We start from the raw sequence: 107,480 nt of genomic DNA, 5'->3' as shown, positions 1-107,480 counted from the left end.
GACATCATTTAGATAATAGTACATCTTTTTCGTCTGTCAATGTATTTGATTACCATCTCAGGCCTTCAGAATCTCCGACAGATTCCGCTGGATCCCGGCTGCTACATCCGGTTTATTCATGGAATAGACATGGATATGTTTCACGCCATTGGCCAGCAGGTCGATGATCTGATCGGTGGCATAGGCGATGCCTGCCTGTTTCATGGCTTCCGGGTTATCTCCGAAGCGGTCTACGATATTTTTGAAGCGTTCGGGAACATTACAGCCGGACAGTTTTACGGCATTTCTCACCTGTACACCGCGGGTAATGGGCATGATGCCGGGAACGATGGGCACGGTAATCCCTGCTTCCCGCACACGGTACATGAAGTTGAAGAAGATATTGTTGTCGAAGAACATCTGGGTCGTCAGATACTCACATCCGGCATCCACCTTTTCCTTCAGCCCCTGAATATCCGCATTCTTATTTGCAGAATCAGGATGCACCTCCGGATAGCAGGCACCGCCAACGCAGAAATCTCCGTTCTCTTTGATAAAACGCACCAAGTCGGAGGCGTGCGTAAAATCCGTAAATACTTCTCCGTCAAAATCCTTGGGAATATCTCCTCTCAGAGCCAGAATATTCTCGATTCCCGCCGCCTGCATTTCTGTAAGAGCTGCGCCGATACTGCTCCTGTCAGCACAGACACAGGTCAGATGCGCCACGGTAGGCACATTGTGCTGCTTCTGAATCTCTCCTGCCAAAGCAATGGTATGTCCCTTGGTACTGCCGCCGGCGCCATAAGTCACGCTCATATAAGCAGGCTGCAATGCCGCGATCCCCAGTGCTGCTGCCTCCACATTTCCGAAATCCGTGCTCTTCTTCGGAGGAAATACCTCAAAAGAGATCGTTGCTGTATCCTGTGTTAAAATATCTCTGATCTTCATTCTTGTACTCTTTCCTTATCCTTTATTTTTATTCTTTATGTCTCTTTGGCTTACTCTTTTATGGTATCCGGCTCAAACGATAAATGTTGTCTGTTTCTCCAAGCCATTCTCAATTTTTCTCATCGCGCAAAAACGGAGGCAAAAAATCCACTTTTTCTTCTTCACTTTCGCTTTTCGCAATAATGTTCCGGATATTCTGCATCCGTTTATCCAGTGCCGCACTCTGCTGCGCACAATCATACAGCTCATCCTTCAGGAACTTTGCCTGACTCTCTGGAATATTTTTCTTGTATTGCAGCTTGTGTTCCAGACTGGCCCAGAAATCCATGGCGATGGTACGGAACTGGACTTCCACATAGACCAGCTTCTTCGTATTCTGCAAAAAGATCGGCACCTGTACGATCAGGTGCAGGCTGCGGTAGCCGCTCTCCTTGGGATTCTTTATATAATCCTTGCGCTCGATCAGAGTAATGTCATCCTGCCGTAAGAAACTCTCCGCCAGTTCGTAAATATCATCCGGGAAGGAACAGATGACCCGGACTCCGGCGATATCCTGGATATTCTCTTCGATGCCTTCCAGCGTCATGGGAATATTTTTCCGACGGATCTTACGCAGAATACTGTCATACGATTTGACTCTGGTCTTGATCCCTTCGATGGGATTGCGGTCGTATTCCAGGGAATACTCCTGATTCAAAACCTTGAATTTCGTCTCCACCTCCATGATGGCGCACTGATAATACGACATCAGTTCGTCCATGGGGCGCTTGTTTTTCTCAATCAGATCGAGGAATTGATCTGATAATAAATGTTGTTTGAAAAATTTACCTCTGATTGTATCCATGATATAACTCACTCTTTTATTGTCTCTATTTTTTGATCAATATTTTTTATGATAATCTATGATGAATCATAGATTATCATAAAAAATGTCTCCTTGCATACGGTATATCCATAGTATATACCATAGACAAGGCGGTATCAATCACTTCATAGTGAATCGATAGACTGCACCGAAAGACACCATATCTCGAGTTGAACATTTGTTCGATTTGTGTTATAATGTTATTGTGTAATCGAAACGAAAGCGGATGCGATTTTCCGATTGTTAGATGCCCTCTAGTAATACAAAGGAGGGGATGCCCATGAATACAATGGAAGTACTTACTCTGTTGTTAGTTGTCTTTGCAGCTCTATCATACATCGACAGACATGGTGACGATAATAACAAAAAGAAATAGCATCCCCCGACCAAAGTGAATGCTATTTCTTTTTAAGCTGAACTGAGGGCGAATCGGAATTTTCACTTCCGACCACCTTTCTAAGTAGATTATACACTATGAGGGGTTGAGAAATCAATCCCTCTTTTCATTGAAGAAATTTCTAGATGGTAGATGCAATGATCTGCATCTTCCCCTGTAATTCCACCTTACCGTATCCATCGGGCAGAATCAGATGGTCTCCCTTTTTCAGTCTGGTGCCGTTCAGGGTACCTTCTCCCTCTGCCACACTCATCAGCACAAAGGGCTTATCCTGCGTGCATTTATCCGCAGAGCATAACTTTAGCACAGAAAGCACCATTCTGATAGGCAAACGTACTTGCACCGCCGCTTTTTTCTGCAATATGTTGGATTGACTGGATGCCGACGCCGTTTCCCCTTCGTTTGGAGGATTGAAAAACACCGTCCTTCTCCCTGATTTCGCCGTCATAGGCATTCTCAACTTCGATCAGAAGCAGCCGCCCGGCATGCAGGTATGCAGTGATTTTAATCTGCCGTCTGTCTGGTGCAGTGCGGATACTGGCTTCGAGCGCATTTTCCAACAAGTTGGACAAGACCAGACACATGTTAATCTCATCGATTGGAAGAGTCTGCGGCAGATCGAGCTTTGCACAAAAGGGAATGTCTTCGCGCTTTGCCAGGGCACAATAATAGCCGATGACGCTATCTGCTGCGCGGTTTTCGCAGAAGTGTATACCGAGATTCGGGATGCGGGAAATGGTTTTTTCAAGGTAGCTTTTCAATCCCTCCAGATCGCCGGTCTCAGCCAGTGCGGTAATTTGATTCAGTTGATGGCGCATATCATGCCGCGCCTGCCGCACTTCTTCGATGGCAGCTTTGAGATTCTCATAGCGTTGCTGCTGCAGGAAAAGAAGCTGGTTTTCCTGCTGTAGTCTCGCGTTGCGGTTGAGACTGGTGGCCATTAACAGGAAAATTGCGTTGAACCAGAGCAAAAGCAAAAGAAGTGCAATACTTATCACAATATATCCCTGCAATACACGACCGGTCCTAAGTGTCGTCTGATAGCGCGGAATCATAAAAAGGTTCAAAAAAATGAACACCAGCGGCAAAACCCAGAACACATACCATGTTTGCGCAAAATTATCGTCCTCAACCATCACACGCACTGCATGGGTTGACGGATAGAACGCAGCCAGCACCAAAATCCAGCAAACAACATTATAAAATACACAGGCTGCAAGGCAGAACCACGGTTCGTCCTGTGGCAGCTGCATATGCAGAGCAATCATAACACTGATAGCTCGAGACAAGCTGTTGATGCATGCAAACACTGCGCAGACAGTCAGTGCAATTGTTCCGGATTTCCAGAGGGAGATTTGGAGTGTTCCGGTATATAGCCCAATTGCAAGCAATGTGATCCCTGCCAGGGCAGACGCAGTGGAAGCATGCAGCTGATAGCAGATGATCCCAGCACCGATACACAATCCTGCCATCAGTGGGAGAATCCGGGCGGCAAGTTTTCCGGGGGACTGCTTCAGATAGGATTTTACAGGGAAATATGCAAGTAAAAGACCGGGGAGTACAACGGACAACTCCAGGATCGGACGCAGAATATCTTTCATCTCATACACCCCCTTGCAACAGAAATTCCATAAATGCCTGCCTGGCAGGCTTCAAAAGTTCCTGGTTGACATATACGCGGCTACCGTCGGTCATGCAGAAAGCGGCGGCCTGAAAATCAGCGGCATGTTCTAAATTGACAATCGTACCGCGGCCGCAGACAAAAAAGCGTGGATCTTTTTTCAGCGGCTCGGTAAATGCCTTAAAGCTTTGCCGCGTGGCAAGCGTTTTACCGGCAGTCGTACGAATGTTGATCATATGAGCAAAATGCTCGGCAAAAATAATGTCCCTATAGCGAAGGCGAACATCGCTGCCACTGACTTTCACCGTCAGAATCGGCTCAGGACGCGGAAGTTTAGCGAGCATTTCAGTAAGCAGACCGGCAAGTTCTCCCTCGGAAAAGGGCTTCACGAGATAGTGGAATGCCCGCACCTGAAATCCCTCCAGTGCATGGTCGGTAGATGTTGTGGTGAAGATCAGAAAGCAGTCTGCATCCGTCTTCCGAAGTTCCTTTGCGGCATCCATGCCGCTTAATCCTTTCATGTAAATGTCCAGAAATGCCACAGTAAAGTGCCGTTCTTTTTCTGCTGCGAGAAAGCTCTCGCTGCTGTCAAATTCTAAGATCTCCGTCTCTACACCGTACAAGCTCAGCTGTCGCTCAAGCCGCATTTTCAACAGCGCACGTTCGGTCTCGATATCATCCACTATTGCTATTCTCATACCGGACTGACTCCTTTGTAAAAAATTCCAGTAACTATTCCAAACTAAATTATATCATACCTGTCCAACACCGACACAATGAAAAACTCAGATTTCGTGACGGAATTGAGGGTTTCGTGCCAAACGGCTTGAAAAGCGTTTGCATATCCGTATACTGACAAGCAGAAAGCATCAATGACGGCAGAAGGGAGGGAGTGCTGTGTACCGCATTGCCGTGCTGACAAGTAGCGAAACACAGGAAGCCTTTTATATAGAGCAGCTTTCACGGTTCTGCTTTGAACGCGGTCTGTTTCCCAAAATGGACTGTTACCGTGGGCAGGAGTTGTTCTTTGATGTGGCGCGTGTAAATGCGCCAACCTGCACTGTGATCGCACTTCCGGGAGTAGAAGGGTTGAATGCGGTGGAGCATCTGCGGACGCTTTTTCCCGAAACACGCATCATCTGGTGCAGCGATCTGGATTTTTCCCTGCATGCATTTCGGCTGCGTGTAGACTATTTTCTGTTAGAGCCAATAACAGAAGAAGCGTTTCAGCAGGGACTTTCTACATGGTCAGATGGGAAAAAAACGTCTGCCTTATTCCGGGCGGATCACAACAAACATAACAATGAGGAGGATTATTGATGAAAAAGAGAAAAAAGATTTATTCTGTATTTAGCTTTCTTCTGGCGGGAACACTGTGCCTGTCTATGGCGGCCTGTGGTGGAACGCCCACACCGGCAGAGGACGAAACAACATCTTCTGCACCGTTATCCGGTGCACTGCCCGTGAAGGCTTTACAACCCAAACACGTGGATGAAAACCCTTATATGGCAAAAAGTGATGCAAACATCCATCACGACGGCTACAACACCGACTCAACGGATGAAATTCTGCCGCTCGGCATCTATCCGGAAATCAATGTTTCCTTTGAGACAACGAACCCGAACGCCTCACCCGCGATTTACTTTGACAACTACGGTCACGCGGTCGTGCCACTGCTCGGCGGCATCGCCATCCGTGATCTGAATGCAACAGAGACGAAGACGCTCGGCTATTTTTCACCGATGCAGCATGATGGCGGCGGTTACGTCATCCAGAGTTCCTACACATTCCTTGACTCTAAAAACCGTGTCGTCTGCCCGACGAGCAACAACCATGTACTGATACTGCGTACGACAGAGGAAGATGGCAGCGTCATTCCGGAATTTGAAAAGGTTCTGGATATCGATATCAAGGCAGCTGCTGAGACCGCGCTCGGCAAAGAGCTGACACAGAATCTTCTGTCCGTGGTCTTTGACTACGACGGAAACCTTTGGTTCGCCACCGGCGGCTTCCGAATCTATCCCGAGCGGCAGCAGCAGGGTGTTCTCGGCTACATTGCCCACACAGCGATAGAATCGATTCTGAATGGCGAACAAACCGATCTTTCAAAGGCTGTCTTTGTTTACGGGCTGCCCCTTGGCGAGGGCGCAGAGAACGGCATTGCTGCCTCCAAAGACGGTGCGGTCATTCTGACGAACCAGAACTGCTATCTGTTGCGCGCGGAAGAAGGTGTGAACGTTGTGTGGTGCACGCCATATGAGAGTGTCGGTGCGAAGGTCAGTCATGATGGCGATAAGACTACCGGCGGCGGCCTTGCCTGGGGTGGCGGCTGCTCGCCCACACTGACACCAAACCTTGTACTGTTCACCGACAACGCAGACCCCGTTAAGCTTCTTGCGCTCGACATGAAGACCGGAGAGGTCGTAGCCAGCATGCCTGTTTTGGATGATCTGCCCGATGGGTATCAGGTGGCGGTTGAAAACTCTGCAATCGTTTATGACGACGGTGAAGGCACCGTCAGCACGATCGTCTGCAACTGGTTCGGCGCTGGTAACGCAGGTCTTGCCGACCCTGACAATGACTCTTCGATTCAGAGCTACGCCAACATTTATGACCAGAACTGGCTGATGAAGGGTAATGTTATGATCGCCCCGGGCGTTGAGCGGGTGGACACCCTAAAAACCGCCGATGGCTATGAAATGAAGAGCGTCTGGAGCCGGAACGATTTGCGCGACACGGCGATCATGAAGCTCTCCACTGCAACAGGCTATATCTACGGTTACGTACAGGATTTGGATACCGGCATGTGGCAGTACATTATTTTGGACTTTGCAACAGGCGAAACCGTCTTCACGATGGATGTGTCCAACAAATACGGCTACAATAATATGGCCATCGGCATGTACACCGGCAGCAACGGAAATACGCTCTACTGCCCGACAGGCTATCTGGAACTGCTGCGTTTGCAGGATCGCTTTGTGTACCTGCCAGAGCTTCCGTACCGTGAGGTTGATCTTGATCAGGCGGCAAGAAATGTTCTTTCGCAGGATCAGTTTGAGCAGGATGGCGGTGAAGGTACGGTTGCAAGCTGGCACAACACCGCGACCATCTGCAACGTGCATCCCAACACCATGGTAGCCTTCCGTATGAACAACCTGTCCGGCAGTGCCTCCGATCTGACGCTCTACGCCTATGGTGCAGACGGCAAGCTGGAAAAGGTTGGCTCTGAACTGTGGTCGCTCACAGACGAGACCGGAGCAAATGTGACGGAGCTGACAGACGGCGTGCTCTATGAACTGCGCGTGACCGTCTCCGACGGCGGTGATTTCGACCTGAGCGAAACAGAAAAAGAAATCAAGCTATCCGTTGTACTTGGAAAATAAATCAGTTTGAAGATAAATCAGTTTTGAAGACAGCTATCATTTACCGGATTTTTATCTGCTGTAAACTTAGATCGTAGATGCGATGATCTGCATCCTGCCCTGTAATTCTACTTTGCCGTAGCCATCGGGCAGGATCAGATGATCGCCCTTTTTTAAATGAGTACCGTTCAGTGTGCCTTCACCTTCTACCACGCTCATGAGGGCGAAAGGCTTATCCTGCCAGGTCTCCACACGGTGTTCCACATCAATGCGGTATACAGTGTAGTAAGGGCACTGAATCAGCTGCTGTATTGCATCGTCCTTCTTCTCGGTATGCACCACACTGTTGTCCGCGGATTTTGCGGGAACCGTGATCACATCGATACTCTGTACGATGTGCAGCTGTCGGGGCTTGCCGTTGCTCAATCTGTCGTAATCATACACCCGGTAGGTAATATCGCTGCTCTGCTGGGTCTCAAGAAGCAGTGTACCGCCCTTAATGGCATGTACGGTACCGGGATCGATCTGGATGAAGTCCCCGGGCTTAATAGGAATCTCACGGATGAACTCTTTCCACTTTCCTTCCTGGATCATCTGCTCCAGTTCTTCCCTGCTCTTCGCGTTGTGTCCAACCACCAGCGTAGCATTTTCCTTACAGTCTAAGATGAACCAGCACTCGGTTTTGCCCAGGGATCCGTTCTCATGTACCTTCGCATAAGCGTCATCCGGATGCACCTGGATGCTTAAGTCGTCCTTTGCATCAATGATCTTGATCAGCAGCGGGAAACGATCCATTCCCGTGTCTCCGAACAACTCGGGGTGCTTCTCCCACAGCTCGGACAGCTTCATTCCCTTATAAGCGCCGCTTGCCACGGTGCCGTCTCCGTTGGGATGGGCGCTGATACCCCAGCACTCACCGATGTCGTCGCCCTCGATGGGGTACCCAAATTCTCTGTTCAGCCGGGTGCCACCCCAGATGTTGTGAGTACACACCGGATTTAAAAATATAATATCTTTATTCATGCTCCTGTTCCTGCTTTCTTTGAATCTGTCCGTGATACATTTTTATTTATACTAATAACTCACCGTTCCACGGCTGTCAATCACTTTCCGAAATTTTCTTCCTGCATCCCGGACACGATCACCGACACCAGATAGAACTCTGCCTTGTCTTCCGCATGGGTCTCCGTGATCTCCACACGTACCCGGTGTTCCCCATAGGGCAGATGCTCCGCAATCGTTGCCAGTTCCATCTTATCTCCCCAGGTCTCATCAAAGGTTCCGTCCAACACGCACGCCGTCTCAGGGTTCTCATCCACCACTGCTGTGGCAATGGGTGCAGGTCCGTCCTTCACTCGGCGGTATTGCACGGCGGCACCGGTTCCCCGGAAAGTGAACTCCAGATAAGCTCCTTTTTCTCCGGCGCTCCATCCGTTACGGAAAATATCCGTGATGTCTCTCTGCGGTGTCATATCTTCTTCAAAACCGCTCTTCTCCGGTGTGGAATTAAAATATTGTAGTCTCACGCAATGCTCATAGGCATTCTCTGTCAGCGGGGCCGGGAAAATTTCCTGCGGCTCTTGCGTTTTATCATGGATTACCTTTTCCAGGAAATTCGTGATCACAGATGCCATGAATTCATGACCAAGATCATTGGGATGAAGGAAATCTGCCGTAATCTTCTCTGCCGGCAGTCTTCCGGCTGCCACAGCGGGATAGATACTGTTCTGCATACTGATGCAGGGCAGATCATAATGTCGTCCTACCTGCGCATGATAATATGCCGCACTTTTACCGGTATCATAATAGACATTATGGATCAGCACCATTGCCGGTGCGCTCGCACTGCCATAAATCTGCCTCACCAGACCTTCGTAGGTCTCACAGAAATGCGGCGTACTGTGATCGTTCACGGAAAATTCTACAAATACCAGATCCGGTAGCCGCTGAAGCAGGTCTTCCTGTACTCTCGCCGCGCCGAACTGGGAATCGGTAGCTCCGATTCCGGCGTTCACATAATCAAATTCCGTATTGGGAAATACCTTTTTCAGCCAGCCAAATGTCCTTGCCGCATAACATTTTTCCGGATCCGTAGCGGAAAATCCCTGGGTAATGGAACCGCCGATAAATCCTACCGTAAGCCGCTCTCCTTTGGCTGCACGGTTCATAAAACCTTTCAGTCTGGTCAGGTTGCCCCGGTTCAGGATTCCGGCTTCTTTATCAATGATGTTCCCCGCACTCTTGCGGTTCTCATAGATGCTGTTTTCCAGAGTGCAATAACGTTTCGCCTTGTTTTTCAGAGTCTTGCCGATGCGGAAAATTTCCTCCGGGCGGTATCCTCTGGACTCCAGATAATAAATGCCGCTGTACAGGTTGATCGATACATCGGGGTATTTATCTCCGATCATAGCTTCGAACATGATCATAATATGACCGATCTTCTCCGAAGCAGCTTCCACATGATTGTCCAACAGCAATAGGAACTCATCCTTTTTCACATGGCACACCATTTCCTGTCCCTTCAGGTGCTTTTGAATGTGCGTCCCCAGATGGTACAGAAGGCTGTTTTTCACTTCCTCACTCATCTTCGCGGAAATCTCATCGTAATCCCGGATGCCCAGAAATACCTCTGCATACTGACCGTCCTGCCAGGGCAGGATCTGTTCCAGTTTTATCGAAAAGCTTTCCGTTGTCTCCATTCCGGCAATGTCCGGTTCCGGCTTTTCTGTATCCTTTTCCCGCTCCCTGACATTCCCTGCATATTCTTCATGGTTCAGGTAGCTTTCCATCATCCGCGTCATAGTAGACAGAATTTCACTTTCCGTTTCTGTCCACTGACGTCCTTTATAATATTTCTCCAGCTCCTGCCAGAAACCGGTCTCCCGGTCTGTTCCTTTCCGTTCTGAGGTATAATCGACATAATTATAGTTCTTGTCGTACACGCTGAATGCATTTTTGCCGCTTCGTTTTACCCGGTACAGCGCCTGATCCGCTTTTTGATACAGTTCCTCATAAGAGGAAGCATCCTCCGGATATCGGGAGATTCCCATACTTAAAGTCACTCGTCTGCCTGACAGCTGGATCTGATCCGCCATACGGGATATTCTCTCTGCTGTCTCCACAGCGTGCTGTCCCACATTTTTCCCACGGCAGAATACACAAAACTCGTCTCCACCGATGCGGCCCGCATAATCCTCCATGCCTGCACTGATCAAGATCGTATTGGCAATTTTGATCAATACTTCATCACCGTATAAATGTCCGCAAGTATCATTGATCGTTTTAAAGTCATCAATATCAATGATGATAAAAGCTCCTTCTGTGTCATCGGCCTGCCGGATATGCTTTTCCACCAGCTTACGCATTTTCGCTTTATTGTACAGATCTGTCAGGGAGTCCCTCTCTGCCTTCTGTTCCAACAGCTCCTGGTTCTTTTTTTCTCCTGTAATATCAAGCGTCTTCCCCATGATCTTATATGGCTTATGATCCTTATCATAGACCGGAATCCCTACATAACGGAACCAGATAAAGGCAGACTCATCACTGACCTGACGTACCTCATAGCTGATATGCTCGTCGCCCCGGTCCATTGCGGCGCAGAATTCATCAAAAGTCGCCCAGTCATCCGGATGTACAAATCCCCAGTTATGCATCTGTTCCTGATAGTTTTCGATGACCATGTTGGTGGTATTCCACTTTCCTCCAAGCTTTCTGGAAAGCACATATTTTTTTGAAGCAATTTCATACTCCCACAGCGCACAGTCGGAATTGTCCTCGGTAATCTTCCTCCTGATACGTTCTTCTGCCAGTTCTTTTTCCAGTTCTTCGATTCTGGCATATAATTCCTCATTTTCCTTCATACGCTGTCTCCATAAGCAAAAAGGACCCGCTTTACGCGGGTCCCGTGATTCTATCTTCTGCCTTCTTCTGTATCGCTTGTTGTGACCACGCTGTGTTCTTTGATATAGTCAACCACTTCATCGATGGTCGTAAACGCCAGTCCTACATAGCTGTCTGCTGCGCCATAGTAAATGGCGATCTTGCCGCTCTCGGAATCATGAATGGTAGCGCAGGGAAAGCATACATTCGGTACGAATCCTCTCTCCTCATACCACTCTTCCGGTGTCAGCAGGAAGTTCTCACAACGATATTTTACGATGGACGGGTTGTCAATATCCAGTATTGCTCCACCGATGGAATAGACATAACCGTTACAGGTTCCGCTCACACCATGATAGAACAGAAGCCATCCTTCGGAAGTCTCAATGGGAGCTGCACCGCCACCGATCTTCAAGGACTCCCACCATTCGGAAGACTTTCCCATCACATGTCTGTGTTTGCCCCAGTATACCATATCCGGGCTCTCACTGACAAAGATATCTCCGAAAGGTGTATGTCCGCTGTCGGAAGGACGGGACAACATCATGAAATTGCCGTGTACTTTTCTGGGGAACAGTACGGCGTTACGGTTAAAGGGAAGGAACGGATTCTCGATTCTTACAAACGTCTTGAAATCCGTGGTTTTCGCAATACCGATGGCTGCGCCGTAGAAATCCTGACACCAGATGATATAGTAGGTATCTTCTACCTTTACCAGTCTGGGATCATATGCATAAATCGGCATGAAAGGCTTGCCTTCTTCATCTACGAACTGGATCTTATTCTTATCAAAATCCCAGTGAATAGCATCCTTGCTGCGTCCTAAATAAATATAGGGAATACCGTTGACCTGTTCACCGCGGAACACGCCAATGAATTCATCGCCATAGGGCATTACCGCACTGTTGAAGATTCTGGCTACTCCTTCTACGGGATTTCTGCCAATAATAGGGTTCTCACTATATCTCCATACCGGTGCTCCGGTATGGCCTTCGGGTTTGTCCTGCCAGGGTACATTAGGTACTGCAGGACTGATCATCTTAACTTTGCTCATTCGAGTTACCTCATTTCTGCGTTATTTATCTTGCTTCCTGTTTTAAGAACTCTTCATTTCTGCGGATGAGTTCACATCTCTGTGCCACACACTCCACGCTTCTTCCGGGATCGGAAGGGGTGTGGAATACATAATCCACAAGCTTATCTATAGTAGTCGTTGCCACATGCATGCGAGTATCGCTGGATGCATAGTAGATAAAGACTTCCCCCTTCCCATTTGCGATTGCGCCATTGGTAAATACTACGTTTGAAACATCTCCCACTCTCTCTTCCCCTCTGGGACCGATCAGCAGACCCGAAGGCTCTGCGATCACTTTTGCCGGGTCTTTTAAGTCCGTGGCAAAAGCATAAATGACGTAACGTAAACCGGCTGCGGTATTACGAACTCCATGTGCGATATGTATCCAACCTCTGTCTGTCTTGATGGGGGTAGCTCCCGCACCGTTTTTGGCCTCGGTGATGGTGTGATATTTCCGCAGGCTGGTCATGCGCTCTTCGTCGATGACTGCATGGGTAATGTCGTCGCACAGTCCGAAACCGATTCCTCCGCCGCTTCCGGTCTCGATGAAGTCATCCATCGGTCTGGTGTAGAAAGCATATTTGCCATCCACGAATTCCGGATGCAGCACTACATTTCTCTGCTGGGGAGAACGAAGGGTCTTTAAATTCTCCAGTCTCTCCCAGTGCTTTAAGTCTTTGGTTCTTACAATACCGGCAGCTGCTACTGCTGCGGACAGATCATTTACGGAGGTATCCTTGCTCTCGGAACAGAACACACCGTAGATGTAACCATCTTCATGCTTGGTGAGACGCATGTCGTACACATTGGTCTCTTCCGGACAAGTATCGTCCAACAGGATGGGATAGTCCCAGAAACGGAAACCATCGACACCGTTGTCACTCTCTGCCACACCGAAGAAAGACTTTCTGTCGTTGCCTTCGATACGGGCTACCAGATAATACTTACCGTTTAATTCAATCGCACCGGAATTCATGACCGCATTGATTCCCAGGCGCTCCATGAAATAGGGGTTGGTCTTGGGATTGAGATCATATCTCCAGGTCAGGGGAATATGTTCTCTGGTCAGAACCGGATGTTCATAACGGTCATAAATACCGTTGTAGAAATCAGACTTTACATTTTTCCGGGAAAGCAGCTTCTCCTGCTTCTCTTTTTCTATGTAATAACGCTCTAACATCTCTTCATAACCTCCATGCACATTCTGCCGTTATGGTAAGGGCATTTCCAAGGCTCCACAATGGGGCGGTCAGGATAGGGATTTCCTTCCGGATCCACTTCCCAGAACCATTCGGAACCGGGTCTCTTATCGATCACATGATCTCTGATAAATGCCCATTCCTTCTCTGCGGCTTCCAGATATTCCGTTTTCTCCGGCTCTTTCTCATAGCCGTTTAAGAAACCGATCACGGTCTCCGCCTGTACCCACCAGACTCTGTGTACATTCACGACACCTCTGTCACATTCATTGGCCAGAGAGTGTCCGTCGAATGCCACCTTATAGATCTGTGCGGTAAGGTCTTTGGTGATGGCATACATCTTCTGAGTCAGTTCCGGATCATCCAGAACCTTGCAACCTCTGTCGATCAGCCATGCCGTCTCGATGTCGTGGCCGTAGGAATGCAGATTCAGAATGGTATTATAATGCTTATCGAAAAATACTTCCTGTCTGTGGAGCTTCGGATTATAAACTTTCTCAGCGAACACATCCATGATCCACAGAAGGCGTCTGCGCACTTTTTCATCCCCGGATACCCGGTACAGCTCCGTATAAGCTTCAAAAACATGAAGCAGGGTATTCATGGTCTTGTCTGCCAGGACACCGTTCTCCGACAGCTTCTCATTGGATTCCGGTTTAAAGTCTCTGGTGAATGCTTCCAGATATCCCACCTCATCCATACACGTAGTCTCAATCAGAGTAAACAGCTTTTTCGCCAGCTCCAGGGCTTCTGCATCCCCGCTGGCCTCATAGTAAGAGGACAGCGCGTAGATGCAGAACGCTTGATTGTAAGTATGTTTTGTGGTATCCTTCGGGGTTCCGTCATAGTTTAGGGACCAGTAGATACCGCCGTATTCTTTGTCCAGACAATGGTCTTTCAGGAAATCGTAGCCGTGCTTTGCTTCATCCAACAGACTCTCGTCTTTTAACAGTGTATATGCGTTGGAGAAGAACCAGGTGATCCTGCTGTTCAGGATACAGCCTTTTTCTGCTTTTTTATCCAGATTCAGATCGTAGTCCAGAAAACCGTAATAACCGCCGAACTCGTCATCCCGCATCCCTTTCCAGAAAGGAATGATTCCTTCGGTCAGATGCTTTTTGATCTCTTCTCTCATTTTCTTTGTTTCCGCATTTTTCATGTTCCACACTCTCCTTTGTATTAACCCTTGACAGCGCCGGAGGTGATTCCACTGTAAATCTGTTTCTGACAGAGCAGGAATACGATCAATGCAGGCAGCAGAGACATCAGTACACCTGCACAGATCAGATTGTATTTGCTGCCAAGAGGTCCGGTGAAGGTATACAGGGAGGTTGCTACCACACCGAGAGTCCTCTTGTCCTGCAGATACAGACTGGCGCAATAATACTCGTTATATACGCCTACTCCCTTAAGCACCATCGAAGTTACGATAGCGGGCTTCAGAAGCGGAAGAATGATCTTCCAGTAAATGGTAAAATAGGAGGCTCCGTCGATAAATGCGGATTCATCCAACGATACCGAAATGTTTTCCATGAACTGGATGAAAATGTAGATGGAGATAACATCCGTACCCATACTCATAATGATATAACCATACAGATGATTGATAAATCCAAGGTTACTCATGATCTGGTACACAGATACCTGCATGGCAATTCCGGGAAGGAGGGTTGCGAACAGGAACAGGCTGCGGATCAGTCCGTTGCCGGGAAACTTGAACCGGTTCAGTACATAAGCGAGCTGTGTTCCCACCAGGACGGAGCCTAACAGTACAAATACCAGGATGATCGCTGAATTCAGATAGGCTCTGCCCATATTGGCACGGTTAAATGCATCAATAAAGTTCTGGAAGTTCAGCCAGCTTTCCGGCAGGGTCATAACATTGGTGCTCTGATATTCTGCATCGGTCTTGAATGCTGTGATGACACAGGATACAATAGGCAAAAGTGCCACGAAGGAGAAAAATACCAGGCTGAAATATTTAATGATGATCCAGATGACAGCGCCTGCGCTGTAATGTTTGTGGTTAGTTTTCATCTTTGCCATTTTACACTGCCTCCTTCTTCCATCTTCTCTCTCTTCTGAGCCGTTTTCTTCTGGTATATTCTTCATTATCCGCATCGGAGCTTCTAAATACCAGTTTGAAGAAAAGCTTTTGTAAAATTGTTGCTGCAAAAATGATCAGTAACAGTACCACAGCCATGGCTGACGCCAGACCTACCTGCTGGTTGGTATGTGCGATCTTGTCCATCAATACGAAGTAGGTTGCGGTTCCGCCGCCACCCTTGGTGATAACGTAGGGAGGATCGAAAGCACTTAGGGAACCTGTGATAGACAGGATCACGTTCAGCGTAACGATGGTCTTAATGCTGGGTAAGATAATATGTATAAACTGTTGGAATTTATTGGCACCGTCCAGCTCTGCTGCCTCGTACATCTCGGAATCCACGGACATGATGGCACCGATGAAGAGTACCATGTTGTTGCCGTAATAACGCCATACCGAGGAAGCCACCAAAGAGATATTGTTAACGCTCTTGTCCTTCAGCCAGAACGGAAGACTTTCTAAGTTAAATCCACACCACTGTAATACCGTATCGAATACAAATCCTCTGGTGTAGAAGAATTTGAAGATAAATCCAATGGCAATACCACTGATCAGATAAGGGAAGAACATGAATCCCTTGAACATATTGCCAAACTTGGTCTTAAAGCTAAGGATCGTTGCCAGGTACAACGCAAGTACCAGCTGCACCATTGCGCCTGCCATGTAATAAAGGCTCAGCTTCAAAGCACTGAAGCATTCATCTTTCTTAAATACGTCGATGTAGTTCCGAAATCCTACAAACTGTCTTTTGTCTACCGGGGTAGCATATTTCATTTTATAAAAACTGAATTTTACCATCTCTCCAAAAGGAAGATAGGTGAACACGAACAGCAAAAGCAGGGGAATGATCATGAAGGACAGTATGACGATGGTCTGTTGTCCGTTCCTGCTCTTTACCCATTTTTTCATGCTGAAGGGTTTTTTTGTTTTCTTCATTGTCTCTGCACCCATCGAAATACCTCCATGCCCTTCTCTCTTAGATAAGAGGGAACCGGATAAATGGTTCCCTCTCACTTCAGAAGATTAAATTAGTTACCTATTAATTACTGGATCTCTACACCACAGCTCTCCTGTGCGGAAGTCCACTCTTCGTTCCACTCGTCGATGATCTCATCATAGGTCTTGGAACCATCTGCTGCACACTCTACCAGCTCCTGCAGCTTGGTCTCACCGTTGTTGTTGATGTTAAGACCACTTTCAGCGTTCAGCTCGTTTAACAGATCCTCTTCGCCTTCAATCGCAGGCTCATCCACTACAAAGTCGATACCCTTGAATGCTGCGTAGAAATCCGGTAATCTGGTATCCTTGATAGCAACGGGAAGTCCGCCGCAGTCATAGGAGAATCCGGATTCTTCTGTCATGAACTTAACGAAGCACAGAGCTGCTGCCTGATTGTCTTCGGTGGTGTTTGCATTGATACCAAAGCTGTAGTCAGGGCCTACAGATGCTGCCTGCTTACCGCTGGTCAGGGTAATAGGGAAAGGCATATAAGCGATGTCGTCAGCGTTGTCACCGGCTTCCTTCATCTGAGGAACTGCCCAGGAGCCAAGAACCATGCAAGCGATCTGACCATTGTTGATCATACCCTTACAACCTTCCCAGTCCGTGGTGGAGTAGTCTTCCTCGGTAAGGCCTTCAGCAACTGCATCGTACATTACTTTGTATACGTTGTAAGCGCCTGTTCCGTCGCCGGGATCAGCAAAAGGATTGGCTGTGTGCAGTAACTTCTGGTTCATATAAGTGCTGTCTCCGGTAGCACTGCCGCTGATAGCGGGATCCCACTGGCCGCCCATTGCCCAGCCAGCTGCGTAGTTGGTGTACAGAGGAATGATGGAGCTGTCATACTCTTTGATCTGCTTTAATGCTGCGATGAAATCTTCGGGAGTCTTAGGCATCTCAGTGATTCCTGCTGCTTCGAATACTGCCTTGTTATATACGATACCACCGCTAACACCTGCGGTGTAAGGAACACCGTATACAGTGCCTTCGTACATCTGGTTGTAGTAGTTCAGCTGTCCGTCCATCTCGGTAGTAGTTCCAAGAGGAAGGAAGTATGTGCTTAAGTCAGCCTTGTCAACTGCGGGGATAAACATAACATCGCCCCAGTCACCACCCTGCAGACGAAGCAGCGTATCACTTGCATAGTCGGTGATACCTTCAATATCAACAGTGATGTTGGGATACATCTCGTTGAATGCATCAATGTAAGTCTGGAAAGGAACTGCTGCGCCGTCCTCTAACAGGTCGGTACGGTTAGTCAGGACCTTAATGGTCGTGGTAATGTCGGTGTAATCCTCACCCAAAGTAAGCTCTGCGTAATTCAGGCTGGTAACCTCTGCAGGTGCTGCAGCCTCGCTGGAAGCTTCTGCAGTTGCGGGAGTGGTGCTTGCTACAGAACTCTCAGCGGCGCCGCCGTTGTCTGTGCTTCCACATGCTGCCATAGACAGTGCCATGACTGATGCTGTGGAAAGAGCTAAAAACTTTTTCATCTTCATAAGAAATCCTCCTAGTTTTCCGAAGGAAAATCCGAGTCCTCTGACGAGGAGAGGATTTAGCCTCCTTGTTTTTTGCTACATTTGATAGCGTTTACTGTTTTGTAACTTAATTTAATTATACATAATCATATTAATTAATCATCAACTATTCTTGTTTTTAATCTCTTATTCTTGCTATTTTCGTTATTATCTTCTATTTTCACAAGTTCTATGCCTATGTTTTGTACATATTATACAATTAAAGTAATTAATTTAAATTAAATTAGCTGATTTAATTAACTAATTTTGTTTTCTTTGCATCCTTTGTCATTGAAACAGCTTAAATAATGGCTTATAATGTATTTAAGCTTAATTAATTTTTTCAAAAAAGCATGTTTCTAGTGTGAAAAATAAATTCTTCACATGAAGTTTTGTTCCTGCACAAGCTGCTAAAGCAGCCGAAGTTTGAAGATTGCGGAAAGGCAAGGTTTTTGTATGAACATTTCCACCACTTTTCTCAATGCATTGAGGCACACTTCCTCCGATGTGGAGGGGCAGCGTTCCCCGGAAATCCTGCTGGGGCAGATCTATAAAGTATCCCTGGAAGACAAGAGCTTTTTACTGCCCCTGGCCGGTGGAGAATTCCGACTCTCGGATCCTTTCTATTATGAATGGAACCCCTTTCCCTCATATCTGCTGCTTTACACCTTAGAGGGCAGTGCCGTCCTTACTACCCGGGGCAGCGAAGTGGTCCTGGATCACGAGCATCTGTTGTTCTTAGATTGCAGCCAGGGGTTCTCTCTCCGGCTGTTGCAGGGAAAGTGGCGTTTTCAGATGTTTTTCTTAAGTGGAGCGGAGCTTTCTTCTTATTATAGCATATTTCAGGCTGCTTTTACCTGTTGTTACCCGATTCCCATCGGCTCCAGCGTTTCACAGAGGATGCAGCAGCTGACCAAATTTTCATTCACCCCGACTCCTGCAGAGCAGATACAGCTTCACCGAGAACTGACCGACATGTTCGTAGAACTGATGCTGTCCGCCCTGTCCGTCTCCCGGGATGTGAAGCCCATTCCTGCTTATCTGCTGTCCATGAAAGCGGATTTTGAGGAAAACTATGCTGAAAATCACTCTTTGGAATACTTTGAGCAGACTTTGGGCATCAGCCGCTACCGTCTGTGTCGGGAATTCTCCGCTACATTCCATACTTCCCCGCTGCAATATCTTCAAGGGAAAAAAATAGAAGCAGCAAAATCACTGCTCCTATCTACGGATAATCCGATTCACGAGGTGGGGGCTATGGTAGGCATCGACAATACCAATCATTTCATCCACCTGTTCAAAAAGCACACCGGTGTCACACCCTTCGTCTACAGGCAGAATGCACCGCAGTCTATACGTGAGACACACTGTCCTTCAGTACCAGTCGGCCTTCCACCACGGTAACTCCGGACTTATAATTATCACTGGTGATCTTCTTGATCATATTATGAATGGCTCTTCTCGCCATCTCTCCCATATCTACTTCATACGTCGTGATATGGATGTCACTGAGCCCCGGATACAGGTAGTTATCAAAGCCGACCACAGAGATGTCCTCCGGCACACGATATCCGTTCTCTCTCAGTTTCTTGATCAGAAAGCTCGCAGTCAGATCGCAGTTGCATACGAATGCGGTAGGCATATCCTTGGGAAGCTGCAACATATTCACCGTATCGATCTTACCTGTCTCAATGTGCCGATCGTCCACGATCCATTCCTTTTTCTGCTCCAGTCCCAGCTCCAAAAGAGCCTTCTGATAACCAAAATACCGGTCCGTAATACTCTCGGTAGCAAGCAGGGTTCCCACATAAGCAATTTTGTGATGTCCCATCCGATACAGATAGTAGGTCAGTTCATAGGTTCCGTAATAACTGTTGGAAATAACGGAATCGCTGGCTTCCCTTCCGTTATAATAGTCCAGATAGATCACCGGGATCCCGGCTTCTGTATTCAGATGCTGCAGGTAAGTATCCATCATCTTACCGATAACGATAATGCCATCCACCTTGCGTTCCTGTACCAGCTTCGGCATTCTGCCGTTCTCTTCCTCTGACATTCCGATGACCTCCAGCATGGTAAAGCATTCCTTTGCCGTGGCTCTGGTAGCTACCGCCTGGTACATCTGCCAGTAAAACGATTCATATTTATCAAGGAATCTCTCAGAGATCAGAATACCGATATTGTAGCTCTTCTGGTTCTGACTTTTTCTTGCCACTGACGGCTGCTGATAACCCAGTTCCTCCGCAATGCTGCGGATCTTCTCCCGGACTTCCTCGCTGACGCCTTTTTGTCCGGACAGTGCCTTGGACACTGTTACTGTGCTGACTCCAACTCTCTCTGCGATATCTGCTAATTTTACTGCTTTTGCCATAATCTTGTACTCCTTATCGCTATTTTTCTACACATTTCCCGATAAATCGTCAATTATACTTCCATATTAGATTTCTCAAAATCGTTTGTCAAGGCATGTCACTGCCTTAATTTTACACCTCGGTCAGATGGATCAGCTTACTGCGGTAGTCTCCCCACAGAGGTGTCACTAGCAGTCCTGCCTGCATCAGCACGTCGCCGCCAAAGATTTCCCCGGTCTCCTCGATGCGATACTGTTTCTCCGGTGCCAGGCCTTTCAGACGTACTCTCCTGCTGTGGAAGTTCGGTCGGGAAAGTACCTGTACATAGGTTACCAACGCTTCTTTCTGATCCTTGGATGTCACCTGATAGCAGTCATAATTACCGTTTTCCAAAAATGATGCAATCCGGGAATAATCTCCTCTGCGGATCAGGTCGTTGTATTTATGATACATGGCGGTCTGTGCTGGAATCTGCTGTCTGTCCTTCTCCGGGATCTTCGTAATGTCCAGTTCATAGCCGAAGGTGCCTGCCAGTGCCACATGACCTCTGGTCTCAAAAGGAGTCACTCTTCCCACCGTATGGTTGGGGCAGTCCGATACATGGGCGCCCATGGTGGACAGCGGATACAATAACATCGTGCCCTCCTGAATTTTCAATCGCTCAATGGCATCCATGTCATCGGAACACCAGATCTGCGGACTGTAATATAACATACCGGGGTCGAATCTCGCTCCGCCGCCGGAACAATTCTCCAGAAGCAGATGCGGGAATTCTGCCAGCAGTCTCTCCTGTAATTCATACACACCCAGCACATATCTGTGATACAGTTCTCCCTGACGGTCTGCGGACAGTTCCACGCTACCAAGGTCCGACAGCTGCCGGTTCATATCCCATTTTACATATTCGATGTTGGCACTGTGCAGCACTGCCGCCACGCTTTCAAAGGCATGATCTCTGACTTCCTTTCGGGACAGATCCAGCACATACTGGTTCCTGCATAAGCTGCCTGCCCGTCCCGGAATGGCGATGGCCCAGTCGGGATGCTCCCTGTACAGATCCGAATCCGGGGAGATCATCTCCGGCTCGAACCAGATACCGAATTTCATCCCCAGTGCATTGACCTGTTCCACCAAAGATTTTAAGCCCCCCGGCAGTTTCTGCTCATTGACCTTCCAGTCACCTAAGCTGGTACTGTCATCGTTACGGTGTCCGAACCAGCCGTCATCCATGACCAGCATCTCAATGCCGAGCTTTGATGCCTGCTCTGCGATCTTCAGTAGTTTTTCCGTGTTAAAATCAAAATAGGTAGCTTCCCAGTTGTTGATCAGGATTGGTCTCTTTTTATCACGGTACTCGCCGCGGATCAGATGGCCGCGGTACATATCGTGATAATGATGGGTCATCCCGCTCAATCCTTCTGAGGAATAGGTCATAACGACTTCCGGTGCTGCGAAACTTTCTCCCTGCTCCAGTTTCCAGACAAAGTTCTCCGGATGAATGCCCATAGTCATACGGATGGAATCGAACTGGGAAAGCTCCGCCTGTGCCAGGAAATTGCCGGAGTATACAAAGTGCATACCGTAGACTTCACCGGCATCCTGCGTGGCATCCGCAGAAAGCAGTGCGATAAAGGGATGCTCCTGATGGGAAGATTCTCCCCGCACGGAGCCAACACTCTGTTTGCCGTGCATCAGACTTCTTCTCTCCATCTGGCGCTCTCTCGCCCAGGATCCGTGCAACGTAAGAATGTCATACTTTTCATCCGTGCAGTCCAGATCCAGGCAGGCAGACATAACTTTTGTCACATAAATAGGCTGCCCTGCCGTATTTTTCAGGATCACACTGCGGGTGATCACATCTTCCTCTTCAAATGTAGTATAGATCAGGTCTGCAGCCAGACCGATGACCGGATCCGCCAGATGTAGGATCAGGGTATCGCAGTCCTCATCCCCCGGAAATGTGGAAGGAAGTCCCGGCAGTGCCGGCTTCTCCTTTACGATCTCATGAGAGACATACTGTAACTGCACTCCTACATGTCCCTGTGCTGTCCGCACGGAAATGGCGCTTTCTCTGTAATCTCCCAGACCGTTTCCCGGATATTCCATGGGGAAAGAATCCAGAAATGACACACGCTCTCTGTTATTCTGTGACGGAACGAAGGGTGCTTCTCCCGTACGCAGCAAATATACCGGTGCCGGTGTATTCTCGGTATACTGCAATTTCTGACCGTAATATACGTGTCCCACAAAATTCTCCTGATCTACAATTGCCAGGAGATAGCTGGTGTGTTCCGTGTCCAACCAGAAGGTTCTGTCCTGTTCTATATATTTGATTGCCATAATTTACCTCTTTTCTCAAAAAAGTTTTCTAAAACTGGGAACTGCTTTTGCAAGATCAACGTCTTTCTTTCCTGTTTTTCCCGGGTAACAGTCCCGTCTATCCTCTGTGCTTTCTCCCAGCGTCCGTCACAACTGCAAAAAGACAAAGGGATCTTCTGCCCCGGTCTTTAAAAACTGCATCAGCATCAGTCCACAGCGCATGGACACCCGTTCTTCCCGCAGGATACGAAGTACTTCCTGTCTGTCTGCCAGGATCACCTGAATATCCTCGGTATTTTCCATCTGCTGTCCCACATTCTCTGTCACGGTTCCGAAGATCATGCTGCCGCTCTCGTCTGTCAGCCCCTGTGCCAGGAAAAATCCTCTGCGGAAGGCCGGTTCTCCGCCTTCGTAGACTTCCAGTTTCCAGCCGGTCTCCTCGATCATTTCCCGACAGGCGGCCTCCGAAGCGGTCTCCTCTGGCTCGATCAGTCCCGCCGGCAATTCATACAGATAATCATTCACGGGATACCGGTACTGACGCACCAGCACCAGTTTCTCTCCGTCCTCTGTCACTGCGTAGACCGCCATGCCCTCAGGGCGCATACTGTGGGTCTTGTGTTTGATATTGTTTTCATCATTTCGGGACGCAAAATAATAATGAAACGGCGTTCCGTCCCGTCCCAGGGCATCAATGTGATACAGGTTCAAAAACGGATTATCCGTCTGTTTCTCGATTCCCCGATAGTGTTTTCTGTCATTTCCTTTTGTGTCCATGTTTTCCATGCCCTATTTATACTCCATGTCTTTCTGTTCCCATCGTGCTCTGTCATCCACGTTCCCACAGCGCATCATCTGCCGCCGGCGCAGGCAGCCGTGACGGAACTACTGTAGGATCTCCTCCAACAGTGCCACTGCCAGTTCCGGATTCTTCATGCCATCCGCCAGCCCCACGGCTGCGGTCTCCTGATACCATCCGGTCTTCCTTACCCATTCGTTGTTCTCAAGCCGGATCCCCGCCACAATCGTTTCTCCCGTCATGGTATTTAACACCATGATCTGCTGATCTTCATATCTGTCCAATAGTTCCTTAGGCAGATAATCCCTTAAATCCGCCAGATAATCCGTACCGCCCATGAGCTTCAAAAACTCTTCGTCCGAAAAAAACATATCCACCGACCGGGTCATGAACAATACCTGGATCGTGCTGAGATTCGTGGAATCCACATCGGAATCCGAGTTCGGATCGATCCAGATCGTATCATTCAGGTTCACCACATCCCGTTTGGATATCACACCGTGTTCGCGCAGGAAATCCGTAAAATAATCCGGACCGGTGGCTTCGATGTGCTCTCCGTCCGTATTCACTGCCATGACTCCCATGATGAAGCTGGTCTTGGTGGCAAAATGTACGATCAGGAAAATAACAATAGCGATCCCCGCTGCCACACCTATGGTAACCCACAGATAATAGTCCATAAAATACTGCCATTTTTCAGAAGGAGACAGTTGTTTCCATTGTTCTTTCTGCCGGATATGGTCTTCCTTTTCCAAATTGCTGTCTCCCTTCCGTTTCTCGAATCTTCCGTCTGATAATATCCTGCTTTTAGTTCTATATCAGTCTTTAGTATATCAAACTAATTTAATCTTGTATAGCAGACTTTTTAATATATTTTAGGTTCAATTTTGTTAAAAATAAACAGAAAAAGCCCTGCCATGCACTTAAATTAACATGGCAGAGCTTTGTGTTTTCTATTTGTTCGATCAGATAAGAAGAGGAAATGCTTTAGCGGTCCATCTCCGCAATACGTCCGGTGGACTTGTGCTCCTTGATGATCCCCTGGATCTCCTTTAAGTCGGTGCACAGCAGGTCACCGGGGATGGTGTTCTTAAGTGCGCTGATGGCATTGCCATATTCCAGTGCTCTCTGATACTCACCGGGATGTGCCAACAGTCCGTACAGGACACCGGAGATATAAGCGTCACCGCTTCCGATGCGGTCTACGACTTCGATATCGGTGTAAGGTGCTTCCTCATAATAGGTATCATCCTTGGCACTGTAGATAATGGAGCCGAAGGTATGACGCTTCGGACTATGTACGATACGCTGTGTGGATGCCACGATGGAGATTGGATACTCCTCCGTGAAGCTCTTCATAATGCTCTTGGCATCGCCTTCCTTCAGGAAGGTCAAACGCGCCGTGTCCTCGGAGCAGAAGAAGATGTCCACATAAGGCAGAATGGATTCGATGCATTCCTTCGCCTCGGCGCCGGTCCACAAGTTCCCACGGAAGTTCACATCGAAGGAGATGATGGCCCCCTGTGCTTTAAAGCGCTTGATCATCTCAACAGCGGTAGCTCTCAGCTCCGGGCTGAGAGCCAGTGTGATGCCGCTGGTATGGAAGCAGCGGGTATCACTGTAGATCTTGTCATCATAGTCATCAACGGTCAGCTTGTTGATGGAGGTATTCTTACGGTCATATACAATACGGGGCTTTCTGGGGTAAGCACCATTCTCATAGTAGTACACGCCCAATCTGGCATCCTTGTCATCATCGTATACCAGATAGTCATCGCTGACACCGCAGAGACGTACACGGTTCTTGATATATACACCCAGGTCATTGGCCGGAAGCTTGGAAATGATACCGCAGCGCAATCCCAGCATTGCCGCACCGGTAATGGCATTCAGTTCTGCACCTCCTGCCTGCTTGCTGAAGCTGTCGCCTCTGGTAATACGCTCATTGTCGGGCGGTGATAATCTCAGCATGATCTCTCCCAGGGAGAGCAGGTCAAATTCCTTCTTCTCAGTCAGTTCCATAATATAAACTCCCATCTGCATATTTTGCCAAATGCTTTATCAGAATTTCACCGTTACTCCTTACAGTGCAGCGTTGAAACCCCTTACATTTTTTCTTTACATTTGTACTATATCACATATGCACGGCCTCGGTAAAGACACTGGACATTAATTAAAAATTTAACGAATCCACATATTCAAAATAGTCATCCTCGCTGGCAAATAAGATATATTCATTCTCCACATATCCCATATATCCGCAGGCAGTCACATATCCTTTCATAAAAAATACCTCCTTATCAGAATCCTTTTGTTCCCTGTTCTGATAAAAAGGTATCATTTTTAAAGTCCCATAAAACTCTCTTAATTATTCTGAATCGGCTCTGTTTCCAGCACCAATTCTTTCATTTCTTCCAGCAATTCCTCAGTCCTGCCCATCAAAAGTTCCGCATCCGTCTCCACCAGTCCTGTTTTCTTATATTTGTAGGTAAAAAACGGATTGCCGTAAGCGGTAAAGCTTAATTCATCCTTATGCTTTTTCAGGAAATCCGGAATCTTGCGGGGATCGATCTTCGCATCCGGCCGGAAATTAAAGGTGATTCTCTCGTTCTTGCCCTTGATCTCCGTCATGTCCAGACCGTGGGCCGCCATACGGATGAGGGCGATCCGCAGCAGATTGTCCACTGCCTTGGGGATGTTGCCGAAGCGGTCTAACAGTTCATCCTTCATTTCATCCCGCTCTTTTATCGTCTCGATGCCGGCGATCCGTTTGTAAATATCCAGCTTCTGTGTCTCGTTGACAATGTATTCCGCCGGAATGTAAGCATCCACATCCAGATCGATCACCGTAGCGAAATCCACTGCCGTATGAATGCCCTTCAGGTTCTGCACCGCTTCGTTCAGCATCTTGCAGTACAGGTCATATCCCACGGCCTCCATATGTCCGTGCTGACTTAATCCCAGCAGATTACCGGCGCCACGGATCTCCAGATCACGCATGGCGATCTTGAAGCCGCTGCCCAGATCCGTAAATTCCTTGATGGCCGCCAGCCGCTTTTCCGCCACTTCTTTTAACATCTTATCCCGCTTGTACATCAGAAAAGCATAGGCATTCCGGTTGGAACGACCCACACGGCCTCTGAGCTGATACAGCTGGGACAATCCCAGATTGTCCGAATCGTGGATGATCATGGTGTTGACATTGGAAATATCCAGTCCGGTCTCTATGATGGTGGTGGACACCAGCACATCGATCTCTCCGTTAATGAAATCAAACATGATCCGCTCCAGTTCGTGTTCCTTCATCTGTCCATGGGCGTATGCAACGTTGGCTTCCGGCACAAGCTTTGCGATCTGTGCCGCGATATCCGCAATATTGTTCACCCGATTGTAGACATAGTAGACCTGTCCGCCCCGGGCCATTTCCCGGACAATGGCCTCTCTCACCAGTTCGTCATTGTATTCGCAGACAAAAGTCTGGATCGGCAGTCGGTCATTGGGGGCCTCCTCCAGCACGCTCATATCCCGGATACCGATCAGGCTCATATGCAGTGTCCGGGGAATGGGGGTTGCCGTCAGGGTCAGCACGTCCACGTTTTCTTTTAATTTCTTGATCTTCTCCTTATGGGCCACACCGAAACGCTGTTCCTCGTCAATGATCAGCAGACCCAGATCCTTGAACTTCACATCCGCAGATAATACTCTGTGGGTACCGATCACGATATCCACCATGCCCTTTTCCAGATCCTTCACCGTCTTTTTGATCTCCGATGGCGTACGGAAGCGGCTCATCAATGCGATGTTGATGGGAAAATCCTTCATTCTCTGCACAAAGGTGTTGTAATGCTGCTGTGCCAGAATGGTGGTGGGCACCAGATAGACCACCTGTTTTCCCTCCTGCACAGCCTTGAAGGCGGCACGAATGGCGATCTCGGTCTTGCCGTAGCCCACATCTCCACAGATCAGCCGGTCCATGATCCGATGGCTTTCCATATCCGCCTTGGTGTCCGCGATGGCATTCAGCTGATCCTCTGTCTCTTCAAAGGGGAACATTTCCTCGAACTCCCGCTGCCACACCGTATCTTTTCCAAAAGCATAGCCCTCGCTCTGCTGTCGGACAGCGTATAATTCCACCAGATCCTTCGCCACGGCGCTGACGGCACTGCGTACCTTCGTCTTGGTGTGTTCCCATTCCTTGCCGCCCAGTTTGTTCAGCTTCGGCTTCTTCGCTGCATCGGCGGAGGCGTACTTCTGAATCACATCCAGTCCGGTGGCCAGAATGTACAGATTGCCGCCGTCCCGGTATTCGATCTTGAGGTAATCCTTGACGACCTTGTCTACCTCTACCTTCTCGATGCCCTTATAGATGCCCAGTCCGTGGGTCTCATGTACCACATAATCCCCGATCTTCAGGTCGTTGAAATCATTGATCTTCTGCCCCTGATAGAGCTTTTTCTTCTTTTTCTTACGCTTCTCCGCTCCGAAAATATCACTCTCGGACAGCACCACGAATTTCAACCAGGGATACTCAAAGCCCTTGTTCACATGCCCGTAATAGGTCAGGATCTCTCCAGGCTGTACTTCCCTCATGGGGTCTTCTGTGTATACTGCTGTCAGTCCGGCATCCTCGGTGTTCCGCAGATCCTCCGCCAGACGTCTGGCTCTGGTACGGGAACCGGACAACAGCAGCACCCGGTAGCCGTTCTTTTTATATTTTTTCAGATCCTTGACCAGTGCTTCAAAGCTGTTGTTATAAGGGGCGATGTTGCGGGCAGCAATATCCACATGCATTTCTTTCTTGAAATATCCGTACTTGGTCTCCATGGTAGCCAGGGTCACCACGGCATTTTTCTCTAAAGTAGCCGCTACCTGTTCCCCACTGTAGAGAATGTTCATCTGTCCCGGCAGCACATAACCTTTTCTGGCACGTTGTTCCATGCTCTCCCGAAATTCCAGTTCGATGGCATCCGCCTGTTCCTTCACTCTCGCCGGTTCATCGATGTAGAAGACAAGAGAACGCCCCGCCATATCTGACAGCAGTTCCGGCATGGTTACCGTATTTTCATAAAAATAACGGATGTAGCCTTCCAGATTGATCTTACTCTGGAATTCCAGCAGCTGTTCTTTTAATTCGCTGACCTGTGTGGCGATCCTGTGGGCTTCCTCCGGCTGGTGGGCATCCCGGAAGATTTTTTCCTGTTTGTCTGCTTCTTTTTCAAGCTTACTGATGCCCTTGCGGATCTGCTCTTCCGACAGTACAAACTCTGTGGCCGGATAGACAGTGATGCTTTCCAGCTTCTCAATGGAACGCTGGCTCAGGATGTCGAAGCTGCGGATGGACTCCACCTCATCTCCCCACAGTTCGATACGATAGGGGTTTTCCTCCGTCAGATCAAAGATATCCACAATGCCGCCACGGATGGAGAACTGCCCCGGGCTTTCCACCTGATAGGCTTTCTCATATCCCATAGCCACCAGTCTGGATGCCAGTTTGCTCTCGTCCAGACTGCCGCCCCGCTCGGTGCGGATGATGTCTTTCTCCTCCCACAATACCTGCGGTGTCATCAGTGCCGCATAGGTGGTAACAATGGTGACCGGCTTACCCTCCACGACTCTGCGCAGGGTCTTGATCCGCTCCTGTACCAGCTGATTGCCGTGGATATCCGCCTGGAAAAAGATCAGGTCCTTCGCCGGATACAGCATGACATTTCTGTCATAAAAGCGGTATTCCTCGTAGATCTCTTTGGCCTTTAAGTCACTATAAGTAACGATGACCTTGTATTTCAGGCCATCGCTGAGTCCGTAGATCATATGAAGTTTCTGGGAGTCCACACAGCCGGACAGAGCTACGGTTCCTTTTCCCTGTCTGGTCACTTTTCGGATCTCATCATATTCCGCCAGTTCTTTCAGTGGCGCAATCAGTGCCTGCATCGCTTTTTCCTCTTACTATACAACCGTTACGCTTTCTTACTGTTAAAATGGTTCATGGCTGCATCCGCATTCTCAGTGATGATCATACGGATAGCTTCTGCTGCGGTCTTCGCCGCTTCGTCCATGATGCTTCGTTCCTCCGCCGGAAAATGTCCCAGCACGTAGTCTGCCAGATCGAAGTTCTTCGGCTTCTCTCCCACGCCCATACGCACGCGGATAAAAGTATCATGCCCTAACATTTTGATGATATTCTTGAGGCCGTTATGGCCACCGGCGCTGCCCTTTTTGCGGATGCGGAGCTGTCCCACATCCAGGCTGATGTCGTCAGAGATCACGATCAGTTCCGCGGTGTCATCCACCTTGTAATAATCCACGATCTCCCGGATGCTCTCACCGCTCAGATTCATGAAAGTCTGGGGCTTCGCCAGGATCACCTTCTGCCCTGCCACGTAGCCCTTGCCGATCAGTGCCTTATGCTTGCTCTCCATGACGGCGATATTTTCTTCCTCTGCTAATCTGTCTATGACATCAAACCCGATATTATGTCTGGTATTTTCATATTCTTTGCCTGGATTTCCCAGCCCTGCGATAATATACATAGCTTTCTCCTTACTTTCTTGCAATCAATGCGTTAACTTATATTTTCGCATTTTTACGCAGAAAATGCAACTATTGGTTATTTTGCACAAATTTTATTTTCGGGAAAACAGCCAATTTCCGCATGGCATATTTCGTTACTTATTTTCCGAATCTAAAGTATCTATTCCCGGCATTGTATTTTATAATAATAGTGGAGTGTTACCAAAACGGTAAGCGGTTCACCTTTCGCCAAAATGATGACATTTTGAGAGCTTCCAGTATTATTGGAGGTGATACAGATGGGAAATCTATTGAAAGGTACATAAGATGCTGGAAACAGTGGTAGGCATTGTCGGTATTGTTGTTACGATCATCAGTATCATCGTAACGCTTATCAGTATCGTACAGACTGCACGGAAACATAAACATCAAAAAAGCAACCGCCCTCGCCAGGAATAGGTTGCTTTCTTGATCTGTAACTAAAAACCAGGTGAACCGTTGCTGTACGGTAACACTCTTTTCTTTTATTATTATCTTAACACTCTCTTTTGATTTCGTCAATAAAATTCACCATTTACATAAGTCCCCTGAAATGTCTTAAATCTCTATAAAGCGGAGAATAAACCCATTTTCAAGGCTTTTCTTTTATCTGGTTCTATCTCCCCTTATCTAATCCTGTGCCTGAATTGTGCCAAAATTGTACCCGGGCTTGACTTTTTCCGGAATACTGGTATACTGGTAAGGCTGAAACGCCCTGAAATCAAGGCTTTTCGGAAATCCATTCGTGTGTTCGGGACCTTCCACACGTAAATAAAAACTAAAGGAGAAAACAAATGAACAAGAAAGTACTGTACCTCGTACACGGAGCGGTGATCGCTGCTCTCTATGTTGTGCTGACCATGTTAGCCAACGCTCTGGGACTGGCAAATTATGCCATTCAGGTCCGCTTCTCGGAAGCCCTGACCATTCTTCCCGTATTTACCCCTGCTGCCATACCGGGACTTTTCCTGGGATGTATCATCAGCAATACCATGACCGGCTGTATGCTGCTCGACATTATCTTCGGCAGTCTCGCAACCCTGATCGGTGCCTTCGGCACATATCTGCTGCGTGATAAGAACAAATGGCTGGCTCCCCTGCCTCCCATCATCGCCAACACCATCATCGTTCCTTTCGTGCTGGCTTATGTGTATCATTTAGAGGGTGGCATTCCTTATTTCATGCTGACTGTGGGTATCGGTGAGATCATTTCCTGCGGAGTGCTCGGCATGCTGTTACGCACCGTGTTACAGAAATACCGCAAATACATTTTTGACGTACAGAAATAAGCGGTCATCCCGCCAAAAAGGCGTCCGGATCCTTTCACAGGTTCCGGACGCCTTTTGCTGTCCACTTGTATTTAATTTTCTATTTTCATATAGGAAATAAAATGATTGCCGTTCTCCGCGAACCATGTTGTAGCATCGTTCATTCCCTTTTTGTACAACTTTCCGGTGGACGGCTCCATGATGACAACGTTGAATTCATTAAATCCGGTCACCAGCACCGCCTCGCCATCCTCCAGGATCGCCAGTACCGGAATATCCTGATTCACATAATACAGTACCGCATCCAGACTACAGCCGCTCAGATCCAGTACCTGTACGCCTGTCATATTTTCTTCCAGAATCTGTATTGCCGTCTTGCCCTGCGCCAGGTCATATTCGGTGTTGCGGGTGATTCCGGCATGCCGCAGGATATTGTCCAGACATACCGTCAGGCTGTTCTTCTGGTCCGTGACACTTTCTTCCTTGATTGCCATGATCTGGTTCCTGCTGACACGATTGCCCTTCAGCCATACCGTAATGCCTCGGTCGTTCGCAACAACCCCGGCGGAATCGTAGGCTTCCTTCACCGCTTTCCCGGGAGCACTGTAAATGCCCTGTACCCCATAAGCATTGTATACATAATATCTGGAAACTTCGCTGACCGCATCCAGTGTCAGTTCTCTTCCGCCCTCAAATACGACCTCCTTCGGATTCAGCACCTTGATAGTCCTGGTATCAATGGTTGTCTTGGTCTGTATCTGCACATATCTCTCATAAATATCAATATCCGCTGTGACTACTTTATTCTGTCCCGGCTCTTCTTCCACATTGTTCATGATCTGGTCATCCAGGATCTCCTGATAGCTGCCGTTCTCAGAACGCTGTATTCTCGACAGGGTGATCTGATTGCCCTCGATGGCGCAATCCACGATGTAGATGCCATCCTGTCCGTATTCCTTCAGATTATCTCCGGAAGAATTGCTGATGCAGACCTTATACATGGGGTAAAAGATCTGTCCGGAATTCTCTGTCCGGATGTCGCTCTCCCTGGCCACGCCGTAGATAATATCTTCTCCCATGAAGCCAAGCGGCCGGATAGCCTCACCGTCCTCCGCCCGGATCACTGTCTGTTCTCCGGTATTCAGATTCCGGACATTCAGCTGGTTGCTGTGGTTGATGTCATCCCCTTCCTGCCATACGATGATCTCATGATTCTCCGATACCTGAAGGCTGTCATCCTGTCTTATACTTACCAGCTGTTCAGCGCTGCGATTCTCCAGATCCACATCATAGACACCGTTTTCCAGGAAAAAATATACATGTTGCTGTCTGTTCCGGTACAGCAGCTGTTCCATCTCATCCTTCAGCACCGCATAGCTCTTGGAATATGGGATATAGACTTCTTCCTCGATCGTATTCAGCGAATTGTCATAGCTGATGATCTGAATGCCGGTCTCCCCCTCATGTCTTCCGCGATTCATGTAACCATACACGGCAAATTTCACATTACCGCCCTCGTCTACATCCAGGATCTTGATGCCATGATTGTCATACAGAGTCCGCCGGTCGGCATTATCTTTACCATAGAAGGAGAAGATCACTGTCAGTCCGTTGGTAGCCGCATTATAGCTGAGTAATTGCCCCATATCGGAGAACACCACGGTATTGCCATCCGCACTCTCCATCATATCCACATTTTCATCCGTGATTCCCAGAAGGATCTTGTCATTGGCATACATCCGGGTAGTATCCGGGATCTGTGTCATGGTACGCTCATAATCCAGCAGATACATTCTCTCCGAAGTATATCTGACTCTGTAATACTCTTCGACATTGTAGTAGATCTTATTTTTGCCCTCTCCGGTGGATACCACAAAATCCATCAGCAGAGAGGCCACATTCCCACTGATCTGTGTCAGCCGGATGGAAGCCGCGTCCTCCTGGACCGGTTCCAGACTGCCCCAGGTGATCTGCTGAAAGCTGCTGTGAATATTCACTTTATGAAAAGTGCCGTTATCTGTCAGCTTGGAATTCGATTCCAGATATTTCGTCAGTTCCTTGGCCATTTCCTTGTCGTATAATTTTCCGTGGAAATCTGTCGCAAATTCCAGGATTTCCGAAATATGCACATCATCATTCCATAAAATAGTCGTATAATAATATACCTTCTGTTCCCCTTCCAGTTCCAGGATCAGGGTCAGACTGTATTGTGTATTCGTGTCGATCAGGTCTTTTAACGTAAGGGAAACGGAAAAGCTTTTCCCATTTGCCTTCCATCCGGTGACTTCACTGTTCTCGATCAGCCGGCTGCCGTCGATGCTGCGAACCTCTGTCGAGATCCCCGTAATTTCTCTTCCGAACGTATCCACGGTGAAATTCGCCTGTCTGCCCTCCCCCAGCAGAGTAATGCAGTCCTTCTGGTAAGCCACATCCATCTCCACGGTATTTCCGTGCAGTTCATTGCATGCCACACCGCCGCTTTCCATGGTGATCATAGGCAGAGTGGCCGGAGCCATCTCCATGGTCATATTGTTATGTCCCTGATTCATAATGCTGCCGATGATCAGTGCTGATGCCAGAAATACTACAACACACACGGCAATTCTAATGATCGTTTTCTTCATTCTTGATTCTTCACTCATTCATTATTCAGCAATTTTTCCAGTGTCGGTGCCACATGGAGCAGTTCCTCCACAGTACCGATATCTGCGCTTTTCTTCGGGCGCATACCATTCTTTTTCACTGCCCGGATCAACAGATTCTTCGGGGTATGTTCCATATCGATGAATTCCAGGATCTGGGTCTCATAGCCCTGTTGTTCCAGCAGATTTGCTCTCAAAGCATCGGTGAGCAGTGCTGCCACGCGCTCCTTGATGATGCCGTATTTTAACACTGGTTTTAAAGGATCACATTTTATCTGCCGGTTCAGTTCATGCTGACAACAGGGAACCGCCAGAATGACTCTGGCCCCCCATTTTACCGCCTTGTCTAACGCATAATCTGTGGCAAGGTCACAGGCATGCAGGGTCACCACCATGTCCGCCACATCTGTGCCCTCGTAGGTACTGATGTCTCCCCTCTCGAACTTTAATCTGTCATACCCCAGCTTTTCCGCCAGTTCATTGCAGTGCTGGATCACATCGGTCTTCAGATCCAGTCCGGTCACCTGGATATCTCTATGCTGTAATTCATGCAGATAATAGTACATTGCAAAGGTAAGATAGGATTTGCCGCAGCCAAAATCAATAATGCGGATGGTACGGTCTTTCGGCAGTTCATCGATCACATCCTCGATAAATTCCAGATACCGGTTGATCTGACGGAATTTATCAAATCTCGCCCTGGTCACCCGGCCGTCCGGGGTCTGCACGCCCAGTCCTACCAGGAAATCCACCGGTTTTCCTTCCTCTAAAATATAATGCTTGGTACGGTTGTGAGCCAGTGCCTGCAGTTCCTCCTCTTCAGAAGCAGCCGCCCCCTCCGTCCGCGGTGCCTTGCCACTGTTTTTCACCTTCAGTGTCAGCTTGCCCTTTTTGCTGACCAGAGCGGTGGCCTGCAGGGTCTTCGCTGAGAATTCTCCCTGCCGGAACTGCTCCTGTAAGGCGGTGCAGATCCGGTCCGTCAGCTGTTCTGCTGTAAAATTCTCGTGAAACGCCTGAGTTCCTCTGTAAGCAGTCTCCTGGAACAACAGTTCCTCCCGGATCAGCACCGGGCGGATCTTTACCTTCTGGGTCTGTTCTGGATGACGGCTGTTGCTCAGGATGATCTGCTGCAGATCTTTATTCAAAATTTTCTGTAAAAGTATTTTCAGTTCTTCCATGGTTTATCCTGTTTTTCAAATGTTTTGCGCATATTATAGCACGCTTTCCTATAAGAACGCAATCATTCCCCGTCGTCCACCGTGTCTCCTTTTGTAGATCTCATTGCACACCAACACATGGATCAGATCCTTTGATACTTTTTCCGCTTCCTGTTCCAGGATCGTGCTGATCGTATCCGCTATCCGGAACAGACTCAGGCGGTCCGGATATTCATCATAGATCATGCTTCCTTCATAGTCGTATTTGTCCAATATTTCCGCAATTCTGCGCTGACAGCGTCTGACCTCTCCGGGATAGGTCTGCTGCAGATATTCCAGATCATTTAAGATCTCGTTTTCATCCATTCTTCCCGGATAGCCCGGAAGTGTCATAAAAAAAGGCCTTGATACCATATCCAAATGCCTCATGCTTTTTTATAGCATATGCGTAAAAGAAAAAAGAGGTGCTGCGAAGCTTATCGCAGCACCTGAATTCTCGCCATTGCTCTCTGCAATGCCGTCTCTGCCCTGGCAATATCCGTCTCCGGCGTCTTGCTGCGCAGTCTCTCTTCCGCACGGTGCAATGCTGCCTCCGCACGGTTTTCATCGATCTCATTCGGCCATTCGATAATCTCTGCCAGAATGGTAACTCCTTCGGGAAGGATCTCGGCGAATCCGGAATGCAATGCTGCCTCCTTCTCTCCGTCCTTCTCCGTAATATGCAGGATACCCGGCTTCACGATCACCGTCAGGGGAATGTGGCCCGGAAGGACACCAATCTGTCCTTCCGTGGTATTGAATTCTACCATATCCACAATTCCCTCATAGAATACTCTTTCCGGGGTTATGATACGAAGTGTGAATTCTTTATCTGCCATATCTGTACTCCCCTCTCATGCTATGCATGAACCTTTGCCAGTACATCATCAATGCTTCCGGCATTCAGGAAGTAGCTCTCCGGAATATCATCATGCTTACCGTCCAGGATCTCACGGAATCCACGGATGGTCTCGCTGATAGGTACATATTTTCCTTCCAGACCGGTGAACTGTCCTGCCACGAAGAAAGGCTGGGACAGGAATCTCTGGATCTTACGGGCACGGGATACGACCAGCTTGTCTTCCTCGGACAGCTCATCCATACCGAGGATAGCAATAATATCCTGTAATTCCTTATATCTCTGCAGGATCTCCTGTACACCGCGGGCGGTCTCATAATGCTCCTTACCTACGATTCTGGGATCCAGAATGCGGGATGTGGACTCCAGAGGATCCACTGCGGGATAAATTCCCAATTCTACAATAGAACGGGACAGAACCGTGGTGGCATCCAGATGTGCGAATGTGGTCGCAGGTGCCGGGTCTGTCAGGTCATCCGCAGGCACATAAACTGCCTGTACGGAAGTAATGGAACCGTTCTTGGTGGATGTGATACGCTCCTGGAGCGCACCCATCTCTGTCTGTAATGTAGGCTGGTATCCTACTGCGGAAGGCATACGGCCTAACAGTGCAGATACCTCACTTCCGGCCTGGGTGAATCGGAAGATGTTGTCGATGAACAACAGCACATCTTTTCCGCCCTTGTCACGGAAGTACTCTGCCATGGTCAGTCCGGTCAGACCGACTCTCATTCTTGCTCCGGGGGGCTCGTTCATCTGTCCGAATACCATGGTGGTCTTGTCCAATACGCCGGACTCCTGCATCTCGTGGTACAGGTCGTTACCCTCACGGGTACGCTCGCCTACACCGGTGAATACGGAATATCCGCCGTGCTCGGTTGCGATATTACGGATCAGCTCCTGGATCAGTACGGTCTTACCTACACCGGCACCACCGAACAGACCGATCTTACCACCCTTCTGATAAGGGCAGAGCAGGTCAACGACCTTAATACCGGTCTCCAGCAGTTCTGTGTCCGTAGACTGCTCTGCGAAGGTCGGTGCGGCACGGTGGATAGGCTCGTAAGACACTCCTGCCGGTACCGGCTTGTTATCAATCGGCTGACCCAGTACATTAAATATTCTGCCCAGGGTATTCTCTCCTACCGGTACGGAAATGGGAGATCCGGTGGCGATAGCCTCCATTCCTCTCACAAGTCCGTCGGTAGTACCCATGGCAATACATCTGACAGTGTCATCACCCAAATGCTGGGAGACTTCCACTACCAGTTCTCCTCCATCTCTGGTAGGGATGCGGATCGCGTCATTGATCTCGGGAAGTTTGCCCTCATCGAAGCGTACATCCAGTACGGCACCGATGACCTGGGTGATCCTTCCTTTATTCTCTCCTGCCATTTCTACCTCTTTCCTGCCCACTGATGGGCATTATTACAATAGTTAAAGCGCCTCTGCGCCTGCAATGATCTCTGTAAGCTCCTGGGTAATGCTTCCCTGTCTTGCGCGGTTGTACTTCAGTGACAGATCACTGATCATATCCTCCGCATTGCTGGTGGCATTATCCATGGCCTGCATACGGGCACCGTTCTCACTGGCTGCCGCTTCCATCAGTGCACCATAGATCAGACTGGATATATATTTCGGTATGATCATATCCAGTGCTTCCACATCTTCCGGTTCGAAATTCATCAGCGCATCGGCACCCTCTGTGGATGCACCCGCCTCTGCATCATATTCCACGGGCAGAAGCTTCAACAGCTTCGGCTCGTGGCTCACCGTGTTCTTGAAGTGTGTGTATGCCAGATAAATCTCGCCGATCTCTCCGGCTGCAAATGATGTCAGCAGTTTGTCCGACAGAAGCATTGCTTCGGCATATGTGGGCTCTTCGATGACCTCCGGATAGGATTCCTTCACGGTATATCCCTTTCTCTCCAGAATCTCCCGGCCCTTATTACCGATGGCATAGACCACAACGTCTTCTGCCTTCCACTCCTCCTGTCCAGTGATCAGCTTGGCCACATTGGAGTTGTAACCGCCTGCCAGACCTCGGTTGGAGGTGATGACAATGACCGCCTTTTTGGGGGAAGCCCCCGGAACGAGATACTTATGTTCCAGATGACCTACCCTGGACAGGATATTGTTTACGGTATCATACATACAGTCAAAATACGTCTGAGAACGTTCTGCACCTGCTCTGGCTCTCTGAAGCTTTACCGTAGATACCAGCTTCATGGCCTTGGTGATCTGCTGTGTGCCCTGAATGCTGGTCTTACGGCGCTTGATATCACGCATTGATGCCATAGTTACCTCTCATTCTGCCGCAATCTGCGGCCGACACACTTATTTCAGAAATTCTGCCTTGAAATCATTCAGGGCTTTTACCAGCTTCTCTTCCGTAGCATCGGAGATCACTTTTTCCTCAGCGATCGCTGCGGGGATCTCGGGATGCTTCGTATCCAGATACTCGAAGAATTCCTTCTCGAATCTGGTGATTTCCTCTACAGGTACATCCAGCAGGAATCTCTTAGTGACTGCGTAGATGATGATTACCTGATATTGTACCGGCATGGGCTGGTACTGAGGCTGCTTCAGCACTTCTTTGATCCGTTCGCCCTGTGCCAGCTTCTCCTTGGTATCCGCATCCAGTTCGGATCCGAACTGTGCGAAGGAAGCAAGCTCTCTGTACTGGGCAAGCTCGGTACGGATAGGTGCTGCGATCTTCTTCATAGCCTTGATCTGTGCGGCACCACCTACACGGGATACGGACAGACCTGCATTTATCGCAGGACGGAAACCGGAGTTGAACATTTCTGTCTCCAGATAGATCTGTCCATCGGTAATGGAAATAACGTTGGTAGGGATGTATGCAGATACATCGCCTGCCTGGGTCTCAATGATGGGAAGTGCCGTCAGGGAACCTCCGCCGTATTCGTCGCTCATGCGGACTGCACGCTCCAGCAGTCTGGAATGCAGGTAGAATACGTCACCGGGATATGCTTCACGTCCGGGCGGACGACGAAGGAGCAGGGAGAGTGTACGGTATGCAGTAGCATGTTTACTCAGGTCATCATATACCACCAGTACGTCTTCTCCGTTCTCCATCCACTCCTCACCGATCGCACAACCGGAATAAGGAGCGATATACTGTAAGGGAGCCAGGTCACTTGCCGTGGATACCACAACGGTGGTATAAGCCATGGCACCGAACTCCTCCAGTGTTTTTACGATATTAGCCACGGTAGATGCTTTCTGACCGATAGCTACATAGATACATTTTACATTCTGACCCTTCTGGTTGATGATCGTGTCGATCGCAATAGCGGTCTTACCGGTCTGACGGTCACCGATGATCAGCTCACGCTGACCTCTTCCGATGGGAACCATGGAGTCGATTGCCTTGATACCTGTCTGGAGCGGCGTGTCTACGCTCTTACGAGTGATTACACCACTTGCCACACGCTCAATCTTACGGAATTTGTCAGTCTGTACGGGGCCTTTACCATCAATAGGCTGTCCTAAGGAGTTCACTACTCGTCCAAGCAATGCGTCTCCTACGGGAACCTCTACCACACGTCCGGTGGTCTTGACGATATCACCCTCTTCGATATTGCTGGCACTTCCCAACAATACGACACCGACATTATCTTCTTCCAGATTCAGCACCATGCCATATACATCGCCGGGGAACTGTAACAGCTCACCCTGCATGGCATTTTCCAGTCCATGTACACGAGCGATACCATCCGCTACCTGAATGACGGTTCCGACATCGGATACATCCAGTTGGGAAGAATATCTTTCGATCTGTTCCTTAATGACGGAACTAATTTCTTCTGGTCTTAAATTCATGGATCTGTCGCACCTTTCTTTCAGCCGGTCATCCCAGCTGAATATTTAATAATTGTTTCTTCATATCTTCCAGTTTGGTCCGGATACTGCTGTCCACCACCCGGTCACCCACCCGGATCACCATTCCGCCGATCAGCGTCGGATCCACATGGTAATACACATCAAAGGTCTGATAGGAAGTCGTAGCCAGCAGCTTATTTTTCACTGCCTGCTTCTGGGCCTCCGTCAGCTCCACTGCGGTATCCACATATGCGGTTCCCATCTTTTCAGATTCTCTGACCAGTTCGGTAAAATAAGCAAAGATTGCCTTTAATGAGCCGTAACGTTCCTTGGTCACCACGATCTTCAGAAACTCTGTCAGATCATCACTGACTCTGCCACGGAAGACCTGTTCCACCATGGAGAGTTTTTCCTGTTTGGGGATTCCGGGATGTTTCATCAGCTTGTCAAAATCCGGATTGTCTTCCAATATTTTCTCAAGCTGTGCGGTCTCATTCATCAGCTGGATCGCATTTCCATGGTCGACTGCCGCTTCGAAAAGGGCTTCTCCATAGACTTTGGAAACTAATTTTGCCATGTATCCTCACCCATTTCCTTCAGCGTCTCTTCGATCAGGCTGTTCTGTCTGGTGGTATCTATGGAAGCGCCTACCAGCTTACCTGCCATGACAGATGCCACGGATACGATCTCCTGTTTGATCTCATCGGACATTTTCTGCTTTTCCAGTCTGGCTTCTTCCTGTGCTCTCGCCAGGATTCTGGCTGCCTCTTCCTTGGCCTGTGTGACGATACGCTCCTCGTTCTGAAGAGCCCGTCTTCTGGCATCACTTAAGATGTCCTCCGCCTCTTTGTCGATGTCCTTCAACTTCGCCTCATACTGTGCCTTCAGTTCTGCGGCCTTTTCCTGATTGTCCTTTGCCTCTTCCAGTTCTCCCCTGATCTTCTCTTTACGATCATTTAAGAACTTTCTGGCCGGATTGAACAGAAAATAGCTGAGTGCCAGGAACAATACGAAGATGGCAATGATCATCAGGCAGGAGTCTGCCAGCAGCTGCCAGTCCAGGTCAAACAGTCTTGACATGGTCTCGCCTTCTGTTAATAGTATCATTTTCATCCGCATTCCTTTCGTTTAATCAGGGAAGTAAGGGCTTTACGAACAGCAGCAGCATAGCAATCAACAGACCGTACAGACCGGTGGTCTCGGCAACTGCCTGTCCCAATAACATGGTAGAAGTGATCTCGGACTTTGCTCCGGGATTACGTCCTACTGCTGCAGCAGCGTGTCCTGCTGCGATACCCTGGCCTACACCGGGTCCGATACCGGCAATAACTGCCAGACCAGCACCGATTGCAGAACAGCCTAAGATAAAGTTTTCATTAAAATCCATAGTAAATCCTCCTATTATTGAGATTCTTATCAGAATCTTTCTAGCATAGTTTCAGATAGCCATACCTGAACAGTACAGCTTTAAGCGTCTCCTCTTGCATTGGCAATGTAAGTCATGGTCAGCATACAGAATACGTATGTCTGGATGGCTCCGGAGAACAGGTCAAAGTATACATGCAGTGCTGCGGGCCACGCTGTAGCGATCACACCCAACAGTCCGTAGATCAGTGCCATCATTACCGTTCCGGACAATACGTTTGCGAACAGACGTAATGAAAGGGAAATCGGTACTGCGATCTCACTGATCAGGTTAATGGGCAGCCAGATCGGCAGCCAGGGGGGCAGCGGGGAACACATGCCTTCCCAGATTTCTTTCGGCTTCTGGTACTTGAACTGATTGTAATGGATCAGCAGGAAGGTCAGAACACCGAGAGGCAATGTCACGCCGTAGTCCGCTGTGGGGGGACGCAGGCCTAACAGACCGGAAATATTGCTCACCAGAATGAAGATGAAGATCGTTCCGATGTAGTTGTAGAACTTCGGTGCGGCCTTGCCCATGGGAGCATCCACCATGGCATCCAGCTTCTCCACGATCAGCTCCACCACATTCTGAAAACCTTCCGGCACTTCTCTGGCTTTGGCCATCTGGCGGTTGGCAGCAATGGCAAAACCAATGATAAGCAACATGACGATCAGCACACACACATGTGTGGTCGTTATCCATACCTCATGGCCGAAAAAGGAATACTTAAACACGCCATGTATCATAAAGTCGATATTGTCGGCACCGGATAACAGAATTCCATGTTCCATTGTTTCACCTCCTTATTGTTTATTCTGTTGTTCCTCTGTCACTTCTCCATCCTTCGGGGCTTCCGCTTCTTCCGCAGTCTGCGGAGCAGTTTTGTCTTCCGCAGTCTCCTCCGGCATCGCCTGGGGTATCGGATCCGTCTCGTGGAACAGTTTATTGCATAATTTATGGGTAAGCGGCTGTAGAAATGCCGTTACTTTCATACATATAACATAGGTGAAAAAGAAAATCAGAGGATTCATCACTCCGGTCTTCATCATCACCAACAGGAAAAAAATCAACATGACATATCGTAAGACATAGGCACGGATGATCATTTTCGTAGCAGTCTTCTCGGGCTGGTCCAATGCCCGGTCCAGGGAACGGTACATATGATATGTGGAAACCAGCGCCAGCAGAACGCCAAACCACAGACTTTTGGCATACATTGCTTCATCCTTTGCAATAAATGCTCCTATGATCTGCGCTGACACTCCCAGGAACAAGATCCCCAGATCCATCTCCAGAACCGTTCTATTTATCTTTTTTAGTGTGTTTATCATCGCCGTCTTCATAAATTGTCCTGGCCATCCGGTATACATTCTGCCCTCCGGCCACAGCTCCCATACAGAAAAGCAGGATCATCCAGAAGTCCGTTCCGAAATGTTTATCCAGCCAGATGCCGGCTGCGGACATCAGGCAGATCGGTACCAACATATTGATACCAAATTGCATGATCAGTGTGATCGCCCGAAACACCTGTCTGTCGTAGGGTTTCTTTTTTCTTGACACTGTGTCCTCCTGTGTTGATTTCTGCTCTCAGCATTTATTTTTGTACATTTTTGAAAATATTTTCCCACTGCAGGGCAAACCTATAGTCATTATAACGAAATCTTAATATGATGTCCAGTAAAATCCTCCTGTCCAAATGGTAAAAAATCTATAAAATCCTGCGAAAAAAAGATTGACTTGAAATCTCTCCGGAAGTACTATTTGAATAACTATTCAGTGACTTTACACCCTTATAGAAAGAAGGATGACGCGAATAAAGACTACAGACATCAAAAGACAGCTGCGGATCCGTATCGCCACCCCTGAGGATGCTGCAAGGCTGGTTGCCATTTATGCCCCTTATGTGGAAAATACCTCTATTACCTTTGAGTACATCGTTCCTTCCGCAGAAGAATTTGCGGACCGGATCCGTCACACTCTTACCCGTTATCCTTACCTGGTGGCTGAACTGGACGGGGAGCCGGCAGGATATGCTTACGCATCCGCTTTTAAAAGCCGCGCTGCTTATGACTGGTCTGTGGAGACTTCCATCTATGTCAGCCGGGATCTTCGAAGCAGCGGTGTCGGCAGTCTGTTATACGAAAAGCTGGAGGAATACCTGACCGCACAGCACGTCTGCAATGTCTGTGCCTGCATCACCTACCCCAATCCTCCCAGCATCGCCTTCCACGAAAAGCATGGTTATAAAACCGTGGCACATTTTCACGCTTCCGGTTACAAGCAGGATGCATGGCATGATATGATCTGGATGGAGAAGACGCTGTGTCCTCATACGATCCCTCCCAGGCCTTTTATCCCGTTTCCGGAACTGTGACCGTTGTAAAGCACACCGCACAAAGGAGAAACTCTATGAGCAACGAACTTCAGATCTACCGTAAACGGCTGATCCCGGAAGAATGCATTTTATTAAAGGATGATATTATCGTCGAGCAGAACGAAGACTACATTCTGACCAAATGGAAGACCTTGAATCCCAAGACCACGTTTTCCCACGGCTGTTCCTGCTATTATCTCAAGGAAGGCTTCAAGATCAGCAAGTTCTACCGCCATGACGGTTCTCTGCTGTACTGGTACTGCGATATTGTGGAATATACTTCCCGACCGGAAGATAATTCCCTGATCGTCACGGATCTGTTGGCTGACATTATCCTCTATCCTGATGGAAGGATGCATGTCGTGGATCTGGACGAGCTGGCCGAGGCTCTGGAAAAGGGGCTGATCACCCAGGCTCAAATGAGTGCCTGCCTGCGCCAGCTGAACAACCTGATCACCATTATCTATCGGGACAAGTTCGACAGGCTGCAGAATCCGTTGGATAGGAGCGGGCTGTAGCTGCAGTGCTTACTTTTTGCTCCCTGGTCAGAACTATTCAGAGTAACACATTCGCAAAATAAATGAGAGCATAGGCTCTTACGGACACAAGTGTCCGACGAGCTTCTGCTCTCACTTACTTTACTCTGAATAGTTCAGCAGGTTTCCGATGCAGTGTCCCAGAATCGTCAACAGTGTAATATCTTCATCCGACCACTTACGGTTGCGGTTGAACACATCAAAGTTCACGATCACATTCGGCACTCCCTCTTTGCGGGAAAGACATTGCAGGGAAGCACCGATCTCCTGCTTCTGCATCACGGCAAATGCCGCCGGATCCTGGAATCTGAGTTTCAATGTGTTGGATTCTATAAAATTATCATCATCCCCGAATAGCGCAAGATACTTCTCATCTTCAAAAAGTCCTCTTCCATCCGGTACTTCTACCATGTAATTACCATTCCGGCATACCAGCTGCGCTCCCGACTCTGAATAAATCGTGATTCCATCCAGATCGAAGAGACTGCGGATCTGCTGCAGACGTTCTTCCTTTTTTACAATGGAGTTCACACCGGATACACACAGTTCGGTGATCATCTTCGTGATGACTTCCCGCTTTTTCTCCTTAGATACCGCATAGGCCATAGCCATGTTCTGCATATCGTCGCTTTCCAGCTTGCCGTGAAGTCTCTCTTCATAGATGATATGGCGGTTCTTGCCTTTTTCCTTGGCCAGATAGAGTGCCTTATCCGCCTTGCGCATCAGTTCCTCGTATTCGCTTCCATCTACCGGATACTCCGATACGCCGATAGAAGCTGTCACATGGGTCTTCGGATCAAATGCCAGGGCAAATTCCTTCGCAATGGTCTTCAAAAGTGTCTTCAGCTGTTCTCTGGTCTCCACTTTCTCCAACAGGATCACATACTCGTCTCCGCCGAATCGTCCGATCACGCCCCGCTGTCCCACCAGCACCTGCATGATCTCCGCCACTCTCCGGATGACCTGGTCACCAAAAATATGTCCGTAGGTATCATTGATATGTTTGAAATCATCAATATCAATGATCACCAGCCATCTGGTACTATGATCCTTGCGGTTCAGCTGTTCGATGGTGTACTCTGTCCATGCCCGCTTGTTCAGCAGACCGGTTCCGGCATCTCTGGCTGCCGGAGTCAGATAATAGGCTTCCTTCTCCCGGTTTCTGTCCGGGGTTATGATGCCCGCTACCATATCACGCTTCTTCGGGATCCGTGCGCCTTTGACCCTCCATATTCCCTTGTCCTCCTGCCCGCTGACGAATTCCATCTCGAAGAAATTGTCCCCGTTACGCAGATGTGCGCAAAAGGTCCGCAGCTGATCTTCCAGTCTGGAAATATCACTGCCCTCATGTGCCTGTTCCACATTCCGGATCAGCGCATTCATAGGCCCTTCAAACTGGTTCATGGCCCGCTCGTTGACATATTTATAGACCGTAATACTGTCCTGTTCGATCAGATATTCAAAAAAGTAAACATCTTCCAATGTCATAAAATGACGGTACTTCAGAATGCTCTGCTCCAGTCGTAAATTCCGGTTCTCCAGATCATGAATATCTGAAACGGTGATCTGATACAACGGAATCCCGTTCTCCGTCTGTTCACTCTGTTCCAGACGCAGATACACGTTCCTTACACTGTCCTTCAGATTGTGAAGCACCGTGATCAGTTCCAGCGGTTGGAACGTATCCGCCTCCACTGCTTTTTTCAACAGCTCCCCGTCTTCCGGCAGAAGCAGTTCACTCACCGGCCGGAAAGAATTCTCCCCTACGAATTCATAGAAAAATTCCGACGCCTTGGCTACTACCAGATCCTGCCTTACGAAGATCTTCCAGTCCATGATTCCATTTGCATAACCCTTTTGTTCTACGCTGTTGATTCTCATAGATTTTCGCTTTCGTTTAATAAAATACGTGTCCGCCGATATTGATACCTGTCAGTCCTTCCACCGGTGTGCGGAAATATACACAGTTTCCTACATTGGTCACACCGGACATAGCCTCGTCTGCCGCCTGGTAGCAGCGGCTGGTGGCTTTATTGGTGGCCAATGCCAGTTCCAGACGTCCGCTGGCCACCGGTGAGAACTGTTTGTTCTGATAGATCACTCCTACCACTGTGTTGGGATAAACAGAACTTCTGACACGGTTGATAACCACACTGGCTACCGCCAGCTGACCGTCATAGGGTTCTCCGCCCGCTTCACAATAGATCAGATTTGCCAGCAGATAACGGTCTCCCTCTTCAAAGGAGATATCCGAAATGTCCCGCCAGGTTGCGTTTGCCGCCTTCTGGGACATGGCGATCTCTTCTGCCAGCTTTTTCCGGAGTGTTTCCAGATTTTCTTCTTTTTGTTTGATCTCCTGTTCATATGCCAGGGCTCTCTGCTCTGCTTCCGAAATATCCCCGGCATATTTTGCAATGCTATTAGATGTCTGGCTGATCAGACCGGACACCTTGCTTTTCTCGGCTTCCGCTGCCATCTTCAGACTATCCAGCTCCGTTTTCTCTGCCTGCAGTCTCGCCTCTTCCTCTTCGATCAGCTTGCGGTTCTCTTCGAATTCCTGCAGTTTCTTCTGGTCATAGGCTGCGATCCGTTCAAAAAAGTCCGCAGCGTTCAGCAGTTTATCGAAGCTCTGGGCATTCAGCAAAGCGTTGATGTAACTGGTCTCATTCCGCTCGTACATATCCCGTACCCGGATCACCATACACTCATACTGCCATGCTTCCGTAGCTTTCGCCTCTTCCAGACTGGCCTGGGTATCCGCGATCTCCTGCTCCTTGTCTGCGATCTGCTGTTCCAGATCTGACAGATTGTTACTGACTTCCGTCAGCTGACCGTTCAGATTATTCAGTTGTCCCTTGAGGGAATTCTGTTCTCCCTTCAGGTTCTCCAGATTATCATTTTCCTCATTCAGCTGATTCTGCAGGTTGTTTTTCTCTTCCTGCTCTTTCTGAATCTGCTGCCAGGTACTGCTGGTAGCTTCCACTTTGATATCTTCTGAAGAAAAGGCTCCTGCAAGGATCACTGCTGTAAGCAGCACAGCTGTCTTCTGTAGGCGCTTCAACCGTTTTACTCCTTTTATCTGTTGCTTCAGACCTCGATGCGTATCATGCGGCCCGTCTTACGGTACTGCACGTAATTCACTCCGGCCGCGTCAAACATCCGCTTGGCTGCCCGGTTGGACGGAGTTCCCTCATACTTATCGCTGTCATATACCACCGTGCGGATCCCCGCCTGGATAATGGCTTTCGCACATTCATTGCAGGGAAAAAGAGAGACATACAGCTTCGTCCCCTCCAGGGAACCGCCACGATAATTCAAAATAGCATTCAGTTCACTATGTGTTACAAAGGGATACTTTGTCAGATTCCTGTCATTGTCGTTCTCCCTCTCCCAGGGGAACTCATCGTCGGAACACCCCTTGGGGAAGCCGTTGTATCCCATGGACAGGATCTTGTTGTCCGGGCTGACAATGCAGGCTCCCACCTGGGTATTCGGGTCCTTGGACCGCATTCCAGACAGGTGGGCCACCCCCATAAAATATTCATCCCAGCTGATATAATCGCTGCGTTTGGCACTCATGGATGTCTCCTTTATTTGGTACCGAAAATACGGTCTCCTGCATCTCCCAGTCCGGGAACAATGTATCCATGATCATTCAGCTTCTGATCCAGTGCTCCGATATAGATATCCACATCCGGATGTGCTTCCTGCATAGCTTTTACACCTTCGGGTGCAGCGATGATGCACAGCAGACGGATGCTCTTGCAGCCCTTGTCCTTTAACAGCTGGATGGCTGCGATGGAAGAACCGCCGGTAGCCAGCATGGGATCTACCACGAATACCTCACGCTCTGCACAGTCTGCAGGCAGCTTGCAGTAATATTCTACAGGCTTTAAGGTCTCAGGATCACGATACAGGCCGATATGTCCTACTTTTGCAGCAGGGATCAGGGATAACATACCGTCTACCATACCCAGACCTGCACGCAGGATAGGTACCAGTGCCAGCTTTTTACCCTTTAACTGCTTCACGGTGGTCTTGCAGATAGGGGTCTCGATCTCTACTTCTTCCAGAGGCAGATCCTTGGTTGCTTCATAACCGATCAGCATTGCGATCTCGCTGATGTTCTGTCTGAAGTCCTTGGTACCGGTCTCCTTTCTGCGGATGATTCCGATCTTCTGCTCGATTAAGGGGTGATCCATAACTACTACTTTTGACATATTGTTGTCCTCCTGTGTTTTGTATTTGTTATAAGGGTATTCCGTTGTTGTTCGTGTCTGTGTAATGCACTAAACCTCTTCGATCAGGCTGATTCTGCGGCTGTGTCTCTCTTCTCCGGAAAAAGGTGTATTCAGGAAAGTCTCCACGATCTCCAGCGCCAGGTTCTCACCGACAATGCCTGCACCCATTGCCAGCATGTTGGCATCGTTGTGCAGTCTGGTCATCTTCGCCGACAGAGGATCGGAGCAGAGTGCGCAGCGGATCCCCTTTACCTTGTTGGCAGAAATGCTGATACCGATACCGGTGGTGCAGATCACGATGCCCTTCTCGCAGGTACCGTCTGCCACAGCCCTTGCCGCTGCATGTCCAAACACAGGGTAATCGCAGCTTGCCTTGCTGTCACATCCCATATCCTGATATGGAATGTTCTTCTCCTCTAAATATTTCTTTACTCTTTCTTTCAGATCATATCCGCCATGATCACTTGCAATTGCTATCATTTTCCTTCTCCTCGTATTTTCTGTTTAAAGTTTTACTACTTTATGGCCCGCTGCTTTCAACAGCCGGTTCATAATGGCCTGTCCGAAGCCTTCCGTGGAAAATCCCTCGGAATAGATCTTTGTCACACCTTCATCATCGAATTCTCTCAGAATGGTGTACAGATGTCTGGCGATACTGCCCTCATCCTTACGGCTGCCGACACTTTTCACCACATCTGCTATATAACCGGACAGCATTTCTTCGGTTCCGATGATTCCGGTCTTCTCTCCTGCGGTATGGTCTGCTGCCGCAGCCCGGTTAATATACTCCCTTACCTGCCCCGGGGTTCCCTCTACGATGGTGAGTTCTCCCCTGGGTGCATAATGTCTGTACTTCATTCCGGGGGCCTTGGGTGCCTGTCCGCTGTCTGCCCGCAGGATCGTGGTGTCCGTATCCACTGTTCCCAGCACTATGCTCAGTTTCTCCTGGGTAATGTATCCGGGCCGCAGGATCTGTGGCGGTGTCACCGTCAGGTCAATAATGGTGGATTCCAGGCCAATCCCCACCTCACCGCCATCAATGATGGCATCGATCCGCCCCATCATATCTTCTTCGACATATTTTGCCACTGTGGGACTGGGCTTGCCGGAAGTATTGGCACTGGGCGCCGCAATATATCCCCCGCTGTATTTGATCAGCTTCTGCGCCGCCGGATGCGAGGGCATACGGATTGCTACCGTATCCAGACCACCTGTGGTCTCATAAGGCACCGCGTCTGATTTCGGCAGGATCATGGTCAGGGGACCCGGCCAGAAAGCATCCGCGATCTTCCGTGCCTGTTCCGGTACCTCCTTTGTAATCTTGTAAATGTCCTCAAACCGATAAATATGAACGATCAGTGGGTTGTCGGACGGTCTGCCCTTTGCCGCATATATTTTCTGGGAAGACGAAGGATTCAGTGCATCTCCCCCCAGCCCGTACACGGTCTCGGTAGGGAAAGCCACCAGTCCTCCCTGCTGCAGGATTGCTCCCGCCGCCCGGAGTTTCTCCTCATCTTCTTCGCTGACGGGGCCCTCTCCGGGACGAATCTTTATGATCTCAGTCTCCATGTTTTTACCTTCTGTGTTCTAAATTGCATTTGGATATAGTATATCATATCCCCAGTCAAATGGAAAGATTATTCCTCTCCGGTCTGCCGGGATGTTGTGTGTACAGAATAAACGGTCCATCCGACCAGCAGCGGAATCACCGCCACGGTCGGCAGTTCATAGCGGATTGCATTGGACATGGGGGATGCCAGGCACACCAACACGTTTATAAAGCCGGGAACCAGCAGTATCAACGCACTGTATCTTTTCTTTTTCCACAGGAAAAATGCCAGCACTACCAGAATCCAGGTATACAATCCCGGAGTACACAGATACTTGATCAGCGGCAGCCGCATACTGAGGAACCAGATCTGCAGCAGAAACTCCGATGTCTGAATGGGGAATGTATGATGAATTCCCTGTTCCTGCGCATATTCCGGATACTCCAGCTGGATCCATGCCTCTATGTTCTGTTCCACCGGTGCCAGATAGCCATAGCCCTTGTTGACAAATGCCGCCACATAGCATCCCGGATGCTTGAAAAACATCTGCACCCATATTTTCATGTAGGGCCCCAGGTCTCCGCCTCGATATAATATTTTGATGGGATCCGAAATCCGGGGTTCATAATTTTTCATAGCATCAAAGTTCAGGGTATCATTGATCACCTGTCTCTCATATTCCGTAACCTCATCTTCGTATTCACAGACATATCTCGCCGTCTGCTGGAACGGTACGCTCAGCCCCTCGGAAGCTGCCGGTTTTCCCACATCGATCAACGCTCTGTATCCCACCACCGTGATCAGTTCATAGATCACCACAGTTGCCAGCAATACCAGGAATGCCTTCCTGCGTTCTTTGCCTTTCAGATAAATTGCCAGCAAAAGCAGTGCCGGAACAATCGCATAGATCCCGTTATTTCTAAGCAGGCAGGATAATACACTGAATACAATCAGTCCCGCCGCATCTTTCCCGCCACATTCCTTCTTTTTCAGTACCGACATCAGATATACTGCCTGTAACACCGTCATTTCCGCATACAGCAGATCTTTCTCAAACCATTGGGCATAGGTTCCCCAAAAAGGTGTCAAGGCGAAAAACAGGATTCCCACGGCACACCATTTCCATGAAATTCCCAGCTCCTGCAGTTTTTTCATGCTGAGGGAAAAAGCATAGGCCCCTACCAGTGTCTGCAACAGGCAATACAGGAAAAAGCCGAAATTGGCATCTGCAATGGTTCTTCCCAGCACAAAACAGATTCCCATAATTGCGGAGGAAAATGGCGGATGTGCCGCTCCCCAGTCCTGTTCACCCAGAAACTGTTTCAGTTGCACCAGACCGTCCCCGCTGGTAGTTCCCGGATAATTTAGCAGGATCCAGAACAGCCAGCTGAAGGCTATTACAAAAAAACCCACCATCTGTAGGTGCTTTTTGCCCTGCTCTGCGGGTAATTCCACATGCTCCAGCCCAAAATATACCAGGCGCAATACCAGATACAATAACACTGCAAACCCCAAAACACAGTACGTGGATAAAAGTATCTGAAAAGAATTGCCCCACAGGAAAATGGCAGAATCATATTTCTTAAAGCTGATACATACTATAAGAAGGAATGACAGAATAACAGAAAGCACCAACGTTGCCACATCTGTCTTCGCCTCTCTTTTCTTCACTTCCTTAAGCATTACAAATACTGCCGCAGCCGTTAACAGATCTGTATAATCCAGCACCGTAAATGCTCCGCACAGTTTATTCAGCCCATTGACAAGATTCGAATCCACGTATCCTCCCAGGCAGACTTCAAATGTACATTGCAATGCCAATGTCACGATCACGGTCAACAGAACATTTCTTATTTTTTGATATCGACTCATTTTCTCTCCCGTAACTTTATAAAATTCTGTCATAACGTATAAATCTTATATTATCATAATAACACTGTGTATACAACTCGTGCCTTTATTTTGTATTTCCCGTTTCAATCCCTCTGTATCCCGTTAATGTACTGTAAAATTCCTTTGTGGATCGACCATGCCACTCTGTCCTGATAGGCCTCGTCACACAGTTTTCCCGCCTCTGCCGCATTGGACAGGAAGCCGCATTCCACAATGACGATGGTTCCTTTGGTTTTTTTCAAAAGATAATAGCTGTCGTTGGGCTTGATCTGCCGGTGGTTCTCCGGATCCAGATCCTGGACCAGCTGTGTCTGGATCAGCCCTGCCAGTTGTTCCCCTCCGCTGCTGCCATTATAATAGAAGACCTGCGCTCCGTGCACATACTCTTCCGGATAGCTGTTCTGATGGATGCTCACCGTGAGAACCGGATCCGTCTGCTCAATCTTTTCGATCCGGCGTTTCATATCCTGCACTTTCTTATTGGGAGCAGATGCATCATACAATCCATCCTCCGTCTCTCTGGTCAGCACCACCCGGATTCCGTCTGCCTCCAGATACTGTCTCAGTTTCTCTGTGATCCGGAGATTGATATCCTTCTCCGGTGCTCCGTTGATACCAATCTTCCCCGGGTCATCCCCGCCATGGCCGGCATCGATCACTACCGTCGGTATTCCGTCCGTGTCCGCATTATTCCCCTGCAAGGCATTCACGACATTTACCGTTTCCACATATGTCGCCGTTTCCCTGCCAAGTATCGCCATAGACATAAGCAACAGGCATACCATCACCGCCCTTAACACTTTCTGTTCCATCCCTGTTCTCCGGTGTCTCTTTTATTCTATATGATTTTATATGCCTTTTTCTCTGGAAATATCTTCCGAAAATTAAGAAATCCTTTTGTTTTAAACTATTGCATCCCCTTACTACTTCAGCGTATAATACCATTATGAAAATAAGCAAAAAAACTCTTTCTATCATTTTATTTGTTCTGGCGGGAATTTGTGTTCTTGCTGCAGTGATCCTGTTGGTAAAAGGGCGGATCGAAGACCGGCGTATGGAGGAAGCGCTGGATGAATTGCGCCCGACGCAGTCCGCGGAGACCACGCAGGCACCTTCCACAGTCGAAGGTGAGCCGACCGTTACCGCCTCCCCGGAGCCGTCCACAGAAGAGACCCCAGCTTCCACCGAGGAGTTCGAACGAGTGGCCAACCCTTATGCCGACAGTTTTCTTGCCAACAAGGATATGGCGGCCTGGCTACAGATTCCGGGCACCAATATCGATTATCCGGTAATGTGGACTCCGGAAGATGAGACCTATTATCTCTACCGTGCTTTTGACGGCAGCGAAAATAAAAACGGCTGTCTGCTCCTTGACGATGAGAGCTGTGTAGATCCTCTGACCACGAATCTTATCATTCACGGTCACAATATGAAATCCGGTGCCATGTTCGGCAATCTGACCGATTACGAGAATCAGGATTTCTATAAGGAACACAAAAACATTATCCTCTATACCGAAGAGTGTCAGCGCAATTATGAGATCATTGCCGTCTTTCGCTCCCAGGTCTACCGGAAAACAGATCAGGTATTTAAGTTCTACAAATTTTTCCAGGCGGATACGCAGGAAGAATTTGATGACTTTTATAACAATATCAAGCAGTTATCCCAGTATGACACCGGTGTCACCGCAGAGTTCGGAGATCATTTTCTGACACTGTCCACCTGCGTATACCATGTAGAGCAGGGCCGGTTCGTAGTCGTTGCCAAAGAAGTGGAACCCGGTGATCACTACCTTCCCATACAGGAATAACTCACAGACAATCAGGAGGTTTTCTTATGAAGAGACTTAAAAAATTTGTCACACTGTTCACGCTGGCTGCCGTATGCTTTGCTATTCCCGGTCTGGGAAAGATCACTGTAAAGGCTGCGGAGCCCACCACCTATGTTCTGAACTATTCTGACAGCAGTTCCGAGTGGAGATACAAGGAAGCATCCAGCTGGTCCGCAGAAGTTCAGGACCGCGAGTTGTATTATCTGCAGCAGAATATCAAAGACGGTGACTATATTGTCATCGACAACGATGTGGAGAACAATGCCCTGGCCCTCAAGGTTTCTGTCCGTCTGGGCAACCTGACTTTCAAGAATACTGTTGGTGTTCCCGTAGTCTATGCCAACGGCTATGACAGTGTCTATTTCCTGAGCGGTACCTCCGGTGCTGTCAACGGTGATGTATCTCATGCCTATGTATATGGCGATGCCAAGGCAAATTTCAACAGCAATGTAGACACTCTGGAAATGATCGGCCTGACAGATGATAAATCCAATAATCTACATGCCACCATCAACGGTGTCGGTACCGTCAATCATCTGATTGCCAAAGACAACCGTGACCAGAGCGTTTTCTATGAGGCCTACAGTTTCGCCGCAGGTAAGCTGGCCATTGAAGACGGATCCCTGAAGACCGAAGCAAAGTATTACAGCACCACCGCTCCCGCTCCCGCTGCTGCCGCAGAAGCAGCTCCTGCAGCTACCGAGCAGCCCACACAGACCACAGCTCCTGCACAGGCCACACAGAACAATACTTCTTCCGAATATGACAACGTTCCAAAGACCGGTGAAAATTCTGCAATGTTCTGGCTTCTGGGTGCCGCAGTTGTATGCATGGCCGGAGGCTATACCATCCGCAGAAAGAACGTACAGGAAGCGGAATAAAGTTTGCGGCAGCAATAAAGCCCAGTCCCTTGCGGGACCGGGCTTTTACTATTTTATTCTGTTCCTACTGCAGATAGGCATTGATTAGTTCCCAGGCTGCCTGTGTTCCGTAACCTAGTCTCCATACCGCCACACCACCAATATTCTTGGTAGCCATCATGTTCAGCTTCACTGCGATGGATTCCGCATCTTCCAGCCAGATCTGATAGGTGGCATTTCCGGAGGTCCATTCTGCATAATTCTGACAGGTCTCCTCATCCCACTCTGCCGTCACACCGGCTCTGTTCATGAAGTCTGCCTCGTTGTTCATGGTAATATATTCATCCGTCACATCCGTGCCTTCGGTCTTCCACAGGATCGTGTAGAACGGAAGGGCATTGACTACCTTGTTTGCAGGCACCTCCTGCAATGTTCTGTCCAGACCGCCGGATACATAGCTGATGCTTGCCACGCTTCCGGGATCCTTGCTTCCGTGCCAGTGTTCGTCATATCCCATGATAATGACATAGTCTGCAACCTGTCCCTGGATATCCAGACGGTAATAATCATTGAAATTAAACGGTACATAGTTGGCAATGGACAATACCAGTCCCCTGTTGCGGCACTGAATGGAAAGTTCTCGTATAAATTCCACATAATGCGGTCCGCAGTCACTGCTCAGCTGCTCGAAGTCCACATTGATGCCGTCCAGTCCCAGGCTGACTGCTGCATCTGTCACATTCCGCACAAAGTTCTGCCGGCTGGTGGTGGAGGACAGCATATTCAGAGTACTGATGGCCGTTCCGGTCTCATTGGCGTAATTAAAATTATCCACCACGCCCCATACCTGTAAGCCCATATTGTGGGCCGTGGTTACATAATTCGCTGTTCCGAAGTTCCGGATACTTCCGTTCTCATCCGTCAGACTGAACCAGGTCGGTGCAATGACATTCATACCCTTCGTACCGGACACCATGGAGTACAGAGTGTCATTACCGCCTACACCGCCGATAGAATGCCAGCCCAGGCAGATCTTGCTGTCAGAAGTCAGGGCAGTATATTCCGGCTCCTGATAATCCGTCACCGGAGTCTCGGTCTCTTCCGTAATATCTCCCAGACGCTTGTTCTCCACATATCCGATCACGGAATCCGCTGTCTTCACCTTGCTCCAGGTCTCCATCTGCTCCAGAATCTCCAGGGTATCTCCCTTCGCTGCCTGCGTGAGGATCGGGCTCTTCACACCGCCCCGCAGACGCACCGCCGTATCCTTTTTCAGCTGTGCCACCTGTCTGGTCCCCCATTCGGTGTAGACCTGCACATGTCTGTCATAACAATCATAGGAATAATTTGTGAACAGCTTCACATAATCCGCCGCCACATATACGGTATCCCCTTCCACGAAACTGATCACATATCCGGCATCCTGTGTGCCTTCTGTTGTCGTATAGGAAGTCTCGCCGAAAGTCGTACGGATCACTTCTGTCGGATTGGCGTACAACAACAGTTTTTCCGTCATATCCGCATAAAACACTTCGTTCATATATTTATGGACAGTTGCCAGATCAAAATAGCATACGTCATCTCTGATCAGTGCCTGTTCTTCTACCATTTCGTCCTGTAAAATAATGGCACTTCTGTCACTCTCTGACACCTGATAAAATTCGTTCCAGTCTGCCTCTTCTTTGCTGTAGGAATATTTATCCAACAGCACCTTTCCCAGTGCTCCGCCCGCGATTACAAGGATCAGCAGGATTGCTATGATCACCGGTAGTATTCTTTTCTTCATATGTGCTCCCATCCGCAGGCTGCCGCCTGCACCATTCTTGCCTTTTCTTCCGTTCCGTCTTCTATCGGCAGAACAGTTTTATTTTATCACAATTCCTCTATATAATACAAGGAACAATAGAGACAGATCCTGCACTGCGGGATACAGCCAGAGAGGCAATCCCGTTTTGCATCCCCGCAGCGCATTCTCTGTTTCAAAGTATTACCCGGGCAAGAGCTGACACCCTTTAACGCAGATCCACCTTATCCAGCCGGACCTGGCTGATTTTGCCCTGTTCTCCCAATATATAGTCTGCCATATACGGGCTTTCTTCTCTGACGGCATACGCTGCCGCCTGCGACGGTGAGACCTTTTCTCCGTCGACATACAATTCTGTGCCGTTTTTCTGAAGCTTTTGAAAATATTTTTCCACCTTTCTCCTGGGAAACTTCTTCCCGGGAGTCACAGCTTCCCGGTCCTCCACAGACACCTCCCGTCCGCAGCATATTTTACCAAAAGGATTCGTGAAACACTTTAAAATAACGCTGCTTTTTCCGCTAGTACATATAAGCGTAACTATTCAGAACACTATTCGCAATATAAATCATGTCAAATGTTCTTACGAATGCAAGCATTCGACGTACATATTGACACGATTTGCGTGGCTCTGAATAGTTACTTATAAATGCCTCTGACAGTACTTGTAGTAATTTGTGTGAAAATGTTGGAATTATGTTCGTGAAAAATATCTGTTGAAATATTATGACCAGACACGTATATGCCTGTAAGACATCTCCATACTATATTTTACAGATCAGCATAACCTATCCTTCCCAAATACATTAACAGCCATCTGCATCATAAAATAAAAAAGGGGATGAACTGGAACGAATCGTTCCCTGGTAAATCAACAAGAAAAAATGGAAAACTGTCGACCTCCTCTCCGTACCGGAGTATCAGAGGCATCTATAGGTCGGATTATACACTGCAGCCTGCTATTTGACAAGATGTTTTATTAAATTTTTTTAAACTGTGAATAGCTTCTATTGACTAAAATATAGGGAAAGTATAAGCTATATACCATACCAATGCGAAAGCAGAAAGGAAGTGTTGTCGCATGAAAATAGAAAAAGTAAATGAAAATCAGATTCGCTGCACCCTGACCCGTGAGGATCTCGCCAGCCGCGAATTAAAAATAAGTGAACTTGCCTACGGCACAGAAAAAGCTAAATCTCTGTTCCGTGATATGATGCAGCAGGCCAATTTTGAATTTGGCTTCGAAGCAGAGGATATTCCCCTGATGATTGAAGCCATCCCTCTGAATGCGGATTGTATCGTACTGATCATTACCAAAGTGGAAGATCCGGAAGAACTGGACACCCGTTTTTCCCGCTTTGCACCTTCCGTTACGGAAGACAGTGATGAGGGCAGTGATGAGAGCACGGCAGACGAGGTTCTGGATCTGTTCCGCCGTATCCAAAATGAGGAGGCTGCAGCCGAGACTCCCGCCGCTCCCGCTCCCGAGGAAAACGATGCTGTCAGATCCCGCCTGTTCCGTATGGAATCTCTGAAACAGGTGATCAACGCGGCAGTAATAGCCGGAAGCCATTATCACGGGCTCAGCACTCTGTATCACGAGGAGGGCACCGACGGGTATTATCTGATCCTGACGCAGGGCGAAGAAGATCGCGAGGTCTTCGACCGTGTCTGCAATGTCATCTCTGAATACGGTATTCCCAAGCGTTCCACACCGGCAAGCCTTACTTTTCTTGAGGAACATTGTGCCACACTGATTGCCGAACATGCTTTACAGCGTCTTTCTAATACTTCAATGTAACAACAGATTGTAACATTCAGGAGAGTTCCCACTCTGTGGGGACTTTCTTATTTTTATGGCTGTTTTATACCTGTCTCTCCCGGCGAAGATCTGCAGAAAAGAAGCCGGGAAACGCGTAACTTGAAAATATAATCTTATTGGCATATAATAAAATTTAATACATGATTGCTCCGTTGCAATGCAGCTTACGCAATTCCATACACATTCGGAATTACAAAGGGTCAAAACGCCGGTTACAGTGGAAAGGATGTACACAATATGATTTCCGACGAAGAATTATACCGACAATATTTAAGCGGCGATGAAACAGGGCTGGAAGAATTGATGAGAAAATACGACAATTCACTGACCTTATACATCAACGGCTATCTGCATGACATTCATGAGGCGGAGGACCTGATGATAGAAGTATTTTCCTACCTGTTCGCCAAAAGGCCCCCTATCCGGGATGGCGGATTCAGGGCTTACCTGTATAAAGCGGCACGGCATATGGCTTTGCGCCATAAAAGCATCCGGCGACATCACTTCTGTCTTGATGATCTGACCAAAGAGCCGGAAGGTGGGAAACTGGTGGATGAGGTGATCCGGACAAAAGAACGGAATCAGATCCTGCATTTATGCATGGGTGAACTGCATCCGGATTACAGAGAAGCTCTTTATCTGACCTATTTTGAGGGTATGAGTTACCGGCAGGTCGCTGAAGTTATGGGAAAAAGCGTGAAGCAGATCACTAATATAATGTACCGGGGAAAAGAGCGTCTGCGGGGATTATTGGAACGGGAGGGAATAACAAATGCGGAGTCATGAGGAACGGATCGCAGAAGTCCGACGAAGGATTGCGGAAAAAGAACGACAAAAAAGACGGAAACAGCGGCGGATCGTTGCTATTACCTGCATAGCGGCATGCCTTGCTGTGATCTTCGGGGCTTCCTTTGTCATGTCCGGGATTTCTGGGCAAATGGTGCCGGGGATCTCCTCCGGATATGAAACGGCGGCAACGATCCTCGGCGGAGGTGCTGCACCCGAATATATCATAATAGGGTTGCTTTCATTTCTTCTCGGCGTATGCGTGACGATCCTGTGTTTTCGTGTCCATCTGCTGGACAAAGAAGATCAGGCAGAGCAGAGGGGGGACCGCGCCAATGGAATTGATCATTAATCTTTTGCAATTTTTCGTTACCCTGCTGGGCTTCTGTCTGAGCGGCATTCGTTATCTGAGACATCGGACACTGTCATATTTTCTGCTGATTTGCTTTTATGGCTGTTTCGCACTGGGCTCCCTGTACTGGACATTGTATCTGTTATTGTTTTCCGAAACACCACGGATCTTTTATGTATCGGAATTCGGCTGGGTCTCCAGCGTTATTTTTCTCTGTCTCCTACAATATACTCTCTCCTCCCCGGAGGAAAGAAGCTTTTCCTGTCGGAAATCCCTGCTGGCTCCGCTGATCGGAGTCCCATTGTGCGCATTTTACTGTACCTTTGGTGACATTCTCTCCAACCTGCTCTGGTGCGGCATGATGATCCTTGTCTCCTATCGTTCCATCCACGGTCTTGTCTACGCAGAGACACAGACGGGAAAAGGACGGAACCTGCGGTATTTTCACATTGGAATCCTCTGCTATGTTGCGGCAGAATACGCTCTGTGGACCTCCGGCTGCTTCTGGCCGGGCGACTCCATCTTCAGTCCCTATTGCTGGTGTGATCTTCTGCTGACGTTCTGCCTTTTCGGGCTGCTGCCTGCCACAGGAAAGGCGGTGCGGACATGATCTATATTGAAAATGTATTTATCTGTATGGCCTCACCCCTGTTGATCGCCGCCCTGTGCATGGGTAGGCGGCAGGCCAAATTCTTTTTGTGCTGTCTTGCAGGAATGGGGGCATGCCTGCTCTCCGCTTACATCAATACCTTCTTTGCCGCTCTTTACGCAGCAGATACGATTGCCGCCACTGCAGAGATCGCACCTGTGGTAGAGGAAGTAATGAAACTCCTGCCGCTGCTCTTTTATCTTCTTGTATTTGAGCCTGAACCGGTGCCGATAAAAAATGCTGCCATCATCGTTGCACTTTCCTTTGCCACCTTTGAGAATGTCTGCTATCTGATTCAAAATGGAGCCGGACATTTTTCCTTTATCTTTTTCCGGGGCATTGGAACGGGTGCCATGCATGTGATCTGTGGTGCCATCGTCGGCGGTGGACTGGCGTATGTATGGCAGCGCACCTGGCTGAAGATTGCCGGAACCTGCGGTCTGCTCGGGGCAGCCATCACTTTTCATGCAATTTATAATCTTCTGATCGCCTATGGCGGTGCGATACAGTATATCGCATACATTCTGCCTGTGCTGATCCTGACGGCAGGGAAACTGATCACCCGCCGCCTTACCCAGAATCACAACTGAATCCTGTCTTTTGCGGAGCTGCTGTCGGCAGCTCCTGCTTTTTTTGAAAAAATTTGATTTTCAGGTGAGAGTTTTTTCGCTTTTTTGTACCTAATTAGATGAAGGGCATATGTATTTTATGACTTTACTTTCCGAAGGGAGGTTTTCAGCAATATGTATGATACAGAAAAGCGGGTCGAACTGGTGAAAAAACGGGTGCATGAAAAATATCGCCGGAAGGAGCGCCGCGGGATCTGCCGGCTGTCTGCCCTGTGCACAGCATTGTCTGCGTTCCTTGTGGGAACGGTGCACACGGCAGCCGACCAGACGCAGATCACCGCCCGGGGAATGTACGGCTCTATCCTGCTGCATGAAGATGCCGGCGGTTATGTGCTGGTGGGGGTAATTTCTTTCTCCACAGCAGTCATGATCACTGTGCTGTGTATCAGACACCGGGAAAGAGAACACCGCGGACAAGGCACGGGAAAAGGAAATGCATCACAACAACTGGAGGGAAAAAATAAATGAAAAAACAAAGAAGACGGATCTATGCGGCGCTGCTTTGCAGTTCCATGGTATTTTCTCTGGTCTCCACGCCGGTATCGGCAGCAGAAACCGGACAGCTGACGAATCCCCCGACAACCACAGAGGAGTTGGGTTCTCTGGAAAGCGCATCGGGAAATGAAGCTGCAGCGGCCCTGAACGGACTGTACGCAGCACTGCCGGTTGCAAACGGTGTGAAGGAAGTGGCGACAGCGGAGGAACTGACTGGGGCACTGGCAGATAGCAGTATTTCCGGGATCACACTGAAGAGGGATATCGATATCGGCTCTACACTGACGGTCAACCGTACTGTGACACTGGATTTGAACGGTTGTGTACTGAAAATGACCGGCGGCGGCAGCGTAATCAAGGTAGAGTCGGACGGCAATCTGACAATTGCGGACAGCAACAAAACCACACAACACAACTTTAACCCGAACTGTAAATATCTGACCTGGTACATTGACATGTGGAAACTAGACAAAGATGGCACGGAAATTGTCTCCGGTGGAGTTATTACGGGCGGTGGCGGTGATTTTGTCTACAATGATGGCGGCGGTGTGCTTGTTAATGCCGGCGGTACACTGACCATGACCGGTGGCAGCATCGTCGGATGCTCGGCAGGTGGTCTCGGCGGCGGTGTACGCCTTGCCTATGACTCTGCCATCGGCAAGAACAGCACATTCACCATGACGGGCGGCAGTATTATCGGCTGCGCTGCAAAAAACGGCGGCGGTGTGTCTATCTCCCCGAGGAGCACATTCACCATGGGTTCCGGCTCTGAGATCCGCAACTGCAACGCACAATCCGGGGGTGGCGGTGTGGACATCGGCGCCCTGTGGAATTCAAATACCATCGGCTGCTTTATCATGAACGGCGGAACAATCCGTACATGCACAGGATTATACGGCGGCGGTGTGTACAACTCTGGATCCTTTATTATGTCAAGCGGTACGATTAAAGCCAGCATCAGCACCGCCCCCCAGTATGCTTCAAGCGGCGGGGTGTGGAATGATAATCAGTTCACCATGACTGGGGGCACGATCGGTGATCCTGTTAATCCGAATGATGCAAGCTCTGTATACAATACTTCCTCTCAGAGAGTTATTCTTACTATATGCGACAATGCAAAAATCTACACAAATGTAACAAACGTTGGCATCCTGAATGCTGACGGCGGCGAAATAGCCGGCACAATGACGAACGATACAAACGAGTACGGCAGCGGCACGATCACCGGCAGTGCGGGTGCCGCCGGCAGCACTGAGTTCCATGGCAAAGTGACCAACACCGGCACCATCCGGAAGGGCACATTCAAGAATGAGGTCATAAATGAGAGCAGTGGTACCATTAACGGCGGCACATTCACCGGCGCGATTACGAACAATGATGGTACGGTTTTAGACGGTGATTTCAGCGGTGCCACCCTGAACGGTATGCTCGTGATCACTTTTGACCCAAACAATGGGGATCAGCCCAGCACACAGAAAGTGAATTGGAGTAAGGACGGAGCGGCACTCACCGCACCGGATCCCGTTCCCACCAATGAGGGGCATAGTATTGAAGGCTGGTATTATGATAACAACGGTACGGAAACAAAATGGAACTTTGACACGGATACAGTCAAATGCACTATGACCCTCAAGGCAAAATGGGAACTCTCCACCTATTCCGTAACGCTGCAGACAGACGGCGGTACGATTGCCAGCGGAAAAGAAGTAACCGGCTACACTTACGGCACCGGGGCAGTTCTTCCTACCACCAATGATATTACCCGCGAGGGATACCGCTTTGACGGCTGGTACGCAGACAGCAGCTTTTCCGGTTTGCCCGTTAGAGAGATCACAGCTACCGATACGGGAAATAAAACGCTATATGCAAAGTGGACGCGAAACACGACTCCCATCATCTCCGGAAACACGATCAATTATATCGTGGAGCACTACAAGACGGACGGCAGCGGCTACACGCTGGCGGAAACAGAACATTCCGCAGGGAAGACAGGTGATACCGTCACAGCAACGCCGAAAACCTATGAAGGCTTTACCTACAATCCGGCAATCTCCACCGCCAGCGGAACGTTAAAGAAGATCAGCGGTCCGGAGGATATCGTGACTTTGAAGCTCTACTATGATGTGAATGCTGACACCGAACAGGAAAGTACTGACAGCGGCTCCGAGGAAAAGGCTGACCGTGAGAATCCCTCTCCTGTCATGAAAAACACCACCTCCTATATGACCTATACCGTACAGGCAGGTGACACTCTCTGGGCAATCGCCAGAAAATACAACTGCTCCATAACCGAGATCGTGGCAGCCAACAGTGACCGGATCAAGAACCCGAACCGGATTCACGCCGGCTGGCAGCTTAAGATTCCCCAAAGCGGAGCGCCTATTACAGGCGGCACTCCCGATGCTGTCCTGCCTGAGAATAAGAAAAGCGGGATATACATCGTCAGACAGGGCGACACCCTCTGGGCAATCGCCAGAAAATGCGGCTGCTCCGTGGCTGAAATCGTTTCCCTGAACCGGGAACTGATCCGCAATCCTGCTCTGATTTATTCAGGCTGGGAACTGAAAGTACCACAGAATTAGCCTCCCCTGAAAGAATCTACCGTGCTAGTCATACTTCATAATATCGGATCAGATAATATCTAAGGGAAAAAGGCAAAAAAAAGACGGCCAAAGGCCGATGATCTGAATTCCTTGAATTCTTTTGATTTCTCAAATCCGCGCAATCGACGGACACATTTCGATTGCGCGGAAATCTGAGCTATGAAATTCCATAAATACTTTGTTTCACCTGTGTGCCCCGGTCAGGCGATGTTGCCAAAACAGACATACAAAGATTACAGCTCCTCGATCACTTTCATAAGCTCATCTACATCAATACCATGTACCATAGCTGCCTCTTCCAGGGTCTCTCCCTGTGAAGCAGGGCATCCCAGGCAATGCATTCCTGCATCGAGGAGTACGGGAGCTACTTCAGGATTGGCACGTAAGATCTCACCAATGGTCATGTCTTTTGTTACTCCGGTCATATCGGTCTCCTTTCTGCCGTATAAGGCTTTTTTAGTATAATACTTTCCCCCATATTTTACAAGAATATTCTTAATACATCAGCTCTGACATAAAATACCGGATTTCTGACGAGGGTGCTTGCACATAGAGTCAGATAATCGGTATTTTATGAACAAAGCGCTTTTATGAATGAGGAAGCTTTGTTGCTGATGTACAAAACTCGGAACAATTCCTAAAAAGGTTGACACTTACCCTTGTCAGGTAGTACACTTTTATCGTAAAGAAACAGCTTGGGATGCCAGCGCAACTGGTACTCTCAGTTGATAATATTAATTGTTTTTACCAGAAGGAGGTAAATTTTCATGGCAGAAGCATGGAGAGGTTTTAAAAAAGATGGCCACTGGGATGTAGACGTCAATGTACGTAACTTCATCCAGACCAACTACACTCCGTATGATGGAGATGAGAGCTTCCTGGAGGGACCTACCGAAGCAACTAATAAGCTTTGGGGCAGACTTCAGGAGTTACAGAAGGAAGAGCGTGAGCATAACGGCGTTCTGGAATGCGAAACAGAGATCGTATCCAGTCTGACCGCTTATGGCCCTGGCTATATTGATGAATCTATGAAGGATCTGGAGCAGATCGTTGGTCTGCAGACAGACAAGCCTTTAAAGAGAGCATTCATGCCTTATGGTGGTATTAAGATGGCTCAGCAGGCTGCAAGCACCTATGGCTACGAAGTAAACGCTAAATATGACAAGATCTTCAATGAGTATCACAAGACTCACAACCAGGCAGTATTTGATGCTTATACCGATGAGATGAAGGTTGCTCGTCATACCCATATCGTTACCGGTCTTCCCGACACCTATGGCCGTGGACGTATCGTAGGCGACTACAGAAGAGTTGCTCTGTACGGTATCGATTTCCTGATCGAGCAGAAGAAGAAGGATAAGAAGAACTGCGGTACCGGCGTTATGACCGAGGAAATCATTCGTCTGAGAGAAGAGATCGCTGATCAGATCAAGGCTCTGCAGGGAATGAAGGAAATGGCTAAGATCTACGGTTATGATATTTCCGGTCCCGCTACCACCGCTAAGGAAGCTATCCAGTGGTTATACTTCGGTTACCTGGCAGCTATCAAGACCCAGAACGGTGCAGCTATGTCCGTTGGACGTATCTCTACTTTCCTGGACATCTATATTGAGAGAGACTTAAAGGAAGGCACCCTGACCGAGAAAGAAGCTCAGGAGCTGATCGACCATATGACCATGAAGTTCCGTATGGTTAAGTTCGCTCGTATTCCTTCTTACAACCAGCTGTTCTCCGGCGACCCTGTATGGGCTACTCTGGAAGTTGGTGGTATCGGCATGGACGGCCGTCATATGGTTACCAAGAACGACTATCGTTTCCTGCATACTCTGGAGAACATGGGACCCAGCCCCGAGCCGAACCTGACCGTTCTGTACTCCAGCGCTTTGCCTGATAACTTTAAGAAGTACGCAGCTAAGATTTCTGTGAATACTTCTTCCATCCAGTACGAGAATGATGACGTTATGAAGCCTATCTGGGGTGATGACTACAGCATCTGCTGCTGCGTATCCGCTACTCAGACCGGTAAGGAGATCCAGTTCTTCGGTGCTCGTGCTAACCTGGCTAAGTGCTTACTGTACGCTATCAACGGTGGTAAGGATGAGAAGCATCTGGACAAGGACGGCAAACATATGCAGTGTGGTCCTGAAATCGCTCCTATCACTTCCGAGTACCTTGATTTCGACGAAGTTATGCATAAATATGACATCATGCTTGACTGGTGTGCATCTCTGTATGTTAACATCCTGAACCTGATCCACTACATGCATGATAAATACTACTACGAAGCAGCTGAGATGGCTTTGATCGATACCGATGTAAGAAGAACCTTCGCAACCGGTATTGCAGGTCTGTCCCATGTAGCTGACTCCCTGTCCGCTATCAAGTATGCTAAAGTTAAGGTTATCCGTGATGACCAGGGTTGTGCTGTAGACTTCAAGATCGAAGGCGACTTCCCTAAGTACGGTAACGATGATCCCAGAGCTGATGAATTCGCTGTATGGCTGCTGAAGACCTTCATGGAGAAGATCAAGAAGAACCACACCTACAGAAATTCTGAGCCTACCACTTCCGTACTGACCATTACCTCTAACGTTGTATATGGTAAGGCTACCGGTGCTCTGCCCGATGGTAGAGCAGCTTACACACCGTTCGCTCCTGGTGCATCACCTTCCTACGGTGCTGAGAAGAGTGGTCTGCTGGCTTCTCTGAACTCTGTAGCTAAGCTGCCTTATGAGTATGCTCTGGATGGTATCTCCAATACCCAGACCATGGCTCCTTCCGCTCTTGGTCACAACCTTGACGAGCAGAAAGAAACTCTGGTACGTGTAATGGATGGTTACTTCGATCGTGGTGCTCATCACCTCAACGTTAACGTATTCGGTACCGAGAAGCTGTTAGATGCACAGGCTCATCCTGAGAAGCCTGAGTACGCTAATTTCACCATCCGTGTATCCGGTTATGCTGTTAAGTTCATCAGCCTGACCAAGGAGCAGCAGGATGACGTTATCGCAAGAACCTGCCATAAGAGTCTGTAATCCAGTCTTTACAGGTTTGTAAGATAATAGAACGTATAAGGGGCCGGGCAGTATTGTCCGGCTCCCTTTTTGGGTACACTATTCAGAACCATTAAATATTTTCGGATGCTCTTCGAATGCTTGCATTCGCAAGAGTATTTGAAAATATTTATTTGGCGAAGCCATCTCCATGAGCAAAAGGAAAGTTCCGAAGGAACGATTTTGCGAATGGAGTTCTGAATAGTGTTAACTACACTCACCCCTCAGCTGCCTGCACGGCAGAGAATGGAGATTATTACAATGATCAAAGGCAGAATTCACTCATTAGAATCCTTCGGCGCAGTAGACGGACCCGGAATCCGCTATCTTATTTTCCTCAAGGGCTGCAATATGCGTTGTCAATATTGCCACAACGTAGATACCTGGAATCCCGACACTGACAATCTGATGACAGCAGACGAGCTTCTGGATAAAGCAGAGCGTTTCCGCAGCTACTGGGGCAAAGAAGGCGGCATCACTGTCAGCGGCGGCGAAGCCTTATTACAGATCGATTTTCTGATCGATCTTTTCCGCAAGGCCCACGAGAGAGGCATCAATACCAATCTTGATACTTCCGGACAGCCTTTTACCAGAGAAGAGCCTTTCTTCTCCAAATTCAATGAATTACTGAAATATACTGATCTCGTCATGTTAGACATCAAGCATATTGATGATGAAGAACACAAGAAGCTAACCGGCCATACCAACAAGAATATTCTAGACTGCGCAAGATACCTTTCCGAGCAGGGTATTCCCATGTGGATCCGTCATGTACTGGTGCCCGGAATTACTGACAATGACGAATATCTGAAAAAGACAAGAGAATTTATTGATACTCTGGATACCGTCATGAAAGTAGAAGTTCTTCCCTACCATACTCTGGGTGAGTACAAGTGGAAAGAACTGGGGATTCCTTACAAGCTTGAAGGTGTAGAACCGCCCACCGAAGAGAGGATCCAGAACGCGAAGAAGATTCTGGAGTTCAATAAATATAAATAAGCAACTGTAACTATTGATAAAAAATACTAAATAAGGCTTGTATTCAAAGCCCATTTATATTACAATACAAGTAGTTATATTGATAAATTTGTATCAAACAAGAGATTTGATACACGCAAAATAGGAGGAAAAGATTATGGCATTTGTTATTGGTGATGCTTGTGTAGCATGTGGAGCTTGTGAGGCACAGTGCCCCGTTGGCGCTATCAGCATGGGCGACGGAAAGTTTGAAATCGATGCAGATAAGTGCATCAGCTGCGGTTCCTGCGCAGGTCAGTGCCCTGTTGGTGCTATCGCAGAGGATTAATTCCTGATTCAGAACGTACCCCGGGGAAGGCATTTCAGAAAATGAAATGCCTTTTCTTTTTTTCTGCCTTAATTTCCCTGCCGGTATTTTCTTTGTCTGCGATCTCTGTGGACTCTTTTTCCACTTTCGTCCTTCTCTCCTCTTTCTGCTGTTTCCGCAGTTGTCCCCTGGTCTTTTTCCGCAACAGCTCGTCCATCTTCTGATAGTACTCCTCGCTGCGCTGTTCCAGTCTGCGGTCTCTCTCCTCTTCCCGTTCTTCTCTGCTGCGGAACTGATAATCCAGCTCCTTGACCATGCTTTCCTTGAGTTCCCGGCAAAGGTCCTGGTTATTCTCCCGTACTGCCTCACGGATCAACTGTTGCAGGATCCACTGGAGCCTTTTAGCCTTCTCTTCCCTGCTTTCACTCTGCAGTCCTTCCTTCTCCGGCACCGTACATATCCTCTCCTGCGGCTGTACCGGCATCTCTTTATCCACCGGTTTATCAACGATCTCGATGGCCATGTGTGGTGTCCGGACTTCTGCCGGCTCTTTCCGGGCTTCTACAGGCTCTTTTTCCCGTTCCTCCGGCAGTACGTCCAGCCGTCCGTCCTTTAATATCATTTTAATTGCTTTCAACTGTAATCCCCTTTCTTTCATGCTCTTGATCTCTTTGAACCGTTCCACATCTTCCTTCGTATAATAGCGGTGCCCCAGCTCGTTTCTTTTGATGGGCAGATGTAATTCCTCTTCCCAATAGCGAAGTACATGGCTCTCCACCTTTACCTGTTTTGCAGCATCCGAAATCAATAAATACTCTCCCATATTCTCTTCCTTTCCACATATCCATATATAATGATGTCGGGGTCAAAAGCCCCCGACTTTGATGCCTACGGATTGTTCCGTGCTACGCACTCCCACGTCTCCGCTCCGCTTCGGTCCGTGCTAGACATGTGCCACTGGCACATAGCACCCTACCCAATATTCGCATATCGTGGGATTATCATCCCACTTTTATGCTCATATCGGGGCGGGTCCTAAGGTCTTTCACCCACCTATGAGCAAGCTCATGTGGGCTTAGACCTTTTGACCCTGGCATCATATAATAAAAATACGAAAGAGAACAGGTGCGGGGAATCTCCCTCACTTGTTCTCTTTCGTATTTTATGTTCTGTATTCGTAATATACTTAGAAATCTTTTTTTCTGTCGTTTTCCAGATTGGCAAACTTGGTGTATTCCGGCAGCCATGCCAGCTGTACGGTTCCGATGGGACCGTTTCTCTGTTTGGCTATGATGATCTCCGAAATACCTTTATCCGGCGAATCGTGATTATAATAATCATCACGGTAGATGAACATTACCACGTCGGCGTCCTGCTCGATGGCTCCGGACTCACGCAGGTCAGACAACATAGGGCGATGATCCGGTCTCTGCTCTACAGCCCGACTCAACTGAGACAATGCCAGCACCGGTACGGACAGCTCTCTGGCGACTGCTTTCAGGGATCTCGAAATATCGGAAATCTCCTGCTGTCTGGAATCGCTGCTTCTTCCGCCACTTCCCGACATCAACTGTAAGTAGTCGATGATGATCATGGACAGACCGTTTTCCTGCTTCATTCTTCTGCATTTGGAACGAAGCTCGGCAATGCTGATACCGGGGGTATCGTCGATCATCAGCTTGGACTTGCCGATGACACCGGCACTCTCGATCAGTCGTTCCCATTCCTGGTCATTCAGCTGGCCGGTACGGAGCTTCTGGGCATCCACGCTGGATTCCAGGGAAAACATACGATTGATCAGCTGCTCCTTACTCATTTCCAAACTGAATATGGCTACCGGCAGATTCTGCTTAAATGCTACATGCTGCGCGATATTCAATACAAACGCCGTCTTACCCATGGAAGGACGGGCTGCGATCAGCACCAGGTCCGAGGGCTGCATTCCGGCGGTACGATAGTCCAGATCAATGAATCCGGTGGCAATACCTGTGACGGTTCCGTGCAGTTTGGAAGCCTTCTCGATCTTGTCCATGGCGTTCATGACTACGGTACGAATCGGTACGAATTCCTTGACGTTTTTCTTCTGTACCACTTCATTGATCTTGCTCTCGGTACTCTCCAGAATCGTATCCAGACTCTCCTTGCCGCTATAACAGGTATTGGCAATCTCTTCATTGGTACGGATCAGACGCCGGAGTGTTGCCTTCTCCGCCACGATTCCAGCATAATACTTGATATTGGCGGAAGTAGGTACTGCTGCAATCAGATTCGTCAGGAAATCCAGTCCACTGACCTCGGGAGGCACATCCTCCTTGGATCGCAACCGATCCTGCAAAGTGACAAAGTCAATGGGCTTTCCTTCATTGTTCAACTCTACGATGGTGTCAAATACCACACCGTACTGCCTGTTGTAGAAATCCTCTCCGGAGATCTGCTCTGTGGCGGCCGCAATGGCTTCCGCGTCAATGAACATAGAGCCGATGACCGACTGCTCCGCCTCTAAACTGTGAGGCATTATTCTTTTGATTACATTTTCATCCATTGCGGGCATGGGGTCGTCTACGCCTCCGTAACTTTCACCGTCAGCTTCGCTGCCACCTGGGGATGAAGCTTCACTGTTACCTCATAGGAGCCGAAGTTCTTCAGACTCTCCGGCAGCTGGATTTTCTTCTTGTCAATCTCGATACCATGCTGTTCCTTGCAGGCAGTTGCAATCTCTTTGGAGGATACAGAACCGAAGGTTCTTCCGCCCTCTCCTGCCTTGATCTTGACCACGACCTGCTTGGTCTCCAGCTCTGTTGCCAGCGCCTTTGCCGCATCCAGATTCTCCTGTGCCACCTTCTCTTCGTTTGCCTTATGGAGCTTCAGATCGTTCAGATTCTTGGAGCTTGCCTCCACACCGATCTTCTTCGGTAAAATATAGTTTCTTGCATATCCTTCGCTGGCCTCAATGATGTCACCTTTTTTTCCCAGCTTTTTTTCATCCTGAAGTAAAATAATTTTCATAGGATTAACCTGCCTTTCCTGAATCTTCTGTTTTATATGGTAAAACTTTTCAAACGGAATCCCTTAGATCTCACCGGATTCCAGCATGTCGTCGATGGTGTTCTTCAATACGCCAATGGCCTCTACCAGTCCCACGCCTTCCATCTGGCAGGCTGCGGTATTCATGTGGCCTCCACCGCCCATACGCTCCATGATGATCTGTACATTGACCTCATCAATGGATCTGGCGCTGACATAGATCTTGCCCTGATAATCGGTAAGTACAAAACTTGCCTTAATGCCCTTGATATTCAGCAGTTCGTTGGCTGCCTGCGCACCAATGATGGTAGGGCTGGGCAGATCCTCTGCGGTACACAGAGAGATTGCAAAGAACTGCTTGTAGATCTCTGCCTGACTGACAGCATCCGCCTTGGCCTTGTATTCTGCTGCATCCTCACGGAACAGCTTTCTCACACGGGTCACATCCGCACCGTTTCTGCGCAGGAAGGCTGCCGCCTCGAAGGTGCGGACACCGGTCTTGGTCATAAAGTTATTGGTATCGATCATGATACCGGAATACATGCAATCCGCCTCTTCCGTACGGATCTTGATATTGTCGTAGGTATACTGCAAGATCTCGGATACCATCTCGCAGGCGGAGGATGCATAAGGCTCCACATAAGACAATGTGGCATTCTCAATGGTCTCCGTACCCTGTCTGTGGTGGTCCAGTACTACGACGGATTTGCAGAAGCGAAGCAGATCCGGGCACTCCGTGATGGAGGGTTTATTGACATCCACCACCACCAGAACCGTATTGCTGCCTGCCATATCAATGGCCTGCTGGCTGGTAATGATCATATCCTCGTCATATTCCGGGTTGTTCTTAAACAGTTCTACCAGAGGCTGTACCGAAGTAGTAGCCTCATTCAATACAATGTGAGCCTTTCTGCCGAGGGTCTGGGCGATCCGGTAAATACCCACCGCAGAACCGAAGCTGTCCACATCCGGCATCCGGTGTCCCATGACAATGACACGATCCTTGCCGGTGATGATTTCCCGCAGGGCATGAGCTTTTACTCTTGCCTTGACACGGGTATTCTTCTCTACCTGCTGGCTCTTGCCGCCGTAGTAGGTAATGCTCTCCGGCGTCTTGATGACCGCCTGGTCACCGCCGCGTCCCAGCGCCAGATCAATGGCGGTACGGGCAAACTCGTAGTTCTGCGCATAGGTCAGTCCATCCAGACCGATACCGATACTGATGGTCACCGCCATCTCGTTGCCGATGTTCACCGTCTTGACCTCTTCCAGCAGATCAAAACGGTTCTCCTGCAGCTGTGCCACTGCTTTTTTCCGCATGATTACCAGATACTTGTCCTTCTCCAGCTTCTTGCTGATACCATCCAGTGCCGCAATGTATTTATTTACCTTACGGTCGATCAAAGCGATCAGCAGGGATCTACGGACTTCCTCGACGCTCTCCAGGGCTTCCTCATAGTTGTCCAGATAGATCATGCCTACGGTCAGGCTCTGGTCATCCACTTCCTGCAATGCGATATGCAGTGCCGTCTCATCGAAGAGATAGACGGCAATCAGGTAACCGTTATAGCCTTCCGCATCGATCATATCGCTGTGTTCCGCCATCTCCTTCAGAGAAATCTTGCGGAATTTGGCCACATACTCACAGCCCTCGTATTCCAGTTCATACTGTGCCTCGTCCACACCAGATTCGTCCGGAAGCCTGTCCCGGGTAATGGTAGGAAACAGGGAAGTGATGGATTTACTGTAGCCCTTGGGCTGATGCACCACATTCTCAAAGGCAATGTTGGTCCAGATCACCTTGCCGGAATCGTCCAGAAGGGCATATGGCAATTCCAGATCCCGCAGCAGTTTTCGCTGGATCTGACCATATTCCGTGGCAAAGCTGATCAACTCGTTCATGATGATCGGCTTGTTGTAGAAATACAGCGTCAGGGTAATTGCAAAATAAAAAATCGTAAATCCGAAGGTAAGCAGTCCTGCACGGAAATCCAACATGAATACCGCCGCATCGATAGCCAGCAGTAACAGGCCCAGATATAGGGTGAACTGGATATATGTACGGATCCTGCCTTTCAGTCTGATTCGTTTTTTCATGAAAGAACACCTCTCAATATTTGCGTTCGACAACTTCTATTATAACAAATAATAACCCGCTCCGCCACCATATTATTTTGACGAATAGACAATATTCCTCTGTCAAATTTGTGCTTTTTGTCAGCTTTTCCGGACGGAGAGCCGTTCTCTTACTTACACAGTTCCCAGAAAGCCACTGCGCTGGCGGCCGCCACGTTCAGGGAATCCACACCATGGGCCATGGGAATGCACACCGTATCGTCACAATCCGCAATGGTATCCGCTGCCAGTCCTTCCCCTTCCGTTCCCAGAATAATGGCAAGCTTTTCGACATTATGCAGTTTCTCATCATCCGGCCGCAAGCTGTCTTCTTTTAAAGCCATGGCTACGGTATGATACCCCATCTTCCGCAGCTGTTTCATGGTATGCTCCGGCCAGTCCTTTGTCTCCAGGATCGTCCACGGCACCTGGAATACGGTTCCCATGCTGACTCTTGCTGCCCGACGGTACAACGGGTCACTGCAGCCTCCCGTCAACAGTACTGCATCGATTCCCAACGCTGCCGCAGAACGGAAAATTGCGCCTACATTTGTGGGATTTACAACATTTTCCAGAACAGCAATGCGTCTGGCATTTCCGCACAAGTCTTCCATCTTCGGCAATGCTCTTCTGCGCATGGCACAGAGCATTCCTCTCGCCAGTTTAAAGCCGGAAATCTCCGACAGCACTTCATTGGATGCCACATATACGGGAATTTCCCCAGACACCTCTGCAATCCGCCCCAGGATTTCCCTGCCCTTCTCCGAATCCGCTTCCCGCTGTTCCATCAGAAGTGACAGCGGCTCATATCCCGCTGCCAGTGCCCGCAGAATCACATTGGGGCTCTCCGCAATGAACAGCCCCCGCTCTGGCTCATAATAATGAAAAAGATGTACCTCCCTGCGTTCATTGTAGATCTCCAGTTCCGGTGTATGCAGATCAGTAATTGGTATTAATCTATGCTTATCTGTACTCATGCTTTTGCGATACCTTTTCTCCAATAATTTTCTCTTTTTATTATAATGGAGCATCCGACCCCCGTCAAACGCAACCGTTACCCTGTACTCGGCTCATGGTATACACAAAAAGACCAGCCACAAAGGGCTGGTCTCTCATGATTGTCTTAGTCTGAATTATTCAGCTACATAAGGCATCAGTGCAACGTGACGTGCTCTCTTGATAGCAACGGTCAATGCTCTCTGATGCTTTGCACAAGTACCGGTAATACGACGAGGAAGGATCTTGCCTCTCTCAGATACATACTTCTTCAGCTTAGCTGTATCCTTGTAATCGATTACGTTATCTTTACCACAGAATACGCAAACTTTCTTTCTTCTGCGCATACCGCCTTTTTTTCTCATCGGAGAATCGGTCTTCTCAGTCTTATTAAAAGCCATTATTATTACCTCCTATCGGAATCTGTCAGGGCAGAGGCGGGTGTCAGCTCCGCTTGTCACTGAAACTTAGTTAAAGGGTAATTCTTCATCGATGCCGTCAGGGATGTTCATAAAGCCATCACCTGCTCCGGAAGGAGCAGGGGCATTATTACCACCACCAAAGCCAGCGTTCTGGTATCCGCCGTCATTATTGCCGGCAGATGCGTTCTTACTCTCTGCGAACTCTACGTTCTCAGCCACTACATCAGTAGTATACACACGCTGTCCATCCTTATTGGTATAGCTTCCGGTCTGGATACGTCCTTCCACAACGAACTTTGTTCCCTTGTGGCCGTATCTCTCAATAAACTCACCGGTTCTGCCAAACGCTACACAGTTAATAAAATCAGCATCCGGCTCACCGTCACGCTTAAATCTTCTATCTACTGCTATGGAAAAACGAGCAATCGCTGTTGCGGTAGCTCCCTGAGAATATCTTACCTCAGGATCCCTTGTCAAACGTCCCATAAGAATTACTTTATTCATATTTCGCTTCTCGCTTTCTGTTTATGCCTCGTCCTGTCTAACGCATAAGTATCTGATCACGTTGTCCATGATACGAACACGGCTCTCGATCTCTGCAGGAACAGTGCTCTCAGCTTCAAATCTGATGAAGTAGTAGAAAGCTTCTTTCATCTTCTGAACTTCGTAAGCAAGCTTCTTCTTGCCCCACTCGTCCACTTCTGTGATGTTGCCGCCGAATCTCTCAACCAGTGCTTTGCACTTGTCAACAACGGCTGCTCTCTCATCATCCTCGATCTTAGCGCTAACAACAACGGCTAATTCGTACTTGTTCATGTTAGTTACCTCCTTTTGGTCTCTGGCCCATATTTTATATATGAGCAAGGAATAAAGTGTCTCACGAAGGAACATGATACCATATTCCTGTCCACTTTTCAAGATTTTTCAACGATTTCTTTCACATTTTTTTCTAACAGTTTTCTTGCGATCATGATCTGGTGTCCACAGCCCAGACATTTCAGCCGGAAATCTGCTCCCACACGGAGTACTTCCCATTCTCTGCTGCCGCAGGGATGCTGTTTTTTCAGTTTCAATACATCTCCCACATTAATATCCATAACATTTTCCTCTTCTTTTCCTGACTGTATCGCCACTCCTCCGCAAACATGTCGCGACAGAGGCCTGTGATTCTGTATTATAAATGGTTCGCCATAAAGTCCTTCACTACCCCGAAAGCCTCCCGCAGCAGGTTATTCGGTACGGTAACGGGATAAGTTCCCGCGGACAGTCCCTCTACATGGGCATAGCCCTGTTTTCTCGCAATAGCCAACGCCCGGAACATATGAAAATTGTTGGTAATAACCACAACACTGTCCTCTGATTTGTCCAGCAGTTCTCCGCTGAAGATCAGATTCTGCGTGGTATTCGTGGAAGCATCCTCCATGATGATCCGCTCCGGATCGATCCCGGCGGTTTCCAGATATCCTTGCATTCCCTCGGCCTCGCTGATGGGTTCATTGTATCCCTGTCCACCGGACACGATGACTTTGGTCTCCGGATTGGCATTCAGATATTCTATGGCTTTATCCAGCCGTTTCTGTAGCACATAACTGGGGCCGGAAGTCTTCCACTGAGCTCCCAGTATGATCACATAATCCGCACCTTCCTGCGCCGTGGCATGGAACTGGCTGACGATCATCCCTTCTATAATAAGAAGCAATACCATCCCTGCCATCACAAGACTCCGGAATGTAATATGCAGCCATCGGGGGATCCAGTAATATACGGTTCTGTGGGTCAGCACCCATGCCCATGCGGCACAAAAAGCACCAATCACACCCCAGACCAGGAAAAAGTAGCTGCCGAAGGCAACAAAAAGACCGATCCCCACACAGTACAGCAGACACAGCACCGCCAGAACATATAACGCCCTTGCTCCGTAATGTTTTTCTCCCACACCTCTGCCTCTGGGATCCAGATAGATCACTTTTTTACTTTTTTCCCTCGGAATCAAGTGGTTCCTTTTCATACTGCCTCCATTCTTTCCTACGATCTATTGTAGCATATCTCCTACGGCGGTCTCAATACCACATATTTTAGGGTTTTCTTAATTTTTTCGAAAATTTTCTTTACCGGACACTGATTGACTTATCACTCACCTAACACTATGATGTAATTAACATACTACTTCTGAAAAAAGAAACGGATGGAAACCTTATGCATACCACATTATCCAAAAAAGATTTTTCCCGATATCTGCCCTTCCTCCTGCTGGTGATGACCGTTTTCCGCGTCCTCGCCGGACTGAGGATTCCTTATATGATCCTGGCAAATCAGCGCTATGATGACCGGCTGCTGTTCGAGAATGCTTACGATCTGCTGAGCGGCGTGTGGCTTGGCAGCTACGATTCTTATACACTGGCAAAAGGAATCGGCTATCCGCTGTTTCTGGTACTGGCGAAAAAGCTGTGCCTTCCCTACTCTGTTCTGCTGTCGCTGTTGCAGGCGGCCGGTGCATGGCTGTTTGTCCGCGCAGTGTCTGTGAGATGGCAGAATCCCTATGGGCAGGCAATTCTCTATCTGCTCCTGTTGTTTTCCCCCATCAGCCTCACGCTGTTGGTCACGCAGCGGCTGTACCGCATGGCAATCGTTCCGGGAATGGTCCTGGTGGTATTTTCCAGCATGATCGGGCTGACTCTGCGCAAAGAGCTCCCCTTGAAAAAACAGCTGCCCTGGGCATTCCTGACCGGACTGACTCTTGCCTTTTTCTGGCAGATCCGGGAGGATTCCGTCTGGATCCTGCCGTTTATCGCCGTTATGACGGTATGGAACGTGGGTTATGTAATTCTGGTCCTGCATAAGAAATTAAACACAAAGGCACTTCTGATTCACTGCCTGACCATGTTATTGCCACTCCTTCTCCTGTTCGGCGCCAACACCGGTGTCTCCGTCGTCAACCGGATCCACTACGGTGTTTTCCTGAACAACGACCGCACGGAGGGAAATTTTGCAGAGCTGATGTCCCTGTTGTATCATCTGGACAGCAATACGAGAACCAATCCCGACATCTGGATCTCCCGGGATACTATTGTCAGAGCAGAAGCAGCCAGTCCCACTCTGCAGCAGATTCAGCCACTATTGGACAGTTATACCGAAGACTGGGCCACAAGGGATGGTGAGATTCCCGGCGATCACTTCAGCTGGGTACTGCGGGATGCGGTACAGGACTCGGGAATTGCCCCGAATGCCGTCAGTGCACAGACCTTTTATGGCAATGTCCTCTCCGAACTGCGGGCAGCCGTAGCCAGTGGCGAGCTGACCGAAAAGACGGACGGTGCCCTCTATTTTTCCTCCCAATCCCGTGGAGTACTGCCGGAAGAAATTCCCGGTATCCTCAGTGATACTTTGCAGAATATCTGGAAAATTGCAGGATACACCGATTGTGCTTTGAGCAGTTCCGCCAAAAGTGCCGGCCGGCTGTCGGATATCCGTCGTATGGAATCCTTTGCCTCCTGCCTGACCGTGTACCCCACACTGTCACAGTTTCAGGCTGCCGATTATGATTCCATTGAGGATGAGACCTTATATGATTTCAATGAGATCTACAGTTCCGGTATGGTATCTCTTCTGAATAAGAGCAACGCTATCTATCAGTTGTTGGGACAGCCCATGTTCCTGCTGGCACTGCTTGCCCTTTGTGTGCTGACCGTCCGCGTGATCCATGGACTTTTCCATGGGGACACAAAAGATCTCGAACTGTGGATCCTGACCTGTGGGATTCTGCTCAGTGCCGTTCTGCTGCGTTTCGGCTGTGGCCTGTTCACCGCATGGTTTTCCGAAGACATGCAAAAGTTCATCAACAGCTTCTATTCCTGTGGCGTCTACATTCTGCTGCAGATGTTCAAATATCTGGCGGTTATTACTACTGCCGCCAGCCTGCAACCGATACGGAAACAATATTTTCAAAATTTTCGTAATTCTCATAAGGAAAAGGAGGAATAACTTATGGAAAATTTGAACAAACAGATTCAGGAATTGCAAAAGATCATTGATACCTACGGCAATATCGTATTTTTCGGTGGTGCCGGTGTCTCCACCGAGAGTGGAATCCCGGATTTCCGAAGCGTGGACGGACTGTATCACCAACAGTACGATTACCCGCCGGAGACGATTTTAAGTCACACCTTTTATCGTTCCCACACGGAGGAATTCTTCCGTTTTTACCGGAATAAGATGCTTTTCCCCAATGCACAGCCCAATGCCGCCCATAAAAAACTGGCAGAACTGGAAGCTGCCGGGAAAGTCCGGGCCGTGATCACCCAGAATATCGACGGACTGCATCAGGCTGCCGGAAGCAGGACTGTCCTGGAGCTTCACGGCTCCGTGCTTCGCAATTACTGTGAAAAATGCCATCAGTTCTACGGTCTGGATGCTATCTTAAACAGCACCGGTATTCCCCGCTGTGAAAAATGCGGTGGTATCATCAAGCCGGATGTGGTTCTGTACGAAGAGGGACTGGATGAGAAGACGTTAAATGCCGCCGTCAGATACATCCACGAAGCAGATGTCCTGATCATCGGCGGCACTTCTCTGGCTGTCTATCCCGCAGCCGGGTTAATTGATTATTTTCAGGGTGATAAGCTGGTGGTCATCAACAAAAGTGCGACCCCCAGAGACAGCCACGCAGATCTCCTGATTCAGGGACCGATCGGGGAAGTATTTCACTCGATCCAGAATCCGTAAGAGATATCCTGTTCTCCGCTGATATGATAAGCATCTTCCACATCAGCGCCCCAGCTGTTGATACCACCCACGCCCCTCACTGCTCCCAGGATGGATACCACCGTCCTGCGGGCAGGAGGTAGTTCTTCGTGGTGCATGGCATTTTCCAGTTCCTGTGCCGTATAAGGCAGGCAGGAAAATGCGAAGTGTTTTCCCTCCTCCGCGGTTATTTTTAAACGGCTGCTTCTTTCTCCACGGTCTGTATTATCCAGGGAAGTCTTCCTGACGATCTCCAGCCATTTGGTCTGCATATGCATCCCACAGTCCTGAGGCACCATATAAGGTGTCACCGGCAGGCCCTGTACTTCATACACACCGGGAATTCCTCCTGCCATACGGTCCGGATAGGTCTCTCCGGACAATCCTTCATAGGTATACCTCTCCGCTGCGGTGGGCATCAGGAACCGCATTCCGAATACCGGAAGCTCCGGCAGACCCTGTTTTCCACAATAATCTGCCTGCACATGGATTCTGCCGTCCGTTTCCACCGTATAAGTCACTGTCACCTCCGTCGCCGGAACCGTCGGTGTCTCATACGTATAGATGATCTCGAATCTGTCACAGGTCTCTCTTCCAGTGTATTTATTATTCGCCGGTGCCAGCGGGATGGCAATCTCCTCTCCATCCATCCGGGCCTCTACCCGGCTGCAGCGTACAAAACGATCCGCCGCGGACCATACCGCACTGCGGAATGCGAATCCACACCCTCTGTCATTGTCCGTGACCGCGCGCCAGAAAGCCGGTCGGGGAGACCTGTACAGCCACTCTTTGCCATCCTTATATAAAGACTCCATGCCTCCGGAGCCCACGGAGAAAATATAGGAAAAATCCTGTCCATGTATACCGATAGTCACATCACCGATTACGATTCTGAGTGCCATAATAATATCTCACCTCCTGCATTGCCGGTTTTTCACTACGGTCTGCGAATAAGATTCCATTTCCCGAGAATTCATAATCACTGGGTCTGTCATCAAAATCTCCTCCGTAGCGCAGTACTCTCCGTCCTGTGACTTCATCTTCCACCCAAAGCGCCTGGTCAATATAATCCCAGATAAATCCGCCCTGATACATTTCAAAGCGGTCCAATAATTCCATATAGGACTTCATTCCGCCCAGAGAATTGCCCATGTCATGCATATATTCGCACAACAGATACGGCTTTTTCGGGTCGTTTTCCAGATAATCTATAATCTCCTGCGGATATGCATACATCCGGCTCTCCATATCGGAAATCACATCCTCATATGCCTTGTTATGGAAAACGCCCTCATAGTGCACCAGACGCAAGTCGTCTTTTTCCTTGAAGAACTGCTGCATCGCAGCGATATCATCCTCGGCATAAGATTCATTTCCCAGGGACCAGAACAGGATTGACGGATGGTTCTTATAACATTCAAAATTCGTTCTGGCGCGATCCACTACCGCTTCCTTCCACTCCGGCAGGGAACCGGGCACATTCCAGGAAGGTTCCACAGCTCCCATCTTCTGCCAGGAGCCGTGACTCTCCAGATTCGTCTCCGCCATCATGTAAATACCGGCTTCATCGCACAATGTGTACCATTCCATGCGATCCGGATAATGACAGGTACGGACGGCATTGATATTGTTGCGTTTAAAGCAGGCAATATCCCATTTCATGTCTTCCAGGGAAATACACCGTCCGGAAGCTGCATTCCACTCATGGCGGTTCACTCCACAGATCACCAGCCGCTCGCCGTTCAGTTTCATCACTCTATCCGTAGAATCCAAAATAAAATCCCGGAAGCCGATCTTATAAGGCACCACTTCCGTCACTTCACCCTCACTGTCTGTCAGCGTGATCTCCAACTGATACAGATAAGGATTCTCATGACTCCAGGGTGTTACTTTCTCTGCCAGTTCTTCCTTAAGATGCAGAGCCTGCTCCGCCTGGGGCTGTAAAAACTCGGTTCGCGTAAGCAACGCTTTCCCCGCAGGATCCGACAGACGGATCTGCATTTTGCCCGAGCGCTGTCCCGCATCTGCGGCAGATACTTTTACCGTCAGATCTAAAGTGCCCATTGCATCCTGTACGCTATAATTAGGCTTTGCCCAGAGATCTTCCACATGCCAGCTGGGCTTTGCATAAAGCTTTACACTGCGGAAGATTCCGAAAAAGCGGAAGAAATCCTGGTCTTCGAGAAATGCCGCCGTACTGCGCTTGTGCACTTCCACCGCCAGCAGGTTATCTTTTTCCTTAATATATGGTGTCAGATCGAATTCCGAAGGAGTAAAACTGTCTTCCGCATATCCCACGAAACGGCCATTCAGCCAGACATACATGGCCTGCTCCACACCTTCAAAACAGATAATGACTCTCTTTCCCCGCAGACCTTCTGCCAGATGAAAACGCTTCCGGTAAGAACCTACGGGATTATACTCTGCCTCGCTGAAAGCACCTTCTGCCAATCCTTTTCCCAGCGTGTAAGCCGGGCGGCGGTAAATTTTGCCCTCCCAGGGATACATGGTGTTGATATAATGAATTTGGTCATAACCTGCCAGTTCAATATGTCCTGGCACACGGATCGTATCGAACTGCGCACTGTCAGCATTTTCCCGGTAGAAATCCACCGGACGGCTCTTCGCATTCACCGAATAGGCGAACTCCCAGTTTCCGTCCAGAGACTGTACCAGGGAGCTTCTGCCCTCTGCCGCTTCTTCCGTATCCTGATAGATCGGATGATCACTGTGGGCTGGCAGCTGACCAACCCGGAACACCTTCGGATCGTCCAGCCATCTGATATCTGCTTCCATTTTGGTCCTCCTTATTTATCCCTTTTCTATTATAATAATTGTGAATTTTCTTCCATGCAACAAATATTTATCTCTTCGGAAAAACAGATTCCATGATACACTGCCCGGAAATCAAGATTTTTGTGGCAGCATATGTGAAAATATGTTAATCTGTAAAAGTATTTGCCTTATATCCACAAATGATAGGAGATTCTGTTTATGTTATCCACAATTGAAGCAGTCAACAGTGTTGTTAACAATTTCATCTGGGGTGTTCCCGCCATGATCTGTATCATCGGCGTCGGTCTGTATTTAAGTATCCGGACGCGTTTCCTGCAGATCCGCAAGTTTCCCTACGCCATGAAGGTGACACTGGGACGTATGATGAAGAAAAAGGAAGCCTCCGATGGAGCCCTGACACCTTTTCAAGCGGTATGTACTGCTCTCGCCGCTACGGTAGGCACGGGTAACGTAGCCGGTGTGGCAGGTGCTATCGCTATCGGCGGCCCCGGTGCGGTATTCTGGATGTGGGTATCTGCACTGCTCGGCATGTGCACCAAGTTTGCCGAAGTAACACTTGCTGTACACTTCCGCGAGACCAATGCACAGGGCGACCTGGTAGGCGGTCCCATGTATTATATTAAGAACGGACTGGATAAAAAATGGCACTTCCTGGCGTATTTGTTCGCCGCTTTCGGTGTGCTGGCCGTATTCGGTACCGGTAATGCTACACAGGTCAACACTATCACTACTGCCATTGATTCTGCTCTGAGCAGCTTTAATGCACTGCCTGCAGATGCTGTGAAGCTTGTCAACCTGATCATCGGCGTGGCACTGGCGATCATCATTGCCCTGATCCTGATCGGCGGTATCAAGCGGATCGGCAATGTTACCTCCAAGCTGGTTCCTTTCATGGCGATCATGTATATCGTGCTGGCACTGGGTGTGATCATTTTCCATATTAAGTCTGTGCCTGCTGTATTTGCTTCTATTATCGAAGGTGCTTTCCATCCTGCCTCTGTCACCGGCGGTGTGGTCGGAAGCTTCTTCATGAGCATGAAAAAGGGCGTATCCCGCGGTATCTTTTCCAATGAAGCCGGTCTTGGTACCGGATCCATCGCCCATGCCTGTGCCGATACGAAGAAGCCGGTAAAGCAGGGTTTCTTCGGCATCTTTGAGGTATTTGTGGACACGATCATCATCTGCACCATGACAGCTCTGGTCATCCTGTGCAGTGGCGTGCCTGTGAATTACGGCGAAGCTGCCGGTGCGGAACTGACCATCAGCGGATTCACCACTGTCTACGGCAGCTGGATATCGATCTTTACCGCTGTGGCGATGTGCTGCTTCGCTTTCTCCACCATCATTGGCTGGGGACTGTACGGTACCAGATGTATCGAATTCCTCTTTGGTTCCCGTTCCAACATGCCTTTCATGGTACTGTATTCCCTTACAGCTATCGTGGGCGCGACAATGAACCTCGGACTGATGTGGAGCATCGCCGAGACCTTCAACGGACTCATGGTCATCCCCAACCTGATCGCTGTGTTCCTACTGTCCGGCGTCGTAGTGAAAATGACAAAGGAATATTTCGCAAAAGAGAACGGATAATATCTGAATGGGATTTGCGTTATGATCATTGAATAAATGATGTAGTTCTTTCGTTCGATAATGACAGTGAATTGAAAGTTAGTGAAATACATTGGCAAAATCCACGAACTCCCGGAGCATGCGATACACATGTCTCGATGTAAGGTCTCCAGATGTGAATTTTCTACGAAAAGTGATGAGTGGTTCTCGTCATGACGGGGCCGCCTACAGTCGACATCCATGTCGACAATCGGCTGACGCGGACATCGTGTCCGCTTTCCCCCTGTCTTTCAGCACTTTTCTAGAAAATATCAACATCCTCCGACAAACATCTTCGACATGGCACCGCATACTCCGGGAGTTCTGCGTTTTGGAAAGCTTTCAAAAACCAGTAGCCCCGGCTGGGTATAAGAATAAGCAGTGCCGTAAGCAGACGTCGGTACCATAGCGTCCCAAGGGACGCATTGCGGTCGTATTGTGACCGCTTATGTACCGCTACGCTCTGCGACAGGAGCGCATCGTACTAAAGTACGAGCGTGCCGCGTTTCTTATACCCTGCCAAGGGCTACGGGGATTTGATAGCATTTCTTTACTAACTCTCAATTTACATCAATTCAATAGAAGTAACTTTATATCCCAGCTTTTCCACAGCCTCGCACAGTTCCTCTTCGGGAACATCTGCGCCGAGTTTTACGACCGCCTCGCCTTTCTTAAAGCTTGCCTTAGCATTGACCTGGGCCATGCCATTGAGGGCATTCTCAATGCGATTCTGGCAGTTCACACAGGACATTCCTTCAATATGAAGCTTTTTGGTCGCTACGATAGTGTCTAAGTGCTTCGGCTTGATCTTCACATCTCCGCCTCCGCCACAGCATCCGCCTTCTCCCTTGAAGTGCTTTCTGGATCCCAGTAATGCTGCCACGATCACTATGATCAATATTCCACATATCATATATGTTCCCATTTTTTCACTCTCCTTATTGTTTTCTTTCAAAAAATAACTATTCAGAACCCCATTCGCAAAATTACCTCCACGAGGCTTCCTTTTTGCTGCAATATCTGTCAAAATTTCATGCAGATTAGTATTATCCTGCCACCCATATAAACAAAACCGATGTAGGAAACAGCTCTGTCCATCCAGACCTCCTGCCCCACACCGGTTTTTTACTTATTTCTAATTTCTAGCATACCTGTTCCGCACACTCACACGGCCTGATCGTCACGTTACTCACCCTCTGGTCTACGAGGTATCCGCAGGACTTGAGTCCCGCCCGGATCACGGAATTCCATTTTTTTGCTGAAAGATGATGTATCGAACCGTCATCCAGCTCAATGGTACAGGCATTTTCCATCATACAATTTTCAGAGTAAGCTACCTTATACATGTTCTTGCGGCTGATGGCACCGATCTCCTCCAGGAGATTGACCATGCGGTATACGGTTGCAACTCCCAGCTTGTCATCCTCTTCCAATGCCCGGTAGAAGATTTCCTTACAGCTGGAGCATTCATTCTGGAGGATAATATCAATCAGCCGAAGTCGCTGCTTCGTAATACGGCAGCCTTTTTCTTTCAGCTTGGTCAATATGATCTCTCTCTGCATTTTCGTGGTCTGATAGCTTACCTGTTCCTTAGTGTCCACAATGACCTCCACAGTGGCTGCAATCGCCACCGCACTGAATGGATTTTCCATTCTTTTTGTCTTTTATCATTTTGCGGACAATCAATGCGACTACACCGGCCAGTATCGCCAATACAACTACGGTTCCCATAGACTGCCTCCTTACTCTTATTTTGAAATCCTGCGGATCCTCTTATCGAAGATCCGCAAGTAATGTTACGTTTCTATCTGTTTACTTCCCTCACAGGTATCTGGCTTTGCCTGCAAGCAGTCACGCCGGACACCTGTGGGAAAGTTCTATCATTTATTTTACTTAAGCAACCTTCTCGGTGTCAACCTTCAGAGTGGTGCTCTCCTTGTAAGGACGGAAGAGCAGATAAATGAAGCCGATGATCAGAAGGAATGCTACTACAGTGCCGATACCGAAAGCACCGGTGGTGATCAGCGTACCGATCTGATATACACACAGGGATACCACATATGCCAGACCGCACTGATATCCGATAGCGATCCAGAACCATCTGGTATTGTTCATCTCACGCTTGATCGCACCCATAGCTGCGAAGCAAGGTGCGCACAGCAGGTTGAATGCCAGGAATGCATAGCCGCTTGCTACAGTGAAGGTAGCTGCCATGTTAGCATATACGGAACCCTCGCCTGCGCTGTAGAGGATACCCATAGTACCTACGATGTTCTCCTTTGCTACCAGACCGGTGATGGATGCAACGGTTGCCTGCCAGTTACCGAAGCCCTGAGGGATGAAGATCCATGCCAGACACTGACCGATCTTGCCCAGGATACTCATATCGATCTCATCCTCAGCCAGCATACGGAAGCCTTCCTCGGTGAATCCGAAGTAAGTAGTAAACCATACAACGATGGTGGAAAGCAGGATGATGGTACCTGCCTTCTTGATGAAGGACCAGCCACGCTCCCACATGCTGCGCAGTACCGTACCAACGGTAGGCCAGTGGTAAGCGGGAAGCTCCATAACGAAAGGAGCGGGATCGCCCTCGAAGATCTTGGTCTTCTTCAGGATAATACCGGAGCAGATGATTGCTGCGATTCCCAGGAAGTATGCGGAAGGAGCAACCCATGCTGCGCCGCCGAAGATAGCACCTGCTACCATGGCGATGAAAGGAAGCTTAGCACCACAAGGAATAAATGTGGTAGTCATAATCGTCATCTTACGGTCTCTGTCGTTCTCGATGGTACGGGAAGCCATGATACCGGGAACACCACATCCGGAACCGATCAGCATAGGAATGAAGGATTTACCGGACAGACCGAACTTACGGAAGATACGGTCCATGATAAAGGCGATACGTGCCATATAACCACAGGACTCCAGGAATGCCAGGAAGATGAACAGTACCAGCATCTGAGGTACGAAACCAAGCACTGCACCGACACCGGCTACAATACCGTCAAGAATCAGTCCTTTCAGCCAGTCAGCACATCCGATCGCATCCAGACCGCTCTCTAACAGTGCAGGTACGCCGGGTACCCAGATACCGTAGTCTGCGGGATCGGGAGCTTCTGCGCCGTCTGCTGCGTATACATCAACTGCCTCTGTCAGCTCAGCACCGGTGTAAGTAACATCCTCTGTTGCCAGAGTCTCTTCATCTTCCAGGGTGTAATCTGCGGTAGCGGATGCATCGATGCCTGCTGCGAACTCCTGAACAGCTGCTACTGCTGCTGCGGGATCATAGTCTTCAGACTCGCTGTCGATGACTGCTGCCAGAGCTTCATCACCGTCAGCTTCTACGAATGCGTTGATCACATTCATTGCATCATCATACGGCTCGGCTGCTTCTTCATAAGCACCGGTTCCGATGGTGAACAGATGCCAGCCATCACCGAATACGCCATCGTTTGCCCAGTCGGTAGCCCAGGTACCAACGGTAGTTACAGATACATAATATACGATGAACATAACCACTGCGAAGATCGGCAGTGCCAGCCATCTGTTGGTCACGATTTTATCGATCTTATCGGAAGTCGTTAACTTCTGGCCTTCCTTCTTGGTGTAACACTCTTTGATAATAGAGGAGATGTATGTGTATCTCTCGTTGGTGATGATACTCTCTGTGTCATCATCCATAGCAGCTTCCAACTGCTTGATCTCTGCGGATACATCGGGAACACTCTTCATCTGTGCGGGGATCTTGTCATCCTTCTCTAACAGCTTGATAGCGAAGAATCTCTTCTGTTCCTCGGGAACATCGGTCAGTTTCTTCTCTACGGTCTCGATCACGCTCTCAACCTCAGGCGCGAATTTATGTACCGCAGCTGCTGCACTCTTCTTCTGTGCCAGTTCGATCGCCTTCCTGGTAGCATTCTCGATACCGGTCAGTTTCAAAGCGGAGATCTCAACAACGGGGCAGCCCAGCTTCTCAGAAAGCTTGCCTACGTTGATCTTGTCGCCGTTCTTGTTCACGATATCGATCATGTTGACAGCCATGACAACGGGAATACCCAGTTCCATCAGCTGTGTGCTCAGATATAAGTTACGCTCGATGTTGGTACCGTCTACCAGGTTCAGGATTGCATCGGGTCTCTCACCGATCAGGTAGTTACGTGCTACCACTTCCTCCAGAGTATACGGAGACAGGGAATAAATACCGGGTAAGTCCATGATGATCACGTCATCACCGTTACCACCGTACTGCTTCTTTAATTTACCTTCCTTTTTCTCAACGGTTACGCCGGGCCAGTTACCTACGAACTGGTTGGAACCGGTCAGAGCATTGAAAAGTGTCGTTTTACCGCAGTTAGGGTTACCTGCAAGTGCAATCTTAATTGCCATTTTTCTACCTCTTTCCTCTAAAATCATTTAATAACTATTCAGACCCCATTCGCAAAACGCTCTTTCAGAGCTTCCTTTTTGCTCATGTGATTAGCTTTCACTAATTAGTTTCAGCTAACCTTCCTGCTAAAAAAAAGATCATTTACTCAACGCAAATCATCTCAGCGTCTGCCTTACGAAGAGACAGCTCATAGCCTCTGACAGTTACTTCCACGGGATCTCCCAAAGGAGCAACCTTTCTCACATAGATCTCAACACCTTTGGTAATGCCCATGTCCATGATACGTCTCTTGACAGGACCTTCACCATTCAGTTTAGTCACCTTTACGGTCTGTCCGCAGGGAACTTCCTTCAATGTCTTCATTTTCTCCTCCTATTAGCATCTTTTGGTACAGCTGCCCGCTACACCATGATTTTATTGGCCATATCCTTGCCGATGGCTACTCTTGATTCCTTGATATTCACAATCAGGTTGCCTTCGGTCTGGGACACAACTGTCACTTTACCACCTACTACAAATCCGAGGGTCTCTAAAAACTTCCTCGTCTCCTCTTTGCCGCCGATCCTCTGGATCGTGTTCTCTTCACCGGCACCTACCATACTCAGGGGCATCATACACACTTCCTTCCCTTCAATAGTATTGAACTGCTTGTGGTTTCTCATTAGCTCTTAATGAGATTCATTCTCAATTCACGTGGTTAGTATATACTAACCTTTTTTTACTGTCAATATATTTTTTCGATTTTTTTCATAGAAATCTCGTAGGAATTTCTTATTGATATTTTTTCTCATTAAGTTGAAATCTTGCATTTCCTACCCTTTTCTGCTATTCTTATTGTAATGCCTGCGGATGGTTAAGTTTCCACATGTAGAGCAGGTATTTCGGTTCAAAATGCTATGTATGGGAAGGGTATGGTCATTACATGAAAATACAGGAATCTGCTGAGAATTATCTGGAAACGATCTTAGTGCTGAAGAAAAAGAACGGTGTGGTCCGTTCCATTGATATTGCCAACGATCTGGGTGTGTCCAAGCCCAGCGTCAGCGTAGCTATGAAGAATCTCCGCAATGGGGAATATATTGAAATGGACAAGGAAGGCTACATCACCCTGCTGGATAAGGGGCGGGAAATTGCAGAGAAAATCTATGAACGTCACACATTTCTTACGGACTGGCTGACTTCCATCGGTGTGGATCCCACCGTTGCTGCTGAGGATGCCTGCCGGATCGAGCATGTGATCAGTGCAGAGACTTTCACTGCTATGAAAAAGACATTGAAGACGAAATAGAACTCACAGTGAATCATTGCATGTTATTTGAAAGCAAGAACTCCCGGTGCGATATTGCTCCGGGAGTTTTGTTATTATCATAAGCTCATTACCTGCGCTCATTAAATCTTAATTGTCACCCATTTTCCCTGTCGGAACCGAATCGACGCAAACAGGAATCTGGATACCTGATCCGCCAGAATACCCATCCAGATACCGGTCATTCCCAGTCCCAGAGTAAACCCGAAAATATAGGATGCCGCCGTACGGATCAAAGTAACGCTGATCGTAGAAGCTACTGCCGTGTATGCGGTATCTCCCGCGCCGCGCAGGCATCCCATGTAGATGACCTGAGACACCTGGAACAGGACAATGATACAAATGCAATGAATAATATTCACGCCGTACGTAATAATATTTTCTTCTCTAAAGAACATCCGGTAAATGGTCTCCCCTCCGAAGAAATAGATAACCGCCAGTGCAACAGAGATTCCCATACCGATACGTCTACAGATAGCTCCATAGCTTTTCGCTTTCTCCGGGTCACGTTCGCCCAGACTCCGGCCGATCAACGCCACCGCCGCTACCTGCATACCGTCACCGAATGAAAACGTCAGACCGAGGATATTCATGCCTACCTGATGTGCCGCCATGGCTTCCGTACCCATTTTCGCAGCCATCATAGCGGTAGACATAAAACCGATACGCATCAATACCTGCTCAATAAACACGGAATAGCCGACTTTGATAATCTCCAACAGCGGTTCTAATCGCAGTCTGATGTGATGCTCGATCATGTACGGAATACTGATAAATCCGTCTTTCGGACAGATTGAGACGATGCTCATCACGCATGCCACTACCGTACCGAATACCGTGGCAATGGCGGCTCCGGTGATCCCCAGTGCCGGGAATCCGAAATGGCCGTTGATCAGCAGGTAATTGCCGCAGATATTCACCAGATTGGAGATCAGATTCGTCCTAAGGGCGATCATCGTATTGCCCGCGCCGCGCTGTGCCGCATTGATTCCCATGGACAATACGTTGAAGATCATGCCACCCATGATGATCCGGTAGTATCTCGCCGCCATGGCATGCGTGTCCTCACTCGATCCGCAGAATTCAATAATCTGATCCGCGAATCCCACCGTCAGTGCACTGATGATCACCGCTGCCACAATGCAAAAGCAGATCGTCATCACCAGAATCTCGTTGGCCGCCTGCTGCCTCTTCTCTCCAAATCGTCTCGCCACCAGGGCGGAGATTGCTACATTCGCTGCGATGAACAGTGCCAGCCCCAGGAACTTCGGCTGTGTAGTCAGCCCTACTGCTGCCACCGCATTGGCCCCGAGCGTACTCACCATAAAAGTATCCACCATACCCGCCAGTGCGATAAAAAAGGATTCACAGACCGCCGGCCACGCCAGCCGGATTGCTTCTTTTGTCAGGGAACCCTGTGTTTGTTCTGTGCTCATAGCTATGTTACCTATTACCTTTTCTTGGATATTTCCTGTTTCTGATAGTCATAATGCTTTATTATACTCTTAATCATACACCAAAACCTCCGTTTGCCGATAGTCCCAAATTTTTGTCCTCATTTTATAGCTAGACACATAATTTTTATCTCATTTTCATACAATACTAATCAGAAATACACGGATATTGACACATGCAAAATCGTATTTTCAAAGGAGGCTCCCATGCAATTCTCCGACAAATTTCACAATATTCACTGGAAAAACCTCATCACTGCCGTTGCCATCCCTCTGGCGGCAGGTGGACTCTCCGCCTGGATCACCATGGACGGCATGAAAGCCTTTGAAACAGTGAATCAGCCTCCCCTGACACCGCCTATGTGGCTCTTCCCGGTGGTGTGGAGTATCCTGTTCGTCCTCATGGGAATCGCCTCTTATCTCGTTGTCATGCAAAAAGGTGAGGACACGAAAGCCCTCACCCTGTATGCTGTACAGCTTATCTTTAATTTTTTCTGGTCCATCTGGTTCTTCAACCTGGGATGGTATCTTTTCGCCTTTTTGTGGCTGGTCGCTCTGTGGATCCTGATCATCGCCACTACCGTTGCCTTTTACCGCATCTCGAAGCCTGCCGCATGGCTGATGCTGCCTTATCTGGTATGGGTGGCGTTCGCGGGGTATCTGAATCTGGGGGTGTGGTGGCTGAACCGGTGAAAGAGTTTTCAAAAAAACGAAACACTGTTTCACTTATTTAATTTGATTGCAAAAGGCTATCTTATAAACGCGCGCGTGCGTTTATCGTGCGTTTATTTAATCATTTCATAATGCGCTGATCTGCCATTGCCGATTGTAATCTATTTCTGCACCAGGCTGGTGCAGCTTTCTCCAAATAAACTTAACAGCATGGATTCTTAATTATTTCGCAACAGCCTTGACGTTTACATATCTATACATCCCCCTGAAATGCCGGACACATTCTTTCGATTTCCCCACGGCTGATTCCATATTTTCCGGCAAGTGACCGCCAATTATCTGCTACCGTTTTTCTAATGGCTGTGACATTTTTCTTCGCCTGTTCTGTTGATATCTCATAGTATGGCGCTGCCTCTATTGCCAAATCAAAATCTATCGCAGAATTATCTTCGTCCACATTCAGTGATAAAAATTCTCCATAAATATCCGGATTCACATCATACATCGGAGAAAGTACCCACCCTTTCTCCTCCAGAATAAATCCATGATTTCTAAAATGATCGTCTGTATTGGACACTGCCATGCTAAACACAATACGCTTCCACAATTCCTGTATATCTTTTTTAGGTGTTGCTCCGTTTGCTTTCAGAAAAGAAACTATTTCAAGATAACTACTTCCGTCCGCTGCGTTTGCACCATCCTTTTTACCAAGCATAGTCATTGCTGAAGAAAAGTGAATTCTTCGGCTTTCTATTCTGTCAAATCGCTTTACAAGAAATGTCGTTCCCAATCTGGAAAATTTTTCAGCTTTTGCCTCCGGAACATTAAGTCCACACATAACAGCCAGTTCATGTACTACCATTTCCCATGCCCCGGAATTAAAATCATCATGTTTAGACGGAAATTTGGCAATCCAAAGTGAGCCATCCGTCGCCAGCACAGAGGCTTTGGGTCTCGCCCCTCCCAAAGAAGATCCGGGAGCAAGTAATTGCTTTAACCATTTCTCATTCAGCCCCTTTTCATCATTTTCAAACGCAATCGATGCCTGTTCGAGTTCTCTTAATGACGTCCACGGTGGTGTTGCAAATTCCCTGTCATTGGACAAGAATTCACCTTCCAACTCCGTTTTAAAACGCAATCCGCCCATTCTTGCTTCATCATACACTCCCAGAAGATAATCACTGTCTAAAAGCTTTCTAGGTTTTTCACCTGCATTTTTGGCACGCAATTCCTCTCTGCGTTTCATCAGACGCTGTCCCCATCTATCAGGGCAGGAATCGGCAAATACTCCGAATATCTTCTTATCATCGTGAATATATTGCCTTCCCTTATACATCTGTAAATCGGGATCTAATATCATATTTCCCTTTTCCAGCCATTTCTGATCATACTCAAAAGAGTAAAATTCCTTTCCTCTCGTCTGCGAAACATAGATTGTACCTATAATTTCTTCGTGATAAGGCTGAAAATCAGCAAAAACAAAAATCTTTTTTTCTTTATCCACTCCCTATCCCCTCCTGGGTGCGCGCTTTCTTACAGGCAAATCAAGATCCTGTAATTTCCGTCCCAATTCATCATCTTTAGCAACAAGCAGTAAATCCTTATCCATATAATTCAATGCATGAAGCACAGCCGCATAGCACCCCATTGCCACAGAAGGTGAGCCTTTTTCTATGGATACTAAAGTAGCTCTGCTGATTCCTGCTCTTTCCGCAACCAATTCCGACGTCAATTTTCTGCGCAGCCTTGCATACTTTATCTGTAGTCCCATTTGCTCAAGTATTTTTTCTGTTTCAGGCAACAACACTATTGTTTTTTTCGGCATAATCCCATCTCCTTATGTAAATATTATTAAACATTTATATCTACTCTGTCAAATTTTATTTACACTATTGAAAAATATCTCTGTCACGGATCCGACAGAGATATTATATAGTATGCCTATTACTCCGTTATCCTATAACGAATAACATACTGTCAAATATTACGCACAGCAATCTGTTAGCTACTCCCCATTATTTTGTAGAAATTAATTAGATTCAACTTCCTGTGCTACATCCTCTGCCTGAATCTTCGGCTCGGTATCGGCGATTTCAATCTGATCCGCTAAATCCATGCAATCTATATAATGATCTCCTATCCGGAACGCATAGAAACTTCTGTAATCCGCGGTCATAGGGTCTGTATCCTGATGCTTTCCGGCATTATTATCCTGAAAATATTTCGGAAGGTAATCAGCCTGCATATGTATGTCCTTTGCATCCATGTTCTGTAAATAGACATAAATAATGGTATTACTGTCGTCTAACGTGATGGCATATTCATATCGGTCGGTCCAATTTGCCATTGCCACATATGCAACGCTGCAATAATTTTTTTCATCCTGATAGAGCATATTCGTCTGATCCTGATAAGAAAATTCCAAATTACGCAGACGTTCTGTTTCTGCCTCATACTGTTCCCTGGTATATTGATTTTCCAAATAGATCTGGCAGGTTGCTGCAAAGATTTCATCACGGGTCTGATAATAAAAATCTTGTGAAACGGTATCCATATCTGCGGAAGGGAACACCGCTAACGGACTGTATACTCCCGTTCCCTCTAATTTGTGGTATGCTTCTCCCTCCCGGGAAGTGATTCTTGTCCCATAAATAAAATGATAGCATACGTAAGACAAAACTGTCCCCAGCACAATCACTGCTGCCACAACTGCAAGCACTGCTGCCACAACTGCAAATACTACTTTCTGCTTTTTGGTCATTTTTTGTTCCTCCCCCAATTATCATCGCAATATCATTCTTTTTCCAACAGGTAAAAAGCACAATCCATCGTAAGAATAACAAACTGTGTATTACCGGAAATCATTATGTCCACTGCCGGAGGCTGTCGTTTTATTCCATCTCTCGTGCCTCTTATTTCCAGATTCTGAAATTCATCATAATTCAGAATCCAATCATAGAGTTCCGGATCGTCTTTTATAGCTTCCTTTACATAATAGATTAAATTACGTTCTTTTATAGGAGATACCTCATAAGAAGGTTCTAAAATCTCGCATTGATAACGTTCATATTTTTCAAGCCCTTCACTGGAAAATACATCTTCATTTATCACAATATGATTGCCTATGATATCATGTCCTTCCGGATAATTCGTATAATCGTTTTGTACGTGTGTAAAGCCAAGCAATTTTGTAACTTTCCACTCACCAAAAAGCAATTCCTTGATCTCATCCATGGATAATTCGTCCACACTGCCATCTGCTATTTCCGGATCTGGCTCTATCGTTTCTTCCGCATTCAGATCTTCCGATTCTGTCTCGAGCATATTATTAATTCCGATAATTGATAGTTTCCAAGGTCCTGTTCCTTTATAAACATTGTCAAACCAGATTTGTCCATCCCCCATCATCACCCCTTGCCAATTACAAAACATTTTTCGGCATGTTTCAGCACGAATAGCCTCTACAAATTCTTGATTCAGCTTTCCATCAATATCGAGTTTTAAAAAATCTTCACGATTATTAACCGTAGTACCATTTATTGCAATAGGATATGAAATTTTCTCGGATAGCGCATCCCAATCATGCTTTAAAACATCATTTTTAATCTCTTCAGCAAATTGCTCCTCTGCTGTTACTCCTGTAGATGTCATATAATAATCTTCTTCTGTTTCGCTGCTTTGAATGCTTTCATCACTTTCACGTACTTCATAGTCTTCTGTATCACTCATGGCAGGCATCTTTTTTTCTTCAGGTGTACTGTCTATATGCTGATTTTTCATCAAAAATGCGTAAGACATAATCATCCCCAGCACAATCACTACCGCCACAACCGCAAATACTACTTTCTGCTTTTTTGTCATCTTTTTGTTTATCCCCTATTATCTTCTATTTTCTTCTGTAAATGAAAAATATGGAATCTCCAGTTCTTCAACATTACCTTCGTTTGCATTCAACTATTCCATATAGTCCGTCTCATCGCCTTACATATTTTCAAAAAATTTCTAATCCTCTACAATCTCTTCTCCATAATCATAGATAGGCATCTGACCGGAAACATAAACATCAACATTATAGATTTCACCGGTCGCTTCCCCCGGTATGCCGAATTCATGGAAACATTCTCCTAAAGCATAACGATAAATGGTATATCTCTCTTTGCCTATATAAGTATGTTTTTCATAAGAATCTCCATATTGTTCGACCATTTGAGAATAAGTATTTCCGGAATATATGCCTCTCGAGGTATGTGCAAATGTTTCATTACTGCTGATTCTTATTCTGACACATTCTTTTTCAAGAAAATAAACTTGTATAAATTGAGCTTCCCCATCACCTACGTTATAATAATAATCATATTTTTTGTTATCCGAATCCTCAACCTTTTCATACAACAGCCCCATCTTGTCCAGCTTCCCCAATATTTCCTGCTCACCTTCATATAAGGAAACTGAAAAATCTCCTATATTGATAACGACATCCATATCTATCTGTGCATTTGTTGCATTTGGCATTTCATCAATTTTGTTCCTTATAGCCGCTGCTGTTTCTTCTATACTTTTTTCTCCGTTAAAATAATACAACGCCTCTTCCTGCGTAATCCCTATGAAAGGAAGGTCACTGCGTTGCATTACCTTCGTATTATTTATCATCTCCCTTACATCCTGTATATCCTCATCTTGTGCCGCATAAACATTTTCATAGGTACCGCCAATTTCGTATGTCAGAATAGGAAGTTTCTCTCTTTTTCCATCCGATGTCTGATAATATTCCTGCTTTCTGCTATCACTAAGCTGTTGATCCAGCACATCTTGCAATATTGAGAAATTCCAATTGGGAGCAATGGTTTTCTGTCCTTCCTCCGTAAAATAGCTTTCCACAAACTTCCATGCTTCTTCTTTGTGCGCGCTTTGACTGTTAATGGCGAAACAGTTGTCAAAAATAAATATTCTTCCCTTTCCCTCTGCTCCCGGAAATCCTGTATAGACTGCATCCTCACCCCATATGGATTTTTTATATAAATATTGTTGCATGTCACCTATGCACTCAAGATTGAATGGAATTTTTCCTTCCCGCATCAAAAGGTCATTCGTTTGAAACATCGCCTGTTGCGGTAATTGTTCTGCAATTTTTATATATTGTTCCAATCTGTTATCTTCCGTTTCCCCGGAATATCCTCCGCAGATTGCCCCTTCCTGTAAAAATAAATCCCGTGAAATCATAGGATCCTCTTCACATTCTCGAACGGCCCGCAAGGCTTCCTCGAAGGTAAAATTTTCTTTGTTACTGCACCATTTTTCTTTTGTTATCAATGTATATAACACAAAATTCGTTGGCAACATATACAAGCCACCATCCGCTGTCAAAACCTGATACGCGGAATCAACGATGTCCTCTTCCCCAATCACATCACTTTTCTCCAGATAGGGAATAAGATTCTCTATTGCGCCCTTTTCTGTAAGCACTTCCACATCCATCTCATCTGTCGAAAAAATAATGATATCAGGTCCTTTTCCTGTCAAAATATCATCATACAAACAGCTAATTCCGTCGCTTATATTTTCTTCGCAATAATCATGTATTATGATTGTTATTCCGTCATTTTTACCATTAAAATCAGCTACTGCTTCCTGTAATGTCGACGCTCCCCCGATATCTCCAAGTATAATCTCCGTTTCAGGTTCTTCCGCCACAACTGCAGCAGTCTCTTTCTCCCATGCAGATGTATTCGTCCCGGTGTCTATTTCTCCACAGCCCATTAACAGCAAAGATGATACTGTACCTACAAGCAATAATGCTATTGTTTTAAAAGTTTTCATTCGTAATCCCCTCGCACGTCATCGCAATATCATTCTTTTTCCAACAGGTAAAAAAACAAGCACTGCTGCCACAACTTCCCACTGTATAACTTAACTTGTCTTCCGTAAATTCAGGAAAGGACGCACCTCTACGTTCTCCGGTCTCTTCCCATCATATAACAATTGCACATACTGTTCCGCTTCTTCATCGGAGACATCTTCCTGATCCGTAAATACTATCATTATTAGTTCAATTTCACTTTGTTCCGGCTGCTTTCTAATTATGTTCAGGGAATGGAAATACATCTCGCTGTAACCAATTCCTCACTCACTAAATGGTGTACAATCACTAATTGCGCCGGTTGATTCTCTGATGTCTGCTCGTAAAATTCGTCCAGCAATTCTGCTCCGCTGCATTCCCTTGACTGCCAATCCAAGACATACACCGGATAATCTTTGAGTTCTTCTATATTTAACGGAAGGACGGATAATTCCTGTCTGATTACTTCCGGATCGGTTTTCCCTTTTAAATTTTCCAAACTGAAATCTTCCAATAAATCAACCGGTTCAGTCTCTTCATTTGATACAGCTGTAGTCGTTATGGTATTAGGTGTCATCTCCTCGGTAACTTCTGAAGTATTCTGTTCTGTATCATTCTGTTCCGGTCTATTCTGCCCACAGCTTACCATGCTTAACATAATTATTAATAATGCCACACACCTCATCTTTGCTTTGTACATACTTTTTCTGAATCCTCCTCCCACAAGATTTTTCAAAAGCCTTTTACCATACGTATTCCTCCAGCATCCTCTTTATAGAAATACCAATTCTTTCATCCTGTTTCTCACTCTCTGTAAGCGACAATGTCACACTCAATGGATCTTCCAGTTTCTTATTCTTAAAATCAATAAAGTATCCGAGTTCCAGAACAACGCATCCTATTTCTTCCCCGGAATGTACCTGCTTCATTTTTCTAATTCCGGATTCTGTTATTTCTTTTTTGGTAATTGCATAAGTCGGATATTCATTATCCGAAAGTAATGAGTACTCACATAGTGCAGTGATTCCTGCCTTTTTTCCCAATTGAATATCCTCTTTTAGTTCATACCTTGCAATCACAGGGTTTCTCAATATGACCCGTACATCATTCCACAGTTTCTGAATATCCGCTGGAACAGTTATCACCCTGGATTTACCCTTCATACCCAAAATATCCACATTCAGATACTCAATTTCATCAAAGCACCTGTTTGCAGACATTTTCGTAACGCCTAATCTTATTGCAGCTTTTGATGCAGTAACATTTTCCCATTTTTCATATATTGCAACCAATATAACTTTTTGTGTTAAAAATGAAATCAAATGAACCGGAGAAATTTTCCTTTCATTCTCATTGGACAGCAAATATCCGATAAAAGGCAAGTACACCTGTTTATCTTTCAGTACAAAGGGAATTCCCTCTTCCAATAATTTTTCTTTAATATAAAATGATGTAGAATCAAAAAAAATGGCGCAATTAAGACCTGCTGCCTTTTCAATTTTAATCCAGTCCTTTCTAAGCGCTGCCAAGCCAACATCTGCCTTGGGTTGAATTGCTATCCATGGTGAACCGTTTGTTTCAACCTTATAAAAAGTGTATCTTCCACGAAAGGCCAGGGGCAGCTTCTCATTCAAATATTCAGTTTCTTCTATCATCACATTTTGACGCAATGTTTTTTCCAAAAAATTCTTCATATAGTCACCATTTTTAAAAATGTAACTCTTTTTATGTTACATTTTTAAAATAGCATATTTTTATTGCACATTCAATATTTAATGATAAAACATTCCGTTTCAGAAAAAATTTTCAAAAGTATCTATCTCACGTGTGCGTGAAAACGATAAATTATTGACCAAAACATCTGGATCTGTAACAAATTGGTTCGACGCTGTCGAACTTTTTCCAAAATCTAGTAATTCAATTTTGTTCGGCGCCGTATTAATCATTATCCCATTATCTTTTCGTATCTTTGACTCTTCAAGGTAGGAATCTCTCTTAATTTCCGCAGCGTCGCTCCTTATTTTTGTGCATTGCACGGTTTTTGGTAATGATATTTTACCCAATCATTACTTTAACTTAAAGTATGCCAATTAAGCTCAAATAAATCACTCTCAAATAGCTTTTCTTTCCAATCATTATACTCTCCTTCATCTAAACGAAGAGAGTCTTCATAAAATCGCACAAAGTATATTTTTTTATCACCATCTTTATCATCTTTAAACGGAAAATTATCCTTGTATTCCGGGCATGCGTTTAAATCTAACTCTTCAACACTGGCAATACATTCGTACATATTTTCCATTTCATTATACCGATATACTTCATACGGCCAAAAGTCATCATTATATGTATATCCCGAATGTGATGCCGGAGCATATATCAATCCATTTTCATAAAATCTACATCCATAATAGTAGTCAAATAATAATTCAAGCTCTTCTTTTTTCTCGGAAAATCGGTAAATATATTGTGCACTGTCCGAATTGCACGTTCCTTCAACTCCTATCAATAGCTCATCTATACCATCATCATTTATGTCATATATCACGAATTCATTGGGATATGCCAGCTCTTTTTGTTTTTCAAAACCAGTACCATTATCAACATAACAATAATCTCCGTTTGGCAAATATCCCGTATTTTCCAGTTCTTCGACCGCGTTTAAATAAATTTGATTTATTTCAGTATGATTCCCTATCTCAATCACATAATCATAACTATAGGTGTGCACATACAACCGGTCATCCTTCTCTGCCATGAGGTCCGGCATCTTTTTCAGAGGCAGGCGGTCGATCACCTCTCCGGTATTTTTATCCAGCTGATAGAGATAATCGTCCTCTGCGGTAAAGCCATAGCCGCAGAAGATCACGTCCCCTTTCACGAGAAAATTCATGCTGTTATAAGTCTGGTCTGCACTTCGCCACAGCAGTTTCTCATTTTCCAGATCATAGGCAAACATAAAGCAGCTGTCCGGCTGCGCATAACCGTTCATTACTGAAGCCCCGTAAAAAATTCCGTTCTCAAGGCAGGCATTATTACCGTTGACGTACCATTTGTCTGTCGGATATTCCAGTACATACAGGCAGTTCTCACCATCGAAAATGCTGAGTTTTCCATCCTCCCACTGATAGGTATACTCCCACTGATAGGTATAATTTTCATCATAGAAGCAGTCCCAGTTTTCTCCGATCATGGGAAGGGAAATGTCTTCCGATGCATTGTACCATTCGTCTGCAAAAGTAATATTGTTATACGTCTCGGAAAGGATTTCCAGGGAATAGGGCTGCGCCGCAGTTCCTTCCGGGTGAAATTCCGAGATTCCAGTGAAATCTATGAGGATCTCTTTCGGTGCAATGGGTGTTTCCCGGGATTCGGACTCTGTGAGAGCTCCGGAGGTCTCTGCCTCATCTATTTTAGTGTCTATATTGGAAATATTTTCGGTTTGTTTCTCCGCTTCGTTGTTCTCCGGTGCATTGGTCTCCCGGGCGCCACATGCCATTAACAGGCAGGCGGACAGTGCAAATGTTGCTAATCTGTATTGTTTTTTCATGATAATCTCCCTTACTGCTTAAAATTCTCACGCATTTCTTACTTTAAATCCGTAACTCTTTTTATATTACGAATTTAAAATATCATATTTTTGTTGCACTTTCATTAACTGTTTCCAATAATTTCATATTAAAATAAACAATTCCGATGTAGCTTATTTCTATTTACCGTCCAGATACCTTTGCATAAAATTTGAGGCGGTAATTCAACGATGATCTATTCGATTTCCGCTGATAATTACCGCCTGAACATCATTATTCTTCTCTGTCAACTCTTTCTGTTAATCAATCGTTTTCATCTTCTTTTGAAATCTGGGGTGCTATTTGACTTTGCGAATCATTATTATGCTGCAGCTCTTGTACATTGCCACTGCTTTGTGCAAATGTTATGGCACTGCCATTTGTTTCATAGGATCGAATGATCTTTATATTCTCGTCTGTCATCTCGGTCAGTTCCACCTCCAATCTCAGTGGATTTTCCCTAATGACGGAGGTAACTACAAATGGTAATTTCCCGGCAACCATATCTGCCGAAATTTTCTCCTGCAATGTTTCTACATATGCCCTTGATGGTGTTCCATCTGAATTTCTGGAATCTTGAATTGTGTTTGCACCGGTCATATTGGGTTCTGCAAATATGATATCATCACTGTTCCGGCCGGTAGTGATCTGTCCGTTTTGCACCCAGATTTTACGAATATCCTGTGCGAAGCTTCCCACTTCCTGTAATTCGCCGTTCCGGTACCGGAACAGAAAGCTCTCGTACTGCCCCTGCTCATCTTTTCTGGTAAGGGCTAACAATATCTGTCTGCCGTCCGGGCTGAAGGCATAGATGCTGTTCCCCAGATTCTGTGCCGTCCGCATCTCGCCACTCGTCGTGTTGACCGTAAAAACATACTGATCCAGCGGAGAATGATCCGGCGTATTCAGTGCCTGCGCCATCCTGGAACGAAGCGTGATCCGGTCTGCGGTTCCGTCTCCGTCCAAATCAAGCAGCGCATAGGTCTCCTGTGCCGCACGCTCGGACACATCATAGACAACTCCTACTTTTGTCAGGATTTCCTGCCTCTGTGCGGCTGCATAGGCATCTGTCTCCTCTGCGGTCAGTTCCGCTGCTGTTTTCCCGTTCCATACCGGCCTTACAGACAGGATCGGCAGCTTCAGCTGTTCGCTGCCATCACTATTTTCGAAGATCCAGTAACCGTCCTCTGCACGAAACGAAGCCTTGTCGAAATCCTGCGCCTCCGACGGCAGCTTCCAGTCCGTGACCCCGTTTTCTCCGGTCTGTCCCGAAGTATCATATTCCCGGATCGTGTCGATCCAGATGTCCAAGTCGCCATCCTGATAGTCAGAGGATGCCAGGTAGTACAAGCGCACGCTCTCTATCTCATCCCGGTAACAATCTAAATAGTCACACTGATCCGAAGTATTGAAGAGTCTCCGATCCTGATATACGCATGACCAGTGGGATGCTGCATATCCCGGCGCAATATACCCCGGTACGACACAATCCAGTCCGGCATCACTCCCGGTTGCCACATAGATGCCGTAACTGGACACCTGATAAGTAGCATATTGATCTCTAAAAGATCCCTGAGGTACCTGCGTATAATCCCCGGGATGGGCTCCCGCCAAAGGATCCTCTTCCACATCCTGCGGTCCATATTCCGCATAGACGATTCTTGCCTGATTCTCTCCATCCAACGGACCGTAAGAATGCCGTCCTTTACTGTCGATATCTCCCAGTGACAGCATCCAGATCTGACTGCTCTCCTCGGCGAATACCATGGGAATATCAATATCGGATCCGTCAGCGAAAATATAATGTACGTTTGCCACAGAGCCTTCGCCGGGTCTTGTGGAATCTTTTTGGAAAAATAAATACTGCCTTTCCGCTTCATAGAGCAGTTCCGTCATTTCTCCGCTGCCACCCTCCAGATGCAGCAGTGCTTCCGCCGCTTTTACCGGATCCTTATAAGTCTCGTGGGCTGCGGTATCCCCATCCAGGATCTGTCTGTGCAGTTTTCTCGCCGCAACGCCGTTGTATTCCAGATATTGAATGCCGTCCTGTCCGGCAAAAGACCGGGTATCCTCCAAGGTATCCACATCAAACAACGCACTGAATTCTTCTCTGCTATGAATCCCCTGTTCCAATGCCGCCAGCCATTCGGTTTTCCTGCCTTCATCGTCTGAACCGTCCTCTGTGAATTCTCCGGTCGTCACTTCTTCTGTCGCATCGGAAACGTCAGACACATTTGCTGTATCTGCCCCGTTCCCATTTCCTCCGGGGTTGCTGCACAGGCACACCACCAGTACCACGATCACTGCTGCCGCGCCGATCATGACCCAGAACGGCGGCTTGCGATAATCCAGTACATGACGAATACGATTCTTCACATGGTCTTCGCCAAAAGAAAGCAGTGCGCAGATGGAACCGCCCCGATAACGCTTCCACTCTCCGCCGGAAGCTTCTTCCAGCAATGTATAGGAATAGATCTTCTTGCTCTCCTCGCCGAGAAGCTTCACAACTTTTTCATCGCAGGACATCTCACAGTCCATATTCATCAGATAAAATGCCAGCCACACCAACGGGTTAAACCAATGCACACAGCAGATCAGCAGCGCTGCCGGTTTGAAAAGGTAATCCCTGCGCTGCAGATGCACTCTCTCGTGGCACAACACGACTTTTCTGCTCTCCGGATCCAGCCCCGAAGAGAGATAGATCACCGGATGGATCAGCCCCATGACGAAGGACAGGTGTCCTCCGTCAATCTCGCAGATTCCCGGTTCCACCTGTCTGACACCGCTGTCAGGTCTGCGGATACGGTGACGCATACGCAGGTAGGAAAAAGTATGATACCCCATAAATCCTGCCATTCCAAGTAACCATGCGATCAACAGGACACGAAACCATGTTTTTCCCATTGTTGCACCGATCCTTTGCAAAGAATCGTCCGCATTATCCCGGTTATCCACCGGGTAACCATCATCCAAGGCATTCGTAACATTACCCGGTGCCTGAATTCCGCCGACACCGTCATCTCCAATTTCATTCATGCCTTCTACGTTTCCATCCTGTCCCGGCACAGGTGCAGAACCTTCCCCATTTCCGGCTGCTCCTAAAGTCCCGCCATTCAGATTTTCCGTGTTATCCGCCCCGGACAGCACTGCATCCACAGTATTGTCTCCAATGAGGCTGCCATTATAAACTCCCTCATTGTCAACTGATCCGGCACTGTTCCCGGCAGCCAACTGTGCAGAGGTTGTCGCCGTCCCTACGGTCAACAGACGCTCCGGGATCAGACTGATCCTGGTCCCCGGCAGCACCGGACAACATAACCGCACAAATACGATTCCCCACAGCAGATAGGAACACCATTTCGGGGCTTTTTTCAGTAAAAATCTGGCCAGTATCACCAACAAAATACAATAGCTTCCCACCAGACTGAGACGCCATATACTGTCAAACAAACGATAGATACCTTCCACCATAAAGCCCCTCCTATGTTCTCTGCTTCCCTATCCGCGGAAGCTCCGCTCTCTGTCATCCCTGTTCTGTAACGCTCCGAAGCTCACTAATTTTCCGTCCCGGCAGCTTAGGCTTGCGCAATCGCCTTCCTGCAATTCTCCGTAGATTCTGTCGGAAACTTCCAAGGTGATCTGTTCGCCCTCTTTTTCCAGATTTTCAAAAATGACAGTCTTGACGTTTTCCGCCTCGGTTACTCCGGAATTTACCGTGCCGTTTGCCAGATATACCGGCTGATTCACAGCGGTAGCCTGTCTCTTGCTGAAGACTTTTGCGCGATTCACCGTATGATATCCCCGTTGCCTGTTCCGTAAGCTCCGCACCAGGAGGTACAGAAGATATCCCAGAATTGCCGCTGCGAACAGGACTGTCAATATGTTTTCCACCGGACTGAAACTTAACTGCTGCATCATAAGCACAACCTCCCCATTTTTCATTATTTATCTCATTTCACAGTATCCTTTATGATATCCTTGTATACTTCCAACAGCCACCAGGAAAACGCCTGTGATTGTTTTGCTGCATTGTCGATCATGCCATCTGCAGTTGCTTTATCCTCAGCCGGTACTACCAGCAGGAACTCTTCCTCTTCTATTCTTACTCCACATAATACGTTTTTTAGATCTTTTGAGATAAGGAACATATTACCGGATGTATCTCCATCGGTAGTTGTGATGCAGGAATACGATGGTTCCGCTTTTACGAAAAGTGTCGTAAATCCCATTTCCTCATCACCAAAAATCTTTTCTCCATCCAGCCATACATTTCCCTGAATATAATCCTCCTGATTTTTCCAGATAAAATGTGCCTTTTTCGCATGAATCTCTACCGGAACCTGTTGATAAAATTGCGGATTTACCAAACCGACTAACATGCCACTGCCAACATAATCATATGTTTCCTCTTTCGGAGTATCATAATATCGCAATCCGTAATCTCCGAGACACAGCAGGACTACAGCAACTATAACGATCAGAAAAATTACGATTCCTTTGTTCTTTTTACTCCAATGCATGATCTGTATCTCCTTTTCACACTTTACCCTGCAAAATATAAACCGCTGAAATAGTCACTGTAATCCGTTCCATCCCGTAACCGAAACCACCCCTTCACACCATCCGTAATCTCGATGCAGATCCAGTCCTGTGTTGCATCCAGCTTCGTCATGCGTACCTTGCTTCCTTTGGGCAGCACAAAGGTCTCATCCCCGTCCGGTGTACGGTAGAGCGTTATATCCTGCCGCAGCTCCACTTCCTCCCAGGCACTTAATACATATTCCTCCTGTGGCACTTCCCGAAGTCTTCCGTTCGATGTTACCTGATAGATTTTCTGGATATAATCATTCTGCACCGCAAAATATGGTTCGGTGATAACCATCTGTCCATCCTGTATCCATGCCTTTCGCAGATCCTGTGCGAGCCGGTCTGTTTCCACCGGTTTTCCGTCTTCATAGTGATAGATTCGGGTCAGTGGATCTGCGCTTTCGCCGTCATCATACAATGCGATCAGGAGCTGTTCTCCGTCCGGGCTGAAAGCGAAGATCGAATTGCTCATATTTCCCGTGCTGTCCGGAATCTCAGCCGTCTGTCCGTCTATCTCCAACACTGCATCCTGCAGGTCATAGCAATTCATTTGACTAAGTCCCAGATTCAGATATATCGTATATTGCTCCAGAGAATACCCCGTTACCGGCTCCGCAGGATGCAGAGAAATCTTCTCCGGCACACCATCGCCATCCAGATCCAGCTGCGCCGATGTCTCAGTTTCTGTCCGCTCCGATACATCAAATACCACACCCGGATAGGCCAGAATGTCTGCTCTTTCGATGTGCTGGCTATCCGCCCCGCTAAGTGCAAACCGCATACTTATGGATGGATTACTATTGTAAATGTCATAATATCCGTCATGAACATGAAGCGTCGTGCCGCTGTTGAGCTGCAAATTCACCGGCAGAACCGTATCGGTGACAGTATGGGTACTCATGTCAAACTCCCGAAGTACCCTCGGCATCCACTCATCCGTCATAAGATGCGCCTCATCGGGATCTGTCAGATAATAGACCTTGCCGCCGCTCCATTCCGTCACATCCGGCAGATCTTTTTGCAGCTGTGTATAGGCATCCGATGTGTCATATGCGCCCCGCTCACAGGTAACGTCATACCAGCCCGTTGCCATGATGCGTTCCGCTTGAATGCAGCGAAATACACTGCCGGACGTTCCCCAAAGTTCACTCATGGTATAGATCCCGTAATTTGAAATCTGTACATGGGGATAATAAGTCGAATAACTGCCGGCATCCACAGGATACCAGTCCATCCAGCCCCAGTAGACCGCTCTGTCCGGTTGTCGGAGTTCGTACTCCCCATAGACCATTCTGGTACAGATATCACCGGTGAGCGGACCATATCCCGAGTCCTCCGCACTGCCCGGATCTCCAAAGGATAAGAGCCACAGCTGCGTCATCTCCTCCGCCATGACCATGGGAATATCTACAGCAGATCCATCCGCAAAAGTATAATGTACATTCACCACAGAGCCTTCTCCCGGCCGGTCAGAGTCCTCCCGATAATAAGGATATTGCCGCCCTGCCGGATACAGCGTCTCGGTCACGGCTCCGCTTCCATCACCCAGGTGCAACAGTGACACCGCTGCCGTTACCGGATCTGTATATTTTCTATAAGTCTCGGATGCAGGTTCCTCCGCCAGTGCTTTGAATATCGCATACGCGGCATTCGTATTGTTTTCACGAACCAGCAGATCATAAGCCACTTGATCCGCTGCAAAGGAATGCTTTTCTTCGATTTCTTCCACATCAAAAACAGCGGCAAAATCTTCTCTGCTATGAATCGTTACCTTTGCAAAATCTTCCGGTGTCTTGATGCTGTCCGGAAACTGCGCAATATTTCCACTCGTCTCCGCATTGCTGTCTACATCCATTTCTGCTCCTGCGCTGTCGTCTGTATCTGCACGATCCGCCGTGCCTGCCCCGTTCCCACTTCCACCGGGATTGCTGCACAGACACACCGCCAGTACCACGATCACTGCTGCCGCGCCAATCATGACCCAGAACGGCGGCTTGCGATAATCCAGTACATGGCGGATCCT

Annotated in this window: 100 protein-coding genes and 1 pseudogene; 25 read left to right on the top strand and 76 right to left on the bottom strand. The window is 47.8% G+C overall.

All coding sequences use genetic code 11. The features are described 5' to 3' along the window. Positions 1-57: 57 nt before the first annotated feature. The 5 genes from metF to OCV96_RS05170 form a co-directional block, all read right to left on the bottom strand. Positions 58-927 carry a methylenetetrahydrofolate reductase [NAD(P)H] gene (gene metF, locus OCV96_RS05190; RefSeq protein WP_262593714.1) on the bottom strand — a complete coding sequence of 290 codons (870 nt, stop codon included), beginning with the start codon at positions 925-927 and terminating at the stop codon, positions 58-60. A gap of 109 nt (positions 928-1,036) precedes the next feature. Beyond that, positions 1,037-1,771 (bottom strand): GTP pyrophosphokinase, encoded by a 735-nt coding sequence (locus OCV96_RS05185; protein WP_262593713.1) that lies wholly within the window; start codon positions 1,769-1,771, stop codon positions 1,037-1,039. Between the two features lie 539 nt (positions 1,772-2,310). Further along, positions 2,311-2,496: a hypothetical protein gene (locus OCV96_RS05180; RefSeq protein ID WP_262593712.1), complete on the bottom strand. Its 186-nt coding sequence runs from the start codon at positions 2,494-2,496 to the stop codon at positions 2,311-2,313. Then, positions 2,471-3,790 carry a sensor histidine kinase gene (locus OCV96_RS05175; RefSeq protein ID WP_262593711.1) on the bottom strand — a complete coding sequence of 440 codons (1,320 nt, stop codon included), beginning with the start codon at positions 3,788-3,790 and terminating at the stop codon, positions 2,471-2,473. The genes OCV96_RS05180 and OCV96_RS05175 overlap by 26 nt, the downstream gene beginning before the upstream one ends. A gap of 1 nt (position 3,791) precedes the next feature. Next, the gene (locus tag OCV96_RS05170) at positions 3,792-4,508 is read right to left on the bottom strand and encodes a LytR/AlgR family response regulator transcription factor (protein WP_262593710.1); all 717 of its coding nucleotides are present in this window, start codon (positions 4,506-4,508) and stop codon (positions 3,792-3,794) included. A 199-nt stretch (positions 4,509-4,707) separates the two neighbouring features. Here OCV96_RS05170 and OCV96_RS05165 point away from each other — a divergent pair, with 199 nt between their 5' ends. Together OCV96_RS05165 and OCV96_RS05160 are read left to right on the top strand one after the other, a co-directional pair. Beyond that, entirely contained in the window at positions 4,708-5,130 is a 423-nt protein-coding gene (locus tag OCV96_RS05165; RefSeq protein WP_262593709.1) for a response regulator, read from the top strand. After that, positions 5,130-7,193, top strand: a complete 2,064-nt coding sequence (locus tag OCV96_RS05160; RefSeq protein WP_262593708.1) for a hypothetical protein — start codon at positions 5,130-5,132, stop codon at positions 7,191-7,193. The genes OCV96_RS05165 and OCV96_RS05160 overlap by 1 nt, the downstream gene beginning before the upstream one ends. Before the next feature lie 66 nt (positions 7,194-7,259). Here OCV96_RS05160 and manA read toward each other — a convergent pair whose 3' ends face one another. From manA to OCV96_RS05120, 8 genes are all read right to left on the bottom strand, one after another. After that, complete coding sequence (gene manA, locus OCV96_RS05155) at positions 7,260-8,195, bottom strand: mannose-6-phosphate isomerase, class I (protein ID WP_262593707.1); 936 nt, start codon at positions 8,193-8,195, stop codon at positions 7,260-7,262. A gap of 80 nt (positions 8,196-8,275) precedes the next feature. Further along, a complete protein-coding gene (locus OCV96_RS05150; protein ID WP_262593706.1) occupies positions 8,276-11,032 on the bottom strand; it encodes a diguanylate cyclase domain-containing protein in 2,757 nt (918 codons plus the stop codon). Between the two features lie 50 nt (positions 11,033-11,082). Next, a complete protein-coding gene (locus tag OCV96_RS05145; protein WP_227732824.1) occupies positions 11,083-12,105 on the bottom strand; it encodes a glycoside hydrolase family 130 protein in 1,023 nt (340 codons plus the stop codon). 25 nt (positions 12,106-12,130) lie between these two features. Continuing rightward, positions 12,131-13,306, bottom strand: a complete 1,176-nt coding sequence (locus OCV96_RS05140) for a glycoside hydrolase family 130 protein (protein WP_227062133.1) — start codon at positions 13,304-13,306, stop codon at positions 12,131-12,133. Then, positions 13,300-14,484, bottom strand: coding sequence for an AGE family epimerase/isomerase (locus OCV96_RS05135; protein WP_227062131.1), 1,185 nt, complete (start codon positions 14,482-14,484; stop codon positions 13,300-13,302). The genes OCV96_RS05140 and OCV96_RS05135 overlap by 7 nt, the downstream gene beginning before the upstream one ends. Positions 14,485-14,504: 20 nt before the next feature. Continuing rightward, a complete protein-coding gene (locus OCV96_RS05130) occupies positions 14,505-15,371 on the bottom strand; it encodes a carbohydrate ABC transporter permease (protein ID WP_242993539.1) in 867 nt (288 codons plus the stop codon). Between the two features lies 1 nt (position 15,372). Then, on the bottom strand, positions 15,373-16,383 hold the full coding sequence (locus OCV96_RS05125; RefSeq protein WP_118551044.1) for a carbohydrate ABC transporter permease: 1,011 nt from the start codon (positions 16,381-16,383) through the stop codon (positions 15,373-15,375). 92 nt (positions 16,384-16,475) lie between these two features. Then, a complete protein-coding gene (locus OCV96_RS05120; RefSeq protein ID WP_227732816.1) occupies positions 16,476-17,927 on the bottom strand; it encodes an ABC transporter substrate-binding protein in 1,452 nt (483 codons plus the stop codon). A 474-nt stretch (positions 17,928-18,401) separates the two neighbouring features. Between OCV96_RS05120 and OCV96_RS05115 the strand changes: the two genes are divergently transcribed. After that, positions 18,402-19,349: a helix-turn-helix domain-containing protein gene (locus OCV96_RS05115; RefSeq protein WP_227062124.1), complete on the top strand. Its 948-nt coding sequence runs from the start codon at positions 18,402-18,404 to the stop codon at positions 19,347-19,349. Here OCV96_RS05115 and OCV96_RS05110 read toward each other — a convergent pair. The 7 genes from OCV96_RS05110 to pth all read right to left on the bottom strand — a co-directional run bounded on the left by OCV96_RS05110 (position 19,297) and on the right by pth (position 29,944). Then, positions 19,297-20,316, bottom strand: a complete 1,020-nt coding sequence (locus OCV96_RS05110; RefSeq protein ID WP_262593705.1) for a substrate-binding domain-containing protein — start codon at positions 20,314-20,316, stop codon at positions 19,297-19,299. The genes OCV96_RS05115 and OCV96_RS05110 overlap by 53 nt on opposite strands. 112 nt (positions 20,317-20,428) lie before the next feature. Beyond that, positions 20,429-22,636 (bottom strand): alpha-galactosidase, encoded by a 2,208-nt coding sequence (locus OCV96_RS05105; RefSeq protein ID WP_262593704.1) that lies wholly within the window; start codon positions 22,634-22,636, stop codon positions 20,429-20,431. A gap of 126 nt (positions 22,637-22,762) precedes the next feature. Then, positions 22,763-23,401, bottom strand: a complete 639-nt coding sequence (locus OCV96_RS05100; RefSeq protein ID WP_262593703.1) for an NUDIX hydrolase — start codon at positions 23,399-23,401, stop codon at positions 22,763-22,765. Positions 23,402-23,500: 99 nt separating this feature from the next. Further along, positions 23,501-24,169, bottom strand: a complete 669-nt coding sequence (locus tag OCV96_RS05095; RefSeq protein WP_262593702.1) for a hypothetical protein — start codon at positions 24,167-24,169, stop codon at positions 23,501-23,503. A gap of 232 nt (positions 24,170-24,401) precedes the next feature. Beyond that, positions 24,402-25,436 (bottom strand): sugar kinase, encoded by a 1,035-nt coding sequence (locus OCV96_RS05090; protein ID WP_022313609.1) that lies wholly within the window; start codon positions 25,434-25,436, stop codon positions 24,402-24,404. Between the two features lie 342 nt (positions 25,437-25,778). Then, positions 25,779-29,345, bottom strand: coding sequence for a transcription-repair coupling factor (mfd, locus tag OCV96_RS05085; protein ID WP_262593701.1), 3,567 nt, complete (start codon positions 29,343-29,345; stop codon positions 25,779-25,781). 26 nt (positions 29,346-29,371) lie between these two features. After that, positions 29,372-29,944, bottom strand: a complete 573-nt coding sequence (gene pth, locus OCV96_RS05080) for an aminoacyl-tRNA hydrolase (RefSeq protein WP_262593700.1) — start codon at positions 29,942-29,944, stop codon at positions 29,372-29,374. A gap of 307 nt (positions 29,945-30,251) precedes the next feature. On the opposite strand from pth, the gene OCV96_RS05075 reads away from it, so the two are divergent. Both OCV96_RS05075 and OCV96_RS05070 read left to right on the top strand, forming a co-directional pair. Further along, positions 30,252-30,383 (top strand): hypothetical protein, encoded by a 132-nt coding sequence (locus OCV96_RS05075; RefSeq protein ID WP_262593699.1) that lies wholly within the window; start codon positions 30,252-30,254, stop codon positions 30,381-30,383. A gap of 374 nt (positions 30,384-30,757) precedes the next feature. Further along, on the top strand, positions 30,758-31,252 hold the full coding sequence (locus OCV96_RS05070) for a QueT transporter family protein (protein WP_118669391.1): 495 nt from the start codon (positions 30,758-30,760) through the stop codon (positions 31,250-31,252). Positions 31,253-31,323: 71 nt separating this feature from the next. Here the strand turns inward: OCV96_RS05070 and OCV96_RS05065 are convergent, their stop codons facing one another. The 13 genes from OCV96_RS05065 to OCV96_RS05005 form a co-directional block, all read right to left on the bottom strand. After that, complete coding sequence (locus OCV96_RS05065) at positions 31,324-33,855, bottom strand: hypothetical protein (protein WP_262593698.1); 2,532 nt, start codon at positions 33,853-33,855, stop codon at positions 31,324-31,326. Between the two features lie 14 nt (positions 33,856-33,869). Then, positions 33,870-35,051, bottom strand: a complete 1,182-nt coding sequence (locus OCV96_RS05060; RefSeq protein ID WP_262593697.1) for a class I SAM-dependent methyltransferase — start codon at positions 35,049-35,051, stop codon at positions 33,870-33,872. A gap of 48 nt (positions 35,052-35,099) precedes the next feature. After that, positions 35,100-35,444 (bottom strand): hypothetical protein, encoded by a 345-nt coding sequence (locus OCV96_RS05055; protein ID WP_022312602.1) that lies wholly within the window; start codon positions 35,442-35,444, stop codon positions 35,100-35,102. Positions 35,445-35,506: 62 nt separating this feature from the next. Then, the gene (gene atpC / locus OCV96_RS05050) at positions 35,507-35,908 is read right to left on the bottom strand and encodes an ATP synthase F1 subunit epsilon (protein WP_022312603.1); all 402 of its coding nucleotides are present in this window, start codon (positions 35,906-35,908) and stop codon (positions 35,507-35,509) included. A 20-nt stretch (positions 35,909-35,928) separates the two neighbouring features. Then, positions 35,929-37,323: a F0F1 ATP synthase subunit beta gene (gene atpD, locus OCV96_RS05045; protein ID WP_022312604.1), complete on the bottom strand. Its 1,395-nt coding sequence runs from the start codon at positions 37,321-37,323 to the stop codon at positions 35,929-35,931. A gap of 42 nt (positions 37,324-37,365) precedes the next feature. Next, positions 37,366-38,226, bottom strand: a complete 861-nt coding sequence (atpG, locus tag OCV96_RS05040) for an ATP synthase F1 subunit gamma (protein WP_022312605.1) — start codon at positions 38,224-38,226, stop codon at positions 37,366-37,368. 39 nt (positions 38,227-38,265) lie between these two features. Next, positions 38,266-39,774, bottom strand: a complete 1,509-nt coding sequence (atpA, locus tag OCV96_RS05035; RefSeq protein ID WP_262593696.1) for a F0F1 ATP synthase subunit alpha — start codon at positions 39,772-39,774, stop codon at positions 38,266-38,268. Positions 39,775-39,802: 28 nt separating this feature from the next. Further along, positions 39,803-40,351: an ATP synthase F1 subunit delta gene (atpH, locus tag OCV96_RS05030; RefSeq protein WP_022312607.1), complete on the bottom strand. Its 549-nt coding sequence runs from the start codon at positions 40,349-40,351 to the stop codon at positions 39,803-39,805. Next, complete coding sequence (atpF, locus tag OCV96_RS05025) at positions 40,339-40,854, bottom strand: F0F1 ATP synthase subunit B (RefSeq protein WP_022312608.1); 516 nt, start codon at positions 40,852-40,854, stop codon at positions 40,339-40,341. Before atpF ends, atpH begins: the two co-directional genes overlap by 13 nt. Before the next feature lie 52 nt (positions 40,855-40,906). Then, on the bottom strand, positions 40,907-41,161 hold the full coding sequence (atpE, locus tag OCV96_RS05020; RefSeq protein WP_022154830.1) for an ATP synthase F0 subunit C: 255 nt from the start codon (positions 41,159-41,161) through the stop codon (positions 40,907-40,909). 80 nt (positions 41,162-41,241) lie between these two features. After that, the gene (atpB, locus tag OCV96_RS05015) at positions 41,242-41,973 is read right to left on the bottom strand and encodes a F0F1 ATP synthase subunit A (RefSeq protein ID WP_118503654.1); all 732 of its coding nucleotides are present in this window, start codon (positions 41,971-41,973) and stop codon (positions 41,242-41,244) included. A 12-nt stretch (positions 41,974-41,985) separates the two neighbouring features. Continuing rightward, positions 41,986-42,513, bottom strand: coding sequence for an ATP synthase subunit I (locus OCV96_RS05010; RefSeq protein WP_182427052.1), 528 nt, complete (start codon positions 42,511-42,513; stop codon positions 41,986-41,988). Next, positions 42,485-42,742 carry an AtpZ/AtpI family protein gene (locus OCV96_RS05005; protein ID WP_022312611.1) on the bottom strand — a complete coding sequence of 86 codons (258 nt, stop codon included), beginning with the start codon at positions 42,740-42,742 and terminating at the stop codon, positions 42,485-42,487. The genes OCV96_RS05010 and OCV96_RS05005 overlap by 29 nt, the downstream gene beginning before the upstream one ends. Positions 42,743-42,986: 244 nt before the next feature. Between OCV96_RS05005 and OCV96_RS05000 the strand changes: the two genes are divergently transcribed. Together OCV96_RS05000 and OCV96_RS04995 are read left to right on the top strand one after the other, a co-directional pair. Beyond that, positions 42,987-43,556, top strand: a complete 570-nt coding sequence (locus OCV96_RS05000; RefSeq protein ID WP_227732796.1) for a GNAT family N-acetyltransferase — start codon at positions 42,987-42,989, stop codon at positions 43,554-43,556. A gap of 35 nt (positions 43,557-43,591) precedes the next feature. Next, on the top strand, positions 43,592-44,074 hold the full coding sequence (locus OCV96_RS04995; RefSeq protein ID WP_022312613.1) for a ribonuclease FAU-1 family protein: 483 nt from the start codon (positions 43,592-43,594) through the stop codon (positions 44,072-44,074). 120 nt (positions 44,075-44,194) lie between these two features. Here OCV96_RS04995 and OCV96_RS04990 read toward each other — a convergent pair whose 3' ends face one another. From OCV96_RS04990 to OCV96_RS04955, 8 genes are all read right to left on the bottom strand, one after another. Next, positions 44,195-45,973 (bottom strand): GGDEF domain-containing protein, encoded by a 1,779-nt coding sequence (locus OCV96_RS04990; protein WP_262593695.1) that lies wholly within the window; start codon positions 45,971-45,973, stop codon positions 44,195-44,197. Positions 45,974-45,989: 16 nt separating this feature from the next. Beyond that, the gene (locus tag OCV96_RS04985) at positions 45,990-47,129 is read right to left on the bottom strand and encodes a cell wall hydrolase (RefSeq protein ID WP_262593694.1); all 1,140 of its coding nucleotides are present in this window, start codon (positions 47,127-47,129) and stop codon (positions 45,990-45,992) included. Between the two features lie 50 nt (positions 47,130-47,179). Continuing rightward, positions 47,180-47,671 carry a deoxycytidylate deaminase gene (locus OCV96_RS04980; RefSeq protein WP_022312616.1) on the bottom strand — a complete coding sequence of 164 codons (492 nt, stop codon included), beginning with the start codon at positions 47,669-47,671 and terminating at the stop codon, positions 47,180-47,182. 11 nt (positions 47,672-47,682) lie between these two features. Then, complete coding sequence (gene upp, locus OCV96_RS04975; RefSeq protein WP_022312617.1) at positions 47,683-48,312, bottom strand: uracil phosphoribosyltransferase; 630 nt, start codon at positions 48,310-48,312, stop codon at positions 47,683-47,685. A gap of 69 nt (positions 48,313-48,381) precedes the next feature. Continuing rightward, on the bottom strand, positions 48,382-48,813 hold the full coding sequence (gene rpiB, locus OCV96_RS04970; RefSeq protein ID WP_022312618.1) for a ribose 5-phosphate isomerase B: 432 nt from the start codon (positions 48,811-48,813) through the stop codon (positions 48,382-48,384). Between the two features lie 24 nt (positions 48,814-48,837). Then, positions 48,838-49,902, bottom strand: coding sequence for an L-threonylcarbamoyladenylate synthase (locus OCV96_RS04965; RefSeq protein WP_262593693.1), 1,065 nt, complete (start codon positions 49,900-49,902; stop codon positions 48,838-48,840). A 68-nt stretch (positions 49,903-49,970) separates the two neighbouring features. Further along, a complete protein-coding gene (locus tag OCV96_RS04960; RefSeq protein WP_262593692.1) occupies positions 49,971-51,755 on the bottom strand; it encodes a DUF6020 family protein in 1,785 nt (594 codons plus the stop codon). Between the two features lie 104 nt (positions 51,756-51,859). Then, positions 51,860-52,588, bottom strand: a complete 729-nt coding sequence (locus OCV96_RS04955) for an N-acetylmuramoyl-L-alanine amidase (RefSeq protein WP_022312621.1) — start codon at positions 52,586-52,588, stop codon at positions 51,860-51,862. 134 nt (positions 52,589-52,722) lie between these two features. Between OCV96_RS04955 and OCV96_RS04950 the strand changes: the two genes are divergently transcribed. Both OCV96_RS04950 and OCV96_RS04945 read left to right on the top strand, forming a co-directional pair. Next, on the top strand, positions 52,723-53,586 hold the full coding sequence (locus tag OCV96_RS04950; protein WP_022312622.1) for a class B sortase: 864 nt from the start codon (positions 52,723-52,725) through the stop codon (positions 53,584-53,586). Positions 53,587-53,612: 26 nt separating this feature from the next. Further along, on the top strand, positions 53,613-54,488 hold the full coding sequence (locus OCV96_RS04945; protein WP_262593691.1) for a hypothetical protein: 876 nt from the start codon (positions 53,613-53,615) through the stop codon (positions 54,486-54,488). 64 nt (positions 54,489-54,552) lie between these two features. Here the strand turns inward: OCV96_RS04945 and OCV96_RS04940 are convergent, their stop codons facing one another. Both OCV96_RS04940 and OCV96_RS04935 read right to left on the bottom strand, forming a co-directional pair. Then, positions 54,553-56,253 carry a glycosyl hydrolase family 18 protein gene (locus OCV96_RS04940; RefSeq protein WP_262593690.1) on the bottom strand — a complete coding sequence of 567 codons (1,701 nt, stop codon included), beginning with the start codon at positions 56,251-56,253 and terminating at the stop codon, positions 54,553-54,555. A 226-nt stretch (positions 56,254-56,479) separates the two neighbouring features. After that, complete coding sequence (locus OCV96_RS04935) at positions 56,480-56,716, bottom strand: hypothetical protein (RefSeq protein WP_117465725.1); 237 nt, start codon at positions 56,714-56,716, stop codon at positions 56,480-56,482. A 633-nt stretch (positions 56,717-57,349) separates the two neighbouring features. Here OCV96_RS04935 and OCV96_RS04930 point away from each other — a divergent pair. The 7 genes from OCV96_RS04930 to OCV96_RS04900 all read left to right on the top strand — a co-directional run bounded on the left by OCV96_RS04930 (position 57,350) and on the right by OCV96_RS04900 (position 63,583). After that, on the top strand, positions 57,350-58,069 hold the full coding sequence (locus OCV96_RS04930; RefSeq protein ID WP_262593689.1) for an adaptor protein MecA: 720 nt from the start codon (positions 57,350-57,352) through the stop codon (positions 58,067-58,069). Between the two features lie 258 nt (positions 58,070-58,327). Then, positions 58,328-58,876 carry an RNA polymerase sigma factor gene (locus OCV96_RS04925; RefSeq protein WP_262593688.1) on the top strand — a complete coding sequence of 183 codons (549 nt, stop codon included), beginning with the start codon at positions 58,328-58,330 and terminating at the stop codon, positions 58,874-58,876. Continuing rightward, complete coding sequence (locus OCV96_RS04920) at positions 58,863-59,228, top strand: DUF4179 domain-containing protein (RefSeq protein ID WP_262593687.1); 366 nt, start codon at positions 58,863-58,865, stop codon at positions 59,226-59,228. Before OCV96_RS04925 ends, OCV96_RS04920 begins: the two co-directional genes overlap by 14 nt. Continuing rightward, complete coding sequence (locus OCV96_RS04915) at positions 59,212-59,838, top strand: histidine kinase (protein WP_262593686.1); 627 nt, start codon at positions 59,212-59,214, stop codon at positions 59,836-59,838. Before OCV96_RS04920 ends, OCV96_RS04915 begins: the two co-directional genes overlap by 17 nt. After that, a complete protein-coding gene (locus OCV96_RS04910; protein ID WP_262593685.1) occupies positions 59,835-60,467 on the top strand; it encodes a PrsW family intramembrane metalloprotease in 633 nt (210 codons plus the stop codon). Before OCV96_RS04915 ends, OCV96_RS04910 begins: the two co-directional genes overlap by 4 nt. Before the next feature lie 153 nt (positions 60,468-60,620). Next, a complete protein-coding gene (locus OCV96_RS04905) occupies positions 60,621-60,974 on the top strand; it encodes a hypothetical protein (RefSeq protein WP_262593684.1) in 354 nt (117 codons plus the stop codon). Then, positions 60,971-63,583, top strand: coding sequence for a LysM peptidoglycan-binding domain-containing protein (locus OCV96_RS04900; RefSeq protein WP_262593683.1), 2,613 nt, complete (start codon positions 60,971-60,973; stop codon positions 63,581-63,583). Before OCV96_RS04905 ends, OCV96_RS04900 begins: the two co-directional genes overlap by 4 nt. 254 nt (positions 63,584-63,837) lie before the next feature. Here the strand turns inward: OCV96_RS04900 and OCV96_RS04895 are convergent, their stop codons facing one another. Next, positions 63,838-64,029, bottom strand: a complete 192-nt coding sequence (locus tag OCV96_RS04895) for a DUF1858 domain-containing protein (protein ID WP_117465768.1) — start codon at positions 64,027-64,029, stop codon at positions 63,838-63,840. A gap of 342 nt (positions 64,030-64,371) precedes the next feature. Here OCV96_RS04895 and pflB point away from each other — a divergent pair, with 342 nt between their 5' ends. The 3 genes from pflB (at position 64,372) to OCV96_RS04880 (ending at position 67,963) form a co-directional block, all read left to right on the top strand. Beyond that, positions 64,372-66,639 (top strand): formate C-acetyltransferase, encoded by a 2,268-nt coding sequence (gene pflB / locus OCV96_RS04890; protein WP_262593682.1) that lies wholly within the window; start codon positions 64,372-64,374, stop codon positions 66,637-66,639. A 279-nt stretch (positions 66,640-66,918) separates the two neighbouring features. After that, entirely contained in the window at positions 66,919-67,656 is a 738-nt protein-coding gene (gene pflA, locus OCV96_RS04885; RefSeq protein WP_117465717.1) for a pyruvate formate-lyase-activating protein, read from the top strand. A gap of 136 nt (positions 67,657-67,792) precedes the next feature. Next, the gene (locus tag OCV96_RS04880; RefSeq protein WP_022154896.1) at positions 67,793-67,963 is read left to right on the top strand and encodes a DUF362 domain-containing protein; all 171 of its coding nucleotides are present in this window, start codon (positions 67,793-67,795) and stop codon (positions 67,961-67,963) included. 34 nt (positions 67,964-67,997) lie between these two features. On the opposite strand, the gene OCV96_RS04875 is transcribed toward OCV96_RS04880, so the two are convergent. Next, positions 67,998-68,765: a helix-turn-helix domain-containing protein gene (locus OCV96_RS04875; RefSeq protein ID WP_022312019.1), complete on the bottom strand. Its 768-nt coding sequence runs from the start codon at positions 68,763-68,765 to the stop codon at positions 67,998-68,000. 30 nt (positions 68,766-68,795) lie between these two features. Here OCV96_RS04875 and OCV96_RS19590 point away from each other — a divergent pair. After that, positions 68,796-69,021 (top strand): annotated as a pseudogene (locus OCV96_RS19590) (hypothetical protein). A 107-nt stretch (positions 69,022-69,128) separates the two neighbouring features. Here the strand turns inward: OCV96_RS19590 and dnaB are convergent. From dnaB to OCV96_RS04825, 9 genes are all read right to left on the bottom strand, one after another. Beyond that, on the bottom strand, positions 69,129-70,484 hold the full coding sequence (gene dnaB, locus OCV96_RS04865) for a replicative DNA helicase (RefSeq protein ID WP_117465767.1): 1,356 nt from the start codon (positions 70,482-70,484) through the stop codon (positions 69,129-69,131). A 17-nt stretch (positions 70,485-70,501) separates the two neighbouring features. After that, positions 70,502-70,948 (bottom strand): 50S ribosomal protein L9, encoded by a 447-nt coding sequence (gene rplI / locus OCV96_RS04860; RefSeq protein ID WP_022312021.1) that lies wholly within the window; start codon positions 70,946-70,948, stop codon positions 70,502-70,504. 63 nt (positions 70,949-71,011) lie between these two features. Beyond that, complete coding sequence (locus tag OCV96_RS04855) at positions 71,012-73,063, bottom strand: DHH family phosphoesterase (protein WP_227733936.1); 2,052 nt, start codon at positions 73,061-73,063, stop codon at positions 71,012-71,014. 149 nt (positions 73,064-73,212) lie between these two features. Beyond that, entirely contained in the window at positions 73,213-74,058 is an 846-nt protein-coding gene (locus tag OCV96_RS04850; protein ID WP_227733937.1) for a TrmH family RNA methyltransferase, read from the bottom strand. 156 nt (positions 74,059-74,214) lie between these two features. After that, positions 74,215-74,478: a 30S ribosomal protein S18 gene (rpsR, locus tag OCV96_RS04845; RefSeq protein WP_022154890.1), complete on the bottom strand. Its 264-nt coding sequence runs from the start codon at positions 74,476-74,478 to the stop codon at positions 74,215-74,217. 66 nt (positions 74,479-74,544) lie between these two features. Further along, on the bottom strand, positions 74,545-75,003 hold the full coding sequence (locus OCV96_RS04840; protein WP_117465714.1) for a single-stranded DNA-binding protein: 459 nt from the start codon (positions 75,001-75,003) through the stop codon (positions 74,545-74,547). A gap of 21 nt (positions 75,004-75,024) precedes the next feature. Next, positions 75,025-75,315 carry a 30S ribosomal protein S6 gene (gene rpsF / locus OCV96_RS04835; protein WP_022154888.1) on the bottom strand — a complete coding sequence of 97 codons (291 nt, stop codon included), beginning with the start codon at positions 75,313-75,315 and terminating at the stop codon, positions 75,025-75,027. 98 nt (positions 75,316-75,413) lie between these two features. Next, entirely contained in the window at positions 75,414-75,596 is a 183-nt protein-coding gene (locus OCV96_RS04830; protein ID WP_022312293.1) for a DUF951 domain-containing protein, read from the bottom strand. A 77-nt stretch (positions 75,597-75,673) separates the two neighbouring features. Next, positions 75,674-76,507, bottom strand: coding sequence for a YdcF family protein (locus tag OCV96_RS04825; RefSeq protein WP_262593681.1), 834 nt, complete (start codon positions 76,505-76,507; stop codon positions 75,674-75,676). Positions 76,508-76,695: 188 nt separating this feature from the next. Here OCV96_RS04825 and OCV96_RS04820 point away from each other — a divergent pair, with 188 nt between their 5' ends. Next, a complete protein-coding gene (locus OCV96_RS04820) occupies positions 76,696-78,480 on the top strand; it encodes a spermidine synthase family protein (protein WP_262593680.1) in 1,785 nt (594 codons plus the stop codon). A 3-nt stretch (positions 78,481-78,483) separates the two neighbouring features. Next, positions 78,484-79,221 (top strand): NAD-dependent protein deacylase, encoded by a 738-nt coding sequence (locus OCV96_RS04815; RefSeq protein ID WP_262593679.1) that lies wholly within the window; start codon positions 78,484-78,486, stop codon positions 79,219-79,221. Here OCV96_RS04815 and OCV96_RS04810 read toward each other — a convergent pair. Together OCV96_RS04810 and OCV96_RS04805 are read right to left on the bottom strand one after the other, a co-directional pair. Further along, positions 79,200-80,141 carry a beta-galactosidase small subunit gene (locus OCV96_RS04810; RefSeq protein ID WP_262593678.1) on the bottom strand — a complete coding sequence of 314 codons (942 nt, stop codon included), beginning with the start codon at positions 80,139-80,141 and terminating at the stop codon, positions 79,200-79,202. The two genes, OCV96_RS04815 and OCV96_RS04810, sit on opposite strands and share 22 nt — an antisense overlap. Further along, complete coding sequence (locus OCV96_RS04805; protein ID WP_262593677.1) at positions 80,116-82,035, bottom strand: glycoside hydrolase family 2 TIM barrel-domain containing protein; 1,920 nt, start codon at positions 82,033-82,035, stop codon at positions 80,116-80,118. The genes OCV96_RS04810 and OCV96_RS04805 overlap by 26 nt, the downstream gene beginning before the upstream one ends. Before the next feature lie 198 nt (positions 82,036-82,233). On the opposite strand from OCV96_RS04805, the gene OCV96_RS04800 reads away from it, so the two are divergent. Beyond that, positions 82,234-83,625 (top strand): alanine/glycine:cation symporter family protein, encoded by a 1,392-nt coding sequence (locus OCV96_RS04800; protein WP_262593676.1) that lies wholly within the window; start codon positions 82,234-82,236, stop codon positions 83,623-83,625. A 583-nt stretch (positions 83,626-84,208) separates the two neighbouring features. Here the strand turns inward: OCV96_RS04800 and OCV96_RS04795 are convergent. The 6 genes from OCV96_RS04795 to OCV96_RS04770 form a co-directional block, all read right to left on the bottom strand. Then, complete coding sequence (locus OCV96_RS04795) at positions 84,209-84,568, bottom strand: heavy-metal-associated domain-containing protein (RefSeq protein WP_262593675.1); 360 nt, start codon at positions 84,566-84,568, stop codon at positions 84,209-84,211. 217 nt (positions 84,569-84,785) lie between these two features. Further along, positions 84,786-85,205, bottom strand: a complete 420-nt coding sequence (locus OCV96_RS04790) for a transcriptional repressor (protein ID WP_117466661.1) — start codon at positions 85,203-85,205, stop codon at positions 84,786-84,788. Positions 85,206-85,233: 28 nt separating this feature from the next. Further along, positions 85,234-85,374: a FeoB-associated Cys-rich membrane protein gene (locus OCV96_RS04785; protein WP_022154449.1), complete on the bottom strand. Its 141-nt coding sequence runs from the start codon at positions 85,372-85,374 to the stop codon at positions 85,234-85,236. Positions 85,375-85,536: 162 nt separating this feature from the next. Further along, positions 85,537-88,032 carry a FeoB small GTPase domain-containing protein gene (locus OCV96_RS04780; RefSeq protein WP_227733451.1) on the bottom strand — a complete coding sequence of 832 codons (2,496 nt, stop codon included), beginning with the start codon at positions 88,030-88,032 and terminating at the stop codon, positions 85,537-85,539. A gap of 142 nt (positions 88,033-88,174) precedes the next feature. Beyond that, entirely contained in the window at positions 88,175-88,396 is a 222-nt protein-coding gene (locus OCV96_RS04775) for a FeoA family protein (RefSeq protein WP_022154451.1), read from the bottom strand. A gap of 38 nt (positions 88,397-88,434) precedes the next feature. Then, positions 88,435-88,647, bottom strand: a complete 213-nt coding sequence (locus OCV96_RS04770) for a FeoA family protein (RefSeq protein ID WP_118669447.1) — start codon at positions 88,645-88,647, stop codon at positions 88,435-88,437. A gap of 308 nt (positions 88,648-88,955) precedes the next feature. On the opposite strand from OCV96_RS04770, the gene OCV96_RS04765 reads away from it, so the two are divergent. After that, positions 88,956-89,321 carry a metal-dependent transcriptional regulator gene (locus OCV96_RS04765; RefSeq protein WP_022154453.1) on the top strand — a complete coding sequence of 122 codons (366 nt, stop codon included), beginning with the start codon at positions 88,956-88,958 and terminating at the stop codon, positions 89,319-89,321. Positions 89,322-89,422: 101 nt separating this feature from the next. On the opposite strand, the gene OCV96_RS04760 is transcribed toward OCV96_RS04765, so the two are convergent. Next, the gene (locus OCV96_RS04760; RefSeq protein WP_227063342.1) at positions 89,423-90,775 is read right to left on the bottom strand and encodes an MATE family efflux transporter; all 1,353 of its coding nucleotides are present in this window, start codon (positions 90,773-90,775) and stop codon (positions 89,423-89,425) included. Positions 90,776-91,000: 225 nt separating this feature from the next. On the opposite strand from OCV96_RS04760, the gene OCV96_RS04755 reads away from it, so the two are divergent. Next, positions 91,001-91,486 (top strand): TspO/MBR family protein, encoded by a 486-nt coding sequence (locus tag OCV96_RS04755; RefSeq protein WP_227733450.1) that lies wholly within the window; start codon positions 91,001-91,003, stop codon positions 91,484-91,486. Between the two features lie 232 nt (positions 91,487-91,718). On the opposite strand, the gene OCV96_RS04750 is transcribed toward OCV96_RS04755, so the two are convergent. From OCV96_RS04750 to OCV96_RS04690, 13 genes are all read right to left on the bottom strand, one after another. Then, positions 91,719-92,969 (bottom strand): type II toxin-antitoxin system HipA family toxin, encoded by a 1,251-nt coding sequence (locus OCV96_RS04750; protein ID WP_262593674.1) that lies wholly within the window; start codon positions 92,967-92,969, stop codon positions 91,719-91,721. A gap of 3 nt (positions 92,970-92,972) precedes the next feature. Further along, positions 92,973-93,290: a helix-turn-helix domain-containing protein gene (locus tag OCV96_RS04745; RefSeq protein WP_022154457.1), complete on the bottom strand. Its 318-nt coding sequence runs from the start codon at positions 93,288-93,290 to the stop codon at positions 92,973-92,975. A 204-nt stretch (positions 93,291-93,494) separates the two neighbouring features. Beyond that, positions 93,495-94,226, bottom strand: a complete 732-nt coding sequence (locus OCV96_RS04740; protein WP_262593673.1) for a hypothetical protein — start codon at positions 94,224-94,226, stop codon at positions 93,495-93,497. Between the two features lie 32 nt (positions 94,227-94,258). Continuing rightward, positions 94,259-95,326, bottom strand: coding sequence for a hypothetical protein (locus tag OCV96_RS04735; protein ID WP_227733448.1), 1,068 nt, complete (start codon positions 95,324-95,326; stop codon positions 94,259-94,261). A gap of 141 nt (positions 95,327-95,467) precedes the next feature. Next, entirely contained in the window at positions 95,468-97,282 is a 1,815-nt protein-coding gene (locus OCV96_RS04730) for an ABC transporter substrate-binding protein (protein WP_262593672.1), read from the bottom strand. A gap of 90 nt (positions 97,283-97,372) precedes the next feature. Continuing rightward, the gene (locus tag OCV96_RS04725; RefSeq protein ID WP_262593671.1) at positions 97,373-97,504 is read right to left on the bottom strand and encodes a hypothetical protein; all 132 of its coding nucleotides are present in this window, start codon (positions 97,502-97,504) and stop codon (positions 97,373-97,375) included. Positions 97,505-97,548: 44 nt separating this feature from the next. After that, entirely contained in the window at positions 97,549-98,001 is a 453-nt protein-coding gene (locus tag OCV96_RS04720; protein WP_262593670.1) for a hypothetical protein, read from the bottom strand. A gap of 43 nt (positions 98,002-98,044) precedes the next feature. Continuing rightward, the gene (locus tag OCV96_RS04715) at positions 98,045-98,995 is read right to left on the bottom strand and encodes a hypothetical protein (RefSeq protein ID WP_262593669.1); all 951 of its coding nucleotides are present in this window, start codon (positions 98,993-98,995) and stop codon (positions 98,045-98,047) included. Positions 98,996-99,372: 377 nt separating this feature from the next. Beyond that, a complete protein-coding gene (locus tag OCV96_RS04710; protein WP_262593668.1) occupies positions 99,373-100,851 on the bottom strand; it encodes a hypothetical protein in 1,479 nt (492 codons plus the stop codon). A gap of 283 nt (positions 100,852-101,134) precedes the next feature. Next, complete coding sequence (locus tag OCV96_RS04705; protein WP_262593667.1) at positions 101,135-104,341, bottom strand: M56 family metallopeptidase; 3,207 nt, start codon at positions 104,339-104,341, stop codon at positions 101,135-101,137. 27 nt (positions 104,342-104,368) lie between these two features. After that, positions 104,369-104,788 carry a DUF2500 family protein gene (locus OCV96_RS04700; RefSeq protein ID WP_262593666.1) on the bottom strand — a complete coding sequence of 140 codons (420 nt, stop codon included), beginning with the start codon at positions 104,786-104,788 and terminating at the stop codon, positions 104,369-104,371. Positions 104,789-104,820: 32 nt separating this feature from the next. Continuing rightward, positions 104,821-105,390, bottom strand: coding sequence for a hypothetical protein (locus OCV96_RS04695; protein WP_262593665.1), 570 nt, complete (start codon positions 105,388-105,390; stop codon positions 104,821-104,823). Positions 105,391-105,413: 23 nt separating this feature from the next. Continuing rightward, on the bottom strand, positions 105,414-107,480 hold a 2,067-nt coding region (locus OCV96_RS04690; RefSeq protein ID WP_262593664.1), incomplete at its 5' end, for a hypothetical protein.

The organism is Waltera acetigignens (assembly GCF_025567015.1).
In the GTDB taxonomy this organism is placed as follows: domain Bacteria; phylum Bacillota; class Clostridia; order Lachnospirales; family Lachnospiraceae; genus Acetatifactor; species Acetatifactor acetigignens.
The sequence above is the reverse complement of the archived record's forward strand: the minus strand, read 5'-3'. Positions and strand labels throughout refer to the sequence as shown.

Excerpts from the sequence above, each read along its gene's own strand:
- OCV96_RS04770 (WP_118669447.1), bottom strand. The coding sequence starts at position 88,647 with ATGATGCCCCTGAGTATGGTAGGTGCCGGTGAAGAGAACACGATCCAG.
- OCV96_RS05010 (WP_182427052.1), bottom strand. The coding sequence starts at position 42,513 with ATGATAAACACACTAAAAAAGATAAATAGAACGGTTCTGGAGATGGAT.
- OCV96_RS04760 (WP_227063342.1), bottom strand. The coding sequence starts at position 90,775 with ATGAGCACAGAACAAACACAGGGTTCCCTGACAAAAGAAGCAATCCGG.
- OCV96_RS04715 (WP_262593669.1), bottom strand. The coding sequence starts at position 98,995 with ATGAAGAATTTTTTGGAAAAAACATTGCGTCAAAATGTGATGATAGAA.
- OCV96_RS04710 (WP_262593668.1), bottom strand. The coding sequence starts at position 100,851 with ATGAAAAAACAATACAGATTAGCAACATTTGCACTGTCCGCCTGCCTG.
- OCV96_RS05160 (WP_262593708.1), top strand. The coding sequence starts at position 5,130 with ATGAAAAAGAGAAAAAAGATTTATTCTGTATTTAGCTTTCTTCTGGCG.
- OCV96_RS04900 (WP_262593683.1), top strand. The coding sequence starts at position 60,971 with ATGAAAAAACAAAGAAGACGGATCTATGCGGCGCTGCTTTGCAGTTCC.
- OCV96_RS04940 (WP_262593690.1), bottom strand. The coding sequence starts at position 56,253 with ATGAAGAAAAGAATACTACCGGTGATCATAGCAATCCTGCTGATCCTT.
- atpD (WP_022312604.1), bottom strand. The coding sequence starts at position 37,323 with ATGGCAGGAGAGAATAAAGGAAGGATCACCCAGGTCATCGGTGCCGTA.
- OCV96_RS05120 (WP_227732816.1), bottom strand. The coding sequence starts at position 17,927 with ATGAAGATGAAAAAGTTTTTAGCTCTTTCCACAGCATCAGTCATGGCA.
- OCV96_RS04830 (WP_022312293.1), bottom strand. The coding sequence starts at position 75,596 with ATGGATATTAATGTGGGAGATGTATTGAAACTGAAAAAACAGCATCCC.
- OCV96_RS05140 (WP_227062133.1), bottom strand. The coding sequence starts at position 13,306 with ATGTTAGAGCGTTATTACATAGAAAAAGAGAAGCAGGAGAAGCTGCTT.
- OCV96_RS05185 (WP_262593713.1), bottom strand. The coding sequence starts at position 1,771 with ATGGATACAATCAGAGGTAAATTTTTCAAACAACATTTATTATCAGAT.
- OCV96_RS04905 (WP_262593684.1), top strand. The coding sequence starts at position 60,621 with ATGTATGATACAGAAAAGCGGGTCGAACTGGTGAAAAAACGGGTGCAT.
- OCV96_RS05175 (WP_262593711.1), bottom strand. The coding sequence starts at position 3,790 with ATGAAAGATATTCTGCGTCCGATCCTGGAGTTGTCCGTTGTACTCCCC.
- OCV96_RS04795 (WP_262593675.1), bottom strand. The coding sequence starts at position 84,568 with ATGGGAACATATATGATATGTGGAATATTGATCATAGTGATCGTGGCA.
- OCV96_RS04895 (WP_117465768.1), bottom strand. The coding sequence starts at position 64,029 with ATGACCGGAGTAACAAAAGACATGACCATTGGTGAGATCTTACGTGCC.
- OCV96_RS05100 (WP_262593703.1), bottom strand. The coding sequence starts at position 23,401 with ATGGAAAACATGGACACAAAAGGAAATGACAGAAAACACTATCGGGGA.
- OCV96_RS04780 (WP_227733451.1), bottom strand. The coding sequence starts at position 88,032 with ATGGCAATTAAGATTGCACTTGCAGGTAACCCTAACTGCGGTAAAACG.
- atpF (WP_022312608.1), bottom strand. The coding sequence starts at position 40,854 with ATGTCAAGACTGTTTGACCTGGACTGGCAGCTGCTGGCAGACTCCTGC.
- OCV96_RS04920 (WP_262593687.1), top strand. The coding sequence starts at position 58,863 with ATGCGGAGTCATGAGGAACGGATCGCAGAAGTCCGACGAAGGATTGCG.
- OCV96_RS05115 (WP_227062124.1), top strand. The coding sequence starts at position 18,402 with ATGAACATTTCCACCACTTTTCTCAATGCATTGAGGCACACTTCCTCC.
- OCV96_RS04740 (WP_262593673.1), bottom strand. The coding sequence starts at position 94,226 with ATGACCAAAAAGCAGAAAGTAGTATTTGCAGTTGTGGCAGCAGTGCTT.
- OCV96_RS04995 (WP_022312613.1), top strand. The coding sequence starts at position 43,592 with ATGAGCAACGAACTTCAGATCTACCGTAAACGGCTGATCCCGGAAGAA.
- OCV96_RS04880 (WP_022154896.1), top strand. The coding sequence starts at position 67,793 with ATGGCATTTGTTATTGGTGATGCTTGTGTAGCATGTGGAGCTTGTGAG.
- OCV96_RS04945 (WP_262593691.1), top strand. The coding sequence starts at position 53,613 with ATGAAGAGACTTAAAAAATTTGTCACACTGTTCACGCTGGCTGCCGTA.
- rpsR (WP_022154890.1), bottom strand. The coding sequence starts at position 74,478 with ATGGCTTTTAATAAGACTGAGAAGACCGATTCTCCGATGAGAAAAAAA.
- OCV96_RS05075 (WP_262593699.1), top strand. The coding sequence starts at position 30,252 with ATGCTGGAAACAGTGGTAGGCATTGTCGGTATTGTTGTTACGATCATC.
- upp (WP_022312617.1), bottom strand. The coding sequence starts at position 48,312 with ATGTCAAAAGTAGTAGTTATGGATCACCCCTTAATCGAGCAGAAGATC.
- OCV96_RS05065 (WP_262593698.1), bottom strand. The coding sequence starts at position 33,855 with ATGAAGAAAACGATCATTAGAATTGCCGTGTGTGTTGTAGTATTTCTG.
- atpB (WP_118503654.1), bottom strand. The coding sequence starts at position 41,973 with ATGGAACATGGAATTCTGTTATCCGGTGCCGACAATATCGACTTTATG.
- OCV96_RS04725 (WP_262593671.1), bottom strand. The coding sequence starts at position 97,504 with ATGATAGTATTTACGGATCAGGAAGATGTCTCCGATGAAGAAGCGGAA.
- OCV96_RS04745 (WP_022154457.1), bottom strand. The coding sequence starts at position 93,290 with ATGCCGAAAAAAACAATAGTGTTGTTGCCTGAAACAGAAAAAATACTT.
- OCV96_RS04915 (WP_262593686.1), top strand. The coding sequence starts at position 59,212 with ATGGAATTGATCATTAATCTTTTGCAATTTTTCGTTACCCTGCTGGGC.
- OCV96_RS04810 (WP_262593678.1), bottom strand. The coding sequence starts at position 80,141 with ATGGCACTCAGAATCGTAATCGGTGATGTGACTATCGGTATACATGGA.
- OCV96_RS04720 (WP_262593670.1), bottom strand. The coding sequence starts at position 98,001 with ATGTACAAAGCAAAGATGAGGTGTGTGGCATTATTAATAATTATGTTA.
- OCV96_RS05060 (WP_262593697.1), bottom strand. The coding sequence starts at position 35,051 with ATGGAAGAACTGAAAATACTTTTACAGAAAATTTTGAATAAAGATCTG.
- manA (WP_262593707.1), bottom strand. The coding sequence starts at position 8,195 with ATGAATAAAGATATTATATTTTTAAATCCGGTGTGTACTCACAACATC.
- OCV96_RS04950 (WP_022312622.1), top strand. The coding sequence starts at position 52,723 with ATGAAAATAAGCAAAAAAACTCTTTCTATCATTTTATTTGTTCTGGCG.
- atpC (WP_022312603.1), bottom strand. The coding sequence starts at position 35,908 with ATGGCAGATAAAGAATTCACACTTCGTATCATAACCCCGGAAAGAGTA.
- OCV96_RS05070 (WP_118669391.1), top strand. The coding sequence starts at position 30,758 with ATGAACAAGAAAGTACTGTACCTCGTACACGGAGCGGTGATCGCTGCT.
- OCV96_RS04790 (WP_117466661.1), bottom strand. The coding sequence starts at position 85,205 with ATGCAGAGAGAGATCATATTGACCAAGCTGAAAGAAAAAGGCTGCCGT.
- atpG (WP_022312605.1), bottom strand. The coding sequence starts at position 38,226 with ATGGCATCAATGCGTGATATCAAGCGCCGTAAGACCAGCATTCAGGGC.
- atpA (WP_262593696.1), bottom strand. The coding sequence starts at position 39,774 with ATGAATTTAAGACCAGAAGAAATTAGTTCCGTCATTAAGGAACAGATC.
- OCV96_RS04820 (WP_262593680.1), top strand. The coding sequence starts at position 76,696 with ATGCATACCACATTATCCAAAAAAGATTTTTCCCGATATCTGCCCTTC.
- OCV96_RS04805 (WP_262593677.1), bottom strand. The coding sequence starts at position 82,035 with ATGGAAGCAGATATCAGATGGCTGGACGATCCGAAGGTGTTCCGGGTT.
- pflB (WP_262593682.1), top strand. The coding sequence starts at position 64,372 with ATGGCAGAAGCATGGAGAGGTTTTAAAAAAGATGGCCACTGGGATGTA.
- OCV96_RS04815 (WP_262593679.1), top strand. The coding sequence starts at position 78,484 with ATGGAAAATTTGAACAAACAGATTCAGGAATTGCAAAAGATCATTGAT.
- atpH (WP_022312607.1), bottom strand. The coding sequence starts at position 40,351 with ATGGCAAAATTAGTTTCCAAAGTCTATGGAGAAGCCCTTTTCGAAGCG.
- OCV96_RS04825 (WP_262593681.1), bottom strand. The coding sequence starts at position 76,507 with ATGAAAAGGAACCACTTGATTCCGAGGGAAAAAAGTAAAAAAGTGATC.
- OCV96_RS04855 (WP_227733936.1), bottom strand. The coding sequence starts at position 73,063 with ATGAAAAAACGAATCAGACTGAAAGGCAGGATCCGTACATATATCCAG.
- OCV96_RS04910 (WP_262593685.1), top strand. The coding sequence starts at position 59,835 with ATGATCTATATTGAAAATGTATTTATCTGTATGGCCTCACCCCTGTTG.
- OCV96_RS04700 (WP_262593666.1), bottom strand. The coding sequence starts at position 104,788 with ATGATGCAGCAGTTAAGTTTCAGTCCGGTGGAAAACATATTGACAGTC.
- pth (WP_262593700.1), bottom strand. The coding sequence starts at position 29,944 with ATGTATATTATCGCAGGGCTGGGAAATCCAGGCAAAGAATATGAAAAT.
- OCV96_RS05105 (WP_262593704.1), bottom strand. The coding sequence starts at position 22,636 with ATGGCAATCAAATATATAGAACAGGACAGAACCTTCTGGTTGGACACG.
- OCV96_RS05130 (WP_242993539.1), bottom strand. The coding sequence starts at position 15,371 with ATGGCAAAGATGAAAACTAACCACAAACATTACAGCGCAGGCGCTGTC.
- OCV96_RS04730 (WP_262593672.1), bottom strand. The coding sequence starts at position 97,282 with ATGAAAACTTTTAAAACAATAGCATTATTGCTTGTAGGTACAGTATCA.
- OCV96_RS04875 (WP_022312019.1), bottom strand. The coding sequence starts at position 68,765 with ATGGGAGAGTATTTATTGATTTCGGATGCTGCAAAACAGGTAAAGGTG.
- atpE (WP_022154830.1), bottom strand. The coding sequence starts at position 41,161 with ATGGATTTTAATGAAAACTTTATCTTAGGCTGTTCTGCAATCGGTGCT.
- OCV96_RS04960 (WP_262593692.1), bottom strand. The coding sequence starts at position 51,755 with ATGAGTCGATATCAAAAAATAAGAAATGTTCTGTTGACCGTGATCGTG.
- OCV96_RS04800 (WP_262593676.1), top strand. The coding sequence starts at position 82,234 with ATGTTATCCACAATTGAAGCAGTCAACAGTGTTGTTAACAATTTCATC.
- OCV96_RS05170 (WP_262593710.1), bottom strand. The coding sequence starts at position 4,508 with ATGAGAATAGCAATAGTGGATGATATCGAGACCGAACGTGCGCTGTTG.
- OCV96_RS04695 (WP_262593665.1), bottom strand. The coding sequence starts at position 105,390 with ATGCATTGGAGTAAAAAGAACAAAGGAATCGTAATTTTTCTGATCGTT.
- OCV96_RS04955 (WP_022312621.1), bottom strand. The coding sequence starts at position 52,588 with ATGGAACAGAAAGTGTTAAGGGCGGTGATGGTATGCCTGTTGCTTATG.
- OCV96_RS04965 (WP_262593693.1), bottom strand. The coding sequence starts at position 49,902 with ATGGAGACTGAGATCATAAAGATTCGTCCCGGAGAGGGCCCCGTCAGC.
- OCV96_RS04990 (WP_262593695.1), bottom strand. The coding sequence starts at position 45,973 with ATGAGAATCAACAGCGTAGAACAAAAGGGTTATGCAAATGGAATCATG.
- OCV96_RS04925 (WP_262593688.1), top strand. The coding sequence starts at position 58,328 with ATGATTTCCGACGAAGAATTATACCGACAATATTTAAGCGGCGATGAA.
- OCV96_RS04850 (WP_227733937.1), bottom strand. The coding sequence starts at position 74,058 with ATGAGTACAGATAAGCATAGATTAATACCAATTACTGATCTGCATACA.
- OCV96_RS04775 (WP_022154451.1), bottom strand. The coding sequence starts at position 88,396 with ATGAAGACATTGAAGGAAGTTCCCTGCGGACAGACCGTAAAGGTGACT.
- metF (WP_262593714.1), bottom strand. The coding sequence starts at position 927 with ATGAAGATCAGAGATATTTTAACACAGGATACAGCAACGATCTCTTTT.
- OCV96_RS05110 (WP_262593705.1), bottom strand. The coding sequence starts at position 20,316 with ATGGCAAAAGCAGTAAAATTAGCAGATATCGCAGAGAGAGTTGGAGTC.
- rpiB (WP_022312618.1), bottom strand. The coding sequence starts at position 48,813 with ATGATAGCAATTGCAAGTGATCATGGCGGATATGATCTGAAAGAAAGA.
- dnaB (WP_117465767.1), bottom strand. The coding sequence starts at position 70,484 with ATGGATGAAAATGTAATCAAAAGAATAATGCCTCACAGTTTAGAGGCG.
- OCV96_RS04785 (WP_022154449.1), bottom strand. The coding sequence starts at position 85,374 with ATGGGAACCGTAGTTGTATTGGCGATACTGGCCGGTGTAGTCGCATTG.
- OCV96_RS04705 (WP_262593667.1), bottom strand. The coding sequence starts at position 104,341 with ATGGTGGAAGGTATCTATCGTTTGTTTGACAGTATATGGCGTCTCAGT.
- OCV96_RS05125 (WP_118551044.1), bottom strand. The coding sequence starts at position 16,383 with ATGGGTGCAGAGACAATGAAGAAAACAAAAAAACCCTTCAGCATGAAA.
- OCV96_RS05150 (WP_262593706.1), bottom strand. The coding sequence starts at position 11,032 with ATGAAGGAAAATGAGGAATTATATGCCAGAATCGAAGAACTGGAAAAA.
- OCV96_RS04930 (WP_262593689.1), top strand. The coding sequence starts at position 57,350 with ATGAAAATAGAAAAAGTAAATGAAAATCAGATTCGCTGCACCCTGACC.
- OCV96_RS04980 (WP_022312616.1), bottom strand. The coding sequence starts at position 47,671 with ATGAGTGCCAAACGCAGCGATTATATCAGCTGGGATGAATATTTTATG.
- OCV96_RS04735 (WP_227733448.1), bottom strand. The coding sequence starts at position 95,326 with ATGACAAAAAAGCAGAAAGTAGTATTTGCGGTTGTGGCGGTAGTGATT.
- rplI (WP_022312021.1), bottom strand. The coding sequence starts at position 70,948 with ATGAAAATTATTTTACTTCAGGATGAAAAAAAGCTGGGAAAAAAAGGT.
- OCV96_RS04765 (WP_022154453.1), top strand. The coding sequence starts at position 88,956 with ATGAAAATACAGGAATCTGCTGAGAATTATCTGGAAACGATCTTAGTG.
- OCV96_RS05000 (WP_227732796.1), top strand. The coding sequence starts at position 42,987 with ATGACGCGAATAAAGACTACAGACATCAAAAGACAGCTGCGGATCCGT.
- OCV96_RS05090 (WP_022313609.1), bottom strand. The coding sequence starts at position 25,436 with ATGGAACTGACTGAGAAGAAGGAATTTGACCTGCTCTCCCTGGGAGAG.
- OCV96_RS05135 (WP_227062131.1), bottom strand. The coding sequence starts at position 14,484 with ATGAAAAATGCGGAAACAAAGAAAATGAGAGAAGAGATCAAAAAGCAT.
- pflA (WP_117465717.1), top strand. The coding sequence starts at position 66,919 with ATGATCAAAGGCAGAATTCACTCATTAGAATCCTTCGGCGCAGTAGAC.
- OCV96_RS05145 (WP_227732824.1), bottom strand. The coding sequence starts at position 12,105 with ATGAGCAAAGTTAAGATGATCAGTCCTGCAGTACCTAATGTACCCTGG.
- rpsF (WP_022154888.1), bottom strand. The coding sequence starts at position 75,315 with ATGAACAAGTACGAATTAGCCGTTGTTGTTAGCGCTAAGATCGAGGAT.
- OCV96_RS04755 (WP_227733450.1), top strand. The coding sequence starts at position 91,001 with ATGCAATTCTCCGACAAATTTCACAATATTCACTGGAAAAACCTCATC.
- mfd (WP_262593701.1), bottom strand. The coding sequence starts at position 29,345 with ATGCAGGCACTGATTGCGCCACTGAAAGAACTGGCGGAATATGATGAG.
- OCV96_RS04840 (WP_117465714.1), bottom strand. The coding sequence starts at position 75,003 with ATGAATAAAGTAATTCTTATGGGACGTTTGACAAGGGATCCTGAGGTA.
- OCV96_RS05055 (WP_022312602.1), bottom strand. The coding sequence starts at position 35,444 with ATGGTATCAAGGCCTTTTTTTATGACACTTCCGGGCTATCCGGGAAGA.